The following is a 111,245-nucleotide window of genomic DNA, read 5'->3' as shown; positions in this document are numbered from 1 at the left end:
CCTCGCCGGCGGCTCGCTCTACTGGGTGATCAAGGGCGAGATCGCGGCGCGCGAAAAGATCGTCGGCATCGAGCCGTTCCGCGACAAGGACGGCATCGGGCGCTGCCGGATCGTGATGCAGCCGAAAGTGATCTCGGTCTCGCCGCGGCCGATGCGCCCGTTCCAGGGCTGGCGCTATCTGACCGACGATTCCGTGCCGGCCGATCTCGGCAAATCCGCGGCCGGCTCGATTGCGGCGATGCCGGAGCCGATGCGGCGCGAGCTGCGTGACCTCGGACTGCTCTAAACAGCCATATTGTCGATCAGCCGGGTGGTGCCGAGCTTGGCTGCGACCAGGATCCGCAAGGGGCCGTCCTTGCGCGAGGTGACCGGTGCCAGCGTCTCGGCATGGCGGACCTCGTAATAGTCGAGCACCAAGCCGGCCGCCTTGATCATCTCCGCACCGCCGGCCATCGCCGGCGCGATCGAATCGCCGGCACGGATGCGCCCGGCGCTCTCCTTCATGGCGCGGTAGAGGACAATGGCGGTCTGGCGCTCCTCGGGCGAGAGGTAGACGTTGCGCGAGGACATCGCGAGTCCGTCGCGCTCGCGCACGGTGCGGGAGCCGATCACCTTGACACCGAGGTCGAGGTCGCGCGCCATCTGCGTCACCACGCGCAATTGCTGGAAATCCTTTTCGCCGAAGATCGCGACATCCGGCCGGCACTGCGTGAACAGCTTGCCGACGACAGTGGCGACACCGCCGAAGAAGTGCGGGCGGAAGCGGTCCTCGAGGCCGGCGAGCGCCGGCCCCTCCGGCGCGATGCGGGTGGCAAACCCCTCCGGATACATGGCCGCGACGCCCGGGTGCCAGACGATATCGACGTCCTCGGCCGCGAGCTTGGCGATGTCGGCCTTCCAGGTGCGCGGATAGGCGCCGAAATCCTCGGTCGGAGCGAACTGGGTCGGGTTGACGAAGATCGACACCACGACGCGGCTGGCGCGCCGCTTGGCGAGGCGAACCAGCGACACATGCCCGTCATGGAGGGCCCCCATGGTCGGGACCAGTGCGATCGTGGCCTTTCGCTTGCGGAGATTGTCGACGGCGCGTCGCAGGGCGGGGACCGTGCGGGCGATCAATGGGCTTGCTGACATTGGGACTCGACGATTGGGAAGCGGCGCAGGTGCGGGCGTCGCGCCCGCCGGCTAACCTTAACAAGCGGAGATCGTGGACGCCATGCATCCGGATGCGGCACAGCATCCCGCGCAAGGCGGCGTAGAACGTCGCGACATTGTGGGCTGGATCACAGACGAAAGACGGCGCCGCGACACATCGTGAGAACGGCGCGTTGCAATTTGCATTTCCTGTCACGCATTTCACTTGACCGCTGACGCGGTCAACTCGAAGATATTCGCAAGGGGTGTTGAGGATCGCCATGCTTGTGCAGGCTAGCCAAGGCCAATCCGGCTCGGCGCACGTGGTCGTGCTCGGCAACGAGAAGGGCGGCTCCGGCAAATCGACCACGGCCTTGCACATCGCCGTTGCACTTCTGAAGGCCGGCCAGCGCGTCGCCACCATCGACCTCGATTGTCGCCAGCAGAGCTTCACGCGCTACATCGGCAACCGGTCCGCCTGGGCGCAACGTACCAAGCTCGACCTCGAGCTGCCGGTGCATCGCTGCATCAAGCTCGGCGAGACCATGCAGATTGCCGAGAACGAGAATTCCGAGTTCCAGCAGTTCATGGAAGCCGTCTCCGCGGTCGAGAGCAGCTTCGACTTCATCGTCATCGATACGCCCGGCACCGACAGCTATCTGATGCGGCTCGCGCATTCGATGGCCGACACCCTGGTCACGCCGATCAACGACAGCTTCCTCGATTTCGACGTGCTCGGCACCGTCGATCCCGCGACTTACGCAGTGACGGGCGAGAGCCACTACGCCGAGATGGTGCGTGACGTCAGGCGCAAGCGACGCCAGCTCGACGGCGCGACCACCGACTGGATCGTCGTGCGCAACCGCCTGTCCATGCTCGGCTCGCGCAACAAGCAGCTCGTCGCCGAGGGCCTGAAGGATCTGTCGCTGCGGCTCGGCTTCCGCTACGTCGACGGCTTCGCCGAGCGCGTCGTGTACCGCGAATTCTTCCCGCGCGGCCTGACCGCCTTGGACGATATCGACGAGGCCACGCTCGGCATGCGGCCCAATCTCGGCCATCTCACCGCGCGGGAGGAGGTGACGAGTCTGCTCCGCCAGCTCAAGCTCCCGCTCGACGAGCGCGGCCGCCGCCGCGCGGCTAACCGGGCCGAGTGGTTCAGCCAAGTCGACAAGCCGCTCGAGGTCCACGATATCCTCGGCGCCTGACCCCGCGGTATAGCGCTACTCCCGGCCGATCCGGGCCTTCGGCTGGCGCGGGAACCGGGACTGCGCCGCGCGCGTTTTCACCCTGCGTTTACCGCGAGTCGAACCCGATCAAGACCGGTTGCGTCGAATAGGGACCTGCACCCTCACGTAGCGGTATGAGAATGGGGTGCTCACCGAACGAGTGCAACGCACAATGAAAGGGCTGCCGATTCACAACATTTAGCCTTCCTGTCACGCTGCTGTGACATATATTAGGGAATAGGCGACAAGGGGACGAAGAGCCCCGGAGAACACGATTTCAACAGGGATTCAGGCCGCTTAGGCCTGAGGCTGAGGACGAAAATGAAGCGTGGAATTGCCGTTCTGGTTTCGGTCAGTGCCCTCTGCGGCATCGCCTATTTCACGGCGAGCAAGTGGGCGATCAAGCACGAGACCATCACATTCTACGATGCCTCGCGCGATAACCGTCCGGTGCCTGTTTCCATCGCGGTGCGCCGCGACAAGGAAATGCAGGCCAATGCCGGCATGATCAAGCTGCCCGTCGCGGTGATCAATCACGGCAACACCGTCAAGAACACTGAGTACGGCTTCCTCGCCAACATCTTCGCTGCGCGCGGCTACATGGTCATGAGCCCGCAGCACGATCTGCCGACCGATCCTCCGATGGTCACCAAGCCCGGCGAGCTCTATGTCGGCCGGCTGCCGCAGATCCTGCGCGGCGTCGCCAACATCCATCTCGCCGTGCACGAGATGAAGAAGGTTCAGCCCAACGCCGATTACGACAAGGTTACGATGGTCGGCCATTCCATGGGCGGCGACATCACCATGTACTTCGCCAAGCAGTATCCGGATGAGGTCAAGAAGGTCGTCACCCTCGACAATCTGCGCGTGCCCTTCGTTACCGCGGGCAAGTTCAAGATCCTGTCGTTCCGCTCCCAGGATCCGCAGTTCAAGGCCGACGCCGGCGTGATTCCAACCGACGAGGAATGCGAGCAGGCAGGCATTCAGGTCGTGAAGACCGAGTTCCAGCACAACGACATGCGCGATACCGGTCCGGATGTGGCGAAAAGCTCGATCCAGAGCATGCTCGACAAGTTCCTGAGCGCGACCGACAGCGAGATCGCACCGGTCGACACGCAGTCCGCCCCGCCCAAGATCCTGGAGCCGGGCCCGGTCGCCCTGATGGCTCCTGCCAAGAGCTGACGTCCAAGAGCTTACCGAGCTGACGTCTTCGCAAGGCTGCATCAATTGGCAAAGCCTCCGCCGGCGCCCGCCTGCGGAGGCTTTGCGCATTGACCGGGCCGCATGCGCTGACCACATTAGCTGCTGACGCAAGGTGTAGCTGCGATGTCGGGCGAACCCATCAAACCGCGCGGCCGCGATGCCGTCTCGGCGCGAGCAGACGGCGTGCTGCCGCAAGCGCAAACCTCGACCTCGGAAGACATCGCCGCGTTCGTTGCCAAGGCGCGGACCCTCTCGCCGCATGCCCCGGGCGCGAGGGGGCGGCTGATCTTCGCGCTGGATGCGACCATGAGCCGGCAGCCGACCTGGGACATGGCCTGCGCGCTCCAGGCCGACATGTTTCGCGAGACCGCAGCGCTCGGCAGTCTCGACATCCGGCTGGTCTATTATCGCGGCCTCAACGAGTGCCGAGCCACGGCTTGGATTTCCGACAGCGCCAGGCTGGCGACGCTGATGAGCAAGATCGATTGCCGCGGCGGCGATACCCAGATCGGCAAGGTCCTGAGCGAGGCCAGGCGCGAGGCAGTCGCATCCGGCGTGCGGGCCGTGGTCTTCGTCGGCGATGCCATGGAGGAAGACATCGACGAGCTCTGCGCCAAGGCCGGCGAGCTCGGCCTGCTCAAGGTGCCCGTATTCGTCTTTCAGGAGGGCCATGACGCGGTCGCCGAACAGGCCTTCCGCGAGATGGCGCGGCTGACTGGCGGTGCCTGGTGCCGGTTCGATCCCGGTGCGGCAGCGCAGCTGCGCGAGCTGTTGCGGGCAGCTGCGGCCTATGCCGCGGGTGGACGTGAGGCGCTGTTGAAGCTGGCTGGAAGCGCGAGTGGCGCGGCGAAGCTGATCAGCCAGATGAAATAGCGGCCCGGCCGGTGCGGCTTGCGGCGCTGGGCGCCATGCTTTTTGACAACAGCACGACTATATTCCGGCCATGACCCTGATCGCCGGCGCTGTCGCCGTTATCACGCTGTACCTGCTGCTCCAGATGTTCCGCTCCGCCAATCCAGCGGTGCTGGCGCGCACCCTTAAGTTCGGCGGCGGCGTGCTGGCGCTGGCGGTTGCGGCCTTCACCGGCTTGCGCGGCGAGCTGGCGGTTGCGATCCCGCTCGGAATTTTCGGTGCGGGGCTGCTCGGCTGGACGCCATTGGCGAATGCCGGCTTCGGCAATGTCGGCGGGCTGTTCGGCGGCGGTGCGACGCGCCCGTCCGGGCAGGCCTCGCGGGTGCGCTCGCAATTCCTGGACATGCGGCTCGACCACGATTCCGGCCAGCTTTCCGGCCAGATCGTTGCGGGGCCTCATGCCGGGCGCAATCTCGACGAATTCGATCTCGCCGGCTTGCTCGCGATGGTCTCGACGTTCGACGCCGAGAGCGTGGCCTTACTTGAAAGCTATCTGGACCGCCGGTTTCCCGCTTGGCGTCAGAACGCGCAGGGCGATACGGCAGGGCGGCAGCGCCGCACGGCGGCGAGCAGCAAAATGACGGCGGAGGAAGCCTATCAGATCCTTGGCTTGCAGCCGGGAGCGGGGCGCGACGACATCAGCCGGGCCCACAAATCCCTGATGAAGAAACTCCATCCCGACCAGGGGGGCTCGACGTATCTCGCTGCCCGGGTAAACGAGGCCAAGGATACTCTGCTTCGCACGCATAACGGCTAACTCCGGCACCAACGCTACAAACGCCCGTACCGCGTGAGCTCCGCTTGCTCTGTCTGCCGTCGCCCGCCTTGTCGGCGTGGTCGATCCCCTTGAGCAAAGTTTTAACCGTAAATCCTTGACGAGAGGTTGTCGTGGAACAGCCTTGTCCGGAACAGCCTGCGCATTACCGCCTGACCAAAAACGAAAATGCCCGCGCAAGGCGCGGGCATTTGGTCTGGAGCGGAGAAGAAAATCAGTTGCGAACGGTGATGCAGGAGATCTCAGCACGTTTCAAGGTGCGGCAGACGGCTTCGGCCTGATCACGCTCGAGCCCGGCGAAGCGGGCGCGGTAAAGCTTGCGATTGTCCTTGGCGACGACGGGCTCGGTGAACGGGTCCGCCTTGCTGAGCAGGCCGCGGGCCGAGTTGCGGGCCGCGTCGATGCGCTGCTGAGCTTCGTTCTCGCTCTCGAGCGCACCGACCTGGACGATCCAGCCGCTGTGGATGACGGCGGGCTTGGTGGTGGCGCTCATCTGGATCGGCTGCGGTGCCGGGTCGGCCGAGGCGAGCTTGGGTGCGGCGGGAGCCGGTGCGGCGGCGGTTGCGGCCGGCAGCACGCCAAGGATGCCGTTGCCGGTACCGAAGCCCGCCGGCTGCCGCGGCAGTTCGGTGCGGGCCATCTCGGCCTTCGGCGCTTCGGGCTGGCTCACCGCCTCCGGCTTGTTGATGAGATCTGCCCTGGCGACGACGGCACCGGAGGTTTCCGCGACGTCGGAGCGGTGCGGGACGGTGCTGGTGACCGGTGGCGCAACGACCTGGACACCACCCTGGGCGGGAGCCGCGGAGGCGACCTTCACGGCGCCGGCCTTGACCTGAACGGTCTTGACCCGCACCGGCTTCATCGGCTCGGACGAGCCGGGGATGATGGAGAGCGGCTGGCTCGAGATCACGCCATTGGTGAGCGGCGCCGGCTCCACCTTGGACTCCGTCGGCCGAGCTTCGGGTTTGGAGTGAGCGGGCGGCATCGCCGCAGTCGCTGCGGCCAGCGTCGACAGACGCGCGGCGAGGCGCGAAGGGGCGGCTTCGGGAGCAGGGGCCGCCGCGGCCTGGACCGGCAGGGCGGGCCGTGCCGGCATATCCGAGGCATCGGCGACATCGGTGTTGGCTTCAGTGCCGTTGCGCTCCGTAACCGCAGCGACGGTGCGGACGGTCGCACCCTTGTCGAGGTTCTCCGCGAGCAGGTTGCGCATGATGGCGTCGCGCGAGCCACCGCTGCGGCCGCCGAGCACCACGCCGATCAGGTGGCGGTTGCCGCGGCGGATCGAGCTGACAAGGTTGAAGCCGGAGGCGCGGGTGTAGCCCGTCTTGATGCCGTCCACGCCTTCGACACTGCCGAGCAGGCGATTGTGGTTGCGGATCGACTGTCCGCGCCAATTGAACGTCGAGGTCGCGAAATAGCGATAGTAGCGGGGGAAGCGCTCCTGAATGGCGCGACCCAGCGTAGCCTGGTCGCGCGCGGTCGTGACCTGCTCATCGTTGGGCAGGCCGTTGGCATTGCGGTAGACCGTCCTGGACATGCCGAGCGAGCGCGCCTTGCGCGTCATCATCCGGGCGAAGTCGTCCTCGTCACCGGCGATCGCTTCCGCGATCACCACGGCTGCGTCGTTGGCCGAACGGGTGACGAGGCCCTTGATCGCGTCCTCGACGCGAATGGTCTGGCCGGCACGCAGATTCAGCTTGGTCGGATCCTGGTCGGCGGCGTGCTTGGACACCGGCATCTCGGTGTCGAGCCTCATCTTGCCGGATTCGAGGCGCTCGAACAGCAGATAGAGCGTCATGATCTTGGTCAGCGAGGCCGGGTGGCGGATCCCGTCAGGGCTCGTCGCCTGGAGCACTGCGCCGGAATTGCCGTCGATGATGATGGACGCGAATTTCGAGCTGGAGCTCTCGGACACGTCGTGCTGCACCCGGTGGTGCGCGTAATGTCGACGATGGCGCCGCGCCTCGGCTGCGTCGACGGTGAAGATGACTGCGGTGGTGACCGTAAGAAGCCCGAAAACGCCAACCCGCGCCCAGCGCGAGGCAGACAAGTTTTTACGAAGCATGGAACCCCGTCCCCGTTTCTGACTTGATCACCGGCTCGTGAGGCGAAATTGTGCCCGACGGACCCGGGATTATTACCTGCTCAGGCTGTCCCTCCGCTGGTGTTGGCCGCGGGGGACGTTGGACCCGAGCCGCTGTTCTGGCTAAGGTGATGTTCTCAAACGGCTTTTGGCCGCTCGCGGAAGTGACCACGTCCAGGGAATCAAAGTAGGATGGCCCGGTTTCCAAAAGCTTAAGGAACCCTTGCGGGAAACCCCGGGAATCTCTGCGATTTGCGCCGGATTGTGCGCCGCACAAGATTCTTGACTTTGTTGTGCGTTGCACTAATTTTGGGCGGAGTCAGGGAGCCGGGGCTTCCCGACGCGAGCCAGGGAAAAGGATTCCGAAATGTTCAAGGTTGAAGACTTCCAGAGCTACGGGAAAGAGCAGTTCGAGCAGTGCGTTGCCTCCGCGACCTCAGTGCAGCACGGCCTCCAGGCGATCGCCAGCGCCTATGGCGACTACACGAAGAAGTCGTTCGAAGACACCAAGTCCTTCGTCGAGAAGCTTTCCGGCGTGAAGTCGCTGGACAAGGCGATGGAAGCGCAGACCGATTTTGCCCGTTCCGCCTACGAAACCTTTGTCGCGGAATCGCAGAAGATCGCCGGCCTCTACAGCGACCTCGCCAAGCAGGCGTTCAAGCCGGTCGAGACCATCGTGTCGAAGTTCACCCCGGCCGCTCAGTAACGTCTCGAGACATCCTGGAATCGAAAAGCCCGGCTGAAACCAGCCGGGCTTTTTGTTGGGGAGCGATGCGACCGTCAGCGTGCGACGCGCAGCTTCGACAGCGAAGTGCCGATATCCTTGAACACCGAGACCGTCTGGCTCGCCGAAGTGACCAGATAGAACTTGTCGCTGCCGCTGGCGCAATATTGCAGCACGCTCGAGGTCGGATCGCCGCCGGTGTTCACCTGCACTGTATAGATCGTGATGTTGTTGGGCTGGGCCTTGGCGTTGTCGCAGAGGACCTTCTGGCGAGCGTCGATCTGCGAAGCACCGCTGTACCAGCGGTTTTGCGTGTTGAGACCGTCGGAGAGCAGGACGATCGCATCCTTGTAGGTGTAGTTCGTGTCCTTGGCCGGGGCATTCATGGGGTCGCCCGTCGACAGCGTCATCCAGCCCCAGGCAAGGCCGATGCCCTGGTTGGTGTTGCCGGTCGGAACCAGCTTGTCGATCAGAGATTTGAGCGAGGTCCAATCGTAGCTGAGCGGCATGACCGGCTGGATGTAGGCCGAATTGCTGGAGTTGCAGTAGGAATATTGCTCGGCCGGGAAAAGCGTAGCCGAATTGCTGCTCACTGGAGTCGTGTTCTTGGTGTCATAGTCCTGGTCACGATCGGTGACGCACCCGTTCCACGTGTTGTGGTTCCTCGGTGTCCAAATCTTGCCGTTGTTAACGCAGGTCCACTGTCTCGTGTAGGAAGTGTTGCTACAGGTCCCGTTCACGGCCTCCCAGTCGGACCAGTCGATCCAGCTCTTCGTGTAGTTGCTGCTGCCGACGTTGACGTCCTTGGCGAACGGCACGATCGAGATATAGACGTCGCCGTTGGTCTTCGCGAGCGCGCTGAGCTGGTCGACCAGGTTCTTCGCGGCCGTTTTCATCGCCGGCATCTTGTCGTCGTACGCCATCGATCCCGTGACGTCGAGCACCAGGGCCACGCGCATGCGCGTCAGGCCCCAGGCGCTGGTGGATGAGGTGCCGACGTCGAGGGTCGGGAAGCCGGCGATCTTCATGAAGCTCGTCGTGTAGGTGCCGGTTCCGGTCAGCTGGATCGTCGAGCCGATACTGGTGCTCGCGTTGTAGGTGGCGCCGACGCTGACCGAGGGCAGGGTCTTGGTGTCCGTGAACAGGGCGTTGAAATAGGATTGGGCCTTGGTGGAGATCTGAGACGTCGAGATGGTGCCGGCGGACAGGTCCCGTGACAGCATCAGCGCGGTGGAATCGAGGGCCGACTGCATCGCGGTGCGCGCCTGGGCCGCGCGGCTATAGTCGATCGCCGCGCCGACGAAGCTCAGCACTGGAACGAGCGCAATGGCGAAGATCACTGCGATATTGCCTTGCTTGGCCGCTGCGAAACGGGCGAGTTGTCGACCAAGGCGGCTGACGAGGGGCAGACCAGACATGACGATCCCGAAATCTGTGCTTTGCCCGATTTCGCCCCATGCCATTGAATGGCAGGTAAATTGGACCGTAGAAAAACGGAGCGTTTTGCGGAAAACCGTCGCGGCCGGGTTAACGGCCGGGTTCCTGGTCAACACGTTCTAAACGTGCCGGGCGGAAATTTTTGTCAAATCGCTCCGGATTGATTAACCTGATCAGGATCGCCCCGACCGGGAATCGGGACTGCTGCGACCGCATGGGCTGAACCCCCGCGTGCTTGCGGCGGGCCGGGGGCAGGGCCATATTGCTGGCGAGCGATCCGGCCTCGACCGCATTTGCCGGGAGCGGCGATCCAAGGCGGCGCGCCTGCGCCAGGCTCCGAAGGGCGGGGTCGCGCGGTGACCGCCATTCGCTTCCGTGGGGAATTTGAACGCCTGTGCCATGCTGCAATTGACTTCCAGCCTCGATCTATCCGCGCCAGCCGCTGCCGACGCGCCTCGCATGAGCAATGACGACAACCGTTCGGGTACTCCCTCGGGTCCGAGCACGTCGGTCATCACCAAGGTCAAGCCCAAGACCAAGCGGCCGAACCTGTATCGCGTGCTGATCCTCAACGACGACTACACGCCGATGGAGTTCGTCGTGCACGTGCTGGAGAAGTTCTTCAACAAGGACATCGAAGCCGCGACCAAGATCATGCTGCACGTCCATCATCACGGGATCGGGGAGTGCGGCGTGTTCACCTACGAGATCGCCGAGACCAAGGTGACGCAGGTGATGGATTTCGCCCGCAAGCACCAGCACCCGCTGCAATGCGTGATGGAAAAGAAGTAAGACGGCTTGCGGCGCGTTTGAAGCCCGCTCCTGTACAAGCCGCAGTGTGATTGTCGCGTAGCGGCTGCGCGCGGCGGGCTGCAGCCGGCAAAAACTACGGAATTCTGCGCCGGCGCCGATCCCGCCCAAATCGGAACGGGTTTTGCATCGAAAATGCCGCAAGTGTGTCGCCGCCGAGTCGCGGAACCGGTCTTTCGCCGCGGTCTTGTATAACTATATGTGACAAAGGTTGTTGTTGCCTGACCGGGCGATGACGATCATGATGGTGGGGGCCATAGAGGACGCGAATGCCGACTTTTTCCCAAAGCCTTGAACAATCCCTGCATCGTGCGCTGGCGATCGCAAATGAGCGTCATCACCAATACGCGACGCTTGAGCATCTCTTGCTCTCCTTGATCGACGACTCCGATGCAGCCGCGGTCATGCGCGCCTGTAGCGTCGATCTCGACAAGCTCCGTACGAGCCTCGTCAACTACCTTGAGACCGAATTCGAGAACCTGGTGACGGATGGCGCCGACGACGCCAAGCCGACCGCCGGTTTCCAGCGCGTGATCCAGCGCGCGGTGATCCATGTGCAGTCGTCCGGTCGCGAAGAGGTGACCGGCGCCAACGTGTTGATCGCGATCTTCGCCGAACGCGAGAGCCATGCCGCGTATTTCCTGCAGGAGCAGGACATGACGCGTTACGACGCTGTCAACTACATCAGCCACGGCATTGCCAAGCGGCCGGGCGTCTCCGAGGCGCGGCCGGTGCGCGGCGTCGACGAGGAGACCGAGACCAAGGGTAACGAGGACGCCAAGAAGAAGGGCGAGGCGCTCGAGACCTATTGCGTCAACCTCAACAAGAAGGCGCGCGACGGCAAGATCGATCCGGTGATCGGACGCAATTCCGAAATCAATCGCGCGATCCAGGTGCTGTGCCGCCGGCAGAAGAACAACCCGCTGTTCGTCGGTGAAGCCGGCGTCGGCAAGACCGCGATCGCAGAAGGGCTCGCCAAGCGCATCGTCGACAGCGAAGTGCCGGAGGTGCTGGCGGCGGCCACCGTGTTCTCGCTGGACATGGGCACGCTGCTTGCCGGCACGCGCTATCGGGGCGACTTCGAGGAGCGGCTAAAGCAGGTGCTCAAGGAGCTCGAGGCGCATCCCAACGCCATCCTGTTCATCGACGAGATCCACACCGTGATCGGTGCGGGCGCGACGTCGGGCGGGGCGATGGATGCCTCGAACCTGCTCAAGCCGGCGCTGGCCTCTGGCACGATCCGCTGCATGGGCTCGACCACCTACAAGGAATATCGGCAGCACTTCGAGAAGGACCGCGCGCTGGTGCGGCGCTTCCAGAAGATCGACATCAACGAGCCCACGGTCGAGGACGCCATCGCGATCCTCAAGGGCCTCAAGCCGTACTTCGAGGACTATCACCGGCTGAAGTACACCAATGAGGCGATCGAGGCGGCGGTGCAGCTCTCATCGCGCTACATCCACGACCGCAAGCTGCCCGACAAGGCGATCGACGTGATCGACGAGTCCGGCGCGGCGCAGATGCTGGTCGCCGAGAACAAGCGCAAGAAGACCATCGGCATCAAGGAGATCGAGACCACGATCGCCTCGATGGCTCGGATCCCGCCGAAGAGCGTGTCGAAGGACGACGCCGAGGTGCTCAAGCATCTCGAGCAGACCTTGAAGCGCACCGTGTTCGGGCAGGACAAGGCGATCGAATCGCTCGCCGCCTCGATCAAGCTGGCGCGTGCCGGCCTGCGCGAGCCGGAGAAGCCGATCGGCTGCTATCTGTTCTCTGGCCCCACCGGCGTCGGCAAGACCGAGGTCGCCAAGCAACTCGCGGCGACGCTCGGCGTCGAGCTGCTGCGCTTCGACATGTCCGAGTACATGGAGCGGCACACCGTGTCGCGCCTGATCGGCGCGCCTCCCGGCTATGTCGGCTTCGACCAGGGCGGCCTGCTCACCGACGGCGTCGACCAGCATCCGCATTGCGTGGTGCTGCTCGACGAAATCGAGAAGGCGCATCCCGACCTCTACAACGTGCTCCTCCAGATCATGGACCACGGCCGGCTCACCGACCACAACGGTAAGCAGGTCAACTTCCGCAACGTGATCCTGATCATGACCACGAATGCCGGTGCGGCGGATCTCGCCAAGCAGGCGTTCGGCTTCACCCGTTCGAAGCGGGAAGGCGACGATCACGAGGCGATCAACCGGCAGTTCGCGCCGGAATTCCGCAACCGTCTCGATGCCATCGTCTCGTTCGGCCATCTCAGCGTCGAGGTGATCGGCACCGTGGTCGAGAAGTTCGTGCTTCAGCTCGAGGCGCAGCTCGGCGACCGCGACGTGACCATCGAGCTGTCCGAGCCGGCGAAGGCCTGGCTGGTCCAGCACGGCTACGACGAGCAGATGGGCGCACGTCCCATGGCGCGCGTGATCCAGGAGCACATCAAGAAGCCGTTGGCCGACGAGGTGCTGTTCGGCAAGCTCAAGGGTGGCGGCCACGTTCGCGTCGTCCTTGTCAAGGACGAGGCCGACGAGACGAAGGAGAAGATCGGCTTCGAATTCGTCGAGGGCCCGGTCACGCCGAAGCAGGAGAAGCTGCCCGGCACCCGCAAGCGCCCGCCGGGCAAATCCAAGCCGGGTGGCTCCGGCGGCTCGAAGGGGCCGACCTCCAAGGGGCCGCTGGTCAAGGTTTGATCGGCACGTGATGAAATCGAAAAGGCCGGCTGCAAAGCCGGCCTTTTTGTTTGCACCGATGTCTGCGCGAGGAGGCCTTACGTTCCGGCCTGCGGTTCGCGCGGCGGCCGCGGCTTTCTCGGTGCGCGCGGTGCTGCGTGCGGGACCGACGGCTGCATCGTCACGATGACCGGATTGCGCTTGTGATCGGTCGCGGCTCCGGTCGCTGCGTCGACGCCCATGCCGACGATACCGCCCAACAGGAGATTGCCCGCAAAACCCGCGGCTCCGCCCGTCTGGACGTCCCGGCTGAGCGGAACGATTTGCGGCTGATAGCCTTCCTTCTGGAAGGTGATCGAGATGTCGGCGTTCCGCTTGACGACCACGGAGCAAGGGGTCGTGCAGGTGGTCGGAACGTCCATTCCGCTGACGACGGCTTCCACGCCTGATGGTGTCGATGAAATGCTGATATTCTCCGTCGTACCGCGCGTGACCGACGCGCAGCCGGCCAGCATGACGCTGAGCGCCACAATTCCAAATGAACGCATGAAATGCCCCTTGTCCCACCGTCACTATGCGCAACCGGGGCGGGAGGGCAATAGGCCATTGCTCCGAATAGTTAAGCCACGCCGAGGTTGTGCACGACTACGCGCGAACCGGGTCGGGTCCGGCTATTCACCCCGCAGGCGCTGATCGTCCTGCACGCGGACGTGCTCGGCACCGCGCGCGCCGGCTGGGGAAAGCCGCAGCATGCTCAGCATCGCGCCGCACAGCGCAAATCCAACGCCGACAAGGAGCGCCAGCCTGGTCCCCTCAAGCGGATACCGTCCGAGCAACAGCGCCACCAGCGCCGCTCCGGTGGTCTGGCCGAGCAGGCGCGCCGTCCCCAGCATGCCGCTGGCGCCGCCGGCGCGCTCGCGCGGGGCGGCTGCGATCATGGTGCGGTTATTGGGGGTCTGGAACAGACCGAAGCCGGCGCCGGCGAGCGCCATCCGCCAGATCACGTCGAGCGCCGTTGGCGTCGCCGGCAGGAAGGCCAGCGCGCCAAGGCCGCAGGCGAATAGCGTGAGCCCAATACCGCCGAGCAGGCCGGCCGGATAATGCTCGACCAGGCGGCCGGCGAGAGGGGCCGCAAACGCCAATGCGATCGGCCATGGCGTGATCAACAGGCCCATATGCACGGCCGAATAGCCGAAGCGGCTCTGGAGATAGAAGGGGATCGCGACGAAGGCCAGCATCTGCCCGCAGAACGATGCGATCGAGGTCGCAATCGACAGCGCGAAAACGGGGATGCGCAGCAGATCGATCGGCAAGAGTGGCGAAGTCATGTGAGTCTCGCGATAGATCAGCAGCGCACCCGCGGCGATCGCGATGGCAAACTGCACGAGACAGGTGATCGCGGCCTCGCCATGACCGACGTTGTCGACCGCCGCGATGCCGACGCCGAACGTGATCGCCGACAGCCCTGCACTCTGCCAGTCGAAGGAGCGGCTCGCGGGCTTGGTGTGCGGCAGGCTGCGCAGGCCCAGCACCAGCGTCACCACGCCGAGCGGCACGTTGATCGCGAACAGCCAGGGCCAGCTTCCGACCGCGAGGATGCCGGCGGCGAGCGTCGGGCCGATCGCAGCCGAGAAGGCGACGACGAGCGCGTTGAGCCCGATGCCGCGGCCTAGCAGGCTGCGCGGATAGGTGAAACGCACCAGCGCCGCGTTGACGCTCATGATGCCGGCCGCGCCAAAGCCCTGGAGGATGCGCGCGATCGTCAGCAGCGGCAGCGTGTGGGCCAGCGCACAGAAGGCCGAGGCCAGCGTGAACAGCGCCAACCCGACCAGATAGACGCGGCGATAGCCGACGATCTCGCCGAGCGAAGCCAGCGGCAGCAGCGAGATCGTGATCGCGAGCTGGTAGCCGCTGACGATCCAGATCGACAAGGCCGGGGTCGCATCGAGATCGGCCGCGATCGTCGGCAGCGCCACATTGACGATGGTGCTGTCGACCACCGCCATGACGATGCCGAGCGCAATGGTCAGCACCGCCTGATTGCGTTGCGGCTGCGGCAGGCCGTCGGCATGCTCGATGGTGACTATCGACATCGTGAGCGGCGTATCGTTGGCGAATTGGGCTCGGCCACATGCCGAGTATTGCGCCAACAGGGCAGGGCCGCGATAGTTCCGGAACCGCACTGCCAGCGCGCCGGCTTACCCAAAGCAGCTGTCCTACACCGCCGGTGGATTGCGGTCGCTGAAGGTCACGCGCTGGTGCCAGTAGGGATAGGGCAGCGTCACCGTGCTCGCGGCATCGAGCTTTGCGACCTGGTCCTTGGTCAAGGACCAGCCAACCGCGCCGAGATTTTCGCGCAGCTGGGTCTCGTTGCGTGCGCCGATGATCAGCGTCGAGACCGTCGGACGCTGCAGCAGCCAGTTCAGCGCGATCTGCGAGACACTCTTGCCGGTCTCCTTGGCGATCTCGTCGATTGCATCGACGACACGGTAGACGTGCTCGTCCGAGACGGGCGGTCCGAATTCGGCCGTCTTGGGCAGGCGGCTGACTTCCGGTTTCGGCTGACCGCGGCGGATCTTTCCGGTGAGGCGCCCCCAGCCGAGCGGCGACCAGACCACGGCGCCCAACCCCTGGTCGAGGCCGAGCGGCATCAACTCCCATTCGTAGTCGCGCCCGATCAGTGAATAGTAGGTCTGGTTGGCGACGTAACGCGGAAAGCCGTGCTTGTCGGCGACGCCGAGCGATTTCATCAGGTGCCAGCCCGAGAAATTCGAGACGCCGACGTAGCGGATCTTGCCGGCGCGCACGAGCACGTCGAGAGTCGAGAGCACCTCTTCGGGTGGCGTGAAGGCATCGAAACCGTGGAGCTGGAACAGATCGATGTAATCGGTGCCGAGCCGGCTCAGCGAGCCGTCGATGGCTTTGAGCAGGTGCTCACGCGACGAGCCGATATCGTTGGGACCGTCGCCAAAGCGGAAGGTCGCCTTGGTCGAGATCAGGACCTTGTCGCGGCGACCCTTGATGGCCTCACCGAGCACCCGCTCGGACTCGCCGAGCGAATAGACATTGGCCGTATCGAACATCGACACGCCGGCCTCGAGGCAGATGTCCAGAAGGCGCCGCGCCTCGGTCGCGTCCGTCGTGCCCCATGCCGCAAGGCGGCCGACGCCGCCGAACGTGCCCGTTCCCAGGCTCAAAGCAGGCACCATAAGGCCGGACCGGCCCAAGCGTCGGTATTCCATCGGAATGCTCCCTGGCTGGCCGCTAATGATCGTGGCGGCCTTGACGGCGGAAGATACTGCAAGCAGGCGCGGTGTCCTATCACCTGCTCACATACCGGCCCTGCTCGGCATGACCTGATCGTGCAGATGACAGCCTGCTGGAATGCACCTCAATGCCGCAGCTGACTCTGCCGGAAGTCGCGCGGCGACATCCCGAAATGCTCGCGGAAGACGCGGCCGAAATGCGAGAGGTCGTTGAAGCCCCAGGCGAAGGCGATCTCACTGATGTGGCGATGGGCGAGCAGAGGCGAGGCGAGATCTCTCCGACATCGGGCGAGGCGTTCGGCAAGGACATGGCGCTGGAAGGAGGTGTCCTCGTCTGCGAGAAGATCGTTGACATAGCGCGGCGAGATGCCGAGCGCGGCTGCGGTTTCAGCGACCGAGAGATCGGGATCGGCGAGGTGCGCGCGGATGTGCGCCTTCACTCGGTAGAGCAGGGCCGAGCGATGGGTCGAGGACGGCAGCGATGACTTGCCGAGCCGCTCGCTCAATGCCATCGCGAGCAGATCAACTGCCTGCTCCGACAGCGCCGTGGCCGTATCCGGAGCCAAGCTATCCGCATTCTGGCAGAGCCGGATAATGAAATCATAGGCGAGCCGCTCGAGCGGTGCATCGGCGCCAAATGACATTGCGGTCAGCGTCTCGGTGCCGCCGAGCCGCCGCTGCAGCATCTCGCGTGGGACCTTGAAGATGGTCTGCGTAAAACTGTCGTTGAACTTCAGCTCGTACGGGCGCGTCGTGTCGTAGAGCGCGAACTCGCCAGGGTGGATCACGGTCTCGCGGCCGTCCTGCCCGTTGCCGCGATTGCCGAGTGCGACTAGGACGAAGTCCTGATCCGAGCGCGCGATGCGCGACGGTGTGCGGAAGACGTGCTGGCGGTCCGAGCAGACCTCGGAGCACACGGCCTTGCCGAGCGAGGCCTGCGTGACCGAGCCATGAAAGGCGCTGCCGAGGTCGGACTTGCAGTCGAGCCCGACGAAGACGTCGCAGACGATGTCCTGCCAGAGCGCGAGCCGCCGGTAGCCGGGACTGCCGTCTGTCGTGAACTGGATTGGCATCAGGACAGCCTCCCTTTCACATCCTGCAAAACCGCATGTTGGCGCAGATCGAGCCTGACCGGAGGCGAATTCCGTACCGGCGATCCCCTTCCAGTCGAGTTTTTGTTCCGCCGCGGTCGAGCGCCTGGCCGCCCGGCTTGGCCAAATAGACTGCATCGGACGTGGCTTGCGATCAACCGGCAATGGAGGCGGCAATGGGCATCGAACATCCGAAATACAAGGTTGCGGTGGTGCAGGCGGCGCCGGCCTGGCTCGATCTCGACGCCTCGATCGACAAGTCGATCGCGCTGATCGGGGAGGCCGCGGAAAAGGGCGCCAAGCTGATCGCCTTTCCTGAAGCTTTCATCCCCGGCTACCCCTGGCACATCTGGCTGGATTCCCCGGCCTGGGCGATCGGGCGGGGCTTCGTGCAGCGCTATTTCGACAACTCGCTGTCCTATGACAGCCCGCAGGCCGAGCGCTTGCGCGAGGCCGTGCGCAAGGCAAGGCTCACCGCCGTGATCGGCCTGTCCGAGCGCGACGGCGGCAGCCTTTACCTCGCGCAATGGCTGATCGGCCCTGATGGCGAGACCATCGCAAAGCGCCGCAAGCTGCGGCCGACCCATGCCGAGCGCACGGTCTATGGCGAAGGCGACGGCAGCGACCTCGCCGTGCATGCGCGGCCCGACATCGGCCGGCTCGGCGCATTGTGCTGCTGGGAGCATCTGCAGCCGCTGTCGAAATATGCGATGTACGCTCAGAACGAGCAGGTCCATGTCGCGGCCTGGCCGAGCTTCTCGCTCTACGATCCCTTCGCGCCGGCATTAGGGGCCGAGGTCAACAACGCGGCTTCGCGCGTCTATGCGGTGGAAGGCTCCTGCTTCGTGCTCGCGCCTTGCGCCACCGTCTCGCAGGCCATGATCGACGAGCTCTGCGATCGGCCGGACAAGAATGCGCTGCTGCATGCGGGCGGCGGCTTTGCGGCCATCTACGGCCCCGACGGCAGTCAGATCGGGGACAAGCTGGCACCCGATCAGGAAGGCCTGCTGATCGCCGAGATCGATCTCGGCGCCATCGGCGTTGCCAAGAATGCTGCCGATCCCGCCGGACATTATTCGCGGCCCGACGTCACACGGCTGCTGCTCAACAAGAAGCGGTACCAGCGGGTCGAGCAGTTCGCGCTGCCGGTCGACACCGTCGAGCCCATGGACATTGCGGCGGCGGCAAGCTGATCGCGGCGATCACGGGGAGGCATGGCTATGGAATCCGCAATTCCCGCGCATCTCGAAACCGCACGCACGCGCCACAAGCGCGTGCCGGACGATTACCAGCCGCCATATCCGTCCTTCGTGGCGCGCTACAAACCTTCGGTCAGCCGCGTCGTAATGGCCTATTTCGGTGTCCAGCATGGCGGTGCGGCACCGGCGGCAATGGAGGCGTTGAAAGAACTCGCAGGACTGTTCGCAATGGATGGCGGTCCGTCGCATTCGGACCGGGCAAGCTATAGAGATCAGTCCGGCAGCGAGAATGTTGTCACGGTCGCTTATTGGGACGATCTCGCACGCTTTGATGCCTGGTTCGCGCAGGCTCGCGAGATGTGGACGGGGCGGCAACGCGAAGGCATCGGTACCTTCGTCGAGGTGCTGCGTCCTATTGTGGCCCGTCACGAGACGCTGTTCTCCTCGCCCGATCGGCCGGAAGGTGTCGCCGTCGTTGCGGAGGGCATGAGCGGCGAGGTGCAGGAGCACGCCTACTGGGGCGGGATGCGCGACCGTATCCCGCTGTCGCAGACTGATGCGATGGCGCCTGGTGGCGCGCCTGAGCTGATTTGCGACGGCCCGCGGCTGAGAGTCGTGGCGCACGATAATCTCTGCCTGATCCGCTCCGGGCAGGACTGGAGCGATACCGCAGCATCCGAGCGAAAGCTCTATCTCGACGACGTCGAACCGGTGCTACGCGAGGGCATGGATTTTCTGCGCGATGATGGCCTCGCGATTGGCTGCTATGCCAACCGCTACATGCAGGTGCTGGCGGCCGACGGAAGCGCGAGCGAAAAATCCTACGGGCAGAGCTGGTGGAAGAGCCTCGCCGCGCTCGAACGCTGGGCGGAGTCGCATCCGACCCACGTCAAGATCTTCGGCGCGGCTATGAAATATCTGTCGACGCTCGGACCGTCAGCCAAGCTGCGGCTCTATCACGAGGTGACGGTGGCGGCCGCCGACGAACAGTTCTTCGAATATCTGAACTGTCACCCGAAGACAGGCATGCTGGCGGCGGTCGAAACTGTCAGCACCTAAGCGACACAATGGCCGAGCAGCTCGGGATGTGCCGCGCAGATGTGATGCGCGCCGGCCTCCCGCAGCTCGGCCTCGCTGCCGTAGCCGTAGAGCACGCCGATGGCGGTCATCCCGTTGGTCCTGGCGCCGACCACGTCGTGGCTGCGGTCGCCGATCATGATCGCGCTGTTCGCATCGACCTTGGCTTCGTGGAGCGCATAGCGGAGCAGGTCGCGCTTGTCGACGCGTGTGCCGTCGAGCTCGGAGCCGAACACCCGTTCGAAATACGGCTTCAGGCCGAAATGATCGACGATGCGGCTGGCGTAGACGGCGGGCTTGCTGGTCGCCACGAACATGCGCTGACGTGTCGCTGCGAGCGAAGATAACGTGTCCGTAATTCCGCTGTAAGCCTCGTTCTCGAACAGGCCGATATCGCTAAAGCGCTCGCGATAGAGCTGCAGTGCGCGGTCGGCGAGCTCATCGGCTCCGGTGAGCTTTCGAAGGCTGGCAAGCAGCGGAGGGCCGATGCACCAGGTCAGTTCGTCCTCGCTCGGCACAGGAACGCCGAGCCGTTCCAGCGCATATTGGATCGAGCGGGTGATCCCGGGCTTCGGGTTCGTCAGCGTGCCGTCGAGATCAAAAAAGATTGTCACCATCGGGCATGACCGGTGTTGATACTGCCGTCTGTTGCTAGTTGGCTCTGGTTCCAAGTCAAGGTCCGATTTGTCCGATAGCGTCAATGCCATGCGAATTGCTCGGGTCATTGCTGTGTTGTGCCAGGTCGTCCTGCTGCCGCCGGCGCTCGCGGAGGAGGCGCCGCCCACCGATGCGCCTGCGAAGGCCGCGGAGCCCGAGAAGCCAGCGGAGAAACCGAACGACGCGCGCGAGAGCGACACGCGGGAGTCGATCTGCCTGATCGTGGAGGCGGCCGCGCGCGACAATAGCCTGCCGCTGGAATTCTTCGCGCGCGTGATCTGGCAGGAAAGCCGCTTCCAGGCCGATGCGGTCGGGCCCATGACGCGTAGCGGCCAGCATGCGCAGGGGATCGCGCAGTTCATGCCGGGCACTGCCAGCGAGCGCGGTCTGCTCGATCCGTTCAATCCGGTGCAGGCTTTGCCGAAGTCGGCCGAATTCCTGAATGAGCTGCGCAACCAGTTCGGCAATCTCGGCCTTGCCGCGGCCGCCTACAATGCCGGCCCTCGGCGCGTGCAGAAATGGCTCGCCGGCACCGGACCGATGCCGGAGCAGACCCGCAATTACGTCTATGCCATCACCGGCACCAGCGTCGATGCCTGGGCCAAGGCGGGGAGCACCGGCAAGGGACCGCCGAGCTCGCCGCCAACGAGCTGCCGTGATCTGATGGCGCTTCTCAAGCGAGCTCCCAACCCGTTCGTCGCCGAGCTCGAGCAACATGTCGAGCTTGCAGCCGCAAAGCTCTGGGGCGTGCAGCTCGCGGCCGGTTTCGACCGCAACAGGGCGCTGACGATGTATTCCCGGGCCGTGACGAAGCTGAGCACCGTGATCGGCGAGCGCGATCCGAGCCTGCTCTCCTCGGTGATGCGCAGCCGCGGCACGCGCGCCTTCTATCAGGTCCGCATCGGCGCCGATACGCGCGCCGAGGCCGATGATTTGTGCAACCGCATCCGCAAGGCGGGCGGGGCGTGCTTCGTGCTGAGGAACAGGGGTGTGGCGGGGTAGGATGAGCCGTCATTCCGGGTTCGCGCCAAGTGCAGCGCCCCGGTATGACGGCGGTGAGCCTGGCTGTCATGCATGCCAGCCCCGCCGCGCCTTTCCTTGACGCGCGCACCCGTCTCGCTCGTTATGCGGGCACGATTCCTCACCGGCCAAAGCTCCCGTGGCGCTTCCTCCGCTCGATTCACCGCAATGGAATAGTTCCTGGCGCGCCTTCGCGTGGGGACTGCGCTCGATCACGCAGACGATCCTCACCATCGTGCTGTTCGTGACCTATCTCGGCATCGGTGCGCTCGCTCACGACACCCATTTCAGCCTGCTCTGGGCATTGTGCTCGACGCTGTTCGTCTGGGCAGGTCCGGCGCAGATCATCCTGATCACCACGCTCGGCTCGGGCGCCACCATCATCCAGTCGGCGATCGCGGTGACCGTCAGCGCCATCCGCCTGTTTCCAATGGTGGTCTCGGTGCTGCCGCTGATGCGCACACCCACGACCAAGCGGCGCGAGCTGATTTTCGCCGCGCATCTCACCGCAGTGACGCTGTGGGTCGAATGCCACCGCTTCCTGCCGCAGGTGCCGCGCGAACGGCGGATCGCCTTCGTCCACGGGCTCGGCTGCGGGCTCGTCTCCGTGTGCCTTGTCGCCAATATCGTCGGCTATTTCCTCGCCGCCAACCTGACGCAGACGCTTGGTGCGGCGATCCTGTTGCTGACGCCGCTGTCGTTCCTGTTCTCGACGGCGCGCAACAGCCGCGAGGTCGCCGACGTCGTCGCGCTCGTGCTGGGCATCGTGCTCTATCCGCTGGCGGCGAAGATGAACTCCGGCCTCGATATCCTCGTCAGCGGCGTGGTCGCCGGGACGATCGCTTATGGCGTGCACTGGTGGCGGGAGGTACGCGCATGAGCTTTGCGCAAGCGATCGGCGACTGGCACGCGCTGGCCGTCCTGTTCGTCGCCGGCGTCGTTCCCAACCAGATCTGGCGCATGCTGGGCCTGTGGTTCGGCGGCGGCATCGACGAGGGCTCGGAGCTGCTGGTCTGGGTCAGGGCGGTCGCCACCGCGATCCTGGCCGGCGTCATCGCCCAGATCGTGGTCCAGCCGCCGGGGGCGCTGGCCAGCGTGCCTGATGTCCTGCGTTATGGCGCGGTCGGTGCCGGTCTCGTCGTTTTCCTGCTGACCCGCCGTTCGATCTTCGCAGGCGTGGTCACGGGCGAAGTCTTCATGCTGGCCGGCAAGTGGTGGTTGGGCTAAAACCGCCAGCGAACAGCCAGGGAACAGGACATATGGTTCGCGAACAGGAGCTCCGCGAGGGCGAGGTCGCCATCGAGCTGCCGCCGACGCAAGATGCCGGCCTCGTCTTCATCGGTCGTATCCGCACGCCCTGGTCGTCGCGGCTGGAGACGCCGCGGCAGGGACGTCAGGACGGTCCGATCTGCCGCCTCGAGATCTTCGAGCCGTTCGTGCCGGCCATCAAGGGCGTCGACTTCTACAGCAACCTCGAAGTGCTCTATTGGCTCGACCGCTCGCGCCGCGACATCGTCCTGCAGAGCCCGAAGAACAACGAGAAGACACGCGGCACGTTTTCGCTGCGCTCGCCGGTGCGGCCCAATCCGATCGGCACCTCGATCGTCAAGCTGGTCGGCATCGAGGGCAATGCCATCCTGGTGCGCGGCCTCGATTGCATCGACAACACGCCGCTGATCGACATCAAGCCCGACCGCTGCGAGTTCACGCCGCTGGCCGCGCCGCAAAAGGGTGATTTCGAGACGGAGTGATCCGTCATTCCGGGGCGACGCGAAGCGTCGAGCCCGGAATCCATCGGGCAGCAATGACGGTGGTGAAATGGATTTCCGGGTTCGCGCCAAGAGGCGCGCCCCGGAATGACGAGTTGATAAGAGTTACACTGCCTTCAACGCCGCCATCAGCTTCGCCGCATTCTCTTGCAGCACCTTGTCGTCTTCCTTGCGGCTCGCCGGCGGCAGCATGGCGACGCCGTCGTGGCGCGGCATCACGTGCATGTGCAGGTGAAACACCACCTGTCCGCCGGCGGGCTCGTTGAATTGCTGCACGGTGATGCCATCGGCGTCGAACGCCTTCATTGCGGCGGCGGCGATCTTGTGCGCGCCGCGGGCGACATGGGCGTAATCGTCGGGCTTGATGTCGAGGATGTTGCGGGCAGGAGCCTTCGGGATCACCAGCGTGTGACCGGGCACGCGCGGCATGATGTCGAGGAAGGCGAAGACGTGCTCATCCTCGTAGACCTTGTAGCAGGGCAGCTCGCCGCGCAGGATTTTCGCGAAGATGTTGTTGCTGTCATAGGCGGTCATGGCGGCGGCTCCTCGGACGATTTGCGCTTACTGTCACCAGCCGTGGCGAGGCGTCAAGGCGCCTCGTCGGCCCCTTTGCGGAACGGGCCGGGCTCGGCAAGCTCTCGTCCGGCTTCCGCGACATAAGCGCGCTCGCGCTTGAGGTAATCGTCGATGGCGCGGCGCAGGCCGGGATCGGCGATGAAGTGGGCGGAATGCGTGGTGCGCGGCAGGTACCCGCGCGCGATCTTGTGCTCGCCCTGCGCGCCGGCCTCGACGTGCTTGAGGCCGCGCTTGATCGCGAAATCGATCGCCTGGTAGTAGCAGACCTCGAAATGCAGGAACGGGTGATGCTCGACCGCGCCCCAGTTGCGGCCGAACAGCGTGTCCGAGCCGATGAAGTTGATCGCGCCCGCAATCCAGCGATTGTTACGGCGGGCCATCACCAGCAGCACGTCCTCGCTCATGGTCTCGCCGATCAGCGAGAAGAACTCGCGCGTCAGATACGGCCGACCCCATTTGCGCGAGCCGGTCTCCATGTAGAATGCGAAGAAGGCATCCCAGGCATCCTCGGTGATGTCCTTGCCGGTGAGCCAATGGATCGTGATGCCGGCCGCGAGCGCATCGCGCCGCTCGCGCTTGATCGATTTGCGATGGCGCGAGTTCAGCGTCGCCAGGAAGTCGTCGAAGCTCGCAAAGCCCTCATTGTGCCAGTGGAACTGCTGGTCGGTGCGCTGGAGGAAGCCGTGCTCGGCGAGCAGCTTCCATTCCGACTCCCGCGCGAAGGTGACGTGGACGGAGGAGGCCTTGCTGACGCCGCATAGCGCTATGAGCCCACTCGCCAGCGCCTCGGTGATGCGCTCGCGATCGACGCCATCACGCACCAGCAGCCGCGGCCCCGTGGCCGGCGTGAAGGGAACCGAGACCTGGAGCTTCGGGTAGTAGCGTCCGCCGGCACGCTCATAGGCATCCGCCCAGCCGCGATCGAAGACGTACTCGCCCTGGCTGTGCGATTTCAGATAGCAGGGGACGATTCCGGCGACGCGGGCGCCGAGCTTGGCGACCAGATGCCGGGGTCCCCAGCCAGTCCGGATCGTGGCCGAACCCGATTTCTCGGCCGCAGAAAGAAAGGCGTGGGAGACGAACGGGTTATAGGCGGATCTTGAGAGGTCGAGGGAATCGCTTGGAAGAGCGATTGAGGTTCCGGCGCCAGCCCCATTGCACTGTCCGCCGGGGTTGGCGCAGGCGTCCCAATCCTCCGGTGACACGTCGCCAATCGAAGGTACGGCCTCGAGTGTGATTTCCGATGATGCCATCGCGTCCAAGATCGTGCATTGCAGCAGCGACTTCAAGAGGGCGGGGGGAACACAGGTCTCGTGCCCCGGACGCGGCGCAGCACTCCCGGCGATGCGAGGCATCGTCCGGCGTGGTGCGCCGCTGAGCCGGGCCCATGTGGCCGCGCGCTCGCGGAGAGATGGTCCCGCCTCATCGCTGCGACGCTCACGCGTCGCAGCTTGTCCGGGACACGGGCAAGCCCTACGGCACGAACCCCTCGAAGATCATCTGGTCCGCATACCGCCCGACCCGGCTCCGCTGCTCCGGGGTGCGGACGGTCCAGCCGAGCAGGGCGCAGCCGAACAGGTTGCGGGCGATCCAGGGGGCGGGGGCCGGCAGGTGGTCGACCTTGAAGGCGACGAAATGCGGCCGGGTCTGCAAGCCGTGGCGCAGGTAGAGCATGCTGTCGCGCTGCACTTGGGTGAGCTTGGCCCAGTACTCGTCCTCATAGCTCCGCTGCGCGACGATGCCGCGCGGACGGTTTGGCAACAGGTCTCGCAGCGCCAGCACCTGGTCGGGATCGAAGGACATGCCGACGGCGGGGCCGTCATACGAGGCCAACACCTCGGCCATCCGCTTCACCAGCTTGCGATCGCCACCGAAATGGCTCTTCACCTCGATCACCAGGGGCACACGTCCGGCGACCATGGCGCAGAGGTCGGCGAGCGACATCATCCGCTCGTCGGTGTCCTTGAACCTGACGGCCTTCAGCTCGGTCGCGGTCTTTGCGATCACCTCGCCGGTGGCCTCGGTTAGTCGGCCCAGGGCATGGTCGTGATGGACCATGGCCTCGCCGTCGGCCGAGAGCTGGATATCGACCTCGATCGCAAAACTACCGGCAATCGCAGCCTGCACCGCGCCCGGCATGTTCTCGACGATGCCGCGCGAAATGTCATGCAGGCCGCGATGGGCGACCGGCCGCGCTGTCAGCCAATCCGGAGCGCGCATTTGGCGTCAGGCGACCTCGAACACGCCTTCGACCTCGACCGCCGCATCCGCGGGCAGCGAGGCGACGCCGACGGTGGTGCGGGCATGGCGGCCCTTGTCCCCGAAGGCGGCAACCATCAGGTCGGAGGCGCCGTTGAGCACCTTCGGCCCATCCAGGAAATCCGGGGCCGAGTTGATGAAGCCGCCGAGGCGCACGACGCGTACGACCTTGTCGAGATCGCCGAGCGCCGCCTTGACCTGGGCCAACAGGTTGACGGCGCAGCCGCGCGCGGCTGCGGCGCCGTCCTCGATCGAGACGCCGGCGCCCAGCTTGCCCTTGGCGATCAGCTTGCCGGCGGGGTCGAAGCAGACCTGGCCGGAGACGAACAGGAGGTTGCCCGTGCGCACGAAAGGCACGTAGTTGGCGACGGGGGAGGGGGCCTCGTGCAGCTTGATGCCTTGCTCCGCCAGTTTCTGCTCGACCGTGCCCGCCATGTCCGACCTCGTTGTCCAAAAATCCTTCGCTCCGGCGCGTCCCCTGGATGGCCGGGCGCGCCCTGTTTCGCCCATCGTGCCGCCACATGCAAGCAACCGGAGGGGGCGCATTGTGTTGGCAGGCCAGCAGGTTCAACGTGGAGGGGCAATTTTACGTGGACGGCCTCAGTTGCGGCGCAATGGAACGGTCATTAAAATGTCGAATCTGCGCTTTCCTCAGGGAACAGACATGGTGCATCTTTTCCGGACTTCGCTCGGTGTGATGGCGTTTGCCGCGGCCAGTGTCGGCCTTGGCGGTGTAGCCGAGGCCGCCAACGGTCCGTTTCTCGCGCACCAGGCGCTCTATGATCTCCGCCTCGTCAAATCGCGCACCAATTCGGTCAATAGCGCCCGCGGCCGGATCCTCTACAATTTCACGGGGAACGCCTGCGAGGGCTATACCTCGGAATTCCGCCAGGTCTCCGAGCTCGACAGCGGCGAGGGCAAGGTCACGCTCAGCGACCTCCGCTCCAACTCCTGGGAGGACGCCGCCGGCAAGAGCTACCGTTTCAAGATCGAGACGCGCATGAACGAGACGGATGCCGGCCGCGTCGACGGCTCGGCCGAGCGCGACGGCGACCACATCAACGTCAAGCTGAAGCTTCCGGCGCCGAAGACGTTCACGCTCGACGGCAAGATCGTGTTCCCAACCGAGCAAATCCAGCGCATCATCGCAGCGGCGAGGGAAGGCAAATCGCTGCTCGAACTCTCCGTCTATGACGGCTCCGATGACGGCCAGAAGGTCTACAACACGCTGACCGTGATCGGTCAGCCGATCCCCGCCGACCGTGCCACCTCGTCCGATCCGTCGACTGCGGACGAGCACATGAAGTCGCTCAAGCGCTGGCCAGTCACCGTCAGCTATTTCGACCGCGACGCCCAGCAGAAGGAGGGCGAGCAGACGCCGGTCTATGCGATGGCGTTCGAGCTCTACGAGAACGGCGTCTCGCGCCAGCTCGTGCTCGACTACAACGATTTCGTCATCTCCGGCGCCATGGGCAAGTTCGACGTGAAGGACAGCAAGCCCTGTAATTGAGGGCTAGGTCTTGGTCGCTTCGCTCCTCGCAATGACGGGGCTAGCTCTCGTCACGCTCTCCCGCTACGCTCCCTCGCAACCACAAACTCGGGGAGCCAGCCCATGCCGAAGCTCGACCATCTCCGCCCCAGCGGCCTGCATCACAATCCAGCCTATTCCCACGTCGTCACCGCGACGGGTGCGCGCACGATCTACATTTCCGGCCAGGTCTCGACCGACGAGGAGGGGCGGATCGTCGGCGAGGGCGATATCGCCGCGCAAACGACCCAGGTGATGCAGAATCTCGGCCTCGCGCTGAAGGCGGCTGGCGCAAGCTATTCCAACATCGTCAAGATCACGACCTTCGTGGTGGACTACAAGCCGGAGCTGCGGCCCATCATCGGCAAGGCCCGCTCGGCCTTCTTCGAAGGCATGGAGCCGCCGGCCTCGACGCTCGTCGGCGTTTCCGCGCTCGCTGCGCCGGAATGGCTGATCGAGATCGAGGCGGTCGCGGTTGCGGATTGAGTTCCTGTGGCCCGGATGAAGCGCAAGCGTAATCCGGGAAGCCTGTCGCCACGGAGCACTGTCCCGGATTGCGCTCCGCTCCATCCGGGCTACAGCTGCTATGAGTGCTTCGCCTCTGACAGCTCTTGTAGAGCCGCCATCGCTTCGTCGGCTCTGTCGGACGGTACGAAGAGATGGTCGTGGTGGAACGCCGACACGGCATTCACGCTGATACCGGCGTCGGCGAGGCGCGCCGTGATTGCCGCCAGGAAGCCGACCGCATCGAGCGCGGAGTGAACAGTGAGCGTGATCAGGCGTGAGGCGAATTCGTAGCGCAGTCCTGCGCGTTCGGCATCCTCCAGCGGTGCTACGACCGTTGTGCCCTCCGGCTCGCGGAAGATCAGGAGCGGATCGACTGCTGCGGGAATAGTCTCGTCTGCCGCGATCGTGCAAAATACGAAGGTGCCCGGTCGCAGCTCCGGCTTCATCAGTCTCAGCAGCGCATTGAGATCGCGTTCGCCCGTCATCACTCCTGCGCCTTCTCCGGGCCCTCATAGGCGATGCCGCGGATCACCGCGGCGCTGCCGAACTTCTTGCGCAGGCTGTCGACCGCGCGTTCGGCGTGGGCGGCGCGGCGGTCGAGCATGTCGGTGTCATCGACCGCCGAGCCCTCGCGCAGCGCGCTGACGCCGGCGCCCATCAGGCGGAAGGCGGTGCCGTCGATTTCCTTGGCCAGCATCTCGCGGCAGATCGAGAAGATCTTCGCGGCCAGCTGCGTCGGGGCGGCGATCGATTGCGAGCGCGTGCGCTGGCGGAAATCGGCGGTCTTCAACTTCAGCGTCACGGTGGAGCCGGCGAGCTCGCTGCTCTTCAGGCGCGACGACGTCTTCTCGCAGAGTCGCCACAGGATCTTCTCCAGCGTCGCGAAATCGCGGATGTCGGTCTCGAACGTCGTCTCGCTTGAAATGGTCTTGGCGCCGCGGTCAGGCTCGACGCGGCGGTCGTCGATGCCGCGTGCGAGCCGCCACAGCCTGCGGCCCTCGCTCGGAAACTGCCGCATCATCTCGATCTCGTCGGCCTTCTGCAGATCGGCGATGATGCGGAAGCCGCGCTGCACCAGGCGTTCCTGCGTCGCGGGACCGACGCCGAAGATGAAGCCGACCGGCTTTTCCGCCAGCATCAACCGCGCTTCCTCCTGGTCGAGCGCGGCAAAGCCTCTGGGCTTGTCGAGGTCGGAGGCGATCTTGGCCAGGAACTTGTTGCAGGACAGGCCGACCGAGACGGTGATGCCGATGTCGCGCTCGACGTCGCGGGCAAAGCGCGCCAGCACCTTGGCGGGGATCATGCCGTGCACCCGCTCGGTGCCGGAGAGATCGAGGAAGGCCTCGTCGATCGAGAGCGGCTCGACCAGCGGCGTCAGCGCCTGCATGGCCTGGCGGACCTCGCGGCCGACCCGGACGTACTTTGCCATGTCCGGGCGGATCACGGTCGCATGCGGGCAGGCTTCCAGTGCCTTGAACATCGGCATCGCCGAGCGAACGCCATAGGTGCGCGCGATGTAGCAGGCCGCCGACACCACGCCGCGCTTGCCCCCGCCGATGATGACGGGCTTGTCGGCGATGTCAGGGTTGTCGCGCTTCTCGACCGTCGCGTAGAAGGCGTCGCAGTCGATATGGGCAATCGTCAGGCCGGCGAGCGAGCGGTGGCGGACGAGGCGGGGGGAACCGCAGGCCGTGCAGCGCCGCACGCCCAGGTTCTGTACGCCCATGTCGAGGTCGGCCAGACAATCCCGGCAGAAGCAGCGGGGCCCGGCCGGCTCTGGGACGCTCACGGCACGTCGCGCTCCCAGGAGGGGTCACCGAGCGCATCGCCGAGGACCTGCCGCGCCGCGGCGACGTTGGTCGGGTGCAGTTCCGCCACCTTGGCAAAGGCCTTCACCGTGGCATCGTCCCGCATCACGAAATCGAGCACGCTGAGGAGGAAATTCGGGTCCGCGGCGGCGTTGCGCAGGGTCTCCGGACCGACCCCCGTCTCGGCCAGGAACAGGCCCAGCCGCTCAGGCTCGCCCGCGACGAAGGACAGGGCCTGAATCGCAACGATTTCAGCGACTTCGCGGGGGTTGTGAACAGGCTTTTTCACGGGGACGGTTTGCCTTTCCGTTAACTTTCGGTCTCTAATTTGGAATCATCATGCCCGAGTCTCGTGCTCAAGTCTTCCGGCCCCGGACAAGCAACTGGAAACCACATCGCAGAAAGTGGACCCTCGGGTTTAACGAAACTCAAGCGAATCTGAGGCTAGTTTGAATCCAGTTTTCGAAACGCCGGGAAGCGGCGTCTGAGGCGTCATATGTACCGGTCCTTCGGACCAATCAGGAGGGCGGGATGGCTAAGACCGTCCTGATCGTGGAAGACAACGAGCTCAACATGAAGCTCTTCCGCGACCTGTTGGAGGCGCACGGGTACCAGACCTCCGGCACCAGCAACGGCTACGAGGCGCTCGACCTCGTGCGCAAGATGCGGCCCGACCTCGTGCTGATGGACATCCAGCTGCCGCAGGTCTCCGGCCTCGAGGTGACGCGCTGGATCAAGGACGATCCGGAGCTGCGTTCCATTCCCGTCGTCGCGGTCACGGCGTTCGCGATGAAGGGCGACGAAGAGCGCATCCGCGAGGGCGGCTGCGAAGCCTATTTGTCCAAGCCGATCTCGGTCGGCAAATTCATTGAGACGGTCCGGCGTTTTATCGGATAGGAAGTGAGTTCACAGTGTCCGCGCGTATCCTGGTCGTCGATGACGTTCCCGCCAACGTCAAGCTGTTAGAGGCCCGCCTTTCCGCCGAATATTTCGACGTGATGACCGCCGCGAACGGCACCGAGGCGCTCGCGATCTCAAGGCGTGCCGAATGCGACATCATCCTGCTCGACGTGATGATGCCTGACATGGACGGCTTCGAGGTCTGCCGCCGCCTCAAGACCGATCCGGCGACGCACCACATTCCCGTCGTGATGGTCACCGCGCTCGACAGCCCCGCCGACCGCAACCGCGGGCTGGAAGCCGGCGCCGACGACTTCCTGACCAAACCCGTCTCCGACGTCGTGCTGATCGCGCGCGTGCGCTCGCTGACGCGGCTGAAGATGATGACGGATGAGCTGCGCATGCGCGCCATCACCTCGCTCGAGATCGGCATGCAGGCGCCCGAGCGCAGTGCGATCGCCGACACCGGCAAGGGCGGCCGCATCCTCCTGGTCGACGACCGCCAGTCCTCCTACGAGCGGCTGGCGACGATCCTCGCTGCCGAGCACACCATCGACGTCGAGCCGAACCCGACGGAGGCGCTGTTCCACGCCGCCGAAGGCAATTACGACCTCCTGATCGTCTCGCTCGACCTCAACAATTTCGACGGCCTGCGCCTGTGCAGCCAGGCGCGATCGCTGGAGCGCACGCGGCACGTGCCGATCCTGGCCATCGCCGACCCCGAGAACTCGACACGGCTGCTGCGCGGCCTCGAGATCGGCGTCAACGACTACCTGCTGCGCCCGATCGACAAGACCGAGCTCTTGGCGCGCGCCCGCACCCAGATCCGCCGCCGCCGCTACACCGATCATTTGCGGGACAACGTGCAGAACTCGATCGAGATGGCGATCACCGACGCGCTGACCGGCCTGCACAATCGCCGCTACATGGAGAGCCATCTGGCGACGCTCGCCGAGCAGGCATCTACGCGCGGCAAGCCGCTGGCGCTGATGATCCTGGACATCGACTACTTCAAGTCGATCAACGACAATTACGGCCACGATGCCGGCGACGACGTGCTGCGCGAGTTCGCGGTGCGGGTGCGCAAATCGATCCGCGGCATTGATCTCGCCTGCCGTTACGGCGGCGAGGAATTCGTCATCGTGATGCCCGAGACCGATCTCCATGTTGCCGGCATGGTCGCCGAGCGCCTGCGCCGCTCGATAGCGGGTGAGTCCTTCGCGATCCACAAGGGGGCCAAGCGCATCGAGGTCACGATCTCGATCGGGCTGACCACGCTCGAGCGAAAGGGCGAGGCGGTGGCCGACGTCCTCAAGCGTGCCGACACGGCGCTCTACCGGGCCAAGCACGACGGGCGTAACCGCGTGGTGTCGCACGCGGCGTGAGGGCCGCCCGCACAAAGTTGCGAAAACAACCCCATGCACAGTAGCCGGCGCGAGCGGGATCAATGGGTTACGCGGGTGGCGAGATGGCTTGCGCCGGCGGCAGCGTCATTTGACCCGTCGGGCAAAACAGGAGCATATTGGTAAGGTCGCGAAATGGTCCTGACGGGTAGTCAGGCGCCCGCGCTTTCTCCACAAATTCCGGTGTCATTCCCCGCCTTGTGCGCAGTCGCGCACTGGAGCGGGGAATCCAGTACGCCGCAGCTTCTCGGGTCTAGCTTCACTGTCTCTTGAATACTGGATCACCCGCTTCGCGGGTGATGACAGCGAGCGATCAGGCGACAGCGGTTAGTCTGGAACGCGCTTGCTCCGTTTCTCCGCCGGGTTCGCATCCTCGCCCACATCCACCCCCGCATTCCGCAGCAGCACCTTCGCCGCTTCCTTCGCGGCTCTGGCCATCGCGGGATCGTCACGCACCAAGTCCTGCGCGATGGAGCCGTCGACCAGCAGCACCAGCTGCGTCGCGAGCGCGTCCGCTTCGGCAACGCCGAGCTCGGTCAGGCGGTCGCGAAACCAGAGGCGGCGGCTTTCCTTGAAGGCGATCGCGATCTTCTTCACGGCGCGGTCGGTGGGGCCGAGCTCGGCGACCGCATTGACGAATGGGCAGCCGCGAAAGTCTTTCGCCGCGAAGCGCCGCTCCAGCGAATCGAACGTCGCGAGGATCTGCTCGGCGGGCGGCTTGTCGGAGGGGCGTGCGCTGACGAAGCGGCGCTCGAGATAGGCCGCGATCAGCGCGTCCTTGGACGGGAAGTGATTGTAGAGCGTGCGCTTACTGATGCCGACCTCGGCCGCGATGGTATCGACGCCGATGGCGCGAATGCCTTGCAGATAGAACAGCTTGTCGGCGGTCTGAAGGATCCGCTCTTTCATCGTCTGTGGGAGGGGCGGGGGAGCCATGCAGCGGAATGCGTCCTGTTCGCTTGACAGCCGCTTCCATCTATAGCCTAAGTGCACAGGTCTGTGTACCCAAAAACATCGGCAAAAGCAGACGACGGCACGCGTGCCGCGCCCAAAAGGGAGAAGAAAAATGCCCCTGCTGCAGGTTCTGCGTCCGACGTTGCCGATCCTGATCGGCGCCTCGATCATGCTGACCTTGAGCATGGGGCTGCGGCAGTCGCTCGGTATCTTCATGCAGCCGCTGACGCACGACATCCACATTTCGATCTCGGATTTCACGCTTGCACTGGCCGTGCAAAACCTCGCCTGGGGCTTCCTGCAGCCGCCCGCCGGTGCACTCACCGTGCGCTACGGCTTCCGCCCGATCATGGTCGCCGGCGCGCTGATGTACATCGCGGGCCTCGCGCTGATGGCAACGGCGAATGGGCTTCTCAGCATCATGATCGGCGCCGGCGTGCTGATCGGGACCTCGCTCGCCTGCACCGCGGCGGCGATCGCGATGTCGGTGGCGGCACGTGCGGTGCCGGAGACGGTGCGCTCGACCGTGCTCGGCATCGTCTCCGGCGCGGGCTCGCTCGGCGCGCTACTTTCGGCGCCGATCGGACAGATGCTCAACGAGGGCTTTGGCTGGCGCGTCGGGCTCGCGGGCTTCGTCATCATGTCGGTGCTGATGATCCCTGCGGCCTGGTATGCCGGGCGCGTCGACAAGATTCCGTTGCCGAAGCCGGCGGCCGACGAGATCGATGATGCCACGGCTGCAGCCGCGGCGAGGACCGCGTTCGGCAATGCCTCCTTCGTGGTGATGACCTGCGCCTATCTCGTCTGCGGCATGCAGCTCGTGTTCCTCACCACGCACCTGCCGTCATATCTCGCGATCTGCGGCCTCGATCCGATGCTGAGCGCACAGACGCTCGGCATGATCGGCGGCTTCAACGTGCTGGGCTCGCTGTTCTTCGGCTGGGCCGGCCAACGCTGGAACAAGCTGGCGCTCTTGGGCGGGATCTACATCCTGCGCTCGCTCGCACTCGCCTGGTACTTCATGCTGCCGGCAAGCCCGTTCTCGACGCTGCTGTTCGGCGCGATCATGGGCTTTCTGTGGATGGGCGTCGGCCCGCTGGTCGCGGGCGCGGTCGCCGAGATGTTCGGCCTGCGCTGGCAGGCGATGATCCAGGGCCTCGCCTTCATGAGCCACCAGATCGGCAGCTTCCTCGGCGCCTACGGAGGCGGGCTGCTCTACGACGCGCTCGGCTCCTACACGATGGCCTGGCGCATCGGCGTCGCGCTCGGCCTTGCCGGCGGCATCGTGCAGGTCGCGTTCGCGCTTGTCAGGCCGTCGCAGCCGCCCACGCCAGTGCTGCGGACAGCGTAGGCCGGGGCGGGTGGTCGTTTTCCTTGGCCTTGCACCGCTGCCGTTCTCACAAATTTGCATTTGCCTCAAAGCGCTCGGTTGCTGACGTGCGAGAGAACCTTTCGTCGACTCGGCAGGCGGTCGTTCATGGGCTTGCCAATTTCGCGTTTGGGTCGTGTCAGGCTGTGGTCAGCCTTCTCAGATTGAAAATGGGCTTGAGTTGCAGAGTGTTAGCCAGTTCATAATCCTGATCGCGCCGGCCAGCTTAAGCTTTCGAGACAACCGCTCGGGAGGCAACGATGACGCCCGGCTGGCTCATTTTCCCTGCGACTATCGCCTGTGTCTACTTCCTGGTCATTGTGAGTTTGATCATGCTTGGCGCTTGGTAGGCGGCTGAGGGAAGAGAATCTTGAAAGAGCGCGCTCTCAAGATTCGCCCATAGACCGACGCGAACTCATGTCGGTCGGAATTCGATCGGGTGCGGCCATGGATTGCGCGAATTGCGGCAGAGTCAACCCGGAGGGAACGAAGGTCTGCGGCGATTGCGGCGCGCCGCTGTTCTTTCGCTGCCCTGCGTGCGGGGGCGACAATCCGACAGGCAAGAACTTCTGTGGCGACTGCGGTGCCGCGCTCACGCCGACCGTACCGCCGCAAATGACGAGAGGGGCCGGCGCAGCGACGTCCATCGTGCCACCGGTCACGGAGCGCGCAGGCTTGTTGGCCGCACCAAGTTCTTCCGCCGAGCGTCGTCAGCTCACAGTGATGTTCTGCGATCTCGTCGGCTCGACGGCACTTGCGACAAAGCTCGATCCGGAAGATCTACGGGACATAATTGCTGAGTACCGCGATAGCGTAGCGGCGGTCGTCCGCAAATACGGTGGCACCGTCAGCCGTTACATCGGCGATGGCATGCTCATACTATTCGGTCATCCTTCAGCGCATGAGGACGATGCCGAACGCGCAGTGCGCGCTGCGCTTGAGATCGCCGCGACCAGGCACGCGCCGGGAGCCCCAGCCGAGTTCGAGCTGCGGGTTCGTCTTGGGCTCGCGACTGGCCTCGTCGTCGTAGGTGACCTTATCGGCAGCGAAGCGGCGGAGGCGCAGGCCGTGCTTGGCGAGACGCCGAACCTTGCCGCTCGACTGCAAGCGCTCGCCGAACCGGATGGGGTAGTCATCCCTGAGGACACGCGGCGGCTCATCGGCGGGCTCTTTGACTACGAGAATCTCGGCGCCGTGACGCTGAAGGGCTTCGCCGCACCGGTGCAAGCCTGGCGGGTGCTTCGTGAGGGAACAGCGGAGAGCCGGTTCGAGGCGTTGCACCCTTCGGTCCTCGCCCCGCTGGTTGGGCGTGAGGAAGACCTCGCGCGGTTGGAGCGGAGCTGGCGCCATGCGCGGGCGGGTACCGGTCAAGTCATGCTGCTTGTCGGCGAGGCGGGGATCGGCAAGTCGCGCCTCGTTGCGGCTCTTCAGGAGCGTATCGAGCGAGAGCCGCACACCTGCTTGCGCTACTTCTGCTCGCCTCATCATCAGGAAAGCGCGCTTTACCCCTTCATCGCACAACTCCAGCGAGCGGCTGGCTTCGATCGTGAGGACACACCGACGACCAAGCTCGACAAACTTCGAGCGCTCCTGTCGCCTGCATTGTCGCCCAACGAGGACGCGGCGATCCTGGCGGAGTTTCTGTCGATCCCCAACGATAATCTATACTTACCGGTTACGAGTACGCCGCAACAAAAGAAGGAGAGAAGCTTCGCCGCTCTGGTTCGCCAGCTTGAAGCTCTCGCGCAAAGACGTCCAATCATGATCGTGTTCGAGGACATGCAATGGATCGATCCAAGCTCGCGCGAGTTGCTGGACCGAACCGTCGATCGCGTAGCAAGCCTGCCGGTTTTGGTCTTGATCACCTACCGCCCCGAGTTCCAGTTAGTATGGACCGGAAAGCCGCATGTCAGCTTGCTCGTGCTGAACCGGCTCGACCAGAATGCGGGCGCTGCGCTGATCCGGAGCGTGGCAGGTGGCCAGACGCTGCCGACCGAAATCGTCAATGAAATTGCTGAACGTACGGATGGTGTGCCGCTGTTCGTTGAGGAGTTGACCAAAGCGGTGCTCGAAACAAGCCCCCAGAGTATCGCGCGAGCGATCTCCTTCGCGCCGCTGCCCGGACTTGCCGTACCGGCCACGCTACATGCTTCGTTGATGGCGCGGCTCGACCGGATTGGGCCGATCGCCAAGGAGGTGGCACAAATCGGCGCAGCTATTGGCCGCGAGTTCTCCTATGATCTGCTGGCCTCGGTCGCACAGCGGTGCGACAACGAGTTGCGGGCGGCGCTTGACCGGCTGATCAACACCGGCCTCGTGTTTGGGAGTGTCGAGCCGCCCGACGCCAATTTCTTGTTCAAACATGCACTGGTCCAGGATGCGGCATACGGCACAATGTTGCGCGGCCAACGCCGCGAGCTGCACGCTCGGATCGCTGGCGCACTCGAGGAGAGGCTCGCTAGAGGCATCCAAGAGCAGCCGGAAATCCTCGCCCACCACTGCGGACATGCGGGCTTGGCCGAAAAGGCGGTTTCCTATTGGCAGGAGGCTGGTGAGCGTTCAAAGGCTCGATCGGCAATGACAGAAGCAATCGCGCAGATGCGAAAGGCGCTTGATTTGCTATCTCAACTGCCGGATGCTCCCGGGCGCCAGCGCACCGAAACTGAACTTCAACTCGCGCTCGGCGGTGCACTGATCGCCGCGAAGGGCCACGCGGCCGAAGAGACCGGCAGGGCCTACGCCCGGGCGCGTTGCCTCTGCGAGGCACTCAACGACACGCCGAATCTGCTCAAGGCACTCTGGGGCGAGTTCGTGCATTATCACGTCCGTGGTGAAACGGACCGATCGCATCGCATCGCCGAGAATCTGCTCGATTTGGCCGGGCGACAGAACGATGCGGCCATTCTTGTCGCCGGTCATCGGGCAGTTGGCGATAGCTGGCTTCATCGCGGACAATTGGCCTTGGCGCGCACCCATCTCGAGCGGGGGCTCGCCCTTTACGATCCGGCGCAGCAGCGCTCTCTGACGGCCCTGTTCGCAGAAAACGCCCGCGTGGCGATGCTTTCGTTCCTTTCGCTTACGTGTGGCCTTCTTGGCTTCGCCGATCAGGCGCGCGTGCAGAGCAGTGACGCCCTGGCAGAGGCCCGCGATTCGTCGCACCCGATCAGCCTCGCATTCGCGCTGAGCGTTGCCTGCCGGTTGCATTTCGTGCTCGAAGACGCGGGCATGGTTGGGCAACGGGCGGACGAGCTGGTTGCGCTCACCACCGAGCAGCGCTTTGCCTTCTTTCTCGCGATGGGGACGGCATATCGCGGCTGGACGCTGGCCGAAGCCGGCGACCCCGAGGCCGGGGTGGACTTACTGCGGCGCGGCATCGAGGGATTCCAGGCCTCCGGCGCAGCATGGACTCTTCCGTTCTACCTTGCGCAGCTCGCAGCAGCCGAGGCAAAGAGAGCACGATATGAAACGGGGCTCGGCCAACTCTCCGACGCCTTGGCACTAACCCAGAAATCGGGGGTGCGGTGGTTCGAGGCCGAGCTGCATCGGCGCCGAGGCGAGTTGATGCTAAGGGCTCGGCCAGGCGCGGAGGCCGATGCGGAGACCGAGTTTCGCCACGCCATTGCGATTGCTCACCAGCAGGAGGCGAAACTCTGGGAACTTCGCTCCGCCGTCAGTCTCGCCCGGCTCTGGCGTGATCAGGACAGGGGTGATGAAGCACGCGGTCTTCTCGCGCCGGTCTACGGTTGGTTCAACGAGGGCTTCGACGTTCGCGACTTGAAGGAAAGCAAGGCGCTGCTGGAAGAACTCTGAGTGTAACGTGGAGCTTGTCGTAAGCGCGCTCCATTGGAGCTCCGTAACGTTCTCGGGTTTCGCGACTCCGCTGCACCCTAAAGACACGTAAGGGCAACGGTGACCTGCTCGGCGCCGTCAATTCTCGGGTCGGCCCCGTCGCTCCGGTTCGCAGCTGGAGTTGGTCCGCGCTGCTGGTCGCGCTTCGGGTTATTCGCATGACCTCTCCCGGCTTCGCACTTTGTGCTGACCCTTTCCGGTCCGGATCAGGTACTCGACCGCAACCACTGCGAAAAGACCCGAATGGTCCGCGCGCGCGGGTGGCTTGGCCTGCTGACCACATAAAAGCTGTAGCCGGGTAGGTTCAACGAGAATGCCTTCACGAGCGTGCCGGCGGCGAGGTCGTGTGCCACGAGCACATCACTGAAGATCCCGACGCCCTGCCCACTGATCACCGCCTCGATGGCGTGCAGTTCTTCCCGGAAACTCAAGTGCTGCAGGTCCTTGTATTGAGGCACCTCGCGCCACCGGCGCTGGGCCAAACCGAGCCATCTCTGCCACGTCGGTGGCTCACGATCGGCCGGCGACCAATAGGAGTGGATCAGAACGTGCTTTGCGAGGTCGACTGGTCTCTTCAGCCGTCCGGTTGAAAGCAAATCCGGATTGCAGATCGGCCAGAACATATCGCTGAAGAGTTCATCGACGATTCCGTCTGTCGGCGGTACGCGGCTGGTCGCATAACGGATGGCAACGTCACTGTCTCCGGCCTGCAGATCGAGCACCGTGTCAGTGCCGATCACTTCCAATGGCACGTCAGGATGCAACTTCCGCCACAGGGGCAGGCGGGGCACGAGCCAGCGGCTAGCGAAGGCGTTGGTCGTCGTAACCCGGAGCGGCTGCTCGTCACCTTCCTGCTTGAGGGACGCAATGGCAGCGGCAAACGCCTCGAGTCCGCCGCGAATGGCGGGAAACAGCCGCGCGCCGGCATCGGTCAACGAAAGAGGGCGTGGTCTGCGCCGGAATAGGGCGCGGCCGCAATACTGCTCGAGCAATCCGATCTGGTGGCTGATCGCGGTCGGCGTGACGCCGAGTTCTGCCGCGGCTTTCTTGAAGCTCAGATGACGCGCGGCAGCCTCAAAAGCGCGGAGCTCGATCAGGGGCGGCAGCTTGTGCATGCGGCGAGTGTAGGTGAAATCAGTTCATCGTCACCTGAATTCTTCGGATTTGCTCTGAGACAGCCCGCGATCGAGGATGTAGCGGGCCAAGCTAGGGAGCTCGTGTCATGTCCATCGCATCTGTTGCCAGCGCTGCCGCCGAACTTAGCGCCTCCTTCGGAGGAGAACTGCTCAAGCCAGCGGACGAGGGCTACGACGAGGCGCGGAAGGTTCACAATGGGCTGGTCGACAAACGGCCAGCATTGATTGCCAGATGTCGCAGTGCGGCTGATGTCGTGGATGCCGTGGCACTTGCGACCAAGCTCGGCCTCGAGGTCGCGGTTCGCGGCGGTGGCCACAATGTGGCCGGGCGCGCAACCATCGACGGCGGGATCATGATCGACCTCTCACCCATGAAGGGGGTCCGGGTCGACGCGATCGGCAAGACCGTATGGGCGCAGGGCGGGGTCACCTGGGGCGAGCTCAATCGAGAAACGCAGCTTCACGGACTTGCGGTGACCGGCGGCGTGGTCTCGACCACCGGCATCGCGGGCCTGACGCTCGGCGGAGGACTGGGCTGGCTGATGGGCAAGTACGGCCTCGCGTTGGATAATCTGCGGGCTGTCGAACTCGTCACCGCCGATGGCAAGGTTGTGCGGGCCAGCAAGCAAGAGCAGCCCGATCTATTTTGGGCCGTGCGCGGCGGCGGCGGAAACTTCGGGATTGCCACCAGTCTTGAATACGACCTCCATACGGTAGGGCCGATCATCACCGGCGGCCCGATCGTTCACCCTATCGAGCGTTCCCGCGGCGTGCTGGAATTTTTCCGGACCAGCACGCGATCGCTCACGGACGAGCACATGCTGTTCGCATCCCTGACCCATGCGCCCGACGGGTCCGGCAGGGAGGTCGCGGCCCTGGTTACCAGCCACTGCGGTCCAGTCGCCGAGGCCGAACGAGCGATGCAGCCGCTGAAACAGTTCGGGCCTCCCATTCTGGATGCGGTCGGACCGATGACCTATTGCGAGCTCAACCGCATGCTCGACGCCAACTATCCGAAAGGCGCGTTCAACTATTGGAAGTCGAACTTCCTCACGGAGCTGAGCGATGGTGCGATCGCCACGATGATCGAATGCTTCGCCCGCTGCCCGACTCCGATGGGGCAGCTGCTGCTCGAACACATCCACGGTGCCGCGGCCCGCGTGGGTGCCGGGGATACGGCATTTGTGCATCGGCAGGAGGGCTACAATTTCCTGATCCTCGCGCAATGGACGCAGGCCAGCGATACCAGCCGCAGCATCTCGTGGGCACGCGCAACCTATGAAAGGATGCGGCCCTTCTTTGCCTCAGGACGCTATGTCAATTATCTCGACGACGATGAGACAGGCGATCCGGTTGCCGCTGCTTATGGGCGGAACTACAGGCGCCTGCAGCAGATCAAAGCGAAATACGACCCTACGAACTTCTTCCGGATGAACCAGAACATCCGGCCGCTCGCCTGATTGCCGGCTGACGATTTCTCGCTCTCATCAAGATGTGAGTAGAAACTAAGCCGCGACCCGATGCATCGTGGGCGGGGCGAGCTGACGCCCGGGAGGGACTAGAGAATGGCGGTCGTGTGCAGGCCCGCTCGCATCGACGACTTGAAGCAGGCCGATGACATCGTGGTCGCCAGCATCAATGAGCTAACCGAACGGCGGGGGTTCGGGAAGATGGCATCCTCTCGTCCGCCGAATTTTCAGGCCTTCTCGCTCGCGGATGATCCCGAGGGCTTATGGGTGGCCGATGACGACGGAGAAATAGTCGGCTTCGCGTGGAGTTGGGTCTGTGGCGAGCTTTGGTTCCTGGCCCAATTGTTCGTCGCGCCTGATCGTCAGAGCGACGGCATCGGCAATCAACTCATCACAAGGTATTCGCGCATGCAGAAATGCGCGGAGCACCCATCAAGGCACTGATCACCTTCACGTTCAACAACGTATCTCAAGGCCTCTACATCCGCGACGGACTGTTCCCGCGCTTTCCGATCTACATGGTCAGCGTCCCTCGTGACCGCCTGGCGCCACGGTTGGCTGCGCCGCGGCTCCGTCTTGAATCTCTCACGGCCGACGCGATCCCATACGACAGGCTGGCGCAGATCGATGTCAGCGCAGTCGGCGTTTCCAGGGAGAAGCATCATCGATTTCTCCTTGGCGACAGCACGACGCGCGGATTCACCATCCACGCCGGCAATGAGTGCGCCGGGTACGTCTACATTTCGGGTGGACACATTGGTCCGCTTGCAGTCCACAGGCCAGATCTGGTTGAGTCCGCTTTCGCCGCTGCGTTGTCGTTCGCGGCACAGAGCGATTGTCCGGCCATTTCGGCTTTTGTGCCGGGCGCGAGCGAGCCGGCGCTCAAGGCGGCAATCGACCACGGGATGCGGCTGACGTTCCCGATGCTGCTGATGTCAAATCGACCATTCGGAGATGGGGGTAGCTATTTCCCGCGCAATCCGGGTTTCATGTAGGGGATTCAACCGAGAAGGTCGACGTTGCGGGCAGGCCGGAAGGCACGGAATGATGGCTGGATCGGCGCTCGTCACGGGCCGATCATGCTCTAGCCCTACCGGGGACGCGGGCTGCGGCCTGGAGGGGACGGCCGCTGCACATATGGGTTGTCCAGGCACATCGCCGAACGGCCCGCCGCGCTGGCTCTGCATTCGTCAAATGAACGATACTGGCAAGAGATGTAGGTGCCGCCGCCCCATTCCCACTCCTGCAGACATACCGGAAAATTGCCGCCGAACCGCTGCGCTGCCGCTGGACCGGGCGCGGACATGGTGATCAGGACGAAGAGCAGACCGGCAAGAGCGCGCATCATGATCAGCGCGGCCGCTGCGGAGCCTGCTGCTTGAACCTCACGCGGGGGTTTATATCGCAATAGGTGTTCGAGCGCCCGGATGCCGAGGCCAGGCATTGTTCTCGCGTTGAATACATGCAGTCCCCGGAAGCGCCCAGCCCTCCGCCAAAAACGCACCAGGGATAGTCATACTGAGCGCTTGCTGCGGAGGAAAACCCGATGACCATTACGACAATGAGTAAGGCGGTGCGCATGCGATTCTCCCATCATGTCAGCTGAGCGGTAACACCAGAGGCTCGCTCTCGAAAGATAGCCGCTTGATGACCCCGGCTCAACAACCACGACTGTAAGCGAGTTCCTCTCCTCACGCCCGAGTGTCGCACGTGTGAACCCGCGGAAGGCGGTCCGGATTTGTTTCGCTGCGCTAAGCAGCGCCCGGTAGCAGGACACGCGAGCAGGGACACGCGAGCCGAAACGACGGCGGGGCCCGCAAGGGCCCCGCAAAATCCTAGCGCTACGCCGATCTTACTTGATCTTGGCTTCGCGGAATTCGACGTGCTTGCGCGCGACCGGGTCGTACTTCTTCTTGACCAGCTTGTCGGTCATGGTGCGCGAATTCTTCTTGGCGACGTAGTAGAAGCCGGTGTCGGCCGAGGACACGAGCTTGACCTTGATGGTGACCGCTTTGGCCATGTTCTGAACCTCAGAATATCAGGGGAATCTGGAGCCGGCCAAACGGCCCGCGTTGGCCGGCAACCTAGCCGGAAACGGCCGGAAGTCAAGGTTTTCAGGGGCAGAAACCGCTCAAATCGGGCCCATTAGGCCTCGAAGAACCGGTTTTTCGGTCGCGGCAGGCCCAGATTCTCCCTCAAGGTGGGCCCTTCATACTCTTTGCGGAAAATCCCGCGCTTCTGCAGCTCCGGGACCACCTTGTCGACGAAATCGTCGAGGCCGGCGGGCAGGAACGGGAACATGATGTTGAAGCCGTCGGAGCCGCTCCCGACCAGCCATTCCTCCATCTGGTCGGCGATGGTCTTGGCGGTGCCGACGAAGGACAGGCCGCCATAGCCGCCGACGCGCTGGGCGAGCTGGCGCACGGTGAGCTTCTCGCGGGCGGCCAGATCGACCAGGCGCTGCCGGCCGCTCTTGCTGGCATTCGTCTCGGGGATTTCGGGAAGCGGCCCCTCGGGATCGAAGCCGGAGGCATCGGTACCGAGGATGACTGAGAGCGACGCAATGGCGCTGTCGTAATGCACGCGGCTGTCGAGCAAAGCGCGCTTCTCCTTCGCCTCGTCGACGCTGTCGCCCACGACGACGAAGGCGCCGGGGAGGATCTTCAGGTGCTCGGGGTCGCGGCCGATCTTCTCCATGCGGCCCTTGATGTCGGCATAGAGTTTCTGGCCGTCGGCGAGGCTGCCGCCGCCGGTGAACACGGCTTCCGCGGTCTCGGCGGCGAGCTGCTTGCCGTCTTCGGAGGCGCCGGCCTGCACGATCAGGGGCCAGCCTTGCACCGGGCGGGCGATGTTGAGGGGGCCGCGCACTTTGAAGTATTTGCCCTTGTGGTCGAGCGTGTGCATCCTGGCGGGATCGAAGAACAGGCCGCTCTCGACGTCGCGCACGAAGGCATCGTCGGCGAAGGAGTCCCACAGGCCGGTGACGACGTCGTAGAACTCGCGAGCGCGCTTGTAGCGCTCGGCGTGCTCCATGTGATCGTCGAGGCCGAAATTCAGCGCCGCGTCCGGGTTCGAGGTGGTGACGATGTTCCAGCCGGCGCGGCCGCCGCTGAGATGGTCGAGTGAGGCGAAGCGGCGCGCGACGTGATAGGGCTCGTCGAAGGTGGTCGAGCCGGTCGCGATCAGGCCGATGCGCTCGGTCACGGCTGACAAAGCCGACAGCAGCGTGAACGGCTCGAACGAGGTCACGGTGTGGCTGCGCTTGAGCGCGTTGATCGGCATGTTCAGGACGGCGAGGTGATCGGCCATGAAGAAGGCGTCAAACTTGCCGGCCTCGAGCTTTCGGATCAGCGTCTTGATATGGCCGAAATTGAAATTCGCGTCGGGCCAAGCCCCGGGATAGCGCCAGGCGCCGGTGTGGATGCTGATCGGGCGCATGAACGCGCCAAGCTTGAGTTGCCTTTGTGCCATCGCCCGGTGTCCGTTCTTGGTGACGCTCGCAAAGACATAGGGACGCGGCGGAACTCCGCCATTGGCGGGAGTGGGAAGATTATTTTGTTTTTCGATGCTCTCTCAGCACGTTTCCGTCATTCCGGGGCGCCGCGGAGCGGCGAGCCGGAATCCATAACCACCATCCGGAGTATGGATTCCGGGCTCGCGCCAAGAGGCGCGCCCCGGAATGACGGAGGATAGACTTGATCGAACTACGCCCCAGCGCGCCAACTAGCTCAAAACATCCTTCTGCATCCTGCCGCCGTAGAAGTGGAAGAACGGCACCGGCGCGTCGTGGCGGAGCGGACCGGTGGCAAGGCGGGCGTCGAGCTCGTTGAGCACGTTGCGCGTCATCGGATGCAGGTCCGCGAGCGGTTTTGAGCCGAGCTCGACCCAGACCAGCTCGACCAGCTCCGCATCGGCATGGATCACGCCTTCGACGCGGTGGGTGATCGCGCAGGCATCGGCGGTGAAGAAACGCGTGTCGAAGCGCTTGACGCGACCGGGCGGGGTGATCGCGCGCGCGATCAGGAACAGGCTGGAGGGATCAGGCAGCAGGCCCGCATCCGCGAACGGCTGCCAGGGGCCATCGAGCTTCGGCACCTTGCCTTCCGCCTTGCGGCCGAGGCAGAGGCCGGTCTCTTCGCAGGCTTCGCGGATGGCGGCAATGGCGAGCGATTTCGCGCGCGAGGCCGGCGTCTTCGGGCTGCCCTTGGCGAGATTGGCCTCCAGCTCGGCGGTGATGGGCGCAGCGCAGGGCACGCGATAATCGGCCTTGTCGACGCGCCCGCCCGGGAAGACGAATTTTCCCGGCATGAACACCACCTTGTCGTGGCGCTTGCCGACCAGCACTTTCGGAATGGCGCCGCTGCGGTCGACCAGGATCAGCGTCGCCGCATCCTTCGGGCGGAAGTAAGGATGATGATCGGCTTCCTTCTCCTCGTGAACCCTGGTCTTCTCCTCGGCCTGCGAAATATCGGTCATGTCCTCACCCGAACTGTTCTTTTACGAGTTTACACAGGCGGAATACCATCGGGAGGGTTGTCGTCAAACCCGTGCATGCGCAGAGCCCATTGCAAGCCGACCACAGCTCCCTTCACGGGCTGCAGCAGCGCGAGCGAGGCGACGAAGGTGAAGGGCAGATAGGCCGCGAAGCTGAGCCAGACCGGCGTCGAATAATTGGTCTCGATCCAGAGGATGGCCGGCACCACGATGTGGCCGACGATGACGATGACGAGATAGGCAGGCAGATCGTCGGCGCGATGCGGGGTGAAGTCGAGGCCGCATTTGGCGCAATGGTCGGCGGTTTTCAGGAAGGCGCGGAACAGCTTGCCTTCGCCGCAGCGCGGGCAGCGGCCGCGGAAGCCGCGCTTCATTGCTGACCAGACGTCGCGCTTCTCGACGAGACCGTTCTCGCGCGTCCAGATCTTTGGTGCCGTGCTCATCGTCACCATGCCTTGCCCTTCTTGCCCTTACCCTTGTTCTTTCCTTTGGCCTTCCTTCCCTTGCCGGACTTTTTCTTCTCCGGCTTGCGTTTTCGCTCCGGGCTGCGTCCGGGCTGCGGCTTGGACGATTTGCGCTGCGGACGGAGCGGCCTGAGCTGGCGCGGGCCGCTGTCGGTCTCGGACGACAGCAGCTCGAAACGCAGCGCGCCCGCGATGGGAGCGGCCTCGATCAGGCGGACGTCGACGACGTCGCCGAGCTGGTACATGGTGCCGCTGCGCGTGCCGACGAGGGCATGGCGGCTCTCGTCATAGTTGAAATATTCCGTGCCGAGGGATCGGATCGGGATCAGCCCGTCAGCGCCGGTCTCGCTGAGCTTCACGAACAGTCCGGCGCGGGTGACGCCGGAGACGCGGCCCTGGAAGCTGGCGCCGATGCGGTCGGCGAGGTGATGGGCGATCAGGCGGTCGACGGTCTCGCGCTCCGCCTTCATGGCGCGCCGCTCGGTCAGCGAGATATGCGCGGCGACTTCGCTCAAGCTTTCCGGCGTCTCGCTGTCGGGCAGGGCGCCTTCGCCAAGGCCAAGCGCACGCACCAGCGCGCGGTGCACGACGAGGTCGGCATAGCGGCGGATCGGCGAGGTGAAATGCGCATAGCGGCGCAGGTTCAGGCCGAAGTGACCGTAATTCTCTGAGGAATATTCGGCCTGCGCCTGCGCGCGCAGCACGACCTCGCTCACCAGCGGGTAATAGTCGTGGCCTTCGAGCTGGGCCAGCACGCGGTTGAACGTGGTGGGGCGCAGCGCGCCCGACTTGGCGAAGGGGACGTCCAGCGTCTCCAGGAATTCCGCGAGCGCGTGGACCTTCTCCAGGGTCGGCTCGTCGTGCACGCGGTAGATCAGCGGCAGAGATTTCTTCTCCAATGTCTCCGCTGCGGCGACGTTGGCGAGGATCATGAACTCCTCGATCAGCTTGTGCGCATCGAGACGCTCGGGGACGACGACGCGGTCCACGGTGCCGTCGCTCTTCAGGAGGATCTTGCGCTCGGGCAGATCGAGATTGAGCGGATCGCGCTCGTCACGCGCGCGCTTGGCGCAGGCATAGGCGGCATAGAGCGGCCTCAGGATCGGATCGAGCAGGGGGCCGGTGGTGTCATCAGGCCGGCCGTCGATCGCGGCCTGCGCTTGCGCGTAAGCGAGCTTGGCGGCCGACCGCATCAGGATGCGATGAAAACTGTGCGAGCGCTTGCGGCCGTCGGGGCCGAGCACCATGCGCACCGCCAGCGCGCCGCGCGGCTCGCCCGGCACCAGCGAGCAGAGATTGTTGGAGATGCGCTCGGGTAGCATCGGCACGACGCGGTCGGGGAAATAGACCGAGTTGCCGCGGTCGAGCGCATCGCGGTCGAGCGCCGTACCAGGACGGACGTAGAAGCTGACGTCGGCGATGGCGACGTTGACGATGAAGCCGCCCTTGTTGTTGGGATCCGGATCGGGCTCGGCATGCACCGCGTCGTCGTGATCCTTGGCGTCGGGCGGATCGATGGTGACGAGCGGGACGTCGCGCCAGTCCTCGCGGCCTTTCAGATTGGCCGGCTCCGCCGCTTCCGCCTCGCGCTCGGCGGCGGAGGAGAATTGCAAGGGGATGTCGTGGGCGTAGATCGCGATCAGGCTGATCGCCCTTTCCGACTTGACCGAGCCGAGCTTTTCTTTCACCCGGCCGGAGGCGAGGCCAAAGCCGCGGGTGCGGACGATGTCGACGCTGACGAGGTCGCCATCCTCAGCGCCGCCCGTATCGGTCCTCGCGATGTTCAGCTCGCGGTCGGCGAACTTCTTGTCGACGGGGACGAGCCGTCCGCCGCCCTCGGGCAGGCTGCGGAAGACGCCGAGGATGCGGCTCTTGGCCTTGTCGATGACCTTGATGATGCGGCCGCGATAGGGGGGACCTTCGCCATCATCGCTGCGCTCGACGCGCAGCAGCGCGCGGTCGCCGACGCCGGCGGCGGTGCCGGGCTTGGGCCGGCGCGGCATCTCGATGAGGATCTTTGGCGGCTCGCCGTTCTCGACCTCGTCCCATTCGGCGGGGGAGGCGATCAGCTCGCCATCGGAGTCGCGGCCGGTGATGTCGGCGAGCAGCGTCGGCGGCAGCGCGTCCGGCTCGGAGACCTTGTGGCGCTTCTTCTTGATGATGCCGTCGTCGGCGAGCTCGCGCAGCATGCGCCTGAGCTCGGCGCGATCGGCGTTCTTCAGGCCGAACTCGCGCGCGATGTCGCGAGTCCCGACCTTTCCTGGATTTGCCTTGATGAAGGCGACGATGGCTTGCCTGTCGGGAAAGCCACGGTCTGTCTTTGGTTTCACTTAACCTCTAATTCTTGATCTCAGGTCTTGCCGGCACTCTTCTTGGCGGGAGCCTTGGTGGCGGCTGCCTTGGTCGGCGACGTCTTTGCGGTCGACGGCACGGCGGCGCGCGCCTTGCTGGTGGATTCGGATTTGGATTTGGCCGCGGCTTTCTTCGCAGCCGGCTTCTTCGGCTTCGGTGCGGCGTCCTCGCCGTCCGCAGCCTTCTCTGACGCTTTCTCTACGGTTTTCTTGGCCTTGGCCGGCTTGGCCGCCTTCTTGGCCTTGCCGCCGCCCTTGCCGCCACCCTTGGCGGCGCGCTCGTCGATCAGCGCGATCGCCTGCGGCAGCGTGATGGTGTCCTTCTCGAACTCGGCCGGGATGGTCGCGTTGACGCCGCCCGCGGTGACATAGGCGCCGTAACGGCCGCTCTTCACGGTGACGGTGCCAAGCGTCGGATGATCGCCGAGCGCCTTGCCGGGATCGGCGCCGAAGCGGCGGCTCGGGCCCTTGGCAACCTTCTCCGCGATCAGCGTCACCGCACGATTGAGGCCGATGTCGAATACCTCGTCGCCGGCCTCTAAGCTCGCATAGGTCTTCTCGTGCTTCACGAACGGTCCGAAGCGGCCGAGGCCCGCGGTGATCGGCTGGCCGGTCTCCGGATGCTTGCCGATCTCGCGCGGCAGCGACAGCAGTTTCAGCGCGAGCTCGAGATCGACGTCGCTGGGCGAGGTGCCCTTCGGAATGCCCGCGCGCTTCGGCTTCTCGCCTTCCTCGTAATCCTTCTGCTCGCCGAGCTGGATATAGGGGCCGAAGCGGCCGGCCTTGACCCAGACATCGCGACCCGTGTCGGGATCCTGGCCGAGCGAGCGGTCAGCCGTCGCCTCGCCATCGGCGGCGAGCTGGCGGGTGTAGCGGCATTCCGGATAGTTCGAGCAGCCGACGAAGGCGCCGAACTTGCCGGCCTTGAGATTGAGACGCCCGGTGCCGCAGTTCGGGCACTGCCTGATATCGCCGCCATCGGCGCGGGGCGGATAGATGTGCTGGCCCAGCATGTCGTCGAGCACGTCGAGCACCTGGGCGACGCGCAGCTCCTTGATTTCGTCGACGGCGCCGATGAAGCCGGTCCAGAAATCCTTCAGCACCTGCTGCCAGGAGATCTCGTTGTTGGAGATGCGGTCGAGCTGCTCTTCGAGGCTTGCCGTAAAGTCGTACTCGACGTAGCGGGCAAAGAAGCTTTCGAGGAAGGCGACCACCACGCGACCCTTGTCCTCGCCGTGCAGGCGCTTCTTCTCCAGCTTGACGTAGCCGCGGTCCTTCAGCACCTGCAGGATCGAGGCATAGGTCGAGGGCCGGCCGATGCCGAGCTCTTCCATGCGCTTGACCAGCGAAGCCTCGGAGAAGCGCGGCGGCGGCTCGGTGAAATGCTGGGTGACGGACAGGCTCTGCCGCTTCAGGGCGTCGTTCGGGCTCATCGCGGGCAGGCGGCGGGAATCCTCGTCCTCCTCGTCGTCGCGGCCTTCCTGGTAGAGCGCGAGGAAACCGTCGAACTTCACGACCTGACCGGTGGCGCGCAGCTCCAGCGTGCGCGAGCCTGCCTTCGCCGTGATGTCGACGGTGGTGCGCTCGAGCTCGGCCGATTCCATCTGGCTCGCGATGGTGCGCTTCCAGATCAATTCGTACAGCCTGGCCTGATCGGCATCGAGCTTGCGGCTCATGCTGTCGGGGCGGCGGGAGAGGTCGGTCGGGCGGATCGCTTCGTGCGCTTCCTGGGCGTTCTTGGCCTTGGCCTGGTACTGGCGCGGGCTGTCCGGCACGTAGGCGTTGCCGTAATCCTCGCCGATCACCTTGCGCGCCTGGGTGATCGCCTCGGGGGCGATCTGCACGCCGTCGGTCCGCATATAAGTAATGAGTCCGGTGGTCTCGCCGCCGATGTCGATGCCCTCGTAGAGACGCTGGGCGATGCGCATGGTGTGCGCCGGCGCGAAGCCGTATTTGCGGCTGGCTTCCTGCTGCAGCGTCGAGGTGGTGAAGGGCGCCTGCGGATTGCGCCGGGCCGGCTTGGCGTCGACCGCGGTGACGGCGTAAGTCGCCGCCTCCAGCGCTTTCTTGAAGTCTTCGGCTTCCGCGCCGGTGCCGATATCGAGCCGCTGGATCTTCTTGCCGTCGGCGCCGACGAGGCGGGCCTCGAAGGCATCGCCCCTCGGGGTGAGCAGGGTTGCGATCAGCGACCAATATTCGCGCGGGACGAACTTCTCGATCTCGAGCTCGCGGTCGCAGACGAGGCGCAGTGCCACCGACTGCACGCGGCCGGCCGAGCGGGCGCCCGGCAGCTTGCGCCACAGCACGGGGGAGAGGGTGAAGCCGACCAGATAGTCGAGGGCGCGGCGCGCCATATAGGCGTCGACCAGCGCGCCGTCGATCTGGCGCGGATGCTTCATCGCCTCCGAGACCGCCTGCTTGGTGATGGCGTTGAACACCACGCGCTCGATCTTCTGATCCTTCAGCGCGCGCTTCTCCTTCATCACCTCCAGCACGTGCCAGGAGATGGCTTCGCCCTCGCGATCGGGGTCGGTGGCGAGAATCAGGCGGTCAGCGCCCTTCAGCGACTTCGCGATCTCATTGAGCCGGCCGGCCGCCTTGGGGTCGACCTCCCAGATCATCTTGAAATTGGCGTCGGGATCGACGGAACCGTTCTTCGCCGGGAGATCGCGGACATGGCCGAACGAGGCCAGAACCTCATAGGACGAGCCCAGATACTTGTTGATCGTCTTGGCTTTCGCCGGCGACTCCACAATGACGATATTCATTTAGTTCCAGTGGCTTACGGGAAAATCTTGGGCCGAAAACGAAAGGATTCGGGTCGGCCGTTTCGACCCGAACATGGGTGGTGAGCGGGCCCCTGTCAAATCGTGGGGTGTTGAGGGCTGCCAGAATGGGAAAAGTTTCATATCGAGAAAGTTGCAAATTACCACCTTGGAGTTGCGGTTGATGTGGGCGTAATGTCCTGTCGGGGCATGGATTCGGGTGGGGTCTGGTGACTAGGCCAGGAAAGAAACGGGCGCGCGCCGGATCAGGCGCGCCGGGGGGCTCGCGCAACGAGGAACCGGGGGAGGGCGGCGCGGACGAAGCCGTGGCGTTCATCGCCGAGCAGGCCGGCGCTTTGCGCAAGCTGGCCGAGCGCCACAAGCTGGACGTGCTGCATTATCTCTTGGGCATGACCAAGCTCGAGGCCGACGAGCACCTGCGGCTACGGACCAAGCGCAAGCTGTCGTGACAGGCTGGACGGATTGAACTGCCGCGCTCGATCCGCGACCAACCAAGCGTGAATAACGCGTCCAATCTCTCGACCCTGGCGGACAAGCTCCGCAACGATGTTCGTAGCCTCGTCATCATGGCGGCCTTGATCGGAGGGTTGATCCTCTGGTTTGCGGCCACCGGCTCGACCGACCGGGTGATCTATCGCGGCGTCGATCAAGCCTGGGCTGAGCCCGGCCGTGTCTATCTCAATACAGAGCCTTCCGGTCATTACATGATCGAGCGGAATGCAGATTTCGCCGCCATGAAGGTCGGCTGTGTTTATGACCTGAGCTACGACGTCAGGTTCGGGCGGCATCAACGCGGAAACCGCCTGAAAACCGTCCGCAGGGCCAGCCTGGTCGGATGCTAGCGAAGCTCAGCTTCGCTGGCTTGCTTCGGCCGACCTTCGTCGCGGCGCCGGCCGAGGCTTTAGCGTGGTGTCGGCCGGGCTGAGCAGTCGGCCATCCTCGGCGTGCATTTCCAGCTTCTTCACCGGACGGCCCTTTTCGCGGTCGACCAGGATGGTCGCAATCTCCTCGGGGCGATCGTCGAATTCCTCGCTCCACTGGCGCAGCGCGACCAGGATTGGGAAGGTGCCGCGGCCCTTCGGCGTCAGCACATATTCCTGATAAGCGCTGCCGTCCGAGGCGGGGGCGGTTTCCAGAATGCCGTGGTCGACCAGCGATCGCAGCCGTACCGCCAGGATGTTCTTGGCCATGCCGAGCTTGCTCTGAAACTCGCCGAAGCGGCGGACACCGAACAGCGCTTCGCGGATGATCAGGAGCGACCACCAGTCGCCGAGCGCGTCCAGCGACCGCGCGATCGGGCAGGCATCGCCGGCAAAGCTCGTCCGTTTCACCATCGTCGTCCTTCCCGCGTTCCGCCGATCACGCGCTTGTGTGGTTGCATCATAAAACTAAACGGCCTAGATGGCAACTTAGTTTCATAATGCAACTACTGGAGGCGAGCGTGAGACTGAAGGACAAGACGGCCCTGATCACCGGCGGCAATAGCGGCATCGGGCTGGCAACGGCAAAACTGTTCGTGGCCGAGGGCGCCAAGGTGGTGATCACCGGGCGCAACAAGGAGACGCTGGCGGCGGCCGCGAAGGAGCTCGGGCCAAACGCGCTCGCGCTGCCAGCCGACGCGACGGATATCGCGGCGACGGAAGCTGCGATCAAGCAGGGCGCGGAGAAGTTCGGCAAGTTCGATATCGTGTTCGCCAATGCCGGCATCGCCGGCGGCACGCCGCTGGGATCGGCGACCCTAGAGGTGTTCGAGAAGGTGATCAGCACCAATCTGACCGGTGTGTTCTTCACCGTTCAATCCGCGCTGCCCCATCTCAACGACAACGCCTCGATCATCCTTAATGGCTCGGTGATCTCGGTGCTCGGCATTCCCGGCTACTCGGCCTATGGCGCGGCGAAGGCCGGCGTGCGGGCGATGGCGCGGATCATGGCTTCAGAACTGTCGCCGCGCGGCATCCGCGTCAACGTCGTCGCGCCCGGCGCGATCCGCACCCCGATCTGGGGGCCCGCAATCGCGACGCCGGAAGCCGAGAAGGCGTTCGAGAAGCGGATTGCGCTGTCGACGCCGCTCGGCCGCCTCGGTGAAACGGAGCACGTGGCGAAGACGGTGCTGTTCCTCGCCTCCGACGATTCCGCGCATGTGCAGGGCCAGGAAATCTTCGTCGACGGCGGCGCGATGGCCTCGCCGAGCGGCGCGCCGATCTATCGCGGCTGATCAAATCAAGCGAAGCCGCTCGGGCGCAACATTCGCGTTGCGCCCGACGCGTTCGCCGCGGCGAGGGCTAGGCCGCGCGCAGGCTTGTTGCCGACTGGAGCGCGCCGGCGATCGCTTTCTCGCGGTGCTCCGGCCCGACCTGAATGCCGTCGGCGGGGATGAACTCGACGTTGGTGATCCCGATGAAGCCGAACACCCAGCGCAGATAGGTTTCGAGATGCTCGCCGGCCGCGTAGGGCGTCTCGGCGCCATAATAGCCGCCACGCGAGACCGCCACGATCACGCGCTTGCCGCCGGCCAGCCCCTCCGGCCCAGCCGCGCCGTACTTAAAAGTCTTTCCCACCACCAGGATGCGGTCGATCCAGGCCTTGAGCTGGGTCGGAATGGTGAAATTGTACATGGGCGCGCCGATCACGACGATGTCGGCGGACAGGAATTCCTCCAGCGCCGCGGCGCTTGCGGCAAGGTCGGGTGCGAGCTCCGCCGGCGCAGCGGCGCCTTGCGCGGCGGCGAGGTGCGAGCCGGAGAGGTGGGCAAGCGGGGTCTCGGTCAGGTCGCGATAGACGACTTGAAGCGAGGGCGTCGCCTGCCGGAGCCGGTCGACGATGGCGGCGGACACCTGCCGGCTGACGGAGTGGGGGCCGAGCACGCTGGAGTCGATATGCAGGAGTTTCATGTTGTCACCCTGGTATAAGTTTGTAACCAGCGCTACATGTGTGACTATCGAAATCCCCGCAAGAACGCACTTTTTTGAGCCATGGGCACATCATTGAAACCTGCGAACATCGAATTGCCTGTTCCGCCGCGGCCAAATCCGACGCCGGATCCAAGGCCGGATCCCATGCCCATGCCGGATCCCAACCATGCGGACTGCCGTGGGGTCGCCTCCGTGCTGTCCCGCGTCGGCGACAAATGGAGCGTGTTCGTCATCATGATGCTGAGCGACGGGCCGAAGCGCTTCAACGAGCTCAAGCGCATGATCAACGGCATCTCGCAGCGGATGTTGACCCTGACGCTGCGTGGCCTCGAGCGCGACGGCCTCGTTACGCGCACGATCTTTCCGACCATCCCGCCGCGGGTGGACTATGAGCTGACCGATCTCGGCCGCGGCCTGTCGCGCCCCGTCGAGGCGCTCGGCAAATGGGCGAAGGACCATCTGGATCAGATCGAGGCCGCGCGCACGAAGTTCGACCAGCGCAACGACGGCTAGCGTTGCGCCTCGATAGTTCATCCCGTCATTCCGGGGCCTGAGCGAAGCGAGGGAGCCCGGAATCCATTTGGCCACAGATCAAGTGGATGAATGGATTCCGGGCTCGCGACTTCGTCGCGCCCCGGAATGACACCTGGGGAGGCTAAACCAGCGACACCAATCCGCCGCCGTGGCGTTCGAGCTTGCCGGCGAGCTCGAGCTCCAGCAGCACGGTGCGCACGATCGCAGGCGAGGCGCCGGACATCCGGACGAGGTCGTCGATTGTAACAGGGGCCGGGCCGAGCAGGGCGGTGATCTGGTCGCGATCATGGCTTTGCGGATCGCTCTCGAACGGCTCGCTGTCGGGCTCGCCCGCGGGATGCATCAGCGGCCGCTCCATGATCGGCTGGACTGCATTGATGATGTCGGCTGCTTCGGTGACGAGCGTTGCGCCCTGCTTGATCAGGTCGTTGGTGCCGGCGGCGCGCGGATCGAGCGGTGAGCCCGGGACAGCAAACACCTCGCGGCCCTGTTCGGCCGCCATACGTGCCGTGATCAGCGAGCCCGAGCGGTGCGCCGCCTCCACCACGACGACGCCGAGCGAAGCGCCCGAGATCAGCCGGTTGCGACGGGGAAAGTCGCGGGCGCGCGGCTCGTGCCCGAGCGGCATCTCGGAAATCGCCGCGCCCGAATGGTCGAGGATCGCGGCGAGCAGGTCGCCATGCTCGGGTGGATAGATGCAGTCATGGCCGCCGGCGAGCACGGCGATCGTGCCGCTCTCGACGCTGGTGCGATGTGCGGCCTGGTCGACGCCGCGGGCGAGGCCCGAGATGACAAGGAAGCCGGCTTCGCCGAGCTCACGCGCGAGCTGGCCGGCGAATTTCAGGCCGGCGCCGGAGGCGTTGCGCGAGCCGACGATCGCGATCATCGGCCGCATCAAGGCTTTGGTGTCGCCGCGCACGGCGAGCAGCGGCGGCGCATCGTCGATCATCGCCAGCCGCGCCGGATAGCCGTCCTCGCCGGGCGCACGCCAGGCGATGCCGAACTTGCGGCTCGCGGCGAGCTCGGCCTTCGCTTCATCCGCGCTGCAGATGCGCCCCGATCGCGCCGCGCCGCCGCGGCGCGCGAGATCAGGCAGCCGCTCCAACGCGGCGCGCGGGCTGCCGAAATGATCGACCAGCGAGCGGAAGGTGCGCGGCCCGACATTGTCGGAACGGATCAGCCGCAGGCGGTCGATCCGCTCGGCCTCGGTCAGCTCAACACTCGGATTGATGGCGTCCACGGCGTCTCCTTGCAGCGACAACATGGAACAACCTGAGGGCGTTGCGCAACAGGGACGTGCGCTTGCGCGACCTCGCTGCGATGCTAAAAGCGATCCCAATAAGAGGGATGTTGCCATGATCTCACTCGCCGACCTCCAGCGCCGCATCGAAGCGGGGGAGCTTTCGCCCGATGACGCCATCGCCCAGTCGCAAGCGGCGATCGAGGCCAAGGAGAAGGACGTCCAGGCTTTCGTCCGGCACGACAAATCCGCGAGGGCGCAAGCCGCGGGCCCGCTGCGCGGCATTGCCGTCGGCATCAAGGACATCATCGACACCGCTGACATGCCGACCGAGATGGGCTCGGAGATCTATCGTGGCTGGCAGCCGCGCGCTGATGCACCGGTTGTGATGATGCTGAAGCGGGCGGGGGCCACCATCATCGGCAAGACCACCACGACCGCGTTCGCCTCGCGCGATCCGACGCCGACGCGCAATCCGCACAATACGGCGCATTCGCCCGGCGGCTCGTCCTCGGGCTCGGCGGCAGCCGTCGGCGCCGGCATGATCCCGCTGGCGCTGGGCACACAGACCGGCGGCTCGGTGATCCGGCCCGCCGCCTATTGCGGGACGGCTGCGATCAAGCCGTCGTTCCGGATGCTGCCGACTGTCGGCGTGAAGTGCTATTCGTGGGCGCTCGACACGGTCGGCCTGTTCGGCGCCCGGGCGGAGGATCTTGCGCGCGGTCTCCTGGCGATGACGGGGCGCACGGAATTCTCCGGTATCACACCGGCCAAGTCGCCGCGCATCGGCGTGGTCAGGCAGGATTTCGCAGGCGCCGTGGAGCCGGCCGCCGAAGAGGGGCTGCAGGCTGCGATCAAGGCGGCGATGCGCGCCGGTGCCAGCGTGCAGACCATCGATCTGCCCGAGGCGGTGAAGGAGGCCTGGCGCATCCATCCGATCATCCAGGATTATGAGGCGCATCGCGCGCTCGCCTGGGAATTTTCGGAACGTCACGACGAGATCGCGCCGATGCTGCGCGCCAGTCTCGATGCGACGGTCGGGCTGACGCCGAAAGACTATGACGAGGCGCGCCGCATCAGCCGTCGCGGCCGCCGCGAGCTCAGTGAATTGTTCGAAGGCTTCGACGTGCTGCTGACCTATTCCGCGCCCGGCACCGCGCCAGCCAAGGAGCTCGCGAGCACCGGCGATCCCCGCTACAACCGGCTGTGGACGCTGATGGGCAATCCTTGCGTCAACGTGCCGGTGCTTAAGGTCGGCGGCCTGCCAGTTGGCGTGCAGGTGATCTCACGCTTCGGCAACGATCCGCTCGCGCTCGCGGCGGCTTGGTTCCTGGAGGATGCGCTGGCGAAATCAGGCTAGCACAGGTTCGGAAGGAGCGAGGGCCTGAGCGGGCGCTGCGCCGGCTCCCGCGCCTTGCCCGAGCCATTGCTCCGCGGCCTCGCGACCGCTCCGGTGCAGCAGGCGAATGAAGCCGCGGCCGAGATCGGTGGATGAGCGCTGCGCCAGGCCGTCAACGGAGTCTTCCGCCGCGATCCTGGTGAGCCGCAGCGGAGAGGCCATGTGCGACTGCGCCCATTCGATCGCGGCGATCTCGACATTGAGCGCGGCGTTGGCCGCGATCTGGTCGAGCCGGCGGTCGATCGCGGCGAGCGTGATCGGCACATAGCTGTCGCGCGTCGGCGTGACCTGGACCAGCAGCAGATCCGTTGCCGCACTGTCCTGCACCAGGCGCAGCAGCGGCGGATTGCCGCCGAAGCCGCCGTCCCAATAGGCCTCGCCGTCGATCTCGACGGCGCAATGAACGAGGGGTGGGCAGGTCGAGGCCAGCGCGACGTCGGCGGTGATGGCCTCGTTGCCGAAAATCTGCTGCTGCCCGTCGCGGATCCGCGTCGCCGCGATCAGCAGCTTCGGGCAGCGCGCATGGCGCAGGACGGAAAAGTTGATGTCGCGGGAGACCGCCTGCCGCAGCGGATCGAGGTCGAACGGATCGAACTGGCCGGAGCGCAGGGTCGGGCCGAACGCGACCGAGCTTCCCGCCGGCGAGAAGCCGCCGATCAGCATCAGTGAGCGGAACGAGGCCTCGTGCATCAGCCGGACCCAGAACCGGTTCAGCCGCGACCGGGCGCCTTCGCGGCCGCCTTCGGCCAGGCCGCAAGCGAGCAGCAGCGCATTGATGGCGCCGGCGCTGGCGCCGCTGATGGTGTCGATCTCGATATCAGTCTCTTCGAGCAGGCGCTCCAGCACGCCCCAGGTGAAGGCCGCAAAGGTGCCGCCGCCCTGCAGCGCCAGCGAAAGCTTTCGCGGCGGCCATTGCTCGGAACGCGCCCGCGCGGGCGCGACCGGTGCAGCCTTGGCGACGACGATGTCCAGCGGAGCGTCAGGTTTAACGGCGGGCTCCGGCTGCGGCGCGGGCCGTGCAGCAGGGGCAGGCGCGGGCAGCGGCGCGTCGGACCAGATATTGGTCGCCGAGAGCAGCCGGCTTGCTGCAGTGCCGGAAGCACCGAGCGAGCCGATCCCGTCATTCACGCCGACAATCTTCTCGCTCATTCTGAGCAACCGCCTAACGCCGTTTCCCGTGTCAGGATGACAGGCATGGAACTCGTTCGCTACAGCCTGCTGTACTCGCACGGCAATTGCGAACAGGATTTGGCATATAATGCGGAAGGCGTGTGGCGGTATCCGTACTTCTTCCGACTTCAGGTTCTTGTTGACGCGTCTTCTTGACGCGAACCGGCGTCCACTTCGTCCGAAAGCGCTTCTTACGCCTTCTCGCCGATCCGGCTTTCCTTGCCCGCTTGCAGGCGCTTGATGTTCTCGCGATGCGCGTAGAACAATAGCAGGGTCAGCACGGCGGCGAGTGCCGACAATGCGAGATGACCGAACCACCACAGGAACATCGGCGTGATGAACGCCGCCACCAGCGCCGAGAGCGAGGAATAGCGGGTGGTGAAGGCGGTCGCCAGCCAGAGCAGGCAGAACACGACGGCGCCCGGCCAGAACAGCCCGAGCAGGATGCCGATATAGACCGCGACGCCCTTGCCGCCTTTGAACTTCAGCCAGACCGGGAAGAGGTGGCCGAGGAAAGCGCCGAGCCCGGCTACCATTGCGGCATAGGGGCCTGCGATGTAGCCGGCGATCATCACCGCCGCGGTGCCCTTGAGCGCGTCGAACAGCAGGGTGCCCGCGGCGAGGCTCTTGCGTCCGGTGCGCAGCACATTGGTGGCGCCGATGCTGCCGGAGCCGATCGAGCGGATATCCTGGGTGCCCGCGAGCCTGGTCAGGATCAGCCCGAACGGAATCGAGCCGAGGAGATAGCCGATGACGAAAGCCACCGGCAGAAACGGTTCAAGTGCCATGGCGGCATCTCCAAAGGCCCATTCTCCACGTCGAACGAAGCCGCACGTCAGACATGCTCATATACCGTTCGTCCGCTGACAATGGTGCGCACCACCCGGCCTGTAAAGCGGGCCTCGTCGAACGGGGTGTTCTTGCAGGGCGACTTGAGGTCGGCGGGATCGACCACCCAGGGCACGTCGGGGTCGATCACGATGACATCCGCGGGGCTGCCGGCGCGCAGGGTTCCGCCCGACAGGCCGAGCAGCTCGGCCGGGCGGGTCGACATCGCGCGGATCAGCGTCTTCAGCTCGATCTCGCCATTGTGCACCAGCCGCAGGCCGGCCGGCAGCATGGTCTCGAGCCCGACGGCGCCGGGCGCGGCTTCCGCGAACGGCAGGCGCTTGCCCTCGACGTCCTGCGGATTGTGGTCGGACATGATGACATCGAGCAGACCGGAGCCGATTGCCGCCACCAGGGCGCGGCGGTCGTCCTCAGTGCGCAACGGCGGCGACAGCTTCAGGAACGAACGGTAAGGACCGATGTCGTTTTCGTTCAGCGCCAGATGATTGATCGAGACCGAGGCGCTGACGGCGAGCCCGGCATCGCGCGCGCGCTGAAGGATGTCGAGGGAATCGATGCAGGTCAGCGACGCCGCGTGGTAGCGGCCGCCGGTGAGGGCGACGAGGCGCAGATCGCGCTCCAGCATCACGGCTTCGGCGGCATTCGGGATGCCCATCAGGCCGAGCCGCGAGGCGAACTCGCCCTCGTTCATTACGCCTTCGCCGACGAGATCGGGGTCTTCGGTGTAATGCACGATCAGCGCGTCGAAATCGCGCGCATAGGTCAGCGCGCGGCGCATCACCTGCGCATTGGTCACGCTTCTGGCGCCATCGCTGAAGGCGACGGCGCCAGCGGCTTTGAGCAGGCCGAACTCGGTCATCTCCTGACCGTGCATGCCCTTGGTGAGGGCGGCCATCGGCTGGATGTTGACGATCGCGGTGTCGCGGGCGCGGCGCATCACGAAGTCGACCGTTGCCGAATTGTCGATCACCGGCGAGGTGTCGGGCTGGCAGATGATGGTGGTGATGCCGCCGGTCGCGGCCGCCTGGCTCGCGGTGGCAAAGGTCTCGCGGTGGCTGAAGCCGGGCTCGCCGACGAAGGCGCGCATGTCGATCAGGCCGGGTGCGACGATCTTGCCGGAGCAATTGACGATGTCGGTGCCCTCGGGGACGCCGGCAGCGCCAATGCCGCGGCGGGTCTCGCGAATGCTGCCGTCGGCGATCAGGACGTCGCCGATTCCGTCGAAATCCCTGGAGGGATCGACGACGCGGGCATTGGCCAGCAGGATGGGACGGCGATCGGTCAACATCGGCATCACGCGTTCGGCAGGTTACGGGCGAGCGCTTCCAGCACCGCCATGCGTACGGCGACGCCCATCTCCACCTGTTCGCGGATCAGGGATTGCGCACCGTCGGCGACCGCCGTGTCGATTTCGACGCCGCGGTTCATGGGGCCGGGATGCATCACGAGCGCGTCCGGCTTGGCGTAGGCGAGCTTCTTCTGGTCGAGCCCGAAATAGTGGAAGTATTCGCTCGACGAGGGCACGAAGGAGCCGTTCATGCGCTCGCGCTGCAGCCGCAGCATCATGACGATGTCGGCGCCGTTGAGACCCTCGCGCATGTCGCGCGCGACCTCGACGCCCATCCGCTCGATGCCCGGCGGCAGCAGCGTGGAGGGCCCGACGACGCGGACGCGGGCGCCCATGGTGTTGAGCAGGATGATGTTGGAGCGGGCGACGCGCGAATGCATCACGTCGCCGCAGATCGCGACCACGAGCCCCTCGATCCGACCCTTGTTGCGGCGGATGGTGAGCGCGTCGAGCAGCGCCTGGGTCGGATGCTCGTGCGCGCCGTCGCCGGCATTGATCACGGAACCGTCGACCTTGCGGGCCAGCAGTTCCACCGCGCCGGAGGCGTGATGGCGCATCACCAGGATGTCCGGGTGCATCGCATTGAGCGTCATCGCGGTGTCGATCAGTGTCTCGCCCTTCTTGATGGACGAGGAGGCGACCGACATGTTCATGACGTCGGCGCCCAGCCGCTTTCCCGCAAGCTCGAACGAGGACTGGGTCCGGGTGGAGGCCTCGAAGAACAGGTTCACCTGCGTCCGTCCGCGCAGGACGGTGCGCTTCTTGTCAACCTGGCGGTTGAGCTCGACATATTCTTCGGACAGGTCGAGGAGGCCGCTGATGTCGGCCGCGGAAAGGCCCTCGATGCCCAGCAAATGCCGGTGGCCGAGGACGAAGGTCGATTTCGATGTCATTAAAAGCAGAGCTATAGGGGCGGACGGCGGGGGGAGCAAGCTTCAAATCCCGCCGCCGGACTTATCCACGGCGCTTTGCGGCGGAGGCGGCGCCGCCAGCCGGTGTTCGGGGCAGCGGCTTTGCGCTAGACTCGCAACATTGGTTGCGTCACGGGCTGGATCATGACGGGCACGCGGTATTTTAATCGACTGGCGCGCAATGTTGCTGCGCTCGCGACCGCGTGCATGGCTGGCCTTGCGACACCGGCTTGGGCCGAAAAACGCGTCGCACTCGTGATCGGCAACGATCTCTATCCGAACCTGCCGGCCGACCGGCAATTGAAGAAGGCCGCCAATGACGCAACGACCGTGGCCGACGCGCTGAGGTCGCTCGGGTTCGACATCGTGCTCGGGACCAATCTTGGCCGCCAGGGCATGGTCGACCGGCTTGCGGTTTTCACGTCGCGGCTCGAGCCGGGCGATACCGCCGCCGTGTTCTATGCCGGACACGGCGTTGCGATCGCAGGCGTGAACTACCTCGTGCCGAGCGACGTTCCCACCGTGAACGAGGGCGCCGAGGCGCGGGTGCGCGGGGCCTCGATCGCCGAGCCCGATATGATTGCGGAGCTTCAGGCCAAGGCAGTGCGGGTCGCCTTCGTCGTCATCGATGCCTGCCGTGACAATCCGTTTCCACGCGCCGCGGGACGTTCGATCGGGAACACGCGGGGGCTTGCTGACGCCCGGCCCGCGCGCGGGATCTTTACGCTCTATTCCGCAGGCATCGGCCAGACCGCGCTCGACCAGCTCGGCGGCAACGATACGGCGCACAATTCGGTGTTCACGCGGATATTCGTCGAGCAGTTGAGGCGGCCCGAGCTGCATCTCGGCGACCTCGCGGTCGAGGTGCGCGAGCGCGTGGCGGCGCTGGCGCTGACGGCGACGGATGCCGGGGGACAAGCAGCACCGCACGAGCAGACGCCCGCCTATTACGACCAGACGCTCGGCGGGCGCATCTTTCTCTGGAATGCGGAATCGTCGAACGGGGCGCCGAAAGTGGCGGGCATGCTGGCGAAGCCGCCGGCAAGGCCTGCGGTCGCGGAGCGCGCCACCATGCGTCCGCCGCGTCCCTCCGCGGCAGGCGAAAGCTGCGCCCGCAGCGGCTTCGAGACCTATTGCGTCAGCTCGATGCTGAAGCCGCAATTCGGCAATTCATACGGCGCAGCGAATTTGTTCGACGCCTCGACGGGGACGGCTTGGGTGGAGGGCGCATCCGGCAACGGCGTCGGCGAATGGATCACCATCGAGTTCGAAACCGTGCGGCGGGTCAAGTCGATCCACGTGCAGAATGGCTACCAGAAAAGCTCCGACATCTTCGCCAAGAACAACAGGGTTCGCCAGATCCGCGTGCTGTTCTCGGGCGGCGAGTCGCAGACCTTCATTCTCGACGACAAGCTGTCGGCGCAATTGCTGACATTGCGGCCGCCGGTGTCGGCCCATTGGATGCAGTTCATCATCGACGATGTCTGGGCCGGCAACAAATATACGGACACCGCGATCACGAAGCTTCTGGTCAACTCGGATCCAGTGCAATGACCGCAAGGACCGGAACCGCGGCGCGCGCCGCGCTTGTCGTGCTGCTCGCACTATCGTTTCTCGTTCCCGTGCGGGCGCAGAGCTTGCCCGGTGACTTCGTCTATCTGCGCGATATCGATCCCAGCATCATCCAGGATATCCGTTACGCCACGTCGAACAATTTCGTCGGCCGTCCGCTCGCCGGCTACCAAGCAGGCGAATGCGTGGTGAAGCGCGAGGTGGGGCTGCGGCTGAAGGCGGTGCAGCAGGAGCTGGCGGCGCAAAATCTCTCGCTCAAGATGTTCGACTGCTACCGGCCGGCACGGGCCTCGCTCGACATGGTCAAGTGGTCGCAGAACGGTCGCGAGACGGCTGCGGAGCGGCGCCACAATCCGAAGATCCCGAAGACCGAGCTGTTCCGCCTCGGCTACATTGCGAGCCGCTCTCAGCATTCGACCGGTGCGGCGCTCGATCTCACGCTGGTCGATCTGAAGGCGGACAATTCTGCCAAATATGATCCAGCCAAGACCTATGCGGATTGCACGGCGCCGGTCGAGGCGCGGGCTCCGGAGGGCAGCGTCGACATGGGCACAGGCTACGACTGTACCGACCCGAAGGGGCACACTGCGGCACCATCGATCACTCCGGAGCAGCGCGCCTGGCGCAAGCGGCTGGTGGCTGCGATGGCCAGGCAAGGCTTTGTGAACTATTCGAAGGAGTGGTGGCATTTTTCGCTGCCGGGGGCAGGCGGGGCGGCCTATGATTTGCCGATCCAGCCGCGACGGAACTGATTCCGCGCCGAGGACGCAAAATGACCCAGCCCACATTTGCGACCCACGAGGTCTTCAACCAGTCGCCGCCGTTAGAGGACGTCGATCTTTTCGCCGTGGACCGGCCGCTGGTCGAGGCGGTCAGGTCCAATGGCGGCGCAGCGGCGGAGCGTGAGCTCTCCGAGTTCGGCAGGAATTGGGGCTCGGCGGCGATGGCCGATCGCGGACGCCTTGCGAACGAGAACACGCCGAAGCTGCGCAGCTTCGATGCCAAGGGCAATCGCCGCGACCAGGTCGAGTTTCATCCCGCCTATCACGAACTGATGGCGCACAGTGCGCATGCCGGCGTGCACAATTCTACCTGGACCGCGGATGGCAAGCCGGCCGGCGATGGCGCTGAGGTCATTCGCGCTGCAAAGTTCTACATGGCTGCGCAAGTCGAGACCGGCCATCTCTGCCCGATCACGATGACGCGCGCCTCCGTCGGTGCCCTGGCGATGCAGCCCGACTTGCTCGCGCGGGTGATGCCGGTGTTGTCGACCAGAAGCTACGATCCGAGCTTTGCGCCGTGGTGGGGCAAGCGCGGCATGACGCTCGGCATGGGCATGACCGAGAAGCAGGGCGGCACCGACGTGCGCGCCAACATGACGCGTGCGGTGCGCGAGACGGACGGCTATCGCATCACCGGCCACAAATGGTTCATGTCGGCGCCGATGTGCGATGCGTTCCTGGTGCTGGCGCAGGCCGAAGGCGGGCTGACCTGCTTCTTCATGCCGCGCTTCGCGCCGGACGGATCGGTCAACGCCATTCAGTTCCAGCGGCTGAAGGACAAGCTCGGCAACCGCTCCAATGCCTCGTCCGAGGTCGAATTCACAGGCGCCTATGCCGAAAGGGTCGGCGAGGAGGGCAAGGGCATCCGTACCATCATCCAGATGGTGCAGCTGACGCGACAGGATTGTGCGATCGCCTCCGTCGGCCTGATGCGCTCGGGGCTTGCGCATGCGCTGCACCATGCCCGGCATCGCAGCGTGTTCCAGAAGCATCTGGCCGATCAGCCCCTGATGCAGGCCGTGCTGTCGGACATGGCCCTGCATGTGGAGGCGAGCACGGCGCTGGTGATGCGGCTCTGCCGTGCCTTCGACCGCACGCCGCACGATGCGGCGGAGGCGGCCTATATGCGGCTGCTCACGCCCGCGATCAAATACTGGACCTGCAAGAGCGCGCCGCCGTTCCTGTTTGAGGCGATGGAGTGCCTCGGCGGCAACGGTTATGTCGAGGACGGCATTCTGGCGCGCCATTATCGGGAGTCGCCGGTCAACGCGATCTGGGAGGGCTCGGGCAACGTGATGTGCCTCGACGTGCTCCGCGCGCTCTCGCGCGAGGGCGAGGCGGCGACGGCGGTGCTGCAAGCGCTGGCGGCCGAGACCAAGGGGCTGCCGGGGGCGGGCGAGGCGGCCAGCTTCATCGGCAAGACGTTTCGGCGCGCCGACGGCGAGCGCGTCGCGCGGCTTGCGGTCGAGAAGCTGGCATTGCTGGCCGCGACCGCCGCGCTCAATGGCGTGTCGCCGCGCCAGGCCGAATTGTTTGCCGCGACCCGCCTCGCGACGAACCATGCCAGCATGTACGGCGCGGTCGAGCTCGACAGCGCCGCCGTGCGCGTGCTGCTGGAGCGGGCGCTGCCGTGACTTGGCACGGTCTCTCCGCAGCGTCATGGCCAGACCTGACCCGGCCATCCACGTCTTGCTGCGCGGCAAGAAGAACGTGGATGCCCGGGACAAGCCCGGGCATGACGATCGCTCGATAGTTTGCGCTCTCCAACGAAAGCCTGCTGATGGACTCCCTCAATCCCGATCATCCGCCGTTGACCGCGACGCCGGCGACGCCCCGCGTCTGGAAATTCTGGGGCACGGCGGTGTGGGGCCTCTTCATCTTCGTTGCGATGTTCGTGGGGCAGATCGGCGCCGTCCTTCTGCTGGCGGCGCAGCGTGGTCTACCCATGGACCTCGCTTCGCTGCAGGTCGTCGGCCGCGAGCCCCAGACGCTCGCGCTCTCGGTCATCATGGGCTTGCCGGCGACACTGGCCGCGGTCTGGCTCGCCATTCGCATCAAGAAAGCTTCGTTCATCGATTATCTCGCGCTGCATTGGCCGTCCTGGAAGCAGCTGCTGTTCGGCGCCGTCGGCCTCATCCTGATCGTGCTGCTCTGGGAGACGATGTCGCGCGCCCTCGGCCGCGAGGCGACGCCGGGCTTCATGACCGATCTGTTGAAAACGGGCCGCGACAAGGGCGCCGCGCTGCTGCTGCTGGCCGCATTCGCGGTGGCGGCGCCGATGTCGGAAGAGGTTCTGGCGCGAGGCTTCCTCTATCGTGGCTGGTCGGCGAGCTTCCTGCGCGCGCCCGGCGCGATCCTGATGTCGTCGCTGGTCTGGACAATCGTCCATCTGCAGTACGACATGTACTTCCTCGCCGAAGTTTTTGCCATCGGCCTGTGGTTCGGCTACATGCGCTACCGCTCCGGCTCGCTGTGGCTCACGATCGTGCTGCATGCGCTGAATAATCTCACCGCGGTGGTGCTGACGATGTGGCTGGGGAGCTAGGCCGCCAGCCCGATTGCGATCGGCATCGTAATGGCTGCAAAGATCGTCTGCAGCGTGATGATCTGCGCCAGCAGCGGGGCGTCGCCGCCCATCTGGCGGGCGAGGACATAGGCGCTGGACGAGGTCGGCACCGCCGAGCAGATCGCCACGATCGCCAGGCTGTTGCCGGAAAGCCCGAACCAGAGACCGAGCCCCATCGCGAGCGCGGGCATCAGCAAGAGCTTGAAAACGACGCCGACGGCTGCGCCGAGGCTTGGACGGAAGAGCCCTTCGAGATGCAATCCCGCGCCTGTGACGAGCAGGCCGATGGCGAGGGAGGAACTGCCGAGCGCGTCTGCAACCTCATGCCAAAGCCTTGGCAGCGGCAGGTGGGTGACATTGACAGTAAGGCCGATAATGCAGGCCCAGATCAAAGGATTGCGCACCAATGTCATGACGATGGCACGGCCGGATTGCTTTTCCGGGGATGCGTAACGAGCGAGCACCGAGACGCTGAACACGTTGACGAGCGGGATGATCGCCACCATCGCAACGGAGGCGAGCGCCAGCCCGACATCGCCGAACAGATTGGCGGCGATCGACAGCGCAACGAAGGTCTGCCAGCGCGTCGCCCCCTGGAAGATCGAGGTGAAGGCGGGGCCGTCGATGCCGAGCCGGGACAGGGCCGGGCGCAATGCGAGGCAGAGCAGCGACATCGCCAGCGCCGACAGCAGCAGCGCGCCGCCGACGCCGGCGACCGGCACCTTGGAGAGGTCGGCTTTTACCAGGGTCTGGATCAGCAGCATCGGAAACAACACGAAATAGGTCAGCTGCTCCAACCCGTGCCATTGCGTGTCGAGCCGCATCAGGCTGCGCTTCAGCACGATGCCGAGCACGATCAGGATGAAGACCGGCAGCAGCGCCGCGATGACGACGGCCATGGATCAGTCCGGTCCCGGGCTCGTGCGAAGATTGGCAAGGCGATCGAGTGCGCCTTGCAGGATGAAGATCGCGGCGTGCTCGTCGATCACCTCGGCCCGCTTGGCGCGGCTGACGTCCATGCCGATCAGCTCGCGCTCGACCGCCGCGGTCGAAAGACGTTCGTCCCAGAGACCGATGGGCAGCGCGGTCAATCCGGCCAGATTTCGCGCGAAGGCGCGGGTCGATTGCGCGCGCGGGCCTTCGCTGCCGTCCATGTTGATGGGCAGGCCCAGCACGAAGCCGACCACCTTGCGCTCGGTGGCGATGGCCAGCAGCCTGGCGGCATCCTGCTTGAACTGCTTGCGCTGGATCGTCTCGACGCCGGTCGCAAGCCGCCGGTCCGGATCGGATACGGCAACACCGATGGTCTTGGTGCCCAAATCGAGGCCGACCAGCGCGCCGCGCGCGGGCCAGTGGGTTGCAGCATCGATGAGAGGCAGGATAGGAGCGGGCATGGCTTTAGCGCATATCATGCGTCGCGCCGCGGGGTGAACTGGTAACCATGGATGCACTGACACTATTCGGCCTGTTTGCCGTGACGGCGATGCTGGTCTGCTATGCCCTGGAGGATCGCAGCCACTGGTTCGTGCTGCTGTTCGCGGCGTCCTGCGCGCTGGGGTCGGCCTATGGCTTCCTGCAAGGCGCCTGGCCGTTCGGCCTGGTCGAGGCGATCTGGGCCATCGTGGCGTTGCGGCGGTGGCAGGTGAGGCCGCGGTGACGCAGGGGCGGGCGAGGGGCCTGCCGCGCGGCAAGCGGCTCCTCGCCCGGTTTTCAGCTCAGCGGATCGCGATCGGGTTGATCATGGCCTGCACGGCGCCGGTCCAGCGCGGCTGGCCCAGCACGAACAGGAATTCGTAGCCCTTGTCCCGGGCGAGCGCGGCGGTGTCCATGTTCTCGAGGATATAGGTCCCGTTCATCGCGAGCAGAATCTGGTGGACCTCGAACACGGTCTTGCCTTCGAACGGCAACACCTCGAGCCCCCAGGTGTCGGCGCCGACCGCGACGACGCCCTTGCCGGCGAGGTACTTCGCGCCTTCGACGCCAAGGCCGGGCTCGCCGGCCGAGTAGCGCTTGTCGTCCTTGCCGATCAGGCTGAGCCAGCCGGTGTGGAAGATGACGACATCGCCCTGGCGGATCTCGACGTTCTGCTGCTTGGCGGCTTCCTCGATCTCCTTGACGTTGAAGGCGGTGCCTTCCTTCACCACGTCAGTCTTGAAATAGGCGGCCATGTCGAGCAGCACGCCGCGGGTGACCATCGGCGGCACCTTCTCGATGCCGAGCTTCTTCAAGCCATTGGGATCGGCGAAATCGGCCAGCTTGTTGCCGTTGTAGTAGACGTGCTCGACGCCGAGATGGCCGAGCCCGTCGAGCTGACTGCCGATGCCGACCCAGCTGTCGAGGATGTCATCGTTGTAAGTGGCCTTGTTCGGACCGAGACCCGGGGTGCCGGCCTGTCCGGGCTGCACGATGGTGAGCTTGAAGGTGCGCGGCGGGTAGGCGGGCGTCTGCGGCGTGACGGGGATGCCGAGGGCGTAGGTCTTGCCGGTCTTCACCAGCGATGCCGCCTTCACCACGAGCTCGGGCGTCATGTAATTGGCGGCGCCGATCTCGTCGTTCGGCCCCCATTTCGATTTGGTCCAGTCCTGTGCGCTTGCAGTTCCTGAAATCGCCGACAACGCAGCGACGCAGCACAACACGAGCGTATTGCGCATCAATAATCCTCCCGATGTTTTCTGCCGGTGTTTGGCTTCGTTTATGGTTTCGCGCTCGCCAGTCACTCATCCTAACGTAGAAGAAGCGCGGGCTTCAAAGCTTTTCGAAGTGCTGCGCTGCGATGGCAGCACGCAGCGCGGATCGATTCAAACGCGATGGATTTGTGACGAATTTCGTGGCGTGGAACGTTGGCGCTCCGTCATGCCGCGATGACGTCCTCGTCCTTCTTCAGGCAATCGGCAAAACCGCTCAGCGCGCTGTATTGATGTCCGGCGCGGCGCTGGATGAAGAGTGTTTCGACACGTGCATGTGACGGGCTCATCGTGTGGACGGCGACAACGCCGTTCATCGCGCTGCGTTCCACGACGGCGCGCGGCAGCAGCGTCACGCCCATGTCGGCGGCGACGCAGCCGATCATGCCGTCGAGCGTGCCGAGCTCGAAGCGCGCCGCCGACGGCCAACCGAATTCGACGAAGATCTGTTCGAGCCGCTGGCGATAGGTGCAGCCGGTGCGGAACACCAGCGCGGTCGGACCCGACTCCGGCGTGCCGGCGCGCAGCTCGGCGAGCGACGCCCAGCGGCGCGCGCTGACCAGCACCAGCTCTTCGCGGAACGCGCTCGTCGCGGTGAGGTCGTCATGCGCGATGGGTCCGGCGACGAAGGCGCCGTCGAGCGTTCCATCGAGTACGCTCGCGACGAGGTCGGCGGTCGGCGCCGTGCGTAAGGAAAGGCGCACCGCAGGGAAGCGCCGGTGGAAATCGGCGAGCAGCGGCGGCAATCGCACGGCTGCCGTGGTCTCCATCGATCCGATCGCGAGCGGTCCTTTCGGCTCGCCATCGTCGCGCGCGGCGAGCAAGGCTTCGCGCGACAGCGCCGCCATCTTTTGCGCATAGGGGAGGAGGCGCTTGCCGGCGCCGGTCAGAGTCATGCCGCGCGAGTGCCGCTCGAAAAGCGGCGTGCCGATCTCCGCCTCCAGCGCCTTCACGCGCTGGGTGACATTCGACTGCACGGTGTTGAGCTCCTCGGCGGCGCGGGTGATGCCGCCGGTGCGGGCGACGGCGGCGAAGGTCTTGATATCGCTGAGTTCCATGGCGTCGTTTCGCTTTTGAGATGGCAGCATTCACAACAATTCATTTTTCGAGAATGCTAGTCGCGCCTAGTCTCGCTGTCCAGATCAGGGGAGGAGCCATGCCGATCACGACGTCGCTGACCACGCTGCTGGGGATCGAGCATCCGATCCTGCTGGCGCCGATGGATGTCATTGCCGGCAGCCGTCTGGTCGCGGCAGTGAGCCGCGCCGGCGGGTTCGGCATTCTTGGCGGCGGCTATGGCGAGCGGGTCTGGCTCGAGCAGGAGACGACGAAGCTCGCCGACCTCAGTGCACCGTTCGGGATCGGCTTCATCACCTGGAGCCTCGCCAAGCGGCCCGAGCTTCTCGATGTCGCGCTCGCTGCAAAACCAGACGCGATCATGTTGTCGTTCGGCGATCCCGCGCCGTTCGCGCCCAAGATCAAGTCCGCCGGCGCGCGCCTGATTTGCCAGGTGCAGGACGAAGCGATGGCGCGGCAGGCGCTCGATGCCGGTGCTGACATCCTGATTGCGCAAGGCACGGAGGCGGGCGGTCATGGCGCTTCGCGCACCACTGTCGATCTCGTGCCCGCCATCGTCGATCTCGTCGCGGGGCGCGTTCCAGTGGTGGCGGCTGGCGGCATCGCGGATGGGCGCGGCCTCGCGGCCATGATGATGCTGGGCGCGAGCGGCGTGCTGCTCGGCACGCGCTTCTATGCCAGCCAGGAGGCCGACGGTGCGGAGGAGGCCAAGCGCCGCATCTGCGCGGCGAACTCCGGTTCGACCGTGCGCGGCATCCTCTTCGATCTCTCCCGCAACAATGTCTGGCCGGCGCCGTTTACCGGGCGGTGCCTGGTCAACGATCATGCCAAGCGCTGGATCGGCCGCGAGGTCGAGCTGATGCAGAATGTTGCCGCAGTCGCTTCCGAGTATGCGGCAGCAAGGGCGGCGGGCAATTTCGATGTCGCGGCCGTGATCGCCGGCGAGGCGGTTGGGTTGATTCATGATATCCCACCGGCGGCGGAGATCGTCGAGCGGATTGCGGCGGAGGCGGAGCAGTTGATCGCCGGGCGGAGAAACTCGGCGGTGGCAGTGGCGTAGACTTCTACCCTCCCCTGGAGAGGGAGGGTCGATCGCGCGAAGCGCGAGCGGGGTGGGGTGACAGTCTCTCCATTGAGGCGGTACCCGTGTTGAGAGATCACCCCACCCCGCTTCGCATTTCGCTTCGCTATATGCGAACCGACCCTCCCCCTCCAGGGGAAGGTAAGAAAGAACGAGAGAACAACCATGTGGCCTGACCGTCGACTGATCGATCTGTTCAAGACCGAATTCCCGATCGTGCTGGCGCCGATGGCGGGCGTGATGGATGCGGAGCTGGCGATTGCGGCTGCGCAGGGCGGGGCGCTGGGGTCGCTGCCGTGTGCGATGATCTCGCCGGAGAAGGCGCGCGAGCAGGTTGGTCTCATTCGCCAGCGCGTCAAGGCGCCGGTCAACATGAACTTCTTCTGCCATACGCCGGTCGATCTGACGCGCGAAGCCGAGGCGCGGTGGAAGCAGCGGCTCGCGGCGTACTATTCCGAGCACGGTCTCGATCCCTCCGCGCCGATCGCGGCTGCGAACCGCGCGCCATTCGATGCAGCGTTCTGCGAAGTGGTCGAGGAGCTGAAGCCAGAGGTCGTCAGCTTCCATTTCGGCCTGCCGGAGCAAGCGCTGCTGAGGCGCGTCAAGGCGGCGGGCTGCCGCGTCATCTCGTCCGCGACGACGGTGAAGGAAGCGGTCTGGCTGGAAGAGCGCGGCGTCGATGCCGTGATCGCGCAAGGTGCCGAGGCGGGCGGCCATCGCGGCATGTTCCTGACCGACAAGATCGCCGAGCAGCCCGGCACCTTCGCGCTGGTGCCGCAGGTCGTCGATGCCGTGAAGGTGCCGGTGATCGCGGCGGGCGGCATCGCCGACGGACGCGGCATTGCCGCGGCCTTCGCGCTCGGTGCCGCCGGCGTGCAGATCGGCAGCGCCTATCTGCGCTGCCCGGAATCCAAGCTCAGCGCGGGCGGCCGCAAGGCGCTCGCCGAGGCGCGGGACGATTCCACCGTCATCACCAATGTCATGACCGGCCGGCCTGCGCGCGGGGTGCAGAACCGGCTGATGCGCGAGGCCGGCCCGATCTCGCCGGATGCGCCGCCGTTTCCCCACGCCGCGACGGCGCTGGGGCCGCTGAAGGCGGCTGCCGAAAAGCAGGGCAGGGTGGATTTCACCAATCTCTGGGCAGGGCAGGCCGTTGCGTTGGGCCGCGAGCTTCCCGCCGCCGAATTGACCCGGGACCTGGCCAAATCGGCGCTGGGGCGCATGAAGGCCCTCGCCGGATAGGGGGAAGCGCCGGTTGCGGCGCAAAAGCGGCCTCTGCTATACGGCACATGGGATTTGCCGTAAGAGGCCTTATATAATGTCCGTCGACGCCGCTACCGTCCGCCGCATCGCGCATCTGGCGCGCATTGCGGTTTCCGAGGGCGAGGTTCCGCATCTGCAGGGCGAGCTCAACGCCATGCTCGCTTTCGTCGAGCAGCTCTCGGAGGTCAATGTCGAGGGCGTGGAGCCGATGACCTCGGTCACCCCGATGCAGATGAAGAAGCGGCAGGACGTGGTCGACGACGGCGGGATCGCCGACGATATCGTTGCCAACGCGCCCGCGACCGAAGGTCACTTCTTCCTGGTGCCGAAGGTCGTTGAATAAACAGGTTAGGTCCGATGTGCCTGCTTTGCGACGATGAGAAGGCCTATCAGGCCTACATGAATTATCTCGACAAGATGGAACGGCAGGGCAAGGCTGCCGATCCCAACGTCGCCGTCAATGCCGTGCTCGACGAGATCGAGGCGGCCGCGAAAGCCGCCGCCAAAAAGGACGACCCGGCCCACGACAAGACCCTGTCTCCGTTCTTCTGCAGCCCGATCAATAAATGACCGATTTGACATCGCTGACGCTCGCCGAGGCCCGCAAGGGCCTCGCGGCAAAAAATTTCACGTCGCTCGAGCTGACCGACGCGCATCTTTCCGCGATCGAGAAAGCGCGCGTGCTCAACGCCTTCGTGATGGAGACGCCGGACCAGGCGCGCGCCATGGCGCGCGAGGCGGACAGCAAGATCGCCAAGGGCGATGCGGGCCCGCTCGCCGGCATCCCGCTCGGCATCAAGGACCTGTTCGCGACCAAGGGCGTGCGCACCACGGCGTGCTCGAAGATCCTCGGCAATTTCGTGCCGACCTACGAGTCCACCGTCACCTCGCAGCTCTGGCGCGACGGCGCGGTGATGCTCGGCAAGCTCAACAATGACGAGTTCGCGATGGGCTCGGCGAACGAGACCTCGTGCTTCGGCCCCGTCGGCAATCCCTGGCGGCGCGAGGGCAGCAACACCACGCTGGTGCCGGGCGGCTCGTCCGGCGGCTCGGCCTCGGCCGTGGCGGCGCTGCTCTGCATGGGCGCGACCGCGACTGATACCGGCGGCTCGATCCGCCAGCCGGCCGCGTTCACCGCGACCGTCGGCATCAAGCCGACCTATGGCCGCTGCTCGCGTTGGGGCATCGTCGCCTTTGCCTCCTCGCTCGACCAGGCGGGCCCTATCGCGCGCAGCGTACGCGATGCCGCGATGCTGCTGCGCTCGATGGCCGGCCACGATCCCAAGGACACGACGTCGGTCGATATCCCCGTGCCGGACTACGAGGCGGCGATCGGCAAGTCCGTGAAGGGCATGAAGATCGGCATCCCCCGGGAGTATCGCCTCGACGGCATGCCAGCCGAGATCGAGAAATTGTGGAGTGAGGGCGCGGCGTGGCTGAAGGCGGCCGGTGCCGAGCTAGTCGAGGTGTCGCTGCCGCACACCAAATACGCGCTGCCGGCCTATTACATCGTGGCGCCAGCAGAGGCCTCGTCCAACCTGGCGCGCTATGACGGCGTGCGCTACGGCCTGCGCGAGCAGGGTAAGAACATCATCGAGCTCTACGAGAACACCCGTGCGGAAGGATTTGGCGCCGAGGTGCGCCGCCGCGTCATGATCGGCACTTACGTGCTCTCGGCCGGCTATTACGATGCCTATTACCTGCGCGCGCAGAAGGTGCGCACGCTGATCAAGAAGGATTTTGAGGACTGCTTCGCCAAGGGCGTCGACGCCATCCTCACCCCGGCGACGCCGTCGGCGGCCTTCGGCATCGGTGAGAAGGGCGGCGCCGACCCGGTCGAGATGTATCTCAACGACATCTTCACGGTGACCGTGAACATGGCGGGCCTGCCCGGCATCGCGGTGCCCGCCGGCAAGGACGCGCAGGGCCTGCCGCTCGGACTGCAACTGATCGGCCGTCCGTTCGACGAGGAGACGCTGTTCTCGCTCGGCGAGGTGATCGAGCAGGCCGCCGGCCGCTTCACGCCCGCGAGGTGGTGGTGAATGTCGCCGTTTTCATCGCGAGCATCAGTGGCGCGGCGCCCGCGCCGGACCTGAACGCGCCGCTCGCCGGCCTGTGGTGGGCGGCGAAGGGCGACTGGGACCGCGCGCACAAGATCGTCCAGGACGAGAGCAGCCGCGAGGCCGCCTGGGTGCATGCCTATTTGCACCGCGTCGAAGGCGATCTCGGCAATGCCGGCTATTGGTACCGCCAGGCCGGCCAGCCGGCGGCAAAGGATTCATTGGAAGCGGAGTGGGAGCGGATCGCTGCCACGCTGCTCGGGAGCAGGACATGAGCACGGCCACGCACAAGCTTCTCAAGGGCTCAACTGGTGACTGGGAGATGGTCATCGGCATGGAGATCCATGCCCAGGTGACCTCGAACGCCAAACTGTTCTCGGGCGCGTCTACCGCTTTCGGCGGCGAGCCGAACAGCCACGTCTCGCTGGTCGACGTCGCGATGCCGGGCATGCTGCCGGTCATCAACGAGGAATGCGTCAGACAGGCTGTCCGGACCGGGCTCGGCCTCAACGCGCAGATCAACCTGCGCTCGGTGTTCGACCGCAAGAACTATTTCTATCCGGACCTGCCGCAGGGCTACCAGATCAGCCAGTACAAATCGCCCATCGTGGGCGAGGGTGAGGTGATCATCGATCTCGACGGCGGCAAGACGGCCACCATCGGTATCGAGCGGCTGCATCTGGAGCAGGATCCCGGCAAGATGCTGCACGACCGGTCGCCGTCACTGTCCTACATCGATTTCAACCGCTCTGGCGTGGCGCTGATGGAGATCGTCTCGAAGCCTGATATCCGCGACGCCGAGCAGGCCAAGGCCTATGTGACCAAGCTGCGCTCGATCATGCGCTACCTCGGCACCTGCGACGGTGACATGGAGAAGGGATCCCTGCGCGCCGACGTCAACGTGTCCGTGCGCAGGCCCGGCGCGCCGCTCGGCACCCGCTGCGAGATCAAGAACATGAACTCGATCGCCTTCATCGGCCAGGCAATCGAATATGAAGCGCGGCGCCAGATCGAGATCCTGGAGGACGGGGGCGAGATCGAGCAGGAGACGCGCCGGTTCGATCCCAACAAGGGTGAGACGCGCTCGATGCGGTCGAAGGAGGAGGCGCACGACTATCGCTACTTCCCCGACCCCGACCTGTTGCCGCTGGAGTTCGACCGGGACTTCGTCGACGCGCTGAAGGCGAAGCTGCCCGAGCTGCCGGACCAGAAGAAGGCGCGCTTCGTCGCCGATTTCGGCCTCTCGGCCTATGATGCGAGCGTGCTGGTCGCCGAGCGCGAGAGCGCGCTGTTCTACGAGACGGTGCTCGACAAGCTCGCCAACCGCGCCCGCGACGGCAAGATGGCGGCGAACTGGGTGATCAACGAGCTGTTCGGCCGTCTCAACAAGGAAGGCCGGGATATTACGGCCTCGCCCGTCAATGCCGGGCAACTGGCTGCGATCATCGACCTGATCGGCGAGGGCACGATCTCGGGCAAGATCGCCAAGGATCTGTTCGAAATCGTCTGGCAGGAGGGTGGCGATCCCCGCGCGCTGGTCGAACGCCGTGGCATGAAGCAGGTCACGGATCTCTCTGCGATCGAAAAGGTGGTCGACGACATCATCGCGGCCAATCCCGACAAGGCGGCGCAGGTGAAGGACAAGCCGCAATCGCTCGGCTGGTTCGTCGGCCAGGTAATGAAGGCATCCGGCGGCAAGGCCAACCCGCAGAGCGTCAACGACCTGCTCAAGTCCAAGCTCGGCGTCTAAGCCTCGCGCATTCGAACGAGGTGACGGACGCGTTTCGTCACCTCGCTTTCAGTTCTCGCTGCGACGCTCGCGCGCATCCTCTACGGCAAACTTCATCCTGATCGACGGCGATGCGGCGGCCGAATCGCCGCCGCGCGATTCGCCCGAAACGGCGGCTTGAACGCGCTCCGGCGAGCGCCCGCGCCGTTAAGCATGAAAATATTTTCGTTGCCAAAAATCGCGACTCAGAGTCCGCGAAACGCCTTTGCGAGGCGACAGCACGATTGTCGATGCGCATCGCTGCGTTGGTCGCGCGCGATATGCGCGTGCGAAAAAATACTTGCTGCATAGTGTTTTCGTGCAATCGCATCGTTCGCGAACGTCGGCGATGCGCGCGCTCTGCATGATCGCAAGTGCACGTCGTACGAAGCGCCTGCGTCGCGCCCGCCAAGCGCAGGCGCCTTGCTGCGTCAACACTTCTTTAAGTGAGAAGCTGTTTTTTTCTTCGTGTTGGTGTATTCGGGATGAAGTGCATTCGATCCCCGAGTGCACGCAGCGATTAAAGCCATCTCACACATCGGAGGGCAACATGGCCAAGAAAGCGAAGAAGGCGAAGAAGGCGAAGAGCGCAGTGAAGAAGACTGCGAAGAAGACCCGCAAGGTCGCGAAGAAGAAGAAGTAACTTCGCTTCTGAAGTTGCCGGCTCCAGATAGCCGGCACGTCATCAGCGCCTCCTAGAGGTTCTGGTCGACGATAGAGGGTGTCGGCGAGACATCAGGTCAACGGTCGGACCGTTCTCTTTCGCGGTCCGGCAGAAGAAACGAGTTTTCTTCGTTCGGTGCGGTTCTCCTCAAACGGGCTCCGCAATTTCACGACAGGCCTTCGGGCCAAAGTGGAATCTGGTCCTGACGTGTTCGCCGACGCCCTCGTTCCCTTGAAGCCGGGGCATTGCCGGCATTCCTCTCCCTCACATCGTTGATTTGACCGCGTCGCGTCCGAGCGCGCTTCTGTCGTGCCGGCTTGATCGCTTGGCTTGGAGAGGCAAGGCGGCCTGTGGCGTGATCGCGCGCCGTTTCGCCCAGCGGTGTCGCCGCCCGGCTCCGACGGGCCGATCCAGCACGCGCGGCTTGTCGTGGAACGATTGCGGCCGCTGGAATACTGGGGCACCCGCCTGCTACCTTCGCCGCTTCGGCGGCCCCGAGACCGCATACCGCGGAAGCCTTGGCGTAGCGGGGGCGCGGGTGACGCCAGTTGAGGAAATGCAACCACATGACCTGCGCCACCGCGCGCGATGGTTATCGATGTCCTGAAATCCCAAGGTAAACCGAATCTGACGAATGACAGAAGTCCCTGCGAATCATGGACTTCTTGAATTCTCGGCGCAGGAGGCGCGCGCCCGCGTTTACGTCTGCTTCATCGCGATGCTTAAACTGCCATTCAAATTTGCCCGCCATCATCGCCTCCAACAAGCCGGCAAACGGCGACGGGGAAGAGTTGAACAGTGCACGATCCCGTGACGGGTCATGCACATCAGAGGTTGGACGGGAGCCGCGCTCGGGGGACGAGGCGGCATAAGAACAAAGGGGATGCGTGATGTTTCAGGGTACTTTCGATCTGGAGACGGCGACGCCGGTCGATGCGAGCGCGCTGTCGGACGTGCTGTTCGAGCGCGGGATCTATTGGGCGAGCGGCCGCTCCGGCATCGTCGATCTCGTCGCCGCGCACAAATGGTTCAATCTCGCCGCGCTGAAGGGCCGCAAGGACGCCGTGGCGCTGCGCCAGGAAATCGCCGGGCAGATGTCGGAGGCCGAGATCTCCGTCGCGCAGCGTGAGGCGAGAGCCTGGGTCTGCGCGCACTGAGCGTCACTTCGCTTGGGAACCGGACCTTGACCGGGCGGCGCCACCTCGCCGAGGCGGCTTCAGGTCGAGGTTTGCACGGCAAACGAGGCCGGCGCTTCGCCCGCGCAATGCCTGCGCCAGATTTCGTCGAATGCCTTTTCGATATCCCGCGTCATGCGGACAGTATCGAAAAGCGGGCAAGTGGTCCGGCGCGTCGCCAGCTTGCTCCTGAGCGCGACGCGAAGTTCGGGATCGTGCGCGATCCGAAGCGCCAAAGCCTCATATTCCTCCAGCGATCGCGTCACCAGCTCGGGAAGGCCCACGGCGTTCAGGAGGCTGGCTGCAACGCGTCCGGCGAAGGTGGTCCCAAGGCACGTCAGGACCGGCAAGCCGGCCCACAGGGCGTCGCTGGCCCCGGTGTGGGCGTTGTAAGGCAATGTGTCCAGGAACAGATCGGCGACCTGGTGGCGCGCCAAATGCTCCTCAGCAGGGACGCGCGGAGCGAACACGATTCTCTCGGCGACAATCCCCCGCGCAACGGCTTCGCGCTTCAGATTCTCCGTGGCGACCGGGTCACCATCTAGCAGCCAAAGGACGCTTCCGGGGGTCTTGTCGAGCAGCCGCATCCAGACGCCGAACAACGGGGGCGTGATCTTGGGGCTTCTGTTGAACGCGCAGTAGACGAACGCATCGTCCGCCAGTCCGAACTGGCTCCGGCTCGGTGGATTTGACGGGAGCGGTCGCTTCGCGTCGGTCGCCTGGTAGCTATTGGGAAGATAGATCACCTTCTCGGCGTAATAAGTCTGCTCTGCTTCGGGGATGACGATTCGGTCGGCCATGAGATAGTCGACATAGGGGGCGCCCATCGTGCCGGGAAAGCCGAGATAGCTGACCTGGATAGGAGCCGGCCGGCGCGCAATGATTTTCGGCCGTGCACCGGCGGTGAAGCCGCCGAGATCGACGAGAACCTCGATCTCGAGCTGGCCGATCAGCTTGACGACGTCCTCGTCGGCAAGATCGCTGACATCTTCAAAACGTTCGAATGCGGCCCACAGGCGGTTGCGCATCTGGCTGTCGTCATCGGGCCCGTAGGAGATGGCGGTGACGTCGAAGCGCTCGCGGTCGTGCGCCTCGAAGATTCCGGCCATCAAATACGCGGTGGCATGACTGCGAAAATCGGCCGACATGTACGCGACCCGGAGCCGGGACGCCGGTCTCGGCGTTCCGGGCCTGGCGGCGCCCCCGTCGGGGGTCACCTTGGCGACATAGGCCTTCGCGCAGGTCAATTGGCGTGCAGGCGATGAGGAGACATGAAAGAAGGTGAAGGGGTCGACCGGCACGCCTGCCTCGGCAGCGCCTTCCATGGTGGCCTGTTCACGTTCGAAGCTGCTCCAGTCGGCGCGCTTCCGCTTGCAAGCAACGAGGTTGCTCAGCGCAAACGGGAACGTCTTATCAAGTGCGACCGTTCGTTCCAGAGCCACGATCGCTTCGTCGTCTCGCCCCAGCTGGCCAAGAACCTCAGACAACGCGAAATGGTTTTGTGGGTCGGCCGGTGCAAGCTCGATGGCGCGGGCGTAGCTGTCACGCGCTTCCTCGAGTCGACCAAGCTGCTGCAACGCGCTGCCTCGGTTGGCGAACGCGGCGCTCGACGGTGCGATCGCAATGGCGCGATCAAACTCGGCTATGGCGTCGCGAAGCTGCTGCCGTGCAATGAGGATCGCTCCGCGATTGAGATGCGCGTCCGCGAAGTTCGGAGCCAGGGCGATTACTTTCGCAAGCCAGACGAGCGCATCGTCCGGCTTGTCCAGCGCGCGCAGCACGTTGGCATAGTTGAAAAGAACGTCGGGATTGCCGGGGTCGACGCGTGCAGCCTTCTTCAGCAAAGGCTCGGCGTCCGCAAAATGGCCGCGCTGGGCGTGCAACAGCCCCAGCATATGGAGCGCGACGGCATGCGTTCTGCTTCCCTTCAGAATGGTCGTGTAGGCCCGTTCCGCTTCCGATAGATTGCCCGAACGGTGCGCCGCAATGGCCTGGTCCAGAATAGCTGACGGATGGAGCGAGGAGGGGGCCGAGGCTCCCTTGTTGCGGCCTTGTTGCGACATGCGATGGGCTCTCGACCCGACGTAGGGGAGTCTGTGCTCGGGCGAAATGGTGCAAAAACTCTAGTCACCTTTGCCGGCGAGAACAACGGCCGCGCCGCCTGCGCTCATTCGCACGGGCGGACGCGCTTGCGCTGGAGCAAGTTTCTTCTTCATGGCGTCGCCTAGAATCCGACGGCATGAGCAACCAGGCTACGAATGGACGATGGCTGCCGATTCAGATCGCTCCCGACGAGTGCGACCTGGAACTCGGGCGTCTGCACAAGACAGGTATTGTGCCATGGTCCTTTCCATGCCGGCGTAAGGGCGGCATCTGGTTCAATGTTTGGGCCGATGAGGCCGTGCTGATAGCGCCCTCGCATTGGCGGGTCTGGCGATCCGGCATTTAGGTGGGGGCTCACATATATAAGGAGCGCGCGAATCGCGCGGGCTCGCCGCCCTCGTTCTTGTGCGGAACTTTCGTACCGGCGTCGCCCATCGCCTTCCGCTGGACGCGCGCAGCGACCTTGATTCTGCTTCCGGGATTCTGGGGTGGCGGAGAGGGAGGGATTCGAACCCTCGATACAGCTTGAGACCGTATGACGCTTTAGCAAAGCGTTGCCTTCAGCCACTCGGCCACCTCTCCGGTGCGAGCCTTATGCATCTATTTGCTCGGGCTGGTCAATTTGGAAGCGCGTGTTTTCGCGCGAATATTCCCAGCGATTTGCGAAACGAGACGGGTTTGCTCTTGGACCAGGGTATGGCGCTGAATTTTCGAGCAAATTCAAAGGTACAAAGAAAGGACGAGCACCTCCAGATCCTGGTTCGCCGAGTTGTCCGGCCCGGTCGTGCCGCTCCGCGACCTCCATATCTCCATATAGAGAGTGATAGAGCGACGCCCGGCGGCCGAGGCATTGCAGGGACCTGCTTCGTCAGATTGCGCGGCAGGGAGGCGGGTCGATGCCTGCCCACTGAGTCTCCTTCTGATTCCACGATTCGTGCGCCTCAAAGCTGGCTCAAGCCGAGCTCTGGCGCGCGGCGCCTCATGTGCGGAACTTTGATGGCATTTGGAACCGCTCCGAAAAGATCAATGTAAACAATGCGTTACGAGGGCGGTTTGATCACATCTGCGTGTTATTTGTGCAACACCCGTTGGAAAACACGCTGTACCGGCCCGTTTCGGAGCGTTCTCTTGTTGTGTGTGCAAGGACGTTCGGTAATTGTGACTGAGCGACGGAGGGGGGCATCCCGAGGTCGTCCCGTTTAGGTCATTCGCTTAAGTCCCTCGCGTTCATGCGGGTGTGTCCGAAGACGCGAAGGGGCCGAAAGCGGTGATTTAGAGGGGGTTGGGGAATTGGCCGTCCGGTCAGTGACCTTCCCTGAAGAGCAACTTGGAGGTTTAACATGAAGTTGGTTAAGAGCCTTTTGCTCGGCTCAGCGGCGGGTCTGATCGCCGTGGGCGGAGCTCAGGCAGCCGATCTCCCCGTGAAGGCCAAGGCGGTCGAGTACGTGAAGATCTGCTCCCTGTACGGTGCTGGATTCTACTACATCCCGGGCACCGACACCTGCATCAAGTTCGGCGGCTATCTGCGTGCCGACATGCTGTTTAACACGAACAGCGACTACGGCATTGGCCAAGGTGCTCCCGGCGGCGCCAACAACCGTCTGGACAACTACTACCAGACCCGCGCTCGTTTGGACTTCACCATCGATACCCGCACGGCAACCGAGTACGGCGTGGTCCGCACCTACGCCGATACGGTTTTCAGCTGGGATGCCACGTCGGTGACCGGCAGCGCCCCGTCGGCCTTCTCGGTCGGTTCGGCTTCGCTCGGCCTCTACCATGCGTTCATCCAGTTCGCTGGTTTCACCTTCGGCCGCACGGTTTCGATCTTCGACGCACCGTGGCAGAGCTATCCGGCTGGCGGTCCCGACTTCCTTCCGGGCGGCAGCAACAACGTCACCGGTGTGAACCAGGTTGCTTACACGGCTGATTTCGGCCAGGGCATCACGGGTTCGATCGCGTTGCAGGATATGACGACCGCTGCTGGCGGCCAGTCGAACCTTTGGAACGCGAGCGTGACGGGCGTTGCGGGTGCAGTGGGTGGCTTCGCCTCGACTGCAGCTGCGGGTGCTGCCTTCATCCAGGGCATCTACGGTGTGAACGATTGGGGTGGCACGCGCATGCCCGACATCGTCGGTCAGGTCCGTGTTGATCAGGCCTGGGGTCTGTTCCAGATCTCGGCGGCGGCTCACGAGCTCCACTCGGCTTATTACGGTACGACGGAGCTCACGGGCCATCCGTCGGACAAGTGGGGCTGGGCGGTGCAGGGTGCCTTGTCGATCAAGAACATCCCGACCGGTGCGGGTGACTCGATCAACTTGCAGGCGGTCTACACCGACGGTGCTTCGCGGTACAACTTCCAGAGCCTGTTCCCGCAGACCATCTTCATCTACGGCGGCAGCGGCATCGCTTATCAGAGCATCGGCTTCGCCGGTATCGCTGATGGCGTGTTCGGTTCCGGTCTCGGTATCGAGACCGTCAAGACCTGGGGCTTCCGCGGTGGTTATACCCACAACTGGTCCCCGAACTGGGCGTCGGGCATCTACGGTGCTTATGCTTCGCTCCGCTACGGCGATCAAAGCAAGGCTCTGATCTGCGCCAACTTCGCTGCTGCTCTGGCCCCCACCCCTGGCTCGACCTGTAACCCCGACTTCAACCTCGCGGTTATCGGCGGCAACCTGGTCTGGACCCCGGTCAAGGGTCTCGCCTTCACTGCTGACGTGAGCTACGTCTGGCTCGACCAGAAGCACTCTGGCGTCGTCACGGGCGCCAACACGGGCAATGCTCTTGTTGCCAAGCCCGCAGCGACCTACGAGCTGAAGGATCAGGGTAACCTCCAGATGCTCCTGCGCGCTCAGCGCAATTTCTAAGATCGACCCTCGGTTGATCCACGAACCCCGGCAGGAAACTGCCGGGGTTTTTCTTTGGAGCGTAGCGCTTCGCCTAACGTGCGGACCTTGTTGGCTCGCAAGCAGGAATGTCGGCTAAGTGCTATCAAACTACCATCTCAGGCCCTTCCACTCCTTGAAGGCATAGGTCGGGTTGAGACCGCAGGCATCGATTGTGCCCGACGCGGTCGCCATGCACTGGCTGTAATTGTACAACTGGCAGTTGCCAGGATTCTCCCAACGCCGTTCTTGCAGGCAATAGCGATCCTGGATGCCGGTTACCTGTGGCTGGGCAGGATGGCGGTTCTTGCCGAAGGGGGGAGCCGCCGGTCGCGAGGCCCGACGAGATCAGGGCTGCGAACAGGAACGCACCGACCACGCGCAGCGTGACACGTTCCCAGCTTTGTGAGGCATAAGCTAACCGGTGCGCGGGACGCTTGGTCCAATCCTATCGTCAGATCGCTGGTGCCGTCGACGAATCCTGCCGAGCCCTGCCCAGCAGCCAGGCTCTGATTCTACGCCCGTTACTGCACGCTGACGGCGCCGCGGCGCAGATCGGCTTCGATCTGCAAGCGGGTGCCGCCGCCGAAACGGGCGCGGTAGACTTGAAGGTTCTCCATGATCCGCTGCACATAGTTGCGCGTCTCGGAGAACGGAATCAGCTCGACCCAGTCGACCGCGTCGACCTTGGGGTCGCGCGGATCGCCGTAACGCTCGACCCACTTCTTCACGCTGCCGCGGCCGGCATTGTAGGCGGCGAACGTCATGATGTAGGAGCCGCGATAATCCTCGAGCAGTCCGCCGAGCTCGGCCGAGCCAAGCGTGGCGTTGTAGACGGAGTCGTTCTTCAGCCGCCCCAGGTCGTAGGTTGCGCCGTGGCGCTTGCAGACGTAGCGGGCGGCATCCGGCGTCACCTGCATCAGCCCGTAGGCCTGCGCCGGCGAGACCACCGACGGGTTGAACGCGCTCTCCTGCCGCGCAATCGCATAGATGATGCTGCGTTCGACCTCGGGGCCGATCGGCGTGAACTGAGGAATGCCGTTGACGGGGTAGGCGTAGAAGTCGAACGGCAGGCCGCGGTTGAGCGCGGCCTTGCCGAGCAGCAGCATGCCGCGCGCGTCGCTGTAGCGCTGGGTGAGCTCGCCGAGGCCCGCGAGCGCCTCGGGATCGCCGTTCTCGCCCATGTCGGCGAGCATGGGCACCGCGAACTCGCGCTCGTCGAGCTCGTAGAGCAGTTGCGCGGCGCGCACGATCTCGAGCCGCTCGGCGCCGCGCCCGCGCGGCTGGCTGTTGAGCTCGATCTGCGGCAGGCCGAGCTTTGCGCGCGCGAGCTGGCCGTAATAGCTGGTCGATTGCTCGGCCGCCCGCGCATAGGCGTTACGCGCCTCCTGCTGGCGGCCCAAAGCTTCCGCGGCGCGGCCCTGCCAATAGCCGGCACGCGCCAGCGCGGTCGGATTGACGCTGCCGACCCCGATGCGAGCAAAATGCTGCGCGGCGGTCGCGGGATCGTTGAGGAAGCGCAGCGCGATCCAGCCGGCGGTGAACTCCTGCTCGGTCTTGTAGATGTCGCGCGAGGGCAAGGCGGCGTCGCGCGCGATCAGATAGGCGCTGCGGAATTCTTCGGTGTCGATCATCTTGCGCGCCAGGAGGCGCCGCTCGATCCACCATTCATCGAGATTGTGGAGGCGACCCGGATCCTTCGGCGCCGACAGCATCAGCTGGGCGGCTTCAGTGAACTTCTCCTCGCGGCGCAGCAGCTGGATCTTGCTGAAGATGAAGCCGGGATCGCCGTGCAGCTCGCGCGGCACGGCATCGAGCAGCGCCCGCGCGTTCGGCGCTTTCTTGACCGCGGCGATGCGGGCCTTGGCGAGCGCGACATAGCCGGCGCCGAGACGCTTGGCGGCGCGTAGCGCCGCCTCGTTCTCGCTGCCGTAGAGCAGGTTGTCCATCCGCGCTTTCTGGTCGCCCGGCGTGAGCAGGGCGCCGAACTGGTCGAGTGCGTTGTTCTCGGTGTCCTCCGACATCGGATCGGCGCGCCAGGCGTCCCGCACCAGCCGCTCGGCATTGGCGCGGTCGCCGCGCGCCAGCATCGCCCTGGCGAGCGTGAAGCGGCCCTTGGCGGAGATCGGCGACTCGTTCTCGAACCACGACCACGCGACCGACTCGTCGCGCCTGTCGTCCCACATCGCGGCCTCGAGCCGCCGGCGCAGGAAGGTCTGCGACGGCCAGCTCGGATTGGCTGAGAGGAAGGCGCGATAGCGTTCCACGGTCGCGCCGTTGTCCTCGCTGCGCAGGATGATCCATTCGGCGAGCTTTCGCGCGACCGGATCGGAGATGCCGGCCGCGGCATTGGTGGCGTCGCCGGCCTTGCGCTTGCGCACGAGCTCGATGACGCTCTCCAGGGTGTCCTTGTCAGCCTGCGACGTCGACGATGTCGCAGCGACGGCGGCCGGGATGACCGGCTTGCGCGGCGCTGCATGCTGGCGCGTTGCAGGCGCCAGTATGGGAGCTGCGGCGGGTCTGGCTGGGGCCGGCGCAGTCGGTTTGACGGTGGCAGTCACGGCCGGGGCGGGGGCTGCCTTGGGCGGCGCGCCGCTCGCAGTCGGCGCTGCCTTTGGCGCGGAAGCAGGTGCCGTGGCAACGGGAGCGGTGGCCGCAGGCTTGGGTTTGTCTTTGGGCTTGTCCTTCGCCGGTTCCTTGCTGGCGTTCTTGCCGGCGTCCGGCTTCTTCGCGGCATCCTTGGCGGGGGTGCCAGGCGTACCCTTGCTTGCGGCCTTCGCGGCGTCCTTGCCGGTTCCCTTGGCTGTATCCTTCGCCGTTTCCTTGGTCGATCCCTTGGCCGGGCCATTCGCGGCGTCCTTGGAAGCTGGCTTGGCGGGATCCTTGGTCGCCGCGGCCGTCTCGTTGGACTTGGCGAGCGCGGCGCAGCCCATCGACAGCCCAGCCATCAGGCACACGGCCAGACCCAGGGATCGCCACGCGGCAGGAGCAAAGGAGGTCACGGCGTTTCGTCGCCCCGAATCAGTGAAGTGGCTCAAGACCTAGCTGAATTTGCTTGAATATGCGGAGAAAATACCAACAGCCGCTTACCTCGGGCCCATTTGCACCAGCACCGCGGCAAAATCGCGGCCTAAACCCAGCCTCGCACCGACCCCGGGTCTTTTACCGGCCGGATAGACCCGATATGAAGGGGGCTTGCTCAAGAGATCGCCGCGTACGGAGGAAGTCCATGGCAGCCAAGACGAAATTCCGAGGGTCGTTCACCGCCTTGGTCACCCCGTTCAAGAACGGCTCGCTCGACGAGGCGGCGTTTCGCTCCCTGGTCAATTGGCAGATCTCCGAGGGCACCAATGGCCTCGTTCCAGTCGGCACTACGGGCGAGAGCCCGACGCTCAGCCATGACGAGCACAAGAAGGTCGTGGAATGGTGCATCGCTGAAGCCAAGGGCCGCGTGCCCGTCATCGCCGGCGCCGGCTCCAACTCGACCAAGGAGGCGATCGAGCTCTCCCAGCACGCCGAAAAGGCGGGCGCGGACGCCGTGCTGATCGTCACGCCCTATTACAACAAGCCGACGCAAGAAGGCATGTACCAGCACTTCAAGGCGATCAACGATGCGATCGGCATTCCGATCATCATCTACAACATCCCACCGCGCTCGGTGATCGACATGTCGGTCGACACCATGAAGCGGCTGTGGGAGCTGAAGAACATCGCCGGGGTCAAGGACGCCACCGCCAGCATGGTCCGCGTGTCGCAGCAGCGCGCGGCGATGGGCGAGGACTTCAACCAGCTCTCGGGCGAGGACGCCACCATCATCGGCTACATGGCCCATGGCGGCCATGGCTGCATCTCGGTGACCTCGAACGTCGCGCCGCGCCTGTGCTCGGAGTTCCACGCCGCCTGGCAGAAGGGCGACACCAAGGCGGCGCTCGCGATCCACGACAAGCTGATGCCGCTGCACAACAACCTCTTCATCGAGAGCAATCCGGCGCCAATCAAGTACGCGATGTCGCTGCTCGGCAAGCTGGACGAGACGTTGCGGCTGCCGATGGTTCCGGTGTCCGAGCCGACGCGGGTTGCCGTGCGCAGCGCGATGGTTCACGCCGGCCTGGTCAACTGACGCATTAGCCGTTCGGGGGAGCCTTTCATGAGCGTGGATGAAAAGGGCGCGCGGATGCTCAAGGAGTTCCGCGAGTTCGCCATGAAGGGAAACGTCGTCGATCTCGCGGTCGGCGTCATCATCGGCGCGGCCTTTGGCGGCATCGTCACCTCGCTGGTCGGTGACGTCATCATGCCGATCATCGGCGCGGTCACCGGTGGCCTCGACTTCTCGAACTACTTCATCCCCTTGTCGAAGGCGGTCACCGCCACCAACTTGGCGGATGCGAAAAAGCAAGGCGCCGTCCTTGCTTACGGCAGCTTCCTGACGCTGACGATCAACTTCATCATCGTCGCCTTCGTGCTGTTCCTGGTAATCCGCGCCATGAATACGCTGAAGCGCAAGGAGGAGGCGGCACCCGCTGCTCCGCCAAAGCCGTCGGCCGAGGTCGAGCTGCTAACCGAGATCCGCGATCTCCTCAAGAAGTGACGCGCCCACTTCATCCGAACTGTTAGAATCCGAGCGCATCTCGATCAGGTTTGCCCGTCATGGCCGATAAGAACGAACGTCCGATCAAGGTGATGGCGGAAAATCGCAAGGCGCGCTTCAACTACGCCATCGAGGACACGATCGAGGCGGGCATCGCGCTGACCGGCACCGAGGTCAAGTCGATCCGCAACGGCAAGAGCACGATCGCGGAATCCTATGCCGATTCCAAGAACGGCGAGATCTGGCTGATCAACGCCACCATCCCCGAATATCTGCAAGGCAACCGCTTCAACCACGAGCCCAAGCGGCCGCGAAAGCTGCTGCTGCACCGCCGGCAGATCAACAAGCTGATCGGCGCGGTCGACCGCGAGGGCATGACGCTGATCCCGCTCAAGCTTTACTTCAACGAGCGCGGCCGGGCCAAGCTGCAGCTGGCGGTTGCGAAGGGCAAGAAGCTGCACGACAAGCGCGAGTCCGAGAAGAAGCGCGACTGGAGCCGGGAGAAGGGCCGGCTGCTGCGGGCGAGGGGATGACGAGATGAATCAACGGAACCTGCTCGAGGTCGACTGGAGCCAGATTCCCGCGCCTTCCGACGATGGCGCCGCCGCGCATCTCGAAGGCATGACGTTGCCGCCGATCGGCCTGCTCGCGACCGACGACACATCGGTCACCCTGTCGGCTTTGCGCGGCCGCACCGTGGTGTTCGCCTATCCCCGCACCGGCGAGCCCGGCAAGATCGCGCTGGTCGACGATTGGGACATGATCCCCGGAGCGCGCGGCTGCACGCCCCAGACCTGCGCCTTTCGCGATCTCTACGCCGAGCTGAAGGCCGCCGGCGCCGCGCATGTGTTCGGCCTCTCGACCCAGAGCAACGACTATCAGATCGAGATGGCTTCGCGCCTGCATCTGCCGTTCCCGGTGCTCTCGGACGAGAAGCTGGCGCTGACGCGCGCCTTGAACTTGCCGACCATGGAGGTCGCGGGCCTGACGCTGATCAAGCGCCTCGCGCTTGTTATCGACGACGCCAGGATCACGCACGTGTTCTATCCGGTGTTTCCGCCCGACCGGAACGCCGGCGACGTGCTGGGCTGGCTCAAGGCGAATCCCGTCAATAAGGCGCGATGCGATTAGGATGAATCGTCATCGCGCTTTAGCTTATTGTTTGAGCATGATCTTTTCGGAAAACCGCTACGCACTTTTGATCATGCTCTAGCTAATCGAGATCCGCCTTCACCTTCGCGAACACGGATCTGAACATGTCTGGCGTCAGTACGCCGGTGTTCGTGTTGTAGCGGGAGCAGTGATAGCTGTCGTAGAGCCGGAACGCGCCGGCCTGATGCACCGCGCCGTGGCCGAAGGGGGCTTGCGAGGCCTTCAAATTCAGCGGCTTGAGCACGCTGTCGTGCGCAATTCGCCCGAGCGCGACTATCGCGCGCAGCTTCGGCATCGTCGCCAGATTGGCCACGAGAAACTGGCGGCAGGTGTTGATCTCGATCGGCAGCGGCTTGTTCTGCGGCGGCACGCAATGCACGGCATTGGCGATCCGGCAGTCGACGAGTTTCAGGCCGTCGTCGGGACGCGCCTGATAGGTGCCCCTCGCAAAGCCGTATTCGATCAGCGTGGCATAGAGCAGGTCGCCGGCATAATCGCCCGTGAACGGCCGCCCCGTGCGGTTGGCGCCCTGCATTCCCGGGGCGAGGCCCACGATCAGGAGGCGGGCCTTGATGTCGCCGAAGGGCGCAACCGGCGCATTGTGCCACGAGGGCTCGCGCGCGCGGTTCGCCTCGCGGAAGGCGACCAGGCGCGGGCAGAGCGGGCAGTCACGGTCGGGAACGATTGTGAGAGGCTGGCGGCTTGACCGGGCCGCCTCACTCCTCGAAGTCGTCATCGCCCCTCGGCGCCGTCGTGGTCGCGCGCTGGAGGAATTGCGGGGCGTGGTGGCGTTCACCACGCTCGCCGCGGTCACGCGGGGCGGGGCGCTCGGACGGATCGCGGCCGAGCTTGGATTGCAGCTCGACGAGGTCGGTGAAGACGTCGGCCTGGCGGCGCAGCTCGTCGGCGATCATCGGCGGCTGGCTGGCGATGGTGGAGACCACCGTGACCCGCACGCCGCGGCGCTGGACGGCCTCGACCAGGGAGCGGAAGTCGCCGTCACCCGAGAACAGCACCATCTGGTCGATATGCTCGGCGAGCTCCATGGCGTCGACGGCGAGCTCGATGTCCATGTTGCCCTTCACCTTGCGGCGCCCGGAGGCGTCGATGAATTCCTTGGTCGCCTTGGTGACGACCGTGTAGCCGTTATAGTCCAGCCAGTCGATCAGCGGGCGGATCGAGGAGTATTCCTGGTCTTCGATGATGGCGGTGTAATAGAACGCCCGCAATAACGTCCCGCGGCTCTGAAACTCCTTCAGCAGGCGCTTGTAGTCGATGTCGAAGCCGAGGGTTTTCGCCGTCGCGTAGAGATTGGCCCCGTCGATGAAGAGCGCGATCTTGTTGGTAGGAGAAGGTGACATTCAGTTTGCTCGCGTAGCGTTCGTGATTGATCGTTTTTTGTTGGCGCGGCGACAACAGGCCGCGCAGTTCTAGAGTGCCGCAGAAACCCGTCGAAACCGCAAATCCGGAGAAGTCGGGGCAATCAAGGTATAGTTATGGCGGACTTGCATACACCCCGGGGCCGCCCCCAACGGCAGCCCGGAAAACCACCCGTCCCAGCCCCAATGTGGGGGTAGCAGAGCGGTTTGGCGAGGCCAAATCACAAAATGGTCTTGCGAAACCGTCCCGGCCCCTATAACTAGCCCCAATCATCCACATATTTCGTCCCACCCACAACGGAGCGACAGTCCATGGCTCGCGTCACCGTAGAAGATTGTATCGACAAGGTCGACAACCGGTTTGACTTGGTCCTGCTGGCCGCCCACCGTGCCCGCATGATTTCATCCGGTTCACAACTAACGGTTGATCGCGATAACGACAAGAACCCTGTTGTGTCTTTGCGTGAAATTGCCGAGACGACGATCTCGCCGGAGGACCTCCGCGAGGAGCTGGTCCACTCGCTGCAGAAGTTCGTCGAGGTGGACGAGCCCGAGCCGGATACAGTGCCGCTGATCGGTTCCGCGGGGGCAAGCGTCGATGCCGACGACACCGAGGTCGCCGTGGAGCGCATGACCGAGGAGGAGCTGCTGAAGGGCCTGGAAGGCCTCGCGCCTCCCGAGGAGCAGCCCGAGGAAGACGAGTAATTCCTCCATCGCGAACATCTTCTTCTTGTGATCATATCAAAGGCCCGAACGATCGTTCGGGCCTTTGCTTTTGTTGACCTTTTCGTGGTTACCATAGCGCTGCGGTCGGCGCTTGGCCCTGTCACTGAATTGATCGGACACGAGCGCGATCGGAGTTAGGATGTATGCAGCGGGCCGGCTCAAGCCCGTTTGAAGGCAGGACGGCATGGTATATCGGCGCCGCAGATCCACGCAGATGCAGGCCGCAACCGAATCGGTTGCCGTGGCCCCGACTGCGCCGGTCGCGCGCCCCGCCAGGCCTCGCGCCCGGATGATGCGTCAATATGACCTCGTCGAGCGCGTCAGGTCCTACAATCCCAACACCAACGAAGACCTGCTGAACCGTGCCTACGTCTACGCCATGAAGGCCCACGGCTCGCAGACCCGCGCCTCGGGCGATCCGTATTTCTCGCATCCGCTCGAGGTGGCTGCGATTCTCACCGACCTCAAGCTCGACGACGCCACCATCGTGGCCGCGCTGCTGCACGACACGATCGAGGACACCGAGGCAACGCGGGCCGAGATCGATCAGATCTTCGGCTCGGAGATCGGCGCGCTGGTCGATGGCCTGACCAAGTTGAAGCGGCTGGAGCTGGTGTCGCGGGAGGCTAAGCAAGCCGAGAATCTGCGCAAATTGTTGCTGGCCATTGCCGACGATGTCCGCGTGCTTTTGGTCAAGCTCGCCGACCGTCTGCACAACATGCGCACGCTGGACTTCGTGCCGACGGAATCGCGCCGGCGCATCGCCGAGGAGACGCTCGACATCTACGCGCCGCTGGCGGGGCGCATGGGCATGCAGGAAATGCGCGAGGAGCTGGAGGATCTGTCCTTCCGCACCCTCGATCCCGAAGCCTATTCGGTGGTGATGCAGCGGCTCGACGCGCTGGCTGAGCGCAACCGCAACCTGATCGGCGAGATCGAGGACCAGCTCTCCAACAATCTGCGCCACCGGGGCTTGGGGGCGCGGGTCTATGGCCGGCGCAAGAAGCCGTTCTCGATCTGGACCAAGATGGAGCGCAAGTCGGTCGGCTTCGAGCAATTGTCCGACATCTTCGGCTTCCGCCTCGTCGTCAGCGACGTCGAGGCCTGCTATCGCGCGCTCGGGATCGTCCACACCACCTGGCCGGTCGTGCCCGGACGTTTCAAGGACTATATCTCGACGCCGAAGCAGAACGACTACCGCTCGATCCACACCACGGTGATCGGCCCCGGCAACCAGCGCGTTGAGCTGCAGATCCGCACCGAGGCGATGGACCAGATCGCCGAGCGCGGCATCGCCGCGCACGTTTTCTACAAGGAGGGCGTGGGTTCGCCGACCGAATTCCTCAAGCGCGAGTCCAACGCGTTCGCCTGGCTGCGCCACACCATCGGCATCCTCTCGGAAAGCGCGAACCCGGAGGAATTCCTCGAGCACACCAAGCTCGAGCTGTTCCACGACCAGGTGTTCTGCTTCACCCCGAAGGGCAAGCTGATCGCGCTGCCGCGCCATGCCAACGTGATCGACTTCGCCTATGCGGTGCATACCGACGTCGGCAACAGCGCGGTGGGCTGCAAGATCAACGGCAAGTTCGCGCCGCTGTCCTCGGAGCTTCAGAACGGCGACGAGGTCGAGGTGCTGACCTCGGAGGCGCAGTCCGCGCCGCCGTCGGCCTGGGAAACGCTCGCCATCACCGGCAAGGCGCGCGCCGCGATCCGCCGCGCCACGCGCACCGCGGTGCGCGATCAATATGTCGGGCTCGGCCGGCGCATCGTCGAGCGTCTGTTCGAGCGCGCCAAGATTGAATACGCCGACGACAAGCTCAAGGGCGCGCTGCCGCGGCTCGCGCGCACCTCGATCGAGGACGTCATGGCGGCGGTCGGGCGCGGCGAGATCAAGGCCTCCCATGTCGCACGTGCGATGTACCCGGATTACAAGGAGGAGCGCATCGCGCGCTACGGCGTCAAGAAGGGTCTTGCCGCCAAGCTCAAGGAGAAGGGGGTCTCCGAACCGTCGCGCAGCCCGGTCGCGATCCCGATCCGCGGCATCAATTCCGACCTTCCGGTGAAGTTCGCGCCGAACGGCGGCGCCGTCCCCGGCGATCGCATTGTCGGCATCGTCACGCCGGGCGAGGGCATCACGATCTATCCGATCCAGGCGCCGGCCCTGAAGGACTTCGAGGAGGAGCCGGAGCGCTGGCTCGACGTCCGCTGGGACATCGAGGATTCCGCGCCGCAGCGCTTCCCGGCCCGCATCAAGGTCGAGAACGTCAATGAGCCCGGCGCGCTGGCGCAGATCGCGACCGTGATCGCCGAGCACGACGGCAACATCGACAATATCAGCATGCAGCGCCGCTCGCCCGATTTCACGGAGACGACGATCGATCTCGAAGTTTACGACTTGAAGCACCTCAGCGCGATCCTGGCCCAGCTGCGCGCGAAGGCGGTCGTCGCCAAAGTCGAACGTGTTAATGGATAGGCGCATCTCGCATGCGCCGCTCCCTCTGATTTCGCGAGTTTTGAAATGCCCGCACCTCCGCTCCGCCTCGGCGTCAATATCGATCACGTCGCAACCGTGCGTAACGCGCGCGGCGGCCGCCATCCCGATCCGGTGCGCGCCGCGCTGCTCGCGATCGAGGCCGGCGCCGACGGCATCACCGCACATTTACGCGAGGACCGCCGGCACATCCGCGACGAGGACATGGCGCGCCTGAAGGCGGAGATCTCCAAGCCGCTCAATTTCGAGATGGCCGCGACGGACGACATGATGCGGATCTCGCTCGCCACCAAGCCGCACGCGGTGTGCCTGGTGCCGGAGCGGCGCCAGGAGGTGACGACCGAAGGCGGGTTGGACGTGGTCGGCCAGCGCAACGCGCTCGCGCCCTATATCGCGCGGCTGAGCGAGGCCGGCATCCGCGTCTCGCTGTTCATTGCGGCCGATCCCGCCCAGATCGAGATGGCGGCACGGCTGCGCGCCCCCGTGATCGAGATCCACACCGGTGCCTGGTGCGATGCCGTCGTCGATGGCCACACCGACAAGGCCGAGGCCGAATGGCAGCGGATCGTGGCCGGGGTGAAGCTGGCGAAGGACGCGGGACTTGAGGTTCACGCCGGCCACGGGCTGGACTATGCGACGGCGGAGAAGATCGCGAGCTTGCCCGAAATCATGGAGCTGAACATCGGCTATTACATGATTGGCGAGGCGCTGTTCGTGGGGCTGGCCGAGACCGTGCGCAGCATGCGCGCGGCGATGGACCGTGGCCGGAGCCGGGCATGATCATCGGCATCGGCTCCGACCTGATCGACATCACCCGCGTCGCCAAGGTGATCGAGCGCCACGGCGAGCGTTTTCTCGACCGCATCTTCACCGCGGCCGAGCGGGCCAAGGCGGAACGGCGCGCCAAGAACGAGAAGATGGTGGTGGCGACCTACGCCAAGCGCTTCGCCGCCAAGGAGGCCTGCTCCAAGGCACTCGGCACCGGCATCAGGCGCGGCGTCTGGTGGCGCGACATGGGGGTGGTCAACCTGCCGGGCGGGCGGCCGACCATGCAGCTGACCGGCGGCGCCCTGGCCCGGCTCCAGGCCCTGACACCGGAGGGGTTCGAGGCGCGGATCGACCTTTCGATCACCGACGACTGGCCGTTGGCGCAGGCTTTTGTCGTCATTTCCGCCGTCCCGCTGCCGAAACCTTGATCGCGGCTCGGGCGTTTTGTGATTTTCTTTATAAATCAATATCTTAATCAGTTTTGATGCGATCCTTGATTGCGTGGCCTCCGACAACCGTCTAAAAGTCCGCGAACGCAAATCAGCCTGGGCGAATTCGGCTTTACGCCGGAATTGGCCCTCACTATCAGAATCAGGACAATCTCCTTGCGCCGCGAACCGGTGGGCCGTTCGCGGGAGGAGGGCGCTCTATGATCGCCGGCCGGAATTGAGAGAGCAATGAGCGTGACTTCGGGAACGAAAACTGAGAGCGGCGTCGGCGAAACGATCCGAGTCGTCATTCATGCTCTCCTAATCGCGCTCGTGATCCGCACCTTCCTGTTTCAGCCCTTCAACATCCCGTCCGGCTCGATGAAGGCGACGCTGCTGGTCGGCGACTATCTGTTCGTCTCGAAATATTCCTACGGCTACAGCCATTATTCGATTCCGTTCTCGCCGCCGCTATTCTCCGGGCGGATCTGGGGCTCGGACCCCGCTCGTGGCGACATCGTCGTGTTTCGCCTGCCGAAGGACGATTCCACCGACTACATCAAGCGCGTGATCGGCCTTCCCGGCGACCGTGTCCAGATGCGGGACGGGCTGCTCTACATCAACGATACGCCCGTCGAGCGGCAGCGCATGAGCGAATATGTCGGCGAGGACCCTTGCGGCTCGGAAGGCGGCGGCATCTCCCGGGTGAAGCGCTGGAAGGAGACGCTGCCGAACGGCGTGTCCTATGAGACGCTGGACTGCGCCGACAACGGCTACATGGACAACACCAACGTCTACACCGTCCCGGCCGGCCACTTCTTCATGATGGGTGACAACCGCGACAACTCCACCGATAGCCGCTTTCTCGGCCAGGTCGGCTACGTCCCGCAGGAGCACTTGATCGGCCGCGCCCAGATGATTTTCTTCTCCATCGCTGAAGGCGAGCACGCCTGGATGCTCTGGCGCTGGCCGTGGGCGGTGCGCTGGAATCGTTTCTTCAAAATCGTCCGATGAAAGACGAAGCCAAGGACATCGCGATCCAACCGACCGAGGTGCAAGCCGCTCCCGAGGGCGAAGCTGCGGCGAAGGCGCCTGCCAAGAAGAAACGGCCGCGGAGCAGCAAGGCCAAGCGCACGAATGCCAACGCGGCGCTCGAGGCGCGGATCGGCCACAGCTTCGCCGATCCAAATATGCTGATGCAGGCGATCACGCATGTCTCGGCCCTGAAGTCCGGGCGCAAGCGAGGCGACAGCTATCAGCGGCTGGAATTCCTCGGCGACCACGTGCTCGGGCTCGTCGTCTCCGACATGCTCTATCACGCCTTCCCGAACGCAGATGAGGGCGAGCTGTCCAAGCGGCTTGCCGAGCTCGTGCGCAAGGAGAGCTGCGCGGACGTCGCCAAGTCGCTCGGTCTCGTCGACGACATCAAGCTGGGCTCGGTCGGCTCCAGTGCCGATGCCCGCCTGCGCAAATCCATCCTCGGCGACATCTGCGAGGCCGTGATCGGCGCCATCTACCTCGACGGCGGCCATGCGGCGGCAGCCGAATTCGTCAAGCGCAACTGGACCGAGCGGATGCACAAGCCGCGCCGGCCCTTGCGCGATCCCAAGACCGTGCTGCAGGAATGGGCGCAAGGCAAGGGACTGCCGACGCCTGTCTATCGCGAGGTCGAGCGCACCGGCCCGCATCACGATCCGCAGTTCCGTGTCGCCGTCGATCTGCCGGGCCTGGCCCCCGCCGAGGGTATCGGCGGCAGCAAGCGCGCGGCAGAGAAAGTGGCAGCGTCAGTGATGATCGAACGCGAAGGCGTCGGCGGCAGCAATGACGGTTGAAGCAAGCGGCGGTGCACCCGGCGCGACGCGCTGCGGCTTCGTCGCGCTGATCGGCGCGCCGAATGTCGGCAAGTCGACGCTGGTCAACGCGCTGGTCGGCGCCAAGGTCACGATCGTCTCGCGCAAGGTGCAAACCACGCGCGCGCTGATCCGCGGTATCGTCATCGAGAACAACGCGCAAATTATCCTTGTCGACACGCCCGGCATCTTCTCGCCCAAGCGCCGGCTCGACCGCGCCATGGTCTCGACCGCCTGGAGCGGGGCGCATGATGCCGATCTGGTCTGCGTGCTGCTCGATGCCAAAACGGGCATCGACGAGGAGGCGGAGGCGATCCTCGCCAAGGCCGCCAGCGTCAATCACGACAAGATCCTCGTCATCAACAAGGTCGACCTGGTCCAGCGCGAGAAGCTGCTGGCCCTGGCGCAGGCCGCCAACGAGCGCATGGCGTTCGCAAGGACCTTCATGATCTCGGCGATCTCGGGCGATGGCGTCGACGACATCCGCAAGACGCTCGCGGACATGGTGCCGCCGGGTCCGTTCCTCTACCCCGAGGACCAGATGTCGGACGCGCCGATGCGGCAGCTGGCTGCCGAGATCACCCGCGAGAAGATCTATCAGAAGCTGCACCAGGAATTGCCCTACCAGTCCACCGTCGAGACCGACAAGTGGGAGGAGCGCAAGGACAAGTCTGTGCGGATCGAGCAGACGATCTACGTCGAGCGCGAAAGCCAGCGCAAGATCGTGCTCGGCAAGGGCGGCGCCACCATCAAGTCGATCGGCGCCGACTCGCGGAAAGAGCTGATGCACATTCTGGACGTGCCGGTGCACCTGTTCCTGTTCGTCAAGGTGCGCGAGAACTGGGGCGACGATCCCGATCGCTATCGCGAGATGGGCCTGGACTTCCCAAAAGAATAACCAAGAAAAGATCGGCATTCGATGAGCCTACCCACCAACGTCCAGCGCTTCGAAGCGCTGCTCTATGCATCGTTGATGCTGGACGCCGTCTCGGTCGCCGTGCAGGACCGCACGCCCAATGCCGCGGTGACCGAGCAGATGATCATGACCGGGACGCTGCTCGCCGGCGGCATGATCCTCCTGCTGCTCTATTTCGTCCGGCTGGCCGCGCATCATCGCAAGAACTGGCCACGCTGGGTGCTGGCGGCGGCCCTCGTGTTGTCGGTGATCTCGCTTGGCCAGATCATCGGCGAGAAAGGCCTGGAGCTCGACAGCGCCATCGAGATCGTCTCCTGCGCGCTGACGACGATGGGCCTGTATTTCTCCTTCAGCGGTGACGCGCGGGACTGGTTCAACGCGTGAGGCGCCGTAGGGTGGATTAGCGAAGCGTAATCCACCTTTGACGTGCACGGGCGATTGGCGGATTACGCCTTCGGCTAATCCGCCCTACGATTGAACGCCGGAATCCGCTACACTTCCCCTATGGAATGGACCGACGAAGGCATCGTGCTGGGGGTGCGGCGGCATGGCGAGTCCAGCGCCATTGTCGAGCTGTTGACGCGCGCGCATGGCCGGCATCTCGGCCTCGTCCGCGGTGGCGCCGGCTCGCGGATGCGGCCGCTGCTGCAGCCGGGGAACAGCGTCAGTGCGGTGTGGCGGGCGCGGCTCGACGAGCATCTGGGCACCTACGCAATCGAGGGATTGAAGCTGCGCGCGGCAACGCTGCTGGCCTCGTCCCACGGCGTCTATGGCGTCACCCATCTCGCCTCGATCGCGCGGCTGTTGCCGGAGCGCGATCCGCATGAGGACATCTTTGCGCTGCTCGAGCATTCGCTCGACGATTTCGACGACATCGGCAGCGCGGCCGTGCACCTGATCCATTTCGAGCTGGCGATGCTCGCCGAGCTGGGTTTCGGCCTGGCGCTGGACAATTGCGCGGTGACCGGCGAGACCACGGACCTGATCTATGTCTCGCCGAAATCAGGCGGCGCAGTATCGCGTGGCGCGGGCGAGCCGTGGCGCGACCGGCTGTTGCGGCTGCCGCCGTTCCTGCGCCAGGGCGAAACCGCGGGCGATCTCACCGAGCAGGATCTCCAGGACGGCTTTCGGCTCACCGGCCTGTTCCTGCTCCGCCACGTGCTGGAGCCGCGCGGCCAAGGCCATTCCGATGCGCGGGCCGGCTTCATCAACGCCCTGATGCGGCAGCAGGCGAGGGCGGCTATCCCGGCGCCATGACGTAATAGCTGCCCAGCCTTGCCCAGCGGCATGCCGTTCCCTGGAACGAAATCGGCCCGCGCGGACTTGGGCTTGAGGTTCCACCTCGGGGGGACAGCCCAAATGTTGATCAGGGGATTCGCCTTGTCGGCGACGCTGCTTGCGTTCGCGCCCGACGCCATGGCTGGCGAGCCGCAGCCCGGGGCGTTTCGCCGGGCCTCGTGCACGGTGGTGCGGTACTATGTGGCGAAATATTCCGCTGCCGCTGCAGAGACATGGGCGCGGTCGCGTGGTGCGACCGACGCCGAGATCGAGGCCGCCCGCCGTTGCCTGACCAATGCGCCGGCGCCTGCGCAAACACCTGGTCCAGCCCCAACCCAGACCGTCACAGCCGGCTGGGCAGGCTAGTACGTCGCCCACAGGGAACCATTCGATCCTTGCCCGATTCGCTTCCACGGTTTAACCGGGCGGCATGGGAAAACGAATCGTTCCGCCGGAAGAACCGGCTGAAATCCACGAGGTGCCGCTGCGTGAGGCGCTGGAAGAGCGCTATCTCGCTTATGCCCTCTCCACCATCATGCACCGTGCGCTGCCGGACGCGCGCGACGGCCTGAAGCCGGTGCACCGGCGCATCCTCTACGGCATGCGCCTGCTCAGGCTCGACCCCGGCACGGCCTTCAAGAAATCGGCCAAGATCGTCGGCGACGTGATGGGTTCGTTCCATCCGCACGGCGACCAGGCGATCTACGACGCCATGGTTCGCCTCGCGCAGGATTTCTCTTCACGATATCCGCTGGTCGACGGCCAAGGCAATTTCGGCAATATCGACGGCGATAACCCGGCCGCCTACCGCTACACCGAAGCGCGCATGACGGACGTCGCGCGGCTTCTGCTCGAGGGCATCGACGAGGACGGGGTCGAATTCCGCGCCAATTACGACGGCCAGTCGAAAGAGCCCATCGTGCTGCCGGGCGGCTTCCCGAACCTGCTCGCCAACGGCGCGCAGGGCATCGCGGTCGGCATGGCGACCTCGATCCCGCCGCACAACGCCGCCGAGCTGTGCGATGCCGCGCTGCACCTGATCGAGAAGCCCGACGCAAAGTCGAAGGCGCTCTTGAAGTGGGTCAAGGGTCCGGATTTCCCGACCGGCGGCATCATCGTCGATTCCAAGCAGGCGATTGCGGAAGCCTACACCACCGGCCGCGGCTCGTTTCGCGTCCGGGCGCGGTGGACGCAGGAGGAGGGTGCGCGCGGCACCTGGGCCGTCGTCGTCACAGAGATTCCGTTCCTGGTGCAGAAGTCGCGTCTGATCGAGAAAGTCGCCGAGCTGCTGGACCAGAAGAAGCTGCCGCTGGTCGGCGACATCAGGGACGAGTCGGCCGAAGACGTCCGCATCGTGATCGAGCCGAAGTCGAAGAACGTCGATCCGGCGCTGATGATGGAATCGCTGTTCCGCCTCACCGAGCTCGAAAACAAGATTCCGCTGAACCTCAACGTCCTGATCAAGGGGCGCATCCCCAAGGTCGTGGGGCTCGCGGAGTGCTTGCGCGAATGGCTCGACCATCTGCGCGACGTGCTGATCCGCCGCAGCAACTACCGCAAGGCGCAGATCGAGCACCGGCTGGAAGTGCTCGGCGGCTTCCTGATCGCATACCTGAACATCGACAAGGTGATCAGGATCATCCGCACCGAGGACGAGCCGAAGCCTGAGCTGATGAGGGCGTTCAAGCTCACCGAGGTGCAGGCGGAAGCCATCCTCAACATGCGCCTGCGCTCCTTGCGCAAGCTCGAGGAGATGGAGATCCGCACCGAGGACAAGAACCTCCGCGCCGAGCTCAAGGGCATCAATGCGGTGCTCGCCTCCGAAGCCGAGCAGTGGAAGAAGGTCGGCGAGCAGGTCGGCAAGGTCCGCGACATGTTCGGACCGAAGACACCGCTCGGCAAGCGTCGCACCACCTTCGCGGATGCGCCCGAGCACGACCTCGCCGCGATCGAGGAGGCCTTCGTCGAGCGCGAGCCGGTGACGGTTGTCGTCTCCGACAAGGGCTGGATCCGCACCATGAAGGGGCATGTCGAGGATCTCTCCGGCCTCGCCTTCAAGCAGGACGACAAGCTCGGCTTCGCCTTCTTCGCCGAGACGACCTCGAAGCTGCTGCTGTTCGCCACCAACGGCAAGTTCTACTCGCTCGACGTCGCCAAGCTGCCGGGCGGCCGCGGCCATGGCGAGCCGATCCGATTGTTCATCGACCTCGAGCAGGAGGCCGCGCCCGTCGCGCTGTTCGTCAACAAGGGCGGCCGCAAATTCCTGGTCGCCAGCCACGAGGGCCAGGGTTTTGTGGTCAACGAGGACGATTGCGTTGGCACCACCAAGAAGGGCAAGCAGGTCCTCAACGTGGACATGCCGAACGAGGCCCGCGCGATCACCGAGGTGACGGGCGACACCGTCGCCGTCATCGGCGAGAACCGCAAGATGCTGGTCTTCCCGCTCGACCAGGTGCCGGAAATGGCCCGCGGCCGCGGCGTGCGCCTGCAGAAATACAAGGACGGCGGCCTGTCCGACGTTGCGGTATTCGACGCCAAGGCGGGCCTGACCTGGAAGGATTCCGCAGGACGCGAATTCTCCGCGACCATGAAGGAGCTGGCGGAGTGGCAGGGCACCCGCGCCGACGCCGGCCGCCTGCCGCCGAAGGGTTTCCCGAAGTCGAACAAGTTCGGCCGGGCGATCGGGTAGGGCACAGGCCCCAACTGTCGCCACAACGACGCTGTCATGCCCCGCCTGGTGCGCAATTGCGCACGGGGGCGGGGCATCCAGTACGCCGCGGCTTCTCCGTATCCATCAGCTGTCTCTGGAATACTGGGTCGCCCGGTCAAGCCGGGCGGCGACAGCGCGTGTTGTGCTCTCTGCTCCACCGTCATTGCGAGCGCAGCGAAGCAATCCAGAATCCCACCGCGGAAAGACTCTGGATTGCTTCGCTGCGCTCGCAATGACGAGCTGCGACAGCCTCGCTCTCCACTTTAAGTATGTGCATCCTGCAAACGCGTGGCAGCTAGCTATGAGCGCATACGTGTGGGCACGAACATTGCTTTTTCCTGCTGAACGCAAACGGCTGGTCAAAAGGCAAAAACACCCCAATGCTCAAACTGAAGACTTTCATTCCCGCGCTGTTCGGCCTTGCGCTTGTGGCGGCGCCCGCGCATGCGGCGGGCAATCTCGTCGCGGTGCTCGAGGCGGAGATTGTCACGCTCGACCCGCATTTCTCCACGGCCTATATTTCGCGCACGTTCGGCTACATGGTGTTCGACACGCTGTTTGCGAAGGATGCCAAGGGCGACATCAAGCCGCAAATGGTGCAGGACTGGAAGGTCTCGCCCGATGGCTTGACCTATACATTCACGCTGCGCGACGGCCTGAAATGGCACGACGGCCAGCCGGTCACATCAGCCGATTGCGTGGCCTCGCTGCGCCGCTGGGGCACCCGCAGCGCGCTCGGCCGCCGCATTTTTGCGATCACGGCTTCGCTCGAGCCGGTCGATGCGAAAACCTTCGTGCTGACGCTGAAGGAGCCGTCCGGGCTCGTCATCGACGCGCTCGGCAATCCCGTCAGCCCGGTCGCTTTCATGATGCCCGAGCGCATCGCGAAGACGCCCGGCGACCAGCGCATCACCGAGATCGTCGGCTCCGGCCCGTTCGTCTACAGCAAGGCCGACCACCGCACCGGCGACCGCATGATCCTGAAGAAGTTCGGCGACTATGTGCCGCGTCCCGAGCCCGCGGACTTCCTGGCCGGCGGCAAGCGCGTCAACGTCGACACGCTCGAGGTCCGCGTCATTCCCGATGGTGCGACTGCCGCCTCTGCGCTGCAGGCCGGCGAAATCGATTTCATGCAGTACGCGCCGTTCGATCTGCTGCCGCAGCTGGAGAAGAACACGCGCGTCAAGCTCGTCAACTTCACCGGCGGCAACATGTTCGCCGGCGCCTACCGTCTCAACGCGGCCTCGAAGCCGTTCGATGATCCGGAAATCCGCCGCGTGCTGTGGAAGCTGGTCGACCAGCGCGAAGTGCTGGATGCGCTCGGGCTCGACGCCAAATACGCCACGCCTTGCGCGACCTACTTCACCTGCGGCACCACATACGAGAGCAAGGCCGGCACGGAAGCGGCGGCCAAGCCCTCGATCGAAGCGGCGAAGGCTGCACTGAAGGCGACCAAATATGCCGGCGAGTCCGTCATCGTGATGCAGGCCAACGATCTCGAAGCCCCGCGCGTTTCGGCGCAGGTGCTCGCCGAGCGGCTGAAGGCGGCCGGCTTCAATGTCGATCTGCAGGTGATGGACTGGGCGAGCGTGCTGGCGCGCCGCGCCAAGAAGGAGGGCTGGAGCGTCTATGGCGTCCACGCCGGCGGCTTCGACCTCGGCTCGCCGCTGACCAATGTCATGGTTGCCTTCAACTGTGCCGACTTCACCGGCTGGCAATGCGATGCGCGTATCACCCCTCTGATGGAAGCCTTCGCCAAGGCGCCGGCCGAGGCGGACCGGAAGAAGATCGCGGGCGAGATCCAGGCCGTCATGTACGATCAGGCGCCCGGAATCCCGTGGGGCCAGTTCGCGCAGCCGGCCGCCCATCGCGCGACTTTGCGCGGTCTGATACCGTCCGCCATCCCGGTGTTCTGGAACGTTGAGAAGTAGCGCGATGTACGATGTCATTGTTGTCGGCGGCGGCTCCGCCGGCGCCGCCGTGGCCGCAAGGCTCTCCGAAGATCCCGCACGGCGCGTCCTGCTGCTCGAGGCGGGGCTCGACTGGCGCGCCGACGAGGCGCCCTGGGAGGTGCGGACGCCGAATCCGATCCCGATCATCCACAAGCGCGAGTACCAGGAGAAATGGCAATGGCCCGATCTTCTGACGCGCCGCGTCGCTGGGCAGGAGCCGCGCTTCTACTGGCGCGGCAAGGGGCTCGGCGGCTCGTCGATGATGAACGGCCAGATCGCGATCCGCGGCGTTGCCGATGCGTTCGACGAATGGGCGGCCAATGGCTGCACCGGCTGGTCGGCGAAAGAGGTGATGCCGCTGTTTTCGGTGATCGAGGACGATCTGGAATTCGGCGATGTCGAGGACCACGGCCGCGGCGGGCCACTGCCGGTCTACCGCGCGCCTTTGCAAAAGTGGGGTCCGATCGACCGCGGCTTGCGCGATGCGGCACTTGCGAGCGGCTATCCCTGGTGCGCCGACGTCAATGGTCCGGACGGCGAGGGCGTTGCGTGCTACCCCATCAACAGCCGCGACTTGCGCCGCATCACCACCAACGAGGGCTATCTCGAGCCCGCGCGCGGGCGCGCCAATCTGGAGATCCGCGGGCATGCGCTGGTCGATCGTGTGCTGATCAGCGACGGACGGGCAACGGGTGTCCGCGTCCATATCCAGGGGCAGGGCACCGACGAGATCAGCGCACGTCAGATCGTGCTGTGCGCCGGCGCCATCCACAGTCCGGCGATCCTGCTGCGCTCGGGCATCGGGCCGGCTGAGGAGTTGAAGGCGATGGGGATCGCGGTCGAGCGCGATCTGCCGGTCGGCCGCCATTTCTTCGATCACCCGCTGTTTCGCGCCACCATACAGCTCCGGGAGGAGCTTCGCCCTACTGATCCCGATACGCGCCACACCAATTGCTGCGTGACCTATTCCTCGGGCCTCGCCAATGGCGGCAAGCGCGACATGATCCTGATCGCCTTCAATCATCGCGGCATCGGGAACCCCGGAGCGATCGGTGCAGGGCTGTTCAACGCCTATTCGCGCGGGACGCTCAAGCTGGCCTCGACCGATCCTGCAATCGATCCGGTCGTCGAGGAGAACATGCTGGCCGATCCGCGCGACATGCTGCGCATGATCGATGCGGTGAAACGCCTCGCGGTCATCACATCGCAGCCGGCGCTGTCAGGCATCGCCGACTGGATCAGGCTCGCTGACACGGATCTGACGCTGCCGCAGGCCGCCAGCCTGCCCGATCACGAGCTCGAAGCGGTGCTGCGCCGCGAGACGGGCGACATCCAGCATGCCGCCGGCAGCTGCCGTATGAGCGGCTTGGACGACCCGGATGGCGTGGTCAACCCCGACGGCACCGTGAAAGGGATCGGCGGCCTGCGTGTAGCCGACGCCTCGATCATGCCGTCCGATTGCCGCGCCAACACGCATTTCACGACGGTGGTGATCGGGGAAGCGATCTCGCGGATGATGATGCGGTAGCCGGCAGCCGGGATTCAAGGCGCATTGTGTTGAGTCACGCGCGCGTCGCGGAAGATGGGCGAGTGGCGGGACCAGATTCAATTCAACGTTGCGCGACATCGTTCCTACCAATGTTGAAAGCCTCCGACGAATATCATCAGGAACGTTTGCGCGCGGCTTCGATTGGCATGTCATCGTCAATCGGAGTTTGAACAATGCGAAAGACAATCTTCTCAGTGGCCATGTGTGCGTTGCTTGCTGGCGCGTCGATCGGGTTCGCCCATGCGCAGGCGGGCGGAGGTGCCGGAGGCGGGGCAGGCGCAGGTGGAGCGGGCGGCGCGGGTGCGGGCGCTAGCGCCGGGGCCGGAGGAACCAGCGGCGGAACGAGCGGCGCGGCGGGTGGAACAGGAGCGGGCGATGCAGGTACCGGCAGTTCGACGGGGTCCAGCGTAGGCGCCGGCGGCGGCAGTGGCGCAGGTTCCGGCCAGGGCGGTCCTCAGACCATCCGTCCGGGCGGCACAAACGATCCAACCCGACGCTAACAAACGTCGGCGCTTACGACGTGAATAAGGGAAGGCTGCAGGGTTCGACTCAGCAGCTTTCCCGCGGCATCAGCGAGCCGGCCCAAGGTGGAACGGGTCTATGGACTGAACAAGCTGCGAAGAAACCGCTCCTTTTCGCCGGGCGCATAACCTTGAGAAGCGCCGAAATAAGGTTCAGTGGCGCCAGGATAAGCTGAGGTTTCCGGCGGCGGCGCGTAGGCGAAGCCCGAAGCTGGACCGGACAGGATCATACCCTGACCGGAATGGACAATCGCGTGCCGCCGGTGTGGATGACGCGCCTGTGCGGCGTCGGCAACGCCGACCAAGGTGATCAGAAAACTGAAAACCAGAAGGAAACGCATCGCTGTTTCTCCAAACGCCCCCTGCCTAGGTGGCGTTCGGCCGCGGCGTTCCAACTCATCCTGGACTCATGATTAGTCACGTCCCTGGCATCAGATCATCCCGGCCATCCGCAACGCCACGCCCGCCGCGCAGCTGCCCGCCAGCACCGTCAGCATGCCGAGCTTGAACCGGAAGATCGCGGTGGCCGCCGCGATCGCCAGCACCAGCGCCGGCACGTCGACGCTCCTCAGCACCGGCATGTCGAAGTTCAGCGGAAACGCATGCACCGGCACGGTCTCGCGGAACAGGATGTGCAGCGCGAACCAAATCGACAGGTTGAGGATCACGCCGACCACGGCGGCGGTGATCGCGCTGAGCGCGCCGGCGAGGCCCGCGTTGCCGCGCAGGCGCTCGATGTAGGGCGCGCCGACGAAAATCCAGAGGAAGCAGGGCATGAAGGTAACCCAGGTCGCGAGCAGGCCGCCGAGCGTGGCCGCGAGCATCGGCGACAGGCCGCTAGGGTCGCGATAGGCCGCCATGAAGCCCACGAATTGCAGCACCATGATCAGCGGGCCCGGCGTGGTCTCGGCCATGCCGAGACCGTCGAGCATCTCATGCGGCTTGAGCCAATGATAATGCTCGACCGCCTGCTGGGCGACATAGGCCAGCACCGCATAGGCGCCGCCGAACGTAACCAGCGCCATCTTCGAGAAGAACAGCGCGATCTGGCTGAACACATTGGCCTGACCCAGGGCCATCAGCAGTGCGATCACCGGCACCAGCCAAAGCGCCAGCCACAGTGCACCGACGCGGATCGCGCGCGCCGTGTTGGGCCGGACGTGATCGGGCACGGCCTCGCCGAGCATGCTGTCGATCGCGGCGCCGCCGCCATGGGCGTGACCGGCCGGCGCGAATTCCGGACGGCCGCTTCGGGCGCCGGCATAACCGATGAGGCCGGCGGCGATGATGATGATCGGGAAGGGGACCGCGAAGAAGAAGATGGCGACGAAGGCCGCGGCCGCGAGCGCGATCATGATGCGGTTCTTCAGCGCGCGCTTGCCGACGCGCACTACCGCCTCGACGACGATGGCGAGCACGGCCGCCTTGAGCCCGAAGAACAGCGCCTCGACGAAGCTGACATTGCCGAAGGCGGCATAGATGTAGCTGAGGCCCATGATGGCGATGATGCCGGGCAGGATGAACAGCCCGCCCGCCATCAGCCCGCCGGCGGTGCGATGCATCAGCCAGCCGACATAGGTCGCGAGCTGCTGCGCCTCAGGTCCCGGCAGCAGCATGCAATAGTTCAGTGCGTGCAGGAAACGGCCTTCGGAGATCCACTTCTTCTCCTCGACCAGGATGCGGTGCATCACCGCGATCTGGCCCGCGGGGCCGCCAAAGCTCAGGCAGGCGACACGGAGCCAGACGCGAAAAGCTTCCTTGAAGCTGATGCCGTGACCGGCACCAGCTCCCGCTTGATCGGCGCGAACGTCCATTACGCCTTCACCTTGTTGGTCGGCCAGTTGTGAGTCTCGGTGGTGGCGTCGCGGCACCAGCGGTAGAAGGCATCATAGAGCAGCATGCCGGCCTCGAGCTGCTCGAGGTCGTCGTCATACATGCGCGACAGCCCGAGCGAGGCCGCGAGCAGGCCGGGCGCCTCCTGCGCGAGGTCGGGTCGCGCGGTGTCGGCGCCCCGCACCAGCGTCGCGAGACGCAGCAGGGGCGCGGTCGCGATGCCGAACTCCTCGATCATCACGTCGAAGGTGCAGAGCTCGCCGCGGTGGCTCCAGAACACGTTCTCGATGTCGAAGGGCGCTGCGCCGAACCGCTCGCCGACGGCGACCACCTCGGACGGCGCGACATAGAGGAACACTGCGCCCGGATCGACGAAGCGGCGGATCAGCCACGGGCAGGCGATGCGGTCGACCTTCGGCCGCGCCCGCGTCACCCAGACGGTGCGCCCCTTGGCATCGCGCGGCGGCAGCTTGCGGGCGTCGACCAGCGGCAGCTTGGCCGCCTTCCAGCCCTCGAAGCCGCCCTCCAGCGTTTCGGCCTGCGCGCCGAGCTGGCGTAACCAGGCCGCGGTGCCTTGCGCGAGCTTCTCGCCGCGGAGGCAGGAGACTACGGCGCGGCGGCCGGCGAAGGCGCCGCCCCAGTCCGCCACGTTGTCGTGGCCGAGCTTGATGGAGCCGGGAATCAGCCGCCGGTCGGCGGCGAAATCCTGCTCGGTGCGCACATCGATCAGAACAGGCGCATTCGCCGTGCCGATCAGCCGTGCCATTTTGTCGGATGAGATGGTCGTGAATGTAGACATGATGCGTCCTCGAGAACCAAACGGGACGCGATGCTTGGGCCTGTCGCCTCGTGGGGAGATCGCTCAAATCCCCATGGCGCAGATTACAGCGAAACTAAGAAGCACTGTCAATCCGCGGGACGATTGGTCCTTAGAAAATTGGTGCCTGCCGTCTATATTGGAGGCCAACAGAGCTGAATCTTCTGGAGAATTCGATGCATTCCCATTCCATCGAACAATGGACCCATGACCACGCCTTCCTGGGCGAGAAGCACGACGACAACGAGCGCCGCACCTGGTTCGTGGTCGTGCTGACGCTGGTCATGATGGTCGGCGAGATCGTCGCCGGCTCGCTGTTCGGTTCGATGGCGCTGCTCGCCGACGGCTGGCACATGGGCACCCATGCGGCGGCGCTCGGCATTGCCGCCTTCGCCTATCGCTTCGCGCGGCGGCATCTGGGGAATGCGCATTTCACCTTCGGCACCGGCAAGTTCGGCGATCTTGCCGCCTTCGCCAGCGCGATCATCCTCGGCCTGATCGCGGTCGAGATCGCCTATGAGAGCGTGCTGCGCTTGGTCAATCCGGTGCCGATCGTCTACGGCGAGGCCATGGCCGTGGCTGCTCTCGGCTTGGGCGTCAATCTCGCCAGCGTGTGGCTGCTGCGCGACAGCCACGATCATCACCACGGCCATGGCCATGCGCATGATGACCACGCCGAGCATGACCACGAGCGCGATCATCACCACCATCAGCACGACAACAACCTCCGCGCGGCCTATGTCCATGTCATGACCGATGCCGCAACCTCGGTGCTGGCGATCGCAGCGCTCGGCCTTGCCATGTATTCCGGCTGGGTCTGGGCCGACCCGGCGGTGGGTCTGATCGGCAGCGCCGTGATCGCGAGCTGGGCATTCGGCCTGATCAAATCATCGGGTGCGGTGCTGCTCGACGTGCGCGCCGACGAGAAGCTGGAGCGGGTGATCCGCGCCCGCATGGAGGTCGGTGAGGATCGCGTCACCGACCTGCATCTCTGGCAGGTCGGCCCCGGCCATTGTGCCGTGCTGCTCTCGGTGGTGTCGGACAAGCCGAAGCAGCCGGCCGTCTACAAGCGGCGGCTCGCCGGGCTGAAGGGCCTCAGCCACGTCACGGTCGAGGTCGAGACCTGCCCGCATTAGCGGTGAGTGAACGTGACTTCGCGCATGACGAGAAGAAGTTTGCGTTTTCATTTTGAGTTGTCGCGATTGCGACCCACCCGGGCGTTTCGCAAATCGTGATCTGGTTCATAACCGAGCGGCCAGCTGCGCAGTATGGATTGACGTGCGCTCGATGAGGACGTGCGTGCGCTGAGTTCGCAACTGCCGGGCAAGGTCCGGTCAACATCAAGGTAGTGAAGCAGTACCGGCCTTAAGGGCCATTCACCTGAGAGCCCGGTCAGCGGAGGCCGGGCTTCGGAGAGACGAGCAATGGGCCTCGTGCAGCAGGACACCGTGGTCCTCTTGGTCGACCTCGTCGAGTCCGTGCGTCTGATGCGGGAGCATGAGGCGTCCGCGGTGCGTCGATGGACCGACTTCGTCCAACTTGCCACCGGCCAAATTCTGCCGCGTTATCGCGGCGGCCTCGTGAAGAGCCTCGGAGACGGGCTCATGGCCCGCTTCGAATCCGTGCGTGATGCCGTCAATGCCGCCGCCGAAATGCACCGGAGTATCGCCGTTCAGAACACCGGGCGGCCTGAAGATCAACACTTCCAGCTTCGTGCGGGGATCAACTCCTCCACCGCCTGGAGTGACGGCACTGACATCTATGGCACCGGCATCAACCTCGCAGCCCGGCTCGCAACTCTTGCCGGTCCCGGTGAAACCATCGCCAGCGAGGCCGCGCATGAGCAACTGGCGACAGCTCTTGCCAGCCTGGCCAGTCCGGGGGAGACGATTGGCAGCGCTGCGGCGCGCGACGAGCTGACGCACGGAGTGGATGCGCTGTGCGAAGATTTGGGCGACTGTATCCTCAAGCACTTTGACAAGCCGGTTCGCGCCTACCGCGTTGGTCCGGCCAGTCCACACCCAAGCCTCGCAGCTCGGCGAGACTATGGAACTCCCATGGAGCCGACGATCGCCGTCATCCCCTTCGACGCGCGCAAGGACGCGGAGGAGCATCTCGACGTTGGTAACCTGATCGCGGACAGCGTGATCTGGTGCCTCTCCAGATCGGCGAACCTCAAGGTGATCTCGCGTCTGTCGACCAACATATTTCGCGGCAGGGTCAGCGATGTGGCGGAAGTATCGGCGCATCTCGGTGCCACCTACATTCTCAGCGGCAGCTATGTGGTCGATGCGGACCGGATTCTGGTGACGGCGGAGCTGTCCGCGGCGCGAACCAATCAAGTCGTCTGGACCGACCGCCTGAGCGGCAATATCGGCGATCTGCTGCAGCCGGAGAGCGAACTGGCTCACCGCATCGCCGCTGCAGTGCATCTGTCGGTCTTCGATGCCGAGGTCGAGCATATCCTGACCCAGCCGTTACCGACGCTAGAAAGCTACTCGCTGCTGCTTGGCAGCATCCGCCTGATGCACCGGTCGAGCAGGGAGGAGTTTCTCCAGACCCGGACGGTGCTGGAGGAACTGATCAATCGCCACGGCCGAATAGCTGCCCCGCGCGCCTGGCTCGCCAACTGGTACATCCTGCGCATGACGCGCGGCTGGTCCGAGGACCGCAAACGCGAGGCCGCCGAGGCCTTGAGCGCCACTCGCGCGGCGCTCGACCGTGACCCGTCCGACGCGCTTGCGCTTGCGACCGAAGGCTTCGTCTATTGTCACATGTTGAAGGACCTGGACGCTGCCCGAAAGCGGTGCGAGCAGGCCGTCGATGCCAACCCCAGCCACGCGTTGGGCTGGCTCTACCGGGGCACCGTCGACGCCTTCAAAGGCGACGGCGAGGCAGCCGTGGACGCAACGCGGCGCGCTCTGAAACTCTCCCCGCTCGATCCGCAGCGGTATTATTTCGAGTCCCTGGGCGCCACGGCGCTTCTATCGGCGCATCGATACGACGAGGCGGAAGAGCTCGCGCGCTCATCTCTCATTCTCAATCGCATGCATCCGTCTACGTGGCGGGTCCTCGCTATCGCACTCGTTTCGCAAGGACGGGTCGCGGAGGCCCGCGAAGCCTTGGGCAAGATGCGCGAGCTCGAGCCGCATTTGACCCTAGATCGATACATCGGGCGCCTCCCCAATGCGGATCTCGAAACAGGCAGGCACTGGGCTCGCTGCCTCGAAGTGGCAGGACTACCGACGACAGGCTGACTAACCTCATACCGACTTGTTTTCATAAGGAGGCAGGCAATGGCTCAACTAGGCGGGGCGGGAGGAGCAGGCGGTGCAGGTGGTGCTGGCG

The 111,245-nt window shown here is 64.9% G+C and carries 105 protein-coding genes and 1 tRNA gene (1 of these 106 running past the window's edge); 61 read left to right on the top strand and 45 right to left on the bottom strand.

The genetic code is table 11. The features are described 5' to 3' along the window. On the top strand, positions 1 to 286 hold the 3' portion of the coding sequence (locus tag I6F17_RS29280) for a DUF1489 domain-containing protein (RefSeq protein WP_225130065.1). The gene continues 155 nt to the left of window position 1, outside the view; 286 of the gene's 441 nt are visible here — the last part of the coding sequence; its start codon lies off the left edge, out of view; the stop codon is at positions 284 to 286. On the opposite strand, the gene panC is transcribed toward I6F17_RS29280, so the two are convergent. After that, the gene (gene panC, locus I6F17_RS29275) at positions 283 to 1,134 is read right to left on the bottom strand and encodes a pantoate--beta-alanine ligase (protein ID WP_036046562.1); all 852 of its coding nucleotides are present in this window, start codon (positions 1,132 to 1,134) and stop codon (positions 283 to 285) included. The two genes, I6F17_RS29280 and panC, sit on opposite strands and share 4 nt — an antisense overlap. Positions 1,135 to 1,415: 281 nt before the next feature. Between panC and I6F17_RS29270 the strand changes: the two genes are divergently transcribed. From I6F17_RS29270 to I6F17_RS29255, 4 genes are all read left to right on the top strand, one after another. Then, positions 1,416 to 2,339 carry a division plane positioning ATPase MipZ gene (locus I6F17_RS29270; protein ID WP_036015216.1) on the top strand — a complete coding sequence of 308 codons (924 nt, stop codon included), beginning with the start codon at positions 1,416 to 1,418 and terminating at the stop codon, positions 2,337 to 2,339. 342 nt (positions 2,340 to 2,681) lie between these two features. Beyond that, entirely contained in the window at positions 2,682 to 3,542 is an 861-nt protein-coding gene (locus I6F17_RS29265; RefSeq protein WP_036015213.1) for an alpha/beta fold hydrolase, read from the top strand. Between the two features lie 144 nt (positions 3,543 to 3,686). Next, positions 3,687 to 4,436, top strand: coding sequence for a VWA domain-containing protein (locus I6F17_RS29260; protein WP_225130063.1), 750 nt, complete (start codon positions 3,687 to 3,689; stop codon positions 4,434 to 4,436). Between the two features lie 70 nt (positions 4,437 to 4,506). Beyond that, positions 4,507 to 5,232 carry a DnaJ domain-containing protein gene (locus I6F17_RS29255; RefSeq protein ID WP_036046570.1) on the top strand — a complete coding sequence of 242 codons (726 nt, stop codon included), beginning with the start codon at positions 4,507 to 4,509 and terminating at the stop codon, positions 5,230 to 5,232. A gap of 232 nt (positions 5,233 to 5,464) precedes the next feature. Here the strand turns inward: I6F17_RS29255 and I6F17_RS29250 are convergent, their stop codons facing one another. Then, positions 5,465 to 7,315, bottom strand: coding sequence for a D-alanyl-D-alanine carboxypeptidase (locus I6F17_RS29250; RefSeq protein WP_225130061.1), 1,851 nt, complete (start codon positions 7,313 to 7,315; stop codon positions 5,465 to 5,467). A gap of 385 nt (positions 7,316 to 7,700) precedes the next feature. Here I6F17_RS29250 and I6F17_RS29245 point away from each other — a divergent pair, with 385 nt between their 5' ends. Beyond that, positions 7,701 to 8,039, top strand: a complete 339-nt coding sequence (locus I6F17_RS29245) for a phasin family protein (protein WP_028135884.1) — start codon at positions 7,701 to 7,703, stop codon at positions 8,037 to 8,039. A gap of 74 nt (positions 8,040 to 8,113) precedes the next feature. Here I6F17_RS29245 and I6F17_RS29240 read toward each other — a convergent pair whose 3' ends face one another. Next, a complete protein-coding gene (locus I6F17_RS29240) occupies positions 8,114 to 9,475 on the bottom strand; it encodes a TadE/TadG family type IV pilus assembly protein (protein ID WP_225130060.1) in 1,362 nt (453 codons plus the stop codon). A gap of 478 nt (positions 9,476 to 9,953) precedes the next feature. Here I6F17_RS29240 and clpS point away from each other — a divergent pair, with 478 nt between their 5' ends. Both clpS and clpA read left to right on the top strand, forming a co-directional pair. Further along, positions 9,954 to 10,286, top strand: coding sequence for an ATP-dependent Clp protease adapter ClpS (gene clpS, locus I6F17_RS29235; protein WP_036015195.1), 333 nt, complete (start codon positions 9,954 to 9,956; stop codon positions 10,284 to 10,286). A gap of 287 nt (positions 10,287 to 10,573) precedes the next feature. Continuing rightward, on the top strand, positions 10,574 to 12,982 hold the full coding sequence (gene clpA, locus I6F17_RS29230; RefSeq protein ID WP_225130058.1) for an ATP-dependent Clp protease ATP-binding subunit ClpA: 2,409 nt from the start codon (positions 10,574 to 10,576) through the stop codon (positions 12,980 to 12,982). A gap of 77 nt (positions 12,983 to 13,059) precedes the next feature. On the opposite strand, the gene I6F17_RS29225 is transcribed toward clpA, so the two are convergent. From I6F17_RS29225 to I6F17_RS29210, 4 genes are all read right to left on the bottom strand, one after another. After that, positions 13,060 to 13,509: a PEGA domain-containing protein gene (locus tag I6F17_RS29225; protein ID WP_225130055.1), complete on the bottom strand. Its 450-nt coding sequence runs from the start codon at positions 13,507 to 13,509 to the stop codon at positions 13,060 to 13,062. A gap of 123 nt (positions 13,510 to 13,632) precedes the next feature. Then, complete coding sequence (locus tag I6F17_RS29220; protein ID WP_225130053.1) at positions 13,633 to 15,054, bottom strand: MFS transporter; 1,422 nt, start codon at positions 15,052 to 15,054, stop codon at positions 13,633 to 13,635. A gap of 123 nt (positions 15,055 to 15,177) precedes the next feature. Beyond that, a complete protein-coding gene (locus I6F17_RS29215; protein WP_036039342.1) occupies positions 15,178 to 16,203 on the bottom strand; it encodes an aldo/keto reductase in 1,026 nt (341 codons plus the stop codon). Positions 16,204 to 16,352: 149 nt separating this feature from the next. Next, positions 16,353 to 17,300 (bottom strand): helix-turn-helix domain-containing protein, encoded by a 948-nt coding sequence (locus tag I6F17_RS29210; protein WP_225130051.1) that lies wholly within the window; start codon positions 17,298 to 17,300, stop codon positions 16,353 to 16,355. Positions 17,301 to 17,494: 194 nt separating this feature from the next. On the opposite strand from I6F17_RS29210, the gene I6F17_RS29205 reads away from it, so the two are divergent. Both I6F17_RS29205 and I6F17_RS29200 read left to right on the top strand, forming a co-directional pair. Continuing rightward, a complete protein-coding gene (locus tag I6F17_RS29205) occupies positions 17,495 to 18,511 on the top strand; it encodes a carbon-nitrogen hydrolase family protein (protein ID WP_128265338.1) in 1,017 nt (338 codons plus the stop codon). 27 nt (positions 18,512 to 18,538) lie between these two features. Then, on the top strand, positions 18,539 to 19,576 hold the full coding sequence (locus I6F17_RS29200) for a phenylacetaldoxime dehydratase family protein (protein WP_225130049.1): 1,038 nt from the start codon (positions 18,539 to 18,541) through the stop codon (positions 19,574 to 19,576). Here I6F17_RS29200 and I6F17_RS29195 read toward each other — a convergent pair. Beyond that, the gene (locus I6F17_RS29195; RefSeq protein WP_225130047.1) at positions 19,573 to 20,211 is read right to left on the bottom strand and encodes an HAD family hydrolase; all 639 of its coding nucleotides are present in this window, start codon (positions 20,209 to 20,211) and stop codon (positions 19,573 to 19,575) included. The two genes, I6F17_RS29200 and I6F17_RS29195, sit on opposite strands and share 4 nt — an antisense overlap. Before the next feature lie 88 nt (positions 20,212 to 20,299). On the opposite strand from I6F17_RS29195, the gene I6F17_RS29190 reads away from it, so the two are divergent. The 4 genes from I6F17_RS29190 (at position 20,300) to tsaA (ending at position 23,022) form a co-directional block, all read left to right on the top strand. Then, entirely contained in the window at positions 20,300 to 21,253 is a 954-nt protein-coding gene (locus tag I6F17_RS29190; RefSeq protein WP_225130045.1) for a lytic transglycosylase domain-containing protein, read from the top strand. Between the two features lie 157 nt (positions 21,254 to 21,410). Continuing rightward, entirely contained in the window at positions 21,411 to 22,151 is a 741-nt protein-coding gene (locus I6F17_RS29185) for an AzlC family ABC transporter permease (RefSeq protein WP_225130042.1), read from the top strand. Beyond that, entirely contained in the window at positions 22,148 to 22,498 is a 351-nt protein-coding gene (locus I6F17_RS29180; RefSeq protein WP_036015173.1) for an AzlD domain-containing protein, read from the top strand. Before I6F17_RS29185 ends, I6F17_RS29180 begins: the two co-directional genes overlap by 4 nt. Before the next feature lie 32 nt (positions 22,499 to 22,530). Beyond that, on the top strand, positions 22,531 to 23,022 hold the full coding sequence (gene tsaA, locus I6F17_RS29175; protein ID WP_036039330.1) for a tRNA (N6-threonylcarbamoyladenosine(37)-N6)-methyltransferase TrmO: 492 nt from the start codon (positions 22,531 to 22,533) through the stop codon (positions 23,020 to 23,022). A gap of 123 nt (positions 23,023 to 23,145) precedes the next feature. Here the strand turns inward: tsaA and I6F17_RS29170 are convergent, their stop codons facing one another. The 4 genes from I6F17_RS29170 to I6F17_RS29155 all read right to left on the bottom strand — a co-directional run bounded on the left by I6F17_RS29170 (position 23,146) and on the right by I6F17_RS29155 (position 26,310). Next, a complete protein-coding gene (locus I6F17_RS29170; protein ID WP_036039328.1) occupies positions 23,146 to 23,574 on the bottom strand; it encodes an HIT family protein in 429 nt (142 codons plus the stop codon). Between the two features lie 53 nt (positions 23,575 to 23,627). Continuing rightward, positions 23,628 to 24,869, bottom strand: coding sequence for a GNAT family N-acetyltransferase (locus I6F17_RS29165; RefSeq protein WP_225130040.1), 1,242 nt, complete (start codon positions 24,867 to 24,869; stop codon positions 23,628 to 23,630). A 220-nt stretch (positions 24,870 to 25,089) separates the two neighbouring features. Beyond that, positions 25,090 to 25,836, bottom strand: coding sequence for a glycerophosphodiester phosphodiesterase (locus I6F17_RS29160; protein ID WP_225130038.1), 747 nt, complete (start codon positions 25,834 to 25,836; stop codon positions 25,090 to 25,092). A 6-nt stretch (positions 25,837 to 25,842) separates the two neighbouring features. After that, positions 25,843 to 26,310 (bottom strand): RidA family protein, encoded by a 468-nt coding sequence (locus tag I6F17_RS29155; RefSeq protein ID WP_036015166.1) that lies wholly within the window; start codon positions 26,308 to 26,310, stop codon positions 25,843 to 25,845. Positions 26,311 to 26,539: 229 nt separating this feature from the next. Between I6F17_RS29155 and I6F17_RS29150 the strand changes: the two genes are divergently transcribed. Both I6F17_RS29150 and I6F17_RS29145 read left to right on the top strand, forming a co-directional pair. Beyond that, a complete protein-coding gene (locus tag I6F17_RS29150) occupies positions 26,540 to 27,385 on the top strand; it encodes a cell envelope integrity EipB family protein (RefSeq protein ID WP_225130036.1) in 846 nt (281 codons plus the stop codon). Between the two features lie 102 nt (positions 27,386 to 27,487). After that, the gene (locus tag I6F17_RS29145) at positions 27,488 to 27,889 is read left to right on the top strand and encodes a RidA family protein (protein ID WP_128265330.1); all 402 of its coding nucleotides are present in this window, start codon (positions 27,488 to 27,490) and stop codon (positions 27,887 to 27,889) included. Between the two features lie 98 nt (positions 27,890 to 27,987). Here the strand turns inward: I6F17_RS29145 and I6F17_RS29140 are convergent, their stop codons facing one another. Genes I6F17_RS29140 through I6F17_RS29130 form a run of 3 tightly spaced genes read right to left on the bottom strand, consistent with a single transcriptional unit; the run spans position 27,988 to position 30,007 of the window. Continuing rightward, a complete protein-coding gene (locus tag I6F17_RS29140) occupies positions 27,988 to 28,395 on the bottom strand; it encodes an ACT domain-containing protein (RefSeq protein WP_036015159.1) in 408 nt (135 codons plus the stop codon). After that, a complete protein-coding gene (locus I6F17_RS29135; protein ID WP_036025584.1) occupies positions 28,395 to 29,699 on the bottom strand; it encodes a DNA polymerase IV in 1,305 nt (434 codons plus the stop codon). The genes I6F17_RS29140 and I6F17_RS29135 overlap by 1 nt, the downstream gene beginning before the upstream one ends. Next, on the bottom strand, positions 29,696 to 30,007 hold the full coding sequence (locus tag I6F17_RS29130) for a DUF3572 domain-containing protein (protein ID WP_036015155.1): 312 nt from the start codon (positions 30,005 to 30,007) through the stop codon (positions 29,696 to 29,698). Before I6F17_RS29130 ends, I6F17_RS29135 begins: the two co-directional genes overlap by 4 nt. 242 nt (positions 30,008 to 30,249) lie before the next feature. On the opposite strand from I6F17_RS29130, the gene I6F17_RS29125 reads away from it, so the two are divergent. Together I6F17_RS29125 and I6F17_RS29120 are read left to right on the top strand one after the other, a co-directional pair. After that, entirely contained in the window at positions 30,250 to 30,615 is a 366-nt protein-coding gene (locus I6F17_RS29125; RefSeq protein ID WP_008130064.1) for a response regulator, read from the top strand. A gap of 14 nt (positions 30,616 to 30,629) precedes the next feature. Further along, a complete protein-coding gene (locus I6F17_RS29120; RefSeq protein ID WP_225130034.1) occupies positions 30,630 to 32,003 on the top strand; it encodes a PleD family two-component system response regulator in 1,374 nt (457 codons plus the stop codon). Between the two features lie 345 nt (positions 32,004 to 32,348). On the opposite strand, the gene I6F17_RS29115 is transcribed toward I6F17_RS29120, so the two are convergent. Continuing rightward, entirely contained in the window at positions 32,349 to 32,957 is a 609-nt protein-coding gene (locus tag I6F17_RS29115) for a TetR/AcrR family transcriptional regulator (RefSeq protein WP_346657037.1), read from the bottom strand. 130 nt (positions 32,958 to 33,087) lie between these two features. Between I6F17_RS29115 and I6F17_RS29110 the strand changes: the two genes are divergently transcribed. Both I6F17_RS29110 and I6F17_RS29105 read left to right on the top strand, forming a co-directional pair. After that, positions 33,088 to 34,326 carry an MFS transporter gene (locus tag I6F17_RS29110; protein ID WP_057029789.1) on the top strand — a complete coding sequence of 413 codons (1,239 nt, stop codon included), beginning with the start codon at positions 33,088 to 33,090 and terminating at the stop codon, positions 34,324 to 34,326. A gap of 435 nt (positions 34,327 to 34,761) precedes the next feature. Further along, positions 34,762 to 38,154 (top strand): adenylate/guanylate cyclase domain-containing protein, encoded by a 3,393-nt coding sequence (locus I6F17_RS29105; RefSeq protein ID WP_082641504.1) that lies wholly within the window; start codon positions 34,762 to 34,764, stop codon positions 38,152 to 38,154. A 245-nt stretch (positions 38,155 to 38,399) separates the two neighbouring features. On the opposite strand, the gene I6F17_RS29100 is transcribed toward I6F17_RS29105, so the two are convergent. Next, positions 38,400 to 39,308, bottom strand: coding sequence for a LysR substrate-binding domain-containing protein (locus I6F17_RS29100; RefSeq protein WP_225130030.1), 909 nt, complete (start codon positions 39,306 to 39,308; stop codon positions 38,400 to 38,402). Positions 39,309 to 39,415: 107 nt separating this feature from the next. On the opposite strand from I6F17_RS29100, the gene I6F17_RS29095 reads away from it, so the two are divergent. The 3 genes from I6F17_RS29095 to I6F17_RS29085 all read left to right on the top strand — a co-directional run bounded on the left by I6F17_RS29095 (position 39,416) and on the right by I6F17_RS29085 (position 41,793). After that, positions 39,416 to 40,789 carry an FAD-binding oxidoreductase gene (locus tag I6F17_RS29095; protein WP_225130028.1) on the top strand — a complete coding sequence of 458 codons (1,374 nt, stop codon included), beginning with the start codon at positions 39,416 to 39,418 and terminating at the stop codon, positions 40,787 to 40,789. 105 nt (positions 40,790 to 40,894) lie between these two features. Then, on the top strand, positions 40,895 to 41,242 hold the full coding sequence (locus tag I6F17_RS29090) for a GNAT family N-acetyltransferase (protein WP_225130026.1): 348 nt from the start codon (positions 40,895 to 40,897) through the stop codon (positions 41,240 to 41,242). Next, on the top strand, positions 41,215 to 41,793 hold the full coding sequence (locus I6F17_RS29085; RefSeq protein ID WP_225130024.1) for a hypothetical protein: 579 nt from the start codon (positions 41,215 to 41,217) through the stop codon (positions 41,791 to 41,793). The genes I6F17_RS29090 and I6F17_RS29085 overlap by 28 nt, the downstream gene beginning before the upstream one ends. Before the next feature lie 95 nt (positions 41,794 to 41,888). Here I6F17_RS29085 and I6F17_RS29080 read toward each other — a convergent pair whose 3' ends face one another. From I6F17_RS29080 to topA, 8 genes are all read right to left on the bottom strand, one after another. Further along, on the bottom strand, positions 41,889 to 42,242 hold the full coding sequence (locus I6F17_RS29080) for a DUF3551 domain-containing protein (protein WP_225130022.1): 354 nt from the start codon (positions 42,240 to 42,242) through the stop codon (positions 41,889 to 41,891). Continuing rightward, positions 42,149 to 42,352, bottom strand: a complete 204-nt coding sequence (locus I6F17_RS29075) for a DUF3551 domain-containing protein (protein WP_249782681.1) — start codon at positions 42,350 to 42,352, stop codon at positions 42,149 to 42,151. Before I6F17_RS29075 ends, I6F17_RS29080 begins: the two co-directional genes overlap by 94 nt. Positions 42,353 to 42,650: 298 nt before the next feature. Continuing rightward, on the bottom strand, positions 42,651 to 42,818 hold the full coding sequence (rpmG, locus tag I6F17_RS29070; protein WP_007603295.1) for a 50S ribosomal protein L33: 168 nt from the start codon (positions 42,816 to 42,818) through the stop codon (positions 42,651 to 42,653). Positions 42,819 to 42,943: 125 nt separating this feature from the next. Continuing rightward, positions 42,944 to 44,269 carry an LLM class flavin-dependent oxidoreductase gene (locus I6F17_RS29065; protein WP_225130018.1) on the bottom strand — a complete coding sequence of 442 codons (1,326 nt, stop codon included), beginning with the start codon at positions 44,267 to 44,269 and terminating at the stop codon, positions 42,944 to 42,946. A 252-nt stretch (positions 44,270 to 44,521) separates the two neighbouring features. Beyond that, complete coding sequence (locus tag I6F17_RS29060) at positions 44,522 to 45,274, bottom strand: NUDIX domain-containing protein (protein WP_225130016.1); 753 nt, start codon at positions 45,272 to 45,274, stop codon at positions 44,522 to 44,524. Positions 45,275 to 45,303: 29 nt separating this feature from the next. Further along, positions 45,304 to 45,744 carry a DUF983 domain-containing protein gene (locus I6F17_RS29055; protein ID WP_036015117.1) on the bottom strand — a complete coding sequence of 147 codons (441 nt, stop codon included), beginning with the start codon at positions 45,742 to 45,744 and terminating at the stop codon, positions 45,304 to 45,306. Continuing rightward, positions 45,738 to 48,086 carry a ribonuclease R gene (gene rnr / locus I6F17_RS29050; RefSeq protein WP_225130014.1) on the bottom strand — a complete coding sequence of 783 codons (2,349 nt, stop codon included), beginning with the start codon at positions 48,084 to 48,086 and terminating at the stop codon, positions 45,738 to 45,740. Before rnr ends, I6F17_RS29055 begins: the two co-directional genes overlap by 7 nt. A gap of 20 nt (positions 48,087 to 48,106) precedes the next feature. After that, a complete protein-coding gene (gene topA, locus I6F17_RS29045; protein WP_225130012.1) occupies positions 48,107 to 50,875 on the bottom strand; it encodes a type I DNA topoisomerase in 2,769 nt (922 codons plus the stop codon). 227 nt (positions 50,876 to 51,102) lie between these two features. On the opposite strand from topA, the gene I6F17_RS29040 reads away from it, so the two are divergent. Together I6F17_RS29040 and I6F17_RS29035 are read left to right on the top strand one after the other, a co-directional pair. Then, a complete protein-coding gene (locus I6F17_RS29040; protein WP_225190456.1) occupies positions 51,103 to 51,342 on the top strand; it encodes a hypothetical protein in 240 nt (79 codons plus the stop codon). Positions 51,343 to 51,390: 48 nt separating this feature from the next. Beyond that, a complete protein-coding gene (locus I6F17_RS29035) occupies positions 51,391 to 51,735 on the top strand; it encodes a hypothetical protein (protein WP_225131566.1) in 345 nt (114 codons plus the stop codon). 6 nt (positions 51,736 to 51,741) lie between these two features. Here I6F17_RS29035 and I6F17_RS29030 read toward each other — a convergent pair whose 3' ends face one another. Next, a complete protein-coding gene (locus I6F17_RS29030; RefSeq protein ID WP_225131567.1) occupies positions 51,742 to 52,227 on the bottom strand; it encodes a helix-turn-helix domain-containing protein in 486 nt (161 codons plus the stop codon). Between the two features lie 107 nt (positions 52,228 to 52,334). Between I6F17_RS29030 and I6F17_RS29025 the strand changes: the two genes are divergently transcribed. Next, entirely contained in the window at positions 52,335 to 53,108 is a 774-nt protein-coding gene (locus I6F17_RS29025; RefSeq protein ID WP_225131568.1) for an SDR family oxidoreductase, read from the top strand. 67 nt (positions 53,109 to 53,175) lie between these two features. Here the strand turns inward: I6F17_RS29025 and I6F17_RS29020 are convergent, their stop codons facing one another. Next, complete coding sequence (locus I6F17_RS29020) at positions 53,176 to 53,784, bottom strand: NAD(P)H-dependent oxidoreductase (protein WP_225131569.1); 609 nt, start codon at positions 53,782 to 53,784, stop codon at positions 53,176 to 53,178. Between the two features lie 81 nt (positions 53,785 to 53,865). Here I6F17_RS29020 and I6F17_RS29015 point away from each other — a divergent pair, with 81 nt between their 5' ends. Continuing rightward, positions 53,866 to 54,318 (top strand): helix-turn-helix domain-containing protein, encoded by a 453-nt coding sequence (locus I6F17_RS29015; protein ID WP_225131570.1) that lies wholly within the window; start codon positions 53,866 to 53,868, stop codon positions 54,316 to 54,318. A gap of 142 nt (positions 54,319 to 54,460) precedes the next feature. Here the strand turns inward: I6F17_RS29015 and dprA are convergent, their stop codons facing one another. Beyond that, positions 54,461 to 55,603 carry a DNA-processing protein DprA gene (dprA, locus tag I6F17_RS29010; RefSeq protein WP_225131571.1) on the bottom strand — a complete coding sequence of 381 codons (1,143 nt, stop codon included), beginning with the start codon at positions 55,601 to 55,603 and terminating at the stop codon, positions 54,461 to 54,463. A 91-nt stretch (positions 55,604 to 55,694) separates the two neighbouring features. Here dprA and I6F17_RS29005 point away from each other — a divergent pair, with 91 nt between their 5' ends. Next, on the top strand, positions 55,695 to 56,939 hold the full coding sequence (locus I6F17_RS29005; protein WP_225131572.1) for an amidase: 1,245 nt from the start codon (positions 55,695 to 55,697) through the stop codon (positions 56,937 to 56,939). On the opposite strand, the gene I6F17_RS29000 is transcribed toward I6F17_RS29005, so the two are convergent. From I6F17_RS29000 to I6F17_RS28985, 4 genes are all read right to left on the bottom strand, one after another. Next, the gene (locus I6F17_RS29000) at positions 56,931 to 58,127 is read right to left on the bottom strand and encodes a patatin-like phospholipase family protein (RefSeq protein WP_225131573.1); all 1,197 of its coding nucleotides are present in this window, start codon (positions 58,125 to 58,127) and stop codon (positions 56,931 to 56,933) included. The two genes, I6F17_RS29005 and I6F17_RS29000, sit on opposite strands and share 9 nt — an antisense overlap. Before the next feature lie 212 nt (positions 58,128 to 58,339). Next, the gene (gene plsY / locus I6F17_RS28995; RefSeq protein ID WP_036039270.1) at positions 58,340 to 58,936 is read right to left on the bottom strand and encodes a glycerol-3-phosphate 1-O-acyltransferase PlsY; all 597 of its coding nucleotides are present in this window, start codon (positions 58,934 to 58,936) and stop codon (positions 58,340 to 58,342) included. A gap of 47 nt (positions 58,937 to 58,983) precedes the next feature. Further along, the gene (locus I6F17_RS28990) at positions 58,984 to 60,291 is read right to left on the bottom strand and encodes a dihydroorotase (RefSeq protein ID WP_128265308.1); all 1,308 of its coding nucleotides are present in this window, start codon (positions 60,289 to 60,291) and stop codon (positions 58,984 to 58,986) included. After that, on the bottom strand, positions 60,291 to 61,238 hold the full coding sequence (locus I6F17_RS28985; protein ID WP_036015092.1) for an aspartate carbamoyltransferase catalytic subunit: 948 nt from the start codon (positions 61,236 to 61,238) through the stop codon (positions 60,291 to 60,293). The genes I6F17_RS28990 and I6F17_RS28985 overlap by 1 nt, the downstream gene beginning before the upstream one ends. 225 nt (positions 61,239 to 61,463) lie before the next feature. Between I6F17_RS28985 and I6F17_RS28980 the strand changes: the two genes are divergently transcribed. The 4 genes from I6F17_RS28980 (at position 61,464) to I6F17_RS28965 (ending at position 66,155) form a co-directional block, all read left to right on the top strand. Beyond that, positions 61,464 to 62,810, top strand: a complete 1,347-nt coding sequence (locus tag I6F17_RS28980) for a caspase family protein (protein ID WP_225131574.1) — start codon at positions 61,464 to 61,466, stop codon at positions 62,808 to 62,810. Then, positions 62,807 to 63,580, top strand: coding sequence for a M15 family metallopeptidase (locus I6F17_RS28975; protein ID WP_225131575.1), 774 nt, complete (start codon positions 62,807 to 62,809; stop codon positions 63,578 to 63,580). Before I6F17_RS28980 ends, I6F17_RS28975 begins: the two co-directional genes overlap by 4 nt. A gap of 20 nt (positions 63,581 to 63,600) precedes the next feature. Then, positions 63,601 to 65,244: an isovaleryl-CoA dehydrogenase gene (locus tag I6F17_RS28970; protein WP_225131577.1), complete on the top strand. Its 1,644-nt coding sequence runs from the start codon at positions 63,601 to 63,603 to the stop codon at positions 65,242 to 65,244. A gap of 146 nt (positions 65,245 to 65,390) precedes the next feature. Further along, positions 65,391 to 66,155, top strand: a complete 765-nt coding sequence (locus tag I6F17_RS28965) for a type II CAAX endopeptidase family protein (protein ID WP_225131579.1) — start codon at positions 65,391 to 65,393, stop codon at positions 66,153 to 66,155. Here the strand turns inward: I6F17_RS28965 and I6F17_RS28960 are convergent. Continuing rightward, positions 66,152 to 67,075, bottom strand: coding sequence for an AEC family transporter (locus I6F17_RS28960; protein ID WP_225131581.1), 924 nt, complete (start codon positions 67,073 to 67,075; stop codon positions 66,152 to 66,154). The genes I6F17_RS28965 and I6F17_RS28960 overlap by 4 nt on opposite strands. A gap of 3 nt (positions 67,076 to 67,078) precedes the next feature. Further along, positions 67,079 to 67,570, bottom strand: a complete 492-nt coding sequence (ruvX, locus tag I6F17_RS28955) for a Holliday junction resolvase RuvX (RefSeq protein ID WP_036025537.1) — start codon at positions 67,568 to 67,570, stop codon at positions 67,079 to 67,081. Positions 67,571 to 67,617: 47 nt separating this feature from the next. On the opposite strand from ruvX, the gene I6F17_RS28950 reads away from it, so the two are divergent. Further along, entirely contained in the window at positions 67,618 to 67,833 is a 216-nt protein-coding gene (locus tag I6F17_RS28950; protein ID WP_036039246.1) for a hypothetical protein, read from the top strand. Between the two features lie 58 nt (positions 67,834 to 67,891). Here the strand turns inward: I6F17_RS28950 and I6F17_RS28945 are convergent, their stop codons facing one another. Together I6F17_RS28945 and I6F17_RS28940 are read right to left on the bottom strand one after the other, a co-directional pair. Further along, positions 67,892 to 68,827: a cyclase family protein gene (locus I6F17_RS28945; protein WP_036039244.1), complete on the bottom strand. Its 936-nt coding sequence runs from the start codon at positions 68,825 to 68,827 to the stop codon at positions 67,892 to 67,894. Positions 68,828 to 69,027: 200 nt separating this feature from the next. Continuing rightward, the gene (locus I6F17_RS28940; protein WP_225131584.1) at positions 69,028 to 69,918 is read right to left on the bottom strand and encodes a LysR family transcriptional regulator; all 891 of its coding nucleotides are present in this window, start codon (positions 69,916 to 69,918) and stop codon (positions 69,028 to 69,030) included. A gap of 53 nt (positions 69,919 to 69,971) precedes the next feature. Between I6F17_RS28940 and I6F17_RS28935 the strand changes: the two genes are divergently transcribed. The 8 genes from I6F17_RS28935 to I6F17_RS28900 all read left to right on the top strand — a co-directional run bounded on the left by I6F17_RS28935 (position 69,972) and on the right by I6F17_RS28900 (position 77,930). Further along, positions 69,972 to 70,997: a nitronate monooxygenase gene (locus tag I6F17_RS28935; protein ID WP_225131586.1), complete on the top strand. Its 1,026-nt coding sequence runs from the start codon at positions 69,972 to 69,974 to the stop codon at positions 70,995 to 70,997. Positions 70,998 to 71,183: 186 nt separating this feature from the next. Then, entirely contained in the window at positions 71,184 to 72,260 is a 1,077-nt protein-coding gene (locus tag I6F17_RS28930) for a nitronate monooxygenase family protein (protein ID WP_225131588.1), read from the top strand. Between the two features lie 76 nt (positions 72,261 to 72,336). After that, the gene (gatC, locus tag I6F17_RS28925; protein ID WP_036025530.1) at positions 72,337 to 72,624 is read left to right on the top strand and encodes an Asp-tRNA(Asn)/Glu-tRNA(Gln) amidotransferase subunit GatC; all 288 of its coding nucleotides are present in this window, start codon (positions 72,337 to 72,339) and stop codon (positions 72,622 to 72,624) included. 14 nt (positions 72,625 to 72,638) lie between these two features. Beyond that, positions 72,639 to 72,851 carry a hypothetical protein gene (locus I6F17_RS28920; protein WP_225131590.1) on the top strand — a complete coding sequence of 71 codons (213 nt, stop codon included), beginning with the start codon at positions 72,639 to 72,641 and terminating at the stop codon, positions 72,849 to 72,851. Then, positions 72,848 to 74,323, top strand: coding sequence for an Asp-tRNA(Asn)/Glu-tRNA(Gln) amidotransferase subunit GatA (gatA, locus tag I6F17_RS28915; RefSeq protein ID WP_128265296.1), 1,476 nt, complete (start codon positions 72,848 to 72,850; stop codon positions 74,321 to 74,323). The genes I6F17_RS28920 and gatA overlap by 4 nt, the downstream gene beginning before the upstream one ends. Further along, positions 74,314 to 74,616 carry a hypothetical protein gene (locus I6F17_RS28910; RefSeq protein ID WP_225131592.1) on the top strand — a complete coding sequence of 101 codons (303 nt, stop codon included), beginning with the start codon at positions 74,314 to 74,316 and terminating at the stop codon, positions 74,614 to 74,616. Before gatA ends, I6F17_RS28910 begins: the two co-directional genes overlap by 10 nt. Then, a complete protein-coding gene (gene gatB, locus I6F17_RS28905) occupies positions 74,613 to 76,091 on the top strand; it encodes an Asp-tRNA(Asn)/Glu-tRNA(Gln) amidotransferase subunit GatB (RefSeq protein ID WP_225131594.1) in 1,479 nt (492 codons plus the stop codon). Before I6F17_RS28910 ends, gatB begins: the two co-directional genes overlap by 4 nt. 1,572 nt (positions 76,092 to 77,663) lie before the next feature. Then, entirely contained in the window at positions 77,664 to 77,930 is a 267-nt protein-coding gene (locus I6F17_RS28900; protein WP_036025525.1) for a hypothetical protein, read from the top strand. Between the two features lie 59 nt (positions 77,931 to 77,989). Here the strand turns inward: I6F17_RS28900 and I6F17_RS28895 are convergent, their stop codons facing one another. Together I6F17_RS28895 and I6F17_RS28890 are read right to left on the bottom strand one after the other, a co-directional pair. Then, positions 77,990 to 80,011, bottom strand: a complete 2,022-nt coding sequence (locus tag I6F17_RS28895; protein WP_225131596.1) for a tetratricopeptide repeat protein — start codon at positions 80,009 to 80,011, stop codon at positions 77,990 to 77,992. Positions 80,012 to 80,540: 529 nt separating this feature from the next. Next, positions 80,541 to 80,633, bottom strand: a tRNA-Ser gene (locus I6F17_RS28890). Between the two features lie 758 nt (positions 80,634 to 81,391). Here I6F17_RS28890 and I6F17_RS28885 point away from each other — a divergent pair. After that, complete coding sequence (locus I6F17_RS28885) at positions 81,392 to 82,921, top strand: porin (RefSeq protein ID WP_036039233.1); 1,530 nt, start codon at positions 81,392 to 81,394, stop codon at positions 82,919 to 82,921. A 129-nt stretch (positions 82,922 to 83,050) separates the two neighbouring features. Here the strand turns inward: I6F17_RS28885 and I6F17_RS28880 are convergent, their stop codons facing one another. Together I6F17_RS28880 and I6F17_RS28875 are read right to left on the bottom strand one after the other, a co-directional pair. After that, on the bottom strand, positions 83,051 to 83,212 hold the full coding sequence (locus tag I6F17_RS28880; RefSeq protein WP_346657048.1) for a DUF3551 domain-containing protein: 162 nt from the start codon (positions 83,210 to 83,212) through the stop codon (positions 83,051 to 83,053). Positions 83,213 to 83,463: 251 nt separating this feature from the next. Next, entirely contained in the window at positions 83,464 to 85,887 is a 2,424-nt protein-coding gene (locus I6F17_RS28875; protein ID WP_225131598.1) for a lytic transglycosylase domain-containing protein, read from the bottom strand. A gap of 281 nt (positions 85,888 to 86,168) precedes the next feature. Between I6F17_RS28875 and dapA the strand changes: the two genes are divergently transcribed. Genes dapA through I6F17_RS28855 form a run of 4 tightly spaced genes read left to right on the top strand, consistent with a single transcriptional unit; the run spans position 86,169 to position 88,658 of the window. Next, positions 86,169 to 87,059 carry a 4-hydroxy-tetrahydrodipicolinate synthase gene (dapA, locus tag I6F17_RS28870; RefSeq protein WP_036015047.1) on the top strand — a complete coding sequence of 297 codons (891 nt, stop codon included), beginning with the start codon at positions 86,169 to 86,171 and terminating at the stop codon, positions 87,057 to 87,059. A gap of 54 nt (positions 87,060 to 87,113) precedes the next feature. Further along, positions 87,114 to 87,527, top strand: coding sequence for a large conductance mechanosensitive channel protein MscL (mscL, locus tag I6F17_RS28865; protein ID WP_036039223.1), 414 nt, complete (start codon positions 87,114 to 87,116; stop codon positions 87,525 to 87,527). Positions 87,528 to 87,586: 59 nt separating this feature from the next. Continuing rightward, positions 87,587 to 88,060 carry an SsrA-binding protein SmpB gene (gene smpB, locus I6F17_RS28860; protein WP_025036727.1) on the top strand — a complete coding sequence of 158 codons (474 nt, stop codon included), beginning with the start codon at positions 87,587 to 87,589 and terminating at the stop codon, positions 88,058 to 88,060. A gap of 4 nt (positions 88,061 to 88,064) precedes the next feature. Further along, positions 88,065 to 88,658 carry a peroxiredoxin gene (locus tag I6F17_RS28855; RefSeq protein WP_225131600.1) on the top strand — a complete coding sequence of 198 codons (594 nt, stop codon included), beginning with the start codon at positions 88,065 to 88,067 and terminating at the stop codon, positions 88,656 to 88,658. An 82-nt stretch (positions 88,659 to 88,740) separates the two neighbouring features. Here I6F17_RS28855 and I6F17_RS28850 read toward each other — a convergent pair whose 3' ends face one another. After that, a complete protein-coding gene (locus I6F17_RS28850; RefSeq protein ID WP_036025518.1) occupies positions 88,741 to 89,415 on the bottom strand; it encodes a uracil-DNA glycosylase in 675 nt (224 codons plus the stop codon). Beyond that, on the bottom strand, positions 89,396 to 90,040 hold the full coding sequence (locus I6F17_RS28845) for an NYN domain-containing protein (protein WP_036015038.1): 645 nt from the start codon (positions 90,038 to 90,040) through the stop codon (positions 89,396 to 89,398). Before I6F17_RS28845 ends, I6F17_RS28850 begins: the two co-directional genes overlap by 20 nt. Positions 90,041 to 90,370: 330 nt before the next feature. Here I6F17_RS28845 and rpoZ point away from each other — a divergent pair, with 330 nt between their 5' ends. The 13 genes from rpoZ to I6F17_RS28780 all read left to right on the top strand — a co-directional run bounded on the left by rpoZ (position 90,371) and on the right by I6F17_RS28780 (position 104,705). After that, positions 90,371 to 90,763, top strand: coding sequence for a DNA-directed RNA polymerase subunit omega (gene rpoZ, locus I6F17_RS28840; protein ID WP_007603391.1), 393 nt, complete (start codon positions 90,371 to 90,373; stop codon positions 90,761 to 90,763). A gap of 205 nt (positions 90,764 to 90,968) precedes the next feature. Further along, positions 90,969 to 93,257 (top strand): bifunctional (p)ppGpp synthetase/guanosine-3',5'-bis(diphosphate) 3'-pyrophosphohydrolase, encoded by a 2,289-nt coding sequence (locus I6F17_RS28835; protein ID WP_225132030.1) that lies wholly within the window; start codon positions 90,969 to 90,971, stop codon positions 93,255 to 93,257. A gap of 45 nt (positions 93,258 to 93,302) precedes the next feature. Beyond that, entirely contained in the window at positions 93,303 to 94,055 is a 753-nt protein-coding gene (locus I6F17_RS28830) for a pyridoxine 5'-phosphate synthase (RefSeq protein ID WP_225132031.1), read from the top strand. Then, positions 94,052 to 94,471 (top strand): holo-ACP synthase, encoded by a 420-nt coding sequence (gene acpS / locus I6F17_RS28825; protein WP_025036721.1) that lies wholly within the window; start codon positions 94,052 to 94,054, stop codon positions 94,469 to 94,471. The genes I6F17_RS28830 and acpS overlap by 4 nt, the downstream gene beginning before the upstream one ends. A gap of 249 nt (positions 94,472 to 94,720) precedes the next feature. Beyond that, the gene (lepB, locus tag I6F17_RS28820) at positions 94,721 to 95,485 is read left to right on the top strand and encodes a signal peptidase I (protein WP_036015031.1); all 765 of its coding nucleotides are present in this window, start codon (positions 94,721 to 94,723) and stop codon (positions 95,483 to 95,485) included. Continuing rightward, positions 95,482 to 96,303, top strand: coding sequence for a ribonuclease III (rnc, locus tag I6F17_RS28815; RefSeq protein WP_225132032.1), 822 nt, complete (start codon positions 95,482 to 95,484; stop codon positions 96,301 to 96,303). The genes lepB and rnc overlap by 4 nt, the downstream gene beginning before the upstream one ends. After that, complete coding sequence (era, locus tag I6F17_RS28810; protein WP_225132033.1) at positions 96,293 to 97,219, top strand: GTPase Era; 927 nt, start codon at positions 96,293 to 96,295, stop codon at positions 97,217 to 97,219. Before rnc ends, era begins: the two co-directional genes overlap by 11 nt. A 21-nt stretch (positions 97,220 to 97,240) precedes the next feature. Further along, the gene (locus I6F17_RS28805) at positions 97,241 to 97,621 is read left to right on the top strand and encodes a hypothetical protein (protein ID WP_036039208.1); all 381 of its coding nucleotides are present in this window, start codon (positions 97,241 to 97,243) and stop codon (positions 97,619 to 97,621) included. A 120-nt stretch (positions 97,622 to 97,741) separates the two neighbouring features. Then, positions 97,742 to 98,494, top strand: coding sequence for a DNA repair protein RecO (gene recO, locus I6F17_RS28800; protein ID WP_109143528.1), 753 nt, complete (start codon positions 97,742 to 97,744; stop codon positions 98,492 to 98,494). 102 nt (positions 98,495 to 98,596) lie between these two features. Continuing rightward, complete coding sequence (locus I6F17_RS28795) at positions 98,597 to 98,881, top strand: hypothetical protein (RefSeq protein ID WP_036015015.1); 285 nt, start codon at positions 98,597 to 98,599, stop codon at positions 98,879 to 98,881. Positions 98,882 to 98,945: 64 nt separating this feature from the next. Next, entirely contained in the window at positions 98,946 to 101,204 is a 2,259-nt protein-coding gene (gene parC, locus I6F17_RS28790) for a DNA topoisomerase IV subunit A (RefSeq protein WP_225132034.1), read from the top strand. A gap of 401 nt (positions 101,205 to 101,605) precedes the next feature. Next, positions 101,606 to 103,156, top strand: coding sequence for an ABC transporter substrate-binding protein (locus tag I6F17_RS28785; protein ID WP_225132035.1), 1,551 nt, complete (start codon positions 101,606 to 101,608; stop codon positions 103,154 to 103,156). A 4-nt stretch (positions 103,157 to 103,160) separates the two neighbouring features. After that, positions 103,161 to 104,705, top strand: coding sequence for a GMC family oxidoreductase N-terminal domain-containing protein (locus tag I6F17_RS28780; RefSeq protein WP_225132036.1), 1,545 nt, complete (start codon positions 103,161 to 103,163; stop codon positions 104,703 to 104,705). A 619-nt stretch (positions 104,706 to 105,324) separates the two neighbouring features. Here the strand turns inward: I6F17_RS28780 and I6F17_RS28775 are convergent. The 3 genes from I6F17_RS28775 to I6F17_RS28765 all read right to left on the bottom strand — a co-directional run bounded on the left by I6F17_RS28775 (position 105,325) and on the right by I6F17_RS28765 (position 107,879). After that, positions 105,325 to 105,588 carry a hypothetical protein gene (locus I6F17_RS28775; RefSeq protein ID WP_225132037.1) on the bottom strand — a complete coding sequence of 88 codons (264 nt, stop codon included), beginning with the start codon at positions 105,586 to 105,588 and terminating at the stop codon, positions 105,325 to 105,327. A gap of 90 nt (positions 105,589 to 105,678) precedes the next feature. Next, positions 105,679 to 107,061: a chromate efflux transporter gene (chrA, locus tag I6F17_RS28770; RefSeq protein WP_225132038.1), complete on the bottom strand. Its 1,383-nt coding sequence runs from the start codon at positions 107,059 to 107,061 to the stop codon at positions 105,679 to 105,681. Then, a complete protein-coding gene (locus tag I6F17_RS28765; protein ID WP_225113874.1) occupies positions 107,061 to 107,879 on the bottom strand; it encodes a chromate resistance protein ChrB domain-containing protein in 819 nt (272 codons plus the stop codon). Before I6F17_RS28765 ends, chrA begins: the two co-directional genes overlap by 1 nt. A gap of 194 nt (positions 107,880 to 108,073) precedes the next feature. Here I6F17_RS28765 and dmeF point away from each other — a divergent pair, with 194 nt between their 5' ends. Both dmeF and I6F17_RS28755 read left to right on the top strand, forming a co-directional pair. Beyond that, the gene (dmeF, locus tag I6F17_RS28760) at positions 108,074 to 109,033 is read left to right on the top strand and encodes a CDF family Co(II)/Ni(II) efflux transporter DmeF (RefSeq protein WP_225113875.1); all 960 of its coding nucleotides are present in this window, start codon (positions 108,074 to 108,076) and stop codon (positions 109,031 to 109,033) included. Positions 109,034 to 109,321: 288 nt separating this feature from the next. Beyond that, complete coding sequence (locus I6F17_RS28755) at positions 109,322 to 111,154, top strand: tetratricopeptide repeat protein (RefSeq protein WP_036014989.1); 1,833 nt, start codon at positions 109,322 to 109,324, stop codon at positions 111,152 to 111,154. Positions 111,155 to 111,245 lie beyond the last annotated feature (91 nt).

Source organism: Bradyrhizobium sp. NBAIM18, assembly GCF_020193825.1.
GTDB classification, from domain to species: Bacteria; Pseudomonadota; Alphaproteobacteria; order Rhizobiales; family Xanthobacteraceae; genus Bradyrhizobium; species Bradyrhizobium yuanmingense.
The sequence above is the reverse complement of the archived record's forward strand: the minus strand, read 5'-3'. Positions and strand labels throughout refer to the sequence as shown.

What these genes read in the sequence shown, in the direction of transcription:
- panC (WP_036046562.1), bottom strand. Translation starts at nt 1,134, where the DNA reads ATGTCAGCAAGCCCATTGATCGCCCGCACGGTCCCCGCCCTGCGACGC.
- I6F17_RS29270 (WP_036015216.1), top strand. Translation starts at nt 1,416, where the DNA reads ATGCTTGTGCAGGCTAGCCAAGGCCAATCCGGCTCGGCGCACGTGGTC.
- I6F17_RS29265 (WP_036015213.1), top strand. Translation starts at nt 2,682, where the DNA reads ATGAAGCGTGGAATTGCCGTTCTGGTTTCGGTCAGTGCCCTCTGCGGC.
- I6F17_RS29260 (WP_225130063.1), top strand. Translation starts at nt 3,687, where the DNA reads ATGTCGGGCGAACCCATCAAACCGCGCGGCCGCGATGCCGTCTCGGCG.
- I6F17_RS29255 (WP_036046570.1), top strand. Translation starts at nt 4,507, where the DNA reads ATGACCCTGATCGCCGGCGCTGTCGCCGTTATCACGCTGTACCTGCTG.
- I6F17_RS29250 (WP_225130061.1), bottom strand. Translation starts at nt 7,315, where the DNA reads ATGCTTCGTAAAAACTTGTCTGCCTCGCGCTGGGCGCGGGTTGGCGTT.
- I6F17_RS29245 (WP_028135884.1), top strand. Translation starts at nt 7,701, where the DNA reads ATGTTCAAGGTTGAAGACTTCCAGAGCTACGGGAAAGAGCAGTTCGAG.
- I6F17_RS29240 (WP_225130060.1), bottom strand. Translation starts at nt 9,475, where the DNA reads ATGTCTGGTCTGCCCCTCGTCAGCCGCCTTGGTCGACAACTCGCCCGT.
- clpS (WP_036015195.1), top strand. Translation starts at nt 9,954, where the DNA reads ATGAGCAATGACGACAACCGTTCGGGTACTCCCTCGGGTCCGAGCACG.
- clpA (WP_225130058.1), top strand. Translation starts at nt 10,574, where the DNA reads ATGCCGACTTTTTCCCAAAGCCTTGAACAATCCCTGCATCGTGCGCTG.
- I6F17_RS29225 (WP_225130055.1), bottom strand. Translation starts at nt 13,509, where the DNA reads ATGCGTTCATTTGGAATTGTGGCGCTCAGCGTCATGCTGGCCGGCTGC.
- I6F17_RS29220 (WP_225130053.1), bottom strand. Translation starts at nt 15,054, where the DNA reads ATGTCGATAGTCACCATCGAGCATGCCGACGGCCTGCCGCAGCCGCAA.
- I6F17_RS29215 (WP_036039342.1), bottom strand. Translation starts at nt 16,203, where the DNA reads ATGGAATACCGACGCTTGGGCCGGTCCGGCCTTATGGTGCCTGCTTTG.
- I6F17_RS29210 (WP_225130051.1), bottom strand. Translation starts at nt 17,300, where the DNA reads ATGCCAATCCAGTTCACGACAGACGGCAGTCCCGGCTACCGGCGGCTC.
- I6F17_RS29205 (WP_128265338.1), top strand. Translation starts at nt 17,495, where the DNA reads ATGGGCATCGAACATCCGAAATACAAGGTTGCGGTGGTGCAGGCGGCG.
- I6F17_RS29200 (WP_225130049.1), top strand. Translation starts at nt 18,539, where the DNA reads ATGGAATCCGCAATTCCCGCGCATCTCGAAACCGCACGCACGCGCCAC.
- I6F17_RS29195 (WP_225130047.1), bottom strand. Translation starts at nt 20,211, where the DNA reads ATGGTGACAATCTTTTTTGATCTCGACGGCACGCTGACGAACCCGAAG.
- I6F17_RS29190 (WP_225130045.1), top strand. Translation starts at nt 20,300, where the DNA reads ATGCGAATTGCTCGGGTCATTGCTGTGTTGTGCCAGGTCGTCCTGCTG.
- I6F17_RS29180 (WP_036015173.1), top strand. Translation starts at nt 22,148, where the DNA reads ATGAGCTTTGCGCAAGCGATCGGCGACTGGCACGCGCTGGCCGTCCTG.
- tsaA (WP_036039330.1), top strand. Translation starts at nt 22,531, where the DNA reads ATGGTTCGCGAACAGGAGCTCCGCGAGGGCGAGGTCGCCATCGAGCTG.
- I6F17_RS29170 (WP_036039328.1), bottom strand. Translation starts at nt 23,574, where the DNA reads ATGACCGCCTATGACAGCAACAACATCTTCGCGAAAATCCTGCGCGGC.
- I6F17_RS29165 (WP_225130040.1), bottom strand. Translation starts at nt 24,869, where the DNA reads ATGGCATCATCGGAAATCACACTCGAGGCCGTACCTTCGATTGGCGAC.
- I6F17_RS29160 (WP_225130038.1), bottom strand. Translation starts at nt 25,836, where the DNA reads ATGCGCGCTCCGGATTGGCTGACAGCGCGGCCGGTCGCCCATCGCGGC.
- I6F17_RS29155 (WP_036015166.1), bottom strand. Translation starts at nt 26,310, where the DNA reads ATGGCGGGCACGGTCGAGCAGAAACTGGCGGAGCAAGGCATCAAGCTG.
- I6F17_RS29150 (WP_225130036.1), top strand. Translation starts at nt 26,540, where the DNA reads ATGGTGCATCTTTTCCGGACTTCGCTCGGTGTGATGGCGTTTGCCGCG.
- I6F17_RS29145 (WP_128265330.1), top strand. Translation starts at nt 27,488, where the DNA reads ATGCCGAAGCTCGACCATCTCCGCCCCAGCGGCCTGCATCACAATCCA.
- I6F17_RS29140 (WP_036015159.1), bottom strand. Translation starts at nt 28,395, where the DNA reads ATGACGGGCGAACGCGATCTCAATGCGCTGCTGAGACTGATGAAGCCG.
- I6F17_RS29125 (WP_008130064.1), top strand. Translation starts at nt 30,250, where the DNA reads ATGGCTAAGACCGTCCTGATCGTGGAAGACAACGAGCTCAACATGAAG.
- I6F17_RS29115 (WP_346657037.1), bottom strand. Translation starts at nt 32,957, where the DNA reads ATGGCTCCCCCGCCCCTCCCACAGACGATGAAAGAGCGGATCCTTCAG.
- I6F17_RS29110 (WP_057029789.1), top strand. Translation starts at nt 33,088, where the DNA reads ATGCCCCTGCTGCAGGTTCTGCGTCCGACGTTGCCGATCCTGATCGGC.
- I6F17_RS29105 (WP_082641504.1), top strand. Translation starts at nt 34,762, where the DNA reads ATGTCGGTCGGAATTCGATCGGGTGCGGCCATGGATTGCGCGAATTGC.
- I6F17_RS29100 (WP_225130030.1), bottom strand. Translation starts at nt 39,308, where the DNA reads ATGCACAAGCTGCCGCCCCTGATCGAGCTCCGCGCTTTTGAGGCTGCC.
- I6F17_RS29095 (WP_225130028.1), top strand. Translation starts at nt 39,416, where the DNA reads ATGTCCATCGCATCTGTTGCCAGCGCTGCCGCCGAACTTAGCGCCTCC.
- I6F17_RS29090 (WP_225130026.1), top strand. Translation starts at nt 40,895, where the DNA reads ATGGCGGTCGTGTGCAGGCCCGCTCGCATCGACGACTTGAAGCAGGCC.
- I6F17_RS29085 (WP_225130024.1), top strand. Translation starts at nt 41,215, where the DNA reads ATGCGCGGAGCACCCATCAAGGCACTGATCACCTTCACGTTCAACAAC.
- I6F17_RS29080 (WP_225130022.1), bottom strand. Translation starts at nt 42,242, where the DNA reads ATGCCTGGCCTCGGCATCCGGGCGCTCGAACACCTATTGCGATATAAA.
- I6F17_RS29075 (WP_249782681.1), bottom strand. Translation starts at nt 42,352, where the DNA reads ATGGTCATCGGGTTTTCCTCCGCAGCAAGCGCTCAGTATGACTATCCC.
- rpmG (WP_007603295.1), bottom strand. Translation starts at nt 42,818, where the DNA reads ATGGCCAAAGCGGTCACCATCAAGGTCAAGCTCGTGTCCTCGGCCGAC.
- I6F17_RS29065 (WP_225130018.1), bottom strand. Translation starts at nt 44,269, where the DNA reads ATGGCACAAAGGCAACTCAAGCTTGGCGCGTTCATGCGCCCGATCAGC.
- I6F17_RS29060 (WP_225130016.1), bottom strand. Translation starts at nt 45,274, where the DNA reads ATGACCGATATTTCGCAGGCCGAGGAGAAGACCAGGGTTCACGAGGAG.
- I6F17_RS29055 (WP_036015117.1), bottom strand. Translation starts at nt 45,744, where the DNA reads ATGGTGACGATGAGCACGGCACCAAAGATCTGGACGCGCGAGAACGGT.
- topA (WP_225130012.1), bottom strand. Translation starts at nt 50,875, where the DNA reads ATGAATATCGTCATTGTGGAGTCGCCGGCGAAAGCCAAGACGATCAAC.
- I6F17_RS29030 (WP_225131567.1), bottom strand. Translation starts at nt 52,227, where the DNA reads ATGGTGAAACGGACGAGCTTTGCCGGCGATGCCTGCCCGATCGCGCGG.
- I6F17_RS29020 (WP_225131569.1), bottom strand. Translation starts at nt 53,784, where the DNA reads ATGAAACTCCTGCATATCGACTCCAGCGTGCTCGGCCCCCACTCCGTC.
- I6F17_RS29015 (WP_225131570.1), top strand. Translation starts at nt 53,866, where the DNA reads ATGGGCACATCATTGAAACCTGCGAACATCGAATTGCCTGTTCCGCCG.
- dprA (WP_225131571.1), bottom strand. Translation starts at nt 55,603, where the DNA reads ATGTTGTCGCTGCAAGGAGACGCCGTGGACGCCATCAATCCGAGTGTT.
- I6F17_RS29005 (WP_225131572.1), top strand. Translation starts at nt 55,695, where the DNA reads ATGATCTCACTCGCCGACCTCCAGCGCCGCATCGAAGCGGGGGAGCTT.
- I6F17_RS29000 (WP_225131573.1), bottom strand. Translation starts at nt 58,127, where the DNA reads ATGAGCGAGAAGATTGTCGGCGTGAATGACGGGATCGGCTCGCTCGGT.
- plsY (WP_036039270.1), bottom strand. Translation starts at nt 58,936, where the DNA reads ATGGCACTTGAACCGTTTCTGCCGGTGGCTTTCGTCATCGGCTATCTC.
- I6F17_RS28990 (WP_128265308.1), bottom strand. Translation starts at nt 60,291, where the DNA reads ATGCCGATGTTGACCGATCGCCGTCCCATCCTGCTGGCCAATGCCCGC.
- I6F17_RS28985 (WP_036015092.1), bottom strand. Translation starts at nt 61,238, where the DNA reads ATGACATCGAAATCGACCTTCGTCCTCGGCCACCGGCATTTGCTGGGC.
- I6F17_RS28980 (WP_225131574.1), top strand. Translation starts at nt 61,464, where the DNA reads ATGGCTGGCCTTGCGACACCGGCTTGGGCCGAAAAACGCGTCGCACTC.
- I6F17_RS28975 (WP_225131575.1), top strand. Translation starts at nt 62,807, where the DNA reads ATGACCGCAAGGACCGGAACCGCGGCGCGCGCCGCGCTTGTCGTGCTG.
- I6F17_RS28970 (WP_225131577.1), top strand. Translation starts at nt 63,601, where the DNA reads ATGACCCAGCCCACATTTGCGACCCACGAGGTCTTCAACCAGTCGCCG.
- I6F17_RS28965 (WP_225131579.1), top strand. Translation starts at nt 65,391, where the DNA reads ATGGACTCCCTCAATCCCGATCATCCGCCGTTGACCGCGACGCCGGCG.
- I6F17_RS28960 (WP_225131581.1), bottom strand. Translation starts at nt 67,075, where the DNA reads ATGGCCGTCGTCATCGCGGCGCTGCTGCCGGTCTTCATCCTGATCGTG.
- ruvX (WP_036025537.1), bottom strand. Translation starts at nt 67,570, where the DNA reads ATGCCCGCTCCTATCCTGCCTCTCATCGATGCTGCAACCCACTGGCCC.
- I6F17_RS28950 (WP_036039246.1), top strand. Translation starts at nt 67,618, where the DNA reads ATGGATGCACTGACACTATTCGGCCTGTTTGCCGTGACGGCGATGCTG.
- I6F17_RS28945 (WP_036039244.1), bottom strand. Translation starts at nt 68,827, where the DNA reads ATGCGCAATACGCTCGTGTTGTGCTGCGTCGCTGCGTTGTCGGCGATT.
- I6F17_RS28940 (WP_225131584.1), bottom strand. Translation starts at nt 69,918, where the DNA reads ATGGAACTCAGCGATATCAAGACCTTCGCCGCCGTCGCCCGCACCGGC.
- I6F17_RS28935 (WP_225131586.1), top strand. Translation starts at nt 69,972, where the DNA reads ATGCTAGTCGCGCCTAGTCTCGCTGTCCAGATCAGGGGAGGAGCCATG.
- I6F17_RS28930 (WP_225131588.1), top strand. Translation starts at nt 71,184, where the DNA reads ATGTGGCCTGACCGTCGACTGATCGATCTGTTCAAGACCGAATTCCCG.
- gatC (WP_036025530.1), top strand. Translation starts at nt 72,337, where the DNA reads ATGTCCGTCGACGCCGCTACCGTCCGCCGCATCGCGCATCTGGCGCGC.
- I6F17_RS28920 (WP_225131590.1), top strand. Translation starts at nt 72,639, where the DNA reads ATGTGCCTGCTTTGCGACGATGAGAAGGCCTATCAGGCCTACATGAAT.
- gatA (WP_128265296.1), top strand. Translation starts at nt 72,848, where the DNA reads ATGACCGATTTGACATCGCTGACGCTCGCCGAGGCCCGCAAGGGCCTC.
- gatB (WP_225131594.1), top strand. Translation starts at nt 74,613, where the DNA reads ATGAGCACGGCCACGCACAAGCTTCTCAAGGGCTCAACTGGTGACTGG.
- I6F17_RS28900 (WP_036025525.1), top strand. Translation starts at nt 77,664, where the DNA reads ATGTTTCAGGGTACTTTCGATCTGGAGACGGCGACGCCGGTCGATGCG.
- I6F17_RS28895 (WP_225131596.1), bottom strand. Translation starts at nt 80,011, where the DNA reads ATGTCGCAACAAGGCCGCAACAAGGGAGCCTCGGCCCCCTCCTCGCTC.
- I6F17_RS28885 (WP_036039233.1), top strand. Translation starts at nt 81,392, where the DNA reads ATGAAGTTGGTTAAGAGCCTTTTGCTCGGCTCAGCGGCGGGTCTGATC.
- I6F17_RS28875 (WP_225131598.1), bottom strand. Translation starts at nt 85,887, where the DNA reads ATGGCTGGGCTGTCGATGGGCTGCGCCGCGCTCGCCAAGTCCAACGAG.
- dapA (WP_036015047.1), top strand. Translation starts at nt 86,169, where the DNA reads ATGGCAGCCAAGACGAAATTCCGAGGGTCGTTCACCGCCTTGGTCACC.
- mscL (WP_036039223.1), top strand. Translation starts at nt 87,114, where the DNA reads ATGCTCAAGGAGTTCCGCGAGTTCGCCATGAAGGGAAACGTCGTCGAT.
- smpB (WP_025036727.1), top strand. Translation starts at nt 87,587, where the DNA reads ATGGCCGATAAGAACGAACGTCCGATCAAGGTGATGGCGGAAAATCGC.
- I6F17_RS28855 (WP_225131600.1), top strand. Translation starts at nt 88,065, where the DNA reads ATGAATCAACGGAACCTGCTCGAGGTCGACTGGAGCCAGATTCCCGCG.
- I6F17_RS28850 (WP_036025518.1), bottom strand. Translation starts at nt 89,415, where the DNA reads ATGACGACTTCGAGGAGTGAGGCGGCCCGGTCAAGCCGCCAGCCTCTC.
- I6F17_RS28845 (WP_036015038.1), bottom strand. Translation starts at nt 90,040, where the DNA reads ATGTCACCTTCTCCTACCAACAAGATCGCGCTCTTCATCGACGGGGCC.
- rpoZ (WP_007603391.1), top strand. Translation starts at nt 90,371, where the DNA reads ATGGCTCGCGTCACCGTAGAAGATTGTATCGACAAGGTCGACAACCGG.
- I6F17_RS28835 (WP_225132030.1), top strand. Translation starts at nt 90,969, where the DNA reads ATGGTATATCGGCGCCGCAGATCCACGCAGATGCAGGCCGCAACCGAA.
- I6F17_RS28830 (WP_225132031.1), top strand. Translation starts at nt 93,303, where the DNA reads ATGCCCGCACCTCCGCTCCGCCTCGGCGTCAATATCGATCACGTCGCA.
- acpS (WP_025036721.1), top strand. Translation starts at nt 94,052, where the DNA reads ATGATCATCGGCATCGGCTCCGACCTGATCGACATCACCCGCGTCGCC.
- lepB (WP_036015031.1), top strand. Translation starts at nt 94,721, where the DNA reads ATGAGCGTGACTTCGGGAACGAAAACTGAGAGCGGCGTCGGCGAAACG.
- rnc (WP_225132032.1), top strand. Translation starts at nt 95,482, where the DNA reads ATGAAAGACGAAGCCAAGGACATCGCGATCCAACCGACCGAGGTGCAA.
- era (WP_225132033.1), top strand. Translation starts at nt 96,293, where the DNA reads ATGACGGTTGAAGCAAGCGGCGGTGCACCCGGCGCGACGCGCTGCGGC.
- I6F17_RS28805 (WP_036039208.1), top strand. Translation starts at nt 97,241, where the DNA reads ATGAGCCTACCCACCAACGTCCAGCGCTTCGAAGCGCTGCTCTATGCA.
- recO (WP_109143528.1), top strand. Translation starts at nt 97,742, where the DNA reads ATGGAATGGACCGACGAAGGCATCGTGCTGGGGGTGCGGCGGCATGGC.
- I6F17_RS28795 (WP_036015015.1), top strand. Translation starts at nt 98,597, where the DNA reads ATGTTGATCAGGGGATTCGCCTTGTCGGCGACGCTGCTTGCGTTCGCG.
- parC (WP_225132034.1), top strand. Translation starts at nt 98,946, where the DNA reads ATGGGAAAACGAATCGTTCCGCCGGAAGAACCGGCTGAAATCCACGAG.
- I6F17_RS28785 (WP_225132035.1), top strand. Translation starts at nt 101,606, where the DNA reads ATGCTCAAACTGAAGACTTTCATTCCCGCGCTGTTCGGCCTTGCGCTT.
- I6F17_RS28780 (WP_225132036.1), top strand. Translation starts at nt 103,161, where the DNA reads ATGTACGATGTCATTGTTGTCGGCGGCGGCTCCGCCGGCGCCGCCGTG.
- I6F17_RS28775 (WP_225132037.1), bottom strand. Translation starts at nt 105,588, where the DNA reads ATGCGTTTCCTTCTGGTTTTCAGTTTTCTGATCACCTTGGTCGGCGTT.
- chrA (WP_225132038.1), bottom strand. Translation starts at nt 107,061, where the DNA reads ATGGACGTTCGCGCCGATCAAGCGGGAGCTGGTGCCGGTCACGGCATC.
- I6F17_RS28765 (WP_225113874.1), bottom strand. Translation starts at nt 107,879, where the DNA reads ATGTCTACATTCACGACCATCTCATCCGACAAAATGGCACGGCTGATC.
- dmeF (WP_225113875.1), top strand. Translation starts at nt 108,074, where the DNA reads ATGCATTCCCATTCCATCGAACAATGGACCCATGACCACGCCTTCCTG.
- I6F17_RS28755 (WP_036014989.1), top strand. Translation starts at nt 109,322, where the DNA reads ATGGGCCTCGTGCAGCAGGACACCGTGGTCCTCTTGGTCGACCTCGTC.